General features: G+C 67.4%; 107 protein-coding genes and 1 pseudogene (2 of these 108 running past the window's edge). 43 read left to right on the plus strand and 65 right to left on the minus strand.

All coding sequences use genetic code 11. The features are described from left to right. Both ACFWVD_RS22735 and ACFWVD_RS22740 read right to left on the minus strand, forming a co-directional pair. Positions 1-4 (minus strand): annotated as a pseudogene (locus tag ACFWVD_RS22735) (transposase); its annotated part reaches 521 nt to the left of the window's first position; the annotation flags it as partial. Next, the gene (locus ACFWVD_RS22740; protein ID WP_379246082.1) at positions 3-248 is read right to left on the minus strand and encodes a DUF433 domain-containing protein; all 246 of its coding nucleotides are present in this window, start codon (positions 246-248) and stop codon (positions 3-5) included. The gene ACFWVD_RS22740 and the pseudogene ACFWVD_RS22735, both read right to left, overlap by 2 nt. A 123-nt stretch (positions 249-371) precedes the next feature. On the opposite strand from ACFWVD_RS22740, the gene ACFWVD_RS22745 reads away from it, so the two are divergent. Continuing rightward, positions 372-707 carry a hypothetical protein gene (locus ACFWVD_RS22745; protein WP_379245878.1) on the plus strand — a complete coding sequence of 112 codons (336 nt, stop codon included), beginning with the start codon at positions 372-374 and terminating at the stop codon, positions 705-707. A gap of 108 nt (positions 708-815) precedes the next feature. Here ACFWVD_RS22745 and ACFWVD_RS22750 read toward each other — a convergent pair whose 3' ends face one another. From ACFWVD_RS22750 to ACFWVD_RS22765, 4 genes are read right to left on the minus strand one after another with little or no spacing between them, the layout of a single operon-like run. Then, complete coding sequence (locus tag ACFWVD_RS22750) at positions 816-1,133, minus strand: hypothetical protein (protein WP_379245879.1); 318 nt, start codon at positions 1,131-1,133, stop codon at positions 816-818. A gap of 25 nt (positions 1,134-1,158) precedes the next feature. Further along, entirely contained in the window at positions 1,159-3,084 is a 1,926-nt protein-coding gene (gene dnaG / locus ACFWVD_RS22755; protein WP_379245881.1) for a DNA primase, read from the minus strand. A gap of 25 nt (positions 3,085-3,109) precedes the next feature. Beyond that, entirely contained in the window at positions 3,110-4,363 is a 1,254-nt protein-coding gene (locus ACFWVD_RS22760; protein WP_379245883.1) for a deoxyguanosinetriphosphate triphosphohydrolase, read from the minus strand. A gap of 1 nt (position 4,364) precedes the next feature. After that, a complete protein-coding gene (locus ACFWVD_RS22765) occupies positions 4,365-4,943 on the minus strand; it encodes a YdcF family protein (RefSeq protein ID WP_379246084.1) in 579 nt (192 codons plus the stop codon). Positions 4,944-5,191: 248 nt separating this feature from the next. Here ACFWVD_RS22765 and ACFWVD_RS22770 point away from each other — a divergent pair, with 248 nt between their 5' ends. Together ACFWVD_RS22770 and ACFWVD_RS22775 are read left to right on the plus strand one after the other, a co-directional pair. Beyond that, the gene (locus tag ACFWVD_RS22770; RefSeq protein WP_379245885.1) at positions 5,192-5,404 is read left to right on the plus strand and encodes a DUF2945 domain-containing protein; all 213 of its coding nucleotides are present in this window, start codon (positions 5,192-5,194) and stop codon (positions 5,402-5,404) included. Continuing rightward, positions 5,401-5,682: an MGMT family protein gene (locus tag ACFWVD_RS22775; RefSeq protein WP_379245887.1), complete on the plus strand. Its 282-nt coding sequence runs from the start codon at positions 5,401-5,403 to the stop codon at positions 5,680-5,682. Before ACFWVD_RS22770 ends, ACFWVD_RS22775 begins: the two co-directional genes overlap by 4 nt. 1 nt (position 5,683) lies before the next feature. Here the strand turns inward: ACFWVD_RS22775 and ACFWVD_RS22780 are convergent, their stop codons facing one another. Then, positions 5,684-6,361: an MBL fold metallo-hydrolase gene (locus ACFWVD_RS22780; protein WP_379245889.1), complete on the minus strand. Its 678-nt coding sequence runs from the start codon at positions 6,359-6,361 to the stop codon at positions 5,684-5,686. A 69-nt stretch (positions 6,362-6,430) separates the two neighbouring features. Here ACFWVD_RS22780 and ACFWVD_RS22785 point away from each other — a divergent pair, with 69 nt between their 5' ends. Both ACFWVD_RS22785 and ACFWVD_RS22790 read left to right on the plus strand, forming a co-directional pair. Continuing rightward, positions 6,431-8,410, plus strand: coding sequence for a TPM domain-containing protein (locus ACFWVD_RS22785; RefSeq protein WP_379245891.1), 1,980 nt, complete (start codon positions 6,431-6,433; stop codon positions 8,408-8,410). Positions 8,411-8,489: 79 nt separating this feature from the next. Beyond that, complete coding sequence (locus ACFWVD_RS22790) at positions 8,490-8,960, plus strand: GyrI-like domain-containing protein (protein ID WP_379245893.1); 471 nt, start codon at positions 8,490-8,492, stop codon at positions 8,958-8,960. Here ACFWVD_RS22790 and ACFWVD_RS22795 read toward each other — a convergent pair. Both ACFWVD_RS22795 and ACFWVD_RS22800 read right to left on the minus strand, forming a co-directional pair. Then, complete coding sequence (locus ACFWVD_RS22795; protein WP_379245895.1) at positions 8,957-10,303, minus strand: acyltransferase; 1,347 nt, start codon at positions 10,301-10,303, stop codon at positions 8,957-8,959. The two genes, ACFWVD_RS22790 and ACFWVD_RS22795, sit on opposite strands and share 4 nt — an antisense overlap. Before the next feature lie 206 nt (positions 10,304-10,509). Continuing rightward, positions 10,510-11,910, minus strand: a complete 1,401-nt coding sequence (locus ACFWVD_RS22800) for a glycine--tRNA ligase (RefSeq protein WP_379245897.1) — start codon at positions 11,908-11,910, stop codon at positions 10,510-10,512. Positions 11,911-12,088: 178 nt separating this feature from the next. On the opposite strand from ACFWVD_RS22800, the gene ACFWVD_RS22805 reads away from it, so the two are divergent. From ACFWVD_RS22805 to ACFWVD_RS22845, 9 genes are all read left to right on the plus strand, one after another. Beyond that, complete coding sequence (locus ACFWVD_RS22805) at positions 12,089-12,439, plus strand: ArsR/SmtB family transcription factor (protein ID WP_379245899.1); 351 nt, start codon at positions 12,089-12,091, stop codon at positions 12,437-12,439. Then, positions 12,423-12,893: a Fur family transcriptional regulator gene (locus ACFWVD_RS22810; protein ID WP_379245901.1), complete on the plus strand. Its 471-nt coding sequence runs from the start codon at positions 12,423-12,425 to the stop codon at positions 12,891-12,893. Before ACFWVD_RS22805 ends, ACFWVD_RS22810 begins: the two co-directional genes overlap by 17 nt. Positions 12,894-12,987: 94 nt before the next feature. Then, on the plus strand, positions 12,988-13,281 hold the full coding sequence (locus ACFWVD_RS22815) for a hypothetical protein (protein ID WP_379245903.1): 294 nt from the start codon (positions 12,988-12,990) through the stop codon (positions 13,279-13,281). Beyond that, positions 13,281-15,128 carry a hypothetical protein gene (locus ACFWVD_RS22820; protein ID WP_379245905.1) on the plus strand — a complete coding sequence of 616 codons (1,848 nt, stop codon included), beginning with the start codon at positions 13,281-13,283 and terminating at the stop codon, positions 15,126-15,128. Before ACFWVD_RS22815 ends, ACFWVD_RS22820 begins: the two co-directional genes overlap by 1 nt. After that, positions 15,125-15,616 (plus strand): hypothetical protein, encoded by a 492-nt coding sequence (locus ACFWVD_RS22825; protein WP_379245907.1) that lies wholly within the window; start codon positions 15,125-15,127, stop codon positions 15,614-15,616. The genes ACFWVD_RS22820 and ACFWVD_RS22825 overlap by 4 nt, the downstream gene beginning before the upstream one ends. Positions 15,617-15,709: 93 nt before the next feature. Then, entirely contained in the window at positions 15,710-16,285 is a 576-nt protein-coding gene (locus tag ACFWVD_RS22830) for a DUF3558 domain-containing protein (protein ID WP_379245909.1), read from the plus strand. A gap of 11 nt (positions 16,286-16,296) precedes the next feature. Next, on the plus strand, positions 16,297-16,677 hold the full coding sequence (locus ACFWVD_RS22835; RefSeq protein ID WP_379245911.1) for a hypothetical protein: 381 nt from the start codon (positions 16,297-16,299) through the stop codon (positions 16,675-16,677). Further along, complete coding sequence (locus tag ACFWVD_RS22840; protein WP_379245913.1) at positions 16,674-17,972, plus strand: hypothetical protein; 1,299 nt, start codon at positions 16,674-16,676, stop codon at positions 17,970-17,972. Before ACFWVD_RS22835 ends, ACFWVD_RS22840 begins: the two co-directional genes overlap by 4 nt. Beyond that, positions 17,959-18,729: an ESX secretion-associated protein EspG gene (locus tag ACFWVD_RS22845; protein WP_379245915.1), complete on the plus strand. Its 771-nt coding sequence runs from the start codon at positions 17,959-17,961 to the stop codon at positions 18,727-18,729. Before ACFWVD_RS22840 ends, ACFWVD_RS22845 begins: the two co-directional genes overlap by 14 nt. 76 nt (positions 18,730-18,805) lie before the next feature. Here the strand turns inward: ACFWVD_RS22845 and ACFWVD_RS22850 are convergent, their stop codons facing one another. The 3 genes from ACFWVD_RS22850 to ACFWVD_RS22860 form a co-directional block, all read right to left on the minus strand. Beyond that, on the minus strand, positions 18,806-19,006 hold the full coding sequence (locus ACFWVD_RS22850; protein WP_379245917.1) for a hypothetical protein: 201 nt from the start codon (positions 19,004-19,006) through the stop codon (positions 18,806-18,808). A gap of 450 nt (positions 19,007-19,456) precedes the next feature. Beyond that, positions 19,457-19,825 (minus strand): DUF6188 family protein, encoded by a 369-nt coding sequence (locus ACFWVD_RS22855; protein ID WP_379245919.1) that lies wholly within the window; start codon positions 19,823-19,825, stop codon positions 19,457-19,459. 14 nt (positions 19,826-19,839) lie between these two features. After that, positions 19,840-20,826, minus strand: a complete 987-nt coding sequence (locus ACFWVD_RS22860) for a LacI family DNA-binding transcriptional regulator (protein ID WP_379245921.1) — start codon at positions 20,824-20,826, stop codon at positions 19,840-19,842. A 168-nt stretch (positions 20,827-20,994) separates the two neighbouring features. Between ACFWVD_RS22860 and ACFWVD_RS22865 the strand changes: the two genes are divergently transcribed. Genes ACFWVD_RS22865 through ACFWVD_RS22875 form a run of 3 tightly spaced genes read left to right on the plus strand, consistent with a single transcriptional unit; the run spans position 20,995 to position 24,385 of the window. Continuing rightward, positions 20,995-22,434 carry an FAD-binding oxidoreductase gene (locus ACFWVD_RS22865; RefSeq protein WP_379245923.1) on the plus strand — a complete coding sequence of 480 codons (1,440 nt, stop codon included), beginning with the start codon at positions 20,995-20,997 and terminating at the stop codon, positions 22,432-22,434. After that, positions 22,431-23,591 (plus strand): ABC transporter substrate-binding protein, encoded by a 1,161-nt coding sequence (locus tag ACFWVD_RS22870; RefSeq protein WP_379245925.1) that lies wholly within the window; start codon positions 22,431-22,433, stop codon positions 23,589-23,591. The genes ACFWVD_RS22865 and ACFWVD_RS22870 overlap by 4 nt, the downstream gene beginning before the upstream one ends. A gap of 41 nt (positions 23,592-23,632) precedes the next feature. Continuing rightward, on the plus strand, positions 23,633-24,385 hold the full coding sequence (locus ACFWVD_RS22875; RefSeq protein ID WP_379245926.1) for an ABC transporter permease: 753 nt from the start codon (positions 23,633-23,635) through the stop codon (positions 24,383-24,385). Between the two features lie 52 nt (positions 24,386-24,437). Here the strand turns inward: ACFWVD_RS22875 and ACFWVD_RS22880 are convergent, their stop codons facing one another. Then, positions 24,438-25,412 (minus strand): hypothetical protein, encoded by a 975-nt coding sequence (locus ACFWVD_RS22880; protein ID WP_379245928.1) that lies wholly within the window; start codon positions 25,410-25,412, stop codon positions 24,438-24,440. A gap of 103 nt (positions 25,413-25,515) precedes the next feature. Here ACFWVD_RS22880 and ACFWVD_RS22885 point away from each other — a divergent pair, with 103 nt between their 5' ends. Both ACFWVD_RS22885 and ACFWVD_RS22890 read left to right on the plus strand, forming a co-directional pair. Beyond that, positions 25,516-26,136 (plus strand): TetR/AcrR family transcriptional regulator, encoded by a 621-nt coding sequence (locus tag ACFWVD_RS22885; RefSeq protein ID WP_379245930.1) that lies wholly within the window; start codon positions 25,516-25,518, stop codon positions 26,134-26,136. A gap of 103 nt (positions 26,137-26,239) precedes the next feature. Continuing rightward, entirely contained in the window at positions 26,240-26,965 is a 726-nt protein-coding gene (locus tag ACFWVD_RS22890; protein ID WP_379245931.1) for an LGFP repeat-containing protein, read from the plus strand. 2 nt (positions 26,966-26,967) lie between these two features. Here the strand turns inward: ACFWVD_RS22890 and ACFWVD_RS22895 are convergent, their stop codons facing one another. The 3 genes from ACFWVD_RS22895 to recO all read right to left on the minus strand — a co-directional run bounded on the left by ACFWVD_RS22895 (position 26,968) and on the right by recO (position 29,083). Beyond that, entirely contained in the window at positions 26,968-27,321 is a 354-nt protein-coding gene (locus ACFWVD_RS22895; protein WP_379246086.1) for a YbjN domain-containing protein, read from the minus strand. Between the two features lie 65 nt (positions 27,322-27,386). After that, the gene (locus ACFWVD_RS22900) at positions 27,387-28,199 is read right to left on the minus strand and encodes an isoprenyl transferase (protein WP_379245933.1); all 813 of its coding nucleotides are present in this window, start codon (positions 28,197-28,199) and stop codon (positions 27,387-27,389) included. A gap of 128 nt (positions 28,200-28,327) precedes the next feature. Continuing rightward, positions 28,328-29,083, minus strand: coding sequence for a DNA repair protein RecO (recO, locus tag ACFWVD_RS22905; RefSeq protein WP_379245935.1), 756 nt, complete (start codon positions 29,081-29,083; stop codon positions 28,328-28,330). Positions 29,084-29,228: 145 nt separating this feature from the next. On the opposite strand from recO, the gene ACFWVD_RS22910 reads away from it, so the two are divergent. Further along, positions 29,229-30,656, plus strand: coding sequence for an amidase (locus ACFWVD_RS22910; RefSeq protein WP_379245937.1), 1,428 nt, complete (start codon positions 29,229-29,231; stop codon positions 30,654-30,656). A 1-nt stretch (position 30,657) separates the two neighbouring features. Here ACFWVD_RS22910 and ACFWVD_RS22915 read toward each other — a convergent pair whose 3' ends face one another. The 12 genes from ACFWVD_RS22915 to hrcA all read right to left on the minus strand — a co-directional run bounded on the left by ACFWVD_RS22915 (position 30,658) and on the right by hrcA (position 45,615). Then, the gene (locus ACFWVD_RS22915) at positions 30,658-32,244 is read right to left on the minus strand and encodes a serine/threonine-protein kinase (RefSeq protein ID WP_379245938.1); all 1,587 of its coding nucleotides are present in this window, start codon (positions 32,242-32,244) and stop codon (positions 30,658-30,660) included. 4 nt (positions 32,245-32,248) lie between these two features. Then, positions 32,249-33,448, minus strand: coding sequence for a hypothetical protein (locus tag ACFWVD_RS22920; RefSeq protein ID WP_379245940.1), 1,200 nt, complete (start codon positions 33,446-33,448; stop codon positions 32,249-32,251). Beyond that, positions 33,435-34,973 (minus strand): serine/threonine-protein kinase, encoded by a 1,539-nt coding sequence (locus tag ACFWVD_RS22925; RefSeq protein WP_379245942.1) that lies wholly within the window; start codon positions 34,971-34,973, stop codon positions 33,435-33,437. The genes ACFWVD_RS22920 and ACFWVD_RS22925 overlap by 14 nt, the downstream gene beginning before the upstream one ends. Before the next feature lie 168 nt (positions 34,974-35,141). Then, positions 35,142-37,976: an ABC transporter substrate-binding protein gene (locus ACFWVD_RS22930; RefSeq protein WP_379245944.1), complete on the minus strand. Its 2,835-nt coding sequence runs from the start codon at positions 37,974-37,976 to the stop codon at positions 35,142-35,144. An 89-nt stretch (positions 37,977-38,065) separates the two neighbouring features. After that, complete coding sequence (era, locus tag ACFWVD_RS22935; RefSeq protein WP_379245946.1) at positions 38,066-38,977, minus strand: GTPase Era; 912 nt, start codon at positions 38,975-38,977, stop codon at positions 38,066-38,068. Next, positions 38,970-39,305 carry a cytidine deaminase gene (locus ACFWVD_RS22940; RefSeq protein WP_379245948.1) on the minus strand — a complete coding sequence of 112 codons (336 nt, stop codon included), beginning with the start codon at positions 39,303-39,305 and terminating at the stop codon, positions 38,970-38,972. The genes era and ACFWVD_RS22940 overlap by 8 nt, the downstream gene beginning before the upstream one ends. Beyond that, entirely contained in the window at positions 39,298-40,677 is a 1,380-nt protein-coding gene (locus ACFWVD_RS22945) for a hemolysin family protein (protein ID WP_379245950.1), read from the minus strand. Before ACFWVD_RS22945 ends, ACFWVD_RS22940 begins: the two co-directional genes overlap by 8 nt. Beyond that, a complete protein-coding gene (gene ybeY / locus ACFWVD_RS22950; RefSeq protein ID WP_379245952.1) occupies positions 40,674-41,222 on the minus strand; it encodes an rRNA maturation RNase YbeY in 549 nt (182 codons plus the stop codon). Before ybeY ends, ACFWVD_RS22945 begins: the two co-directional genes overlap by 4 nt. Positions 41,223-41,295: 73 nt before the next feature. Then, positions 41,296-42,360, minus strand: a complete 1,065-nt coding sequence (locus tag ACFWVD_RS22955; protein WP_379246088.1) for a PhoH family protein — start codon at positions 42,358-42,360, stop codon at positions 41,296-41,298. A gap of 187 nt (positions 42,361-42,547) precedes the next feature. Further along, on the minus strand, positions 42,548-43,288 hold the full coding sequence (locus ACFWVD_RS22960; RefSeq protein ID WP_379245954.1) for a 16S rRNA (uracil(1498)-N(3))-methyltransferase: 741 nt from the start codon (positions 43,286-43,288) through the stop codon (positions 42,548-42,550). Positions 43,289-43,292: 4 nt separating this feature from the next. After that, positions 43,293-44,450, minus strand: a complete 1,158-nt coding sequence (dnaJ, locus tag ACFWVD_RS22965) for a molecular chaperone DnaJ (protein ID WP_379245956.1) — start codon at positions 44,448-44,450, stop codon at positions 43,293-43,295. Positions 44,451-44,580: 130 nt separating this feature from the next. Continuing rightward, the gene (hrcA, locus tag ACFWVD_RS22970) at positions 44,581-45,615 is read right to left on the minus strand and encodes a heat-inducible transcriptional repressor HrcA (protein ID WP_379245958.1); all 1,035 of its coding nucleotides are present in this window, start codon (positions 45,613-45,615) and stop codon (positions 44,581-44,583) included. Positions 45,616-46,034: 419 nt separating this feature from the next. On the opposite strand from hrcA, the gene ACFWVD_RS22975 reads away from it, so the two are divergent. Both ACFWVD_RS22975 and ACFWVD_RS22980 read left to right on the plus strand, forming a co-directional pair. Next, the gene (locus tag ACFWVD_RS22975) at positions 46,035-46,346 is read left to right on the plus strand and encodes a hypothetical protein (protein ID WP_379245960.1); all 312 of its coding nucleotides are present in this window, start codon (positions 46,035-46,037) and stop codon (positions 46,344-46,346) included. Positions 46,347-46,417: 71 nt separating this feature from the next. Further along, entirely contained in the window at positions 46,418-47,782 is a 1,365-nt protein-coding gene (locus tag ACFWVD_RS22980; protein ID WP_379245962.1) for a hypothetical protein, read from the plus strand. 66 nt (positions 47,783-47,848) lie between these two features. Here the strand turns inward: ACFWVD_RS22980 and ACFWVD_RS22985 are convergent, their stop codons facing one another. Further along, positions 47,849-48,091: a hypothetical protein gene (locus tag ACFWVD_RS22985; protein ID WP_379245964.1), complete on the minus strand. Its 243-nt coding sequence runs from the start codon at positions 48,089-48,091 to the stop codon at positions 47,849-47,851. 250 nt (positions 48,092-48,341) lie between these two features. Further along, positions 48,342-49,562: a radical SAM family heme chaperone HemW gene (gene hemW / locus ACFWVD_RS22990; RefSeq protein WP_379245966.1), complete on the minus strand. Its 1,221-nt coding sequence runs from the start codon at positions 49,560-49,562 to the stop codon at positions 48,342-48,344. A gap of 421 nt (positions 49,563-49,983) precedes the next feature. On the opposite strand from hemW, the gene ACFWVD_RS22995 reads away from it, so the two are divergent. The 6 genes from ACFWVD_RS22995 to ACFWVD_RS23020 all read left to right on the plus strand — a co-directional run bounded on the left by ACFWVD_RS22995 (position 49,984) and on the right by ACFWVD_RS23020 (position 56,739). Next, the gene (locus ACFWVD_RS22995) at positions 49,984-51,762 is read left to right on the plus strand and encodes a nitrite/sulfite reductase (protein WP_379245968.1); all 1,779 of its coding nucleotides are present in this window, start codon (positions 49,984-49,986) and stop codon (positions 51,760-51,762) included. Between the two features lie 20 nt (positions 51,763-51,782). Beyond that, on the plus strand, positions 51,783-52,535 hold the full coding sequence (locus tag ACFWVD_RS23000) for a phosphoadenylyl-sulfate reductase (RefSeq protein WP_379245970.1): 753 nt from the start codon (positions 51,783-51,785) through the stop codon (positions 52,533-52,535). After that, positions 52,532-53,485 (plus strand): sulfate adenylyltransferase subunit CysD, encoded by a 954-nt coding sequence (gene cysD, locus ACFWVD_RS23005; RefSeq protein WP_379245972.1) that lies wholly within the window; start codon positions 52,532-52,534, stop codon positions 53,483-53,485. Before ACFWVD_RS23000 ends, cysD begins: the two co-directional genes overlap by 4 nt. Continuing rightward, positions 53,485-54,780 (plus strand): sulfate adenylyltransferase subunit 1, encoded by a 1,296-nt coding sequence (locus ACFWVD_RS23010; protein ID WP_379245974.1) that lies wholly within the window; start codon positions 53,485-53,487, stop codon positions 54,778-54,780. The genes cysD and ACFWVD_RS23010 overlap by 1 nt, the downstream gene beginning before the upstream one ends. After that, entirely contained in the window at positions 54,780-55,736 is a 957-nt protein-coding gene (locus ACFWVD_RS23015) for a sirohydrochlorin chelatase (protein ID WP_379245976.1), read from the plus strand. Before ACFWVD_RS23010 ends, ACFWVD_RS23015 begins: the two co-directional genes overlap by 1 nt. 130 nt (positions 55,737-55,866) lie before the next feature. Then, positions 55,867-56,739, plus strand: coding sequence for a hypothetical protein (locus ACFWVD_RS23020; RefSeq protein WP_379245977.1), 873 nt, complete (start codon positions 55,867-55,869; stop codon positions 56,737-56,739). Here the strand turns inward: ACFWVD_RS23020 and ACFWVD_RS23025 are convergent. Continuing rightward, positions 56,736-57,347 carry a TetR/AcrR family transcriptional regulator gene (locus ACFWVD_RS23025; protein WP_379245979.1) on the minus strand — a complete coding sequence of 204 codons (612 nt, stop codon included), beginning with the start codon at positions 57,345-57,347 and terminating at the stop codon, positions 56,736-56,738. The two genes, ACFWVD_RS23020 and ACFWVD_RS23025, sit on opposite strands and share 4 nt — an antisense overlap. A gap of 103 nt (positions 57,348-57,450) precedes the next feature. Here ACFWVD_RS23025 and ACFWVD_RS23030 point away from each other — a divergent pair, with 103 nt between their 5' ends. Then, positions 57,451-58,866: an MFS transporter gene (locus tag ACFWVD_RS23030; protein WP_379245980.1), complete on the plus strand. Its 1,416-nt coding sequence runs from the start codon at positions 57,451-57,453 to the stop codon at positions 58,864-58,866. A gap of 15 nt (positions 58,867-58,881) precedes the next feature. After that, positions 58,882-59,580, plus strand: coding sequence for an SGNH/GDSL hydrolase family protein (locus ACFWVD_RS23035; RefSeq protein ID WP_379245982.1), 699 nt, complete (start codon positions 58,882-58,884; stop codon positions 59,578-59,580). A 246-nt stretch (positions 59,581-59,826) separates the two neighbouring features. On the opposite strand, the gene ACFWVD_RS23040 is transcribed toward ACFWVD_RS23035, so the two are convergent. Both ACFWVD_RS23040 and ACFWVD_RS23045 read right to left on the minus strand, forming a co-directional pair. After that, complete coding sequence (locus ACFWVD_RS23040; RefSeq protein WP_379245984.1) at positions 59,827-60,624, minus strand: HAD family hydrolase; 798 nt, start codon at positions 60,622-60,624, stop codon at positions 59,827-59,829. A 275-nt stretch (positions 60,625-60,899) separates the two neighbouring features. Continuing rightward, positions 60,900-63,107 carry an Hsp70 family protein gene (locus ACFWVD_RS23045; protein WP_379245986.1) on the minus strand — a complete coding sequence of 736 codons (2,208 nt, stop codon included), beginning with the start codon at positions 63,105-63,107 and terminating at the stop codon, positions 60,900-60,902. 527 nt (positions 63,108-63,634) lie between these two features. On the opposite strand from ACFWVD_RS23045, the gene ACFWVD_RS23050 reads away from it, so the two are divergent. Further along, complete coding sequence (locus ACFWVD_RS23050; protein WP_379245988.1) at positions 63,635-64,396, plus strand: glucose 1-dehydrogenase; 762 nt, start codon at positions 63,635-63,637, stop codon at positions 64,394-64,396. 74 nt (positions 64,397-64,470) lie between these two features. Here the strand turns inward: ACFWVD_RS23050 and ACFWVD_RS23055 are convergent, their stop codons facing one another. The 8 genes from ACFWVD_RS23055 to ACFWVD_RS23090 form a co-directional block, all read right to left on the minus strand. Then, positions 64,471-66,060, minus strand: a complete 1,590-nt coding sequence (locus ACFWVD_RS23055) for an FAD-dependent oxidoreductase (RefSeq protein WP_379245989.1) — start codon at positions 66,058-66,060, stop codon at positions 64,471-64,473. A gap of 12 nt (positions 66,061-66,072) precedes the next feature. Continuing rightward, positions 66,073-67,077 carry a diiron oxygenase gene (locus tag ACFWVD_RS23060; protein WP_379246090.1) on the minus strand — a complete coding sequence of 335 codons (1,005 nt, stop codon included), beginning with the start codon at positions 67,075-67,077 and terminating at the stop codon, positions 66,073-66,075. A gap of 351 nt (positions 67,078-67,428) precedes the next feature. Then, entirely contained in the window at positions 67,429-68,424 is a 996-nt protein-coding gene (locus ACFWVD_RS23065; RefSeq protein ID WP_379245991.1) for a sulfate/molybdate ABC transporter ATP-binding protein, read from the minus strand. Then, a complete protein-coding gene (gene cysW / locus ACFWVD_RS23070; RefSeq protein ID WP_379245993.1) occupies positions 68,421-69,227 on the minus strand; it encodes a sulfate ABC transporter permease subunit CysW in 807 nt (268 codons plus the stop codon). Before cysW ends, ACFWVD_RS23065 begins: the two co-directional genes overlap by 4 nt. Next, on the minus strand, positions 69,224-70,075 hold the full coding sequence (cysT, locus tag ACFWVD_RS23075; RefSeq protein WP_379246092.1) for a sulfate ABC transporter permease subunit CysT: 852 nt from the start codon (positions 70,073-70,075) through the stop codon (positions 69,224-69,226). The genes cysW and cysT overlap by 4 nt, the downstream gene beginning before the upstream one ends. Positions 70,076-70,167: 92 nt before the next feature. Then, positions 70,168-71,220: a sulfate ABC transporter substrate-binding protein gene (locus ACFWVD_RS23080; protein WP_379245995.1), complete on the minus strand. Its 1,053-nt coding sequence runs from the start codon at positions 71,218-71,220 to the stop codon at positions 70,168-70,170. Positions 71,221-71,433: 213 nt separating this feature from the next. Further along, positions 71,434-71,523, minus strand: a complete 90-nt coding sequence (locus ACFWVD_RS23085) for an Ms4533A family Cys-rich leader peptide (protein ID WP_019045829.1) — start codon at positions 71,521-71,523, stop codon at positions 71,434-71,436. 138 nt (positions 71,524-71,661) lie between these two features. Continuing rightward, positions 71,662-71,901, minus strand: a complete 240-nt coding sequence (locus ACFWVD_RS23090; RefSeq protein ID WP_379245997.1) for a hypothetical protein — start codon at positions 71,899-71,901, stop codon at positions 71,662-71,664. Between the two features lie 141 nt (positions 71,902-72,042). On the opposite strand from ACFWVD_RS23090, the gene ACFWVD_RS23095 reads away from it, so the two are divergent. Continuing rightward, positions 72,043-74,010, plus strand: a complete 1,968-nt coding sequence (locus ACFWVD_RS23095; protein WP_379245999.1) for a glycoside hydrolase family 15 protein — start codon at positions 72,043-72,045, stop codon at positions 74,008-74,010. 1 nt (position 74,011) lies between these two features. Here ACFWVD_RS23095 and ACFWVD_RS23100 read toward each other — a convergent pair whose 3' ends face one another. Together ACFWVD_RS23100 and ACFWVD_RS23105 are read right to left on the minus strand one after the other, a co-directional pair. Continuing rightward, positions 74,012-75,814, minus strand: coding sequence for a hypothetical protein (locus ACFWVD_RS23100; RefSeq protein WP_379246001.1), 1,803 nt, complete (start codon positions 75,812-75,814; stop codon positions 74,012-74,014). A gap of 70 nt (positions 75,815-75,884) precedes the next feature. Next, positions 75,885-77,765 (minus strand): hypothetical protein, encoded by a 1,881-nt coding sequence (locus ACFWVD_RS23105; protein ID WP_379246003.1) that lies wholly within the window; start codon positions 77,763-77,765, stop codon positions 75,885-75,887. A 309-nt stretch (positions 77,766-78,074) separates the two neighbouring features. Between ACFWVD_RS23105 and ACFWVD_RS23110 the strand changes: the two genes are divergently transcribed. Together ACFWVD_RS23110 and ACFWVD_RS23115 are read left to right on the plus strand one after the other, a co-directional pair. After that, a complete protein-coding gene (locus tag ACFWVD_RS23110) occupies positions 78,075-78,767 on the plus strand; it encodes a response regulator transcription factor (protein ID WP_379246005.1) in 693 nt (230 codons plus the stop codon). Beyond that, positions 78,764-80,041: an ATP-binding protein gene (locus ACFWVD_RS23115; RefSeq protein ID WP_379246007.1), complete on the plus strand. Its 1,278-nt coding sequence runs from the start codon at positions 78,764-78,766 to the stop codon at positions 80,039-80,041. Before ACFWVD_RS23110 ends, ACFWVD_RS23115 begins: the two co-directional genes overlap by 4 nt. A 21-nt stretch (positions 80,042-80,062) precedes the next feature. Here ACFWVD_RS23115 and lepA read toward each other — a convergent pair whose 3' ends face one another. Beyond that, positions 80,063-81,901 (minus strand): translation elongation factor 4, encoded by a 1,839-nt coding sequence (gene lepA / locus ACFWVD_RS23120; protein ID WP_379246009.1) that lies wholly within the window; start codon positions 81,899-81,901, stop codon positions 80,063-80,065. Positions 81,902-82,008: 107 nt separating this feature from the next. Between lepA and ACFWVD_RS23125 the strand changes: the two genes are divergently transcribed. After that, on the plus strand, positions 82,009-82,560 hold the full coding sequence (locus ACFWVD_RS23125; RefSeq protein ID WP_379246011.1) for a type II toxin-antitoxin system PemK/MazF family toxin: 552 nt from the start codon (positions 82,009-82,011) through the stop codon (positions 82,558-82,560). Between the two features lie 53 nt (positions 82,561-82,613). Here the strand turns inward: ACFWVD_RS23125 and ACFWVD_RS23130 are convergent, their stop codons facing one another. Genes ACFWVD_RS23130 through ACFWVD_RS23145 form a run of 4 tightly spaced genes read right to left on the minus strand, consistent with a single transcriptional unit; the run spans position 82,614 to position 86,883 of the window. After that, positions 82,614-83,378 carry an aquaporin gene (locus ACFWVD_RS23130; RefSeq protein ID WP_379246013.1) on the minus strand — a complete coding sequence of 255 codons (765 nt, stop codon included), beginning with the start codon at positions 83,376-83,378 and terminating at the stop codon, positions 82,614-82,616. Positions 83,379-83,435: 57 nt separating this feature from the next. Continuing rightward, a complete protein-coding gene (locus tag ACFWVD_RS23135) occupies positions 83,436-84,278 on the minus strand; it encodes a transglutaminase domain-containing protein (protein ID WP_379246015.1) in 843 nt (280 codons plus the stop codon). Continuing rightward, positions 84,275-85,252 (minus strand): alpha-E domain-containing protein, encoded by a 978-nt coding sequence (locus ACFWVD_RS23140; RefSeq protein WP_379246017.1) that lies wholly within the window; start codon positions 85,250-85,252, stop codon positions 84,275-84,277. The genes ACFWVD_RS23135 and ACFWVD_RS23140 overlap by 4 nt, the downstream gene beginning before the upstream one ends. A gap of 5 nt (positions 85,253-85,257) precedes the next feature. After that, a complete protein-coding gene (locus tag ACFWVD_RS23145) occupies positions 85,258-86,883 on the minus strand; it encodes a circularly permuted type 2 ATP-grasp protein (RefSeq protein ID WP_379246019.1) in 1,626 nt (541 codons plus the stop codon). Positions 86,884-87,191: 308 nt separating this feature from the next. Between ACFWVD_RS23145 and rpsT the strand changes: the two genes are divergently transcribed. Together rpsT and ACFWVD_RS23155 are read left to right on the plus strand one after the other, a co-directional pair. Further along, positions 87,192-87,452, plus strand: coding sequence for a 30S ribosomal protein S20 (rpsT, locus tag ACFWVD_RS23150; RefSeq protein WP_379246021.1), 261 nt, complete (start codon positions 87,192-87,194; stop codon positions 87,450-87,452). Positions 87,453-87,580: 128 nt separating this feature from the next. Continuing rightward, positions 87,581-87,841, plus strand: coding sequence for a hypothetical protein (locus ACFWVD_RS23155; RefSeq protein WP_379246023.1), 261 nt, complete (start codon positions 87,581-87,583; stop codon positions 87,839-87,841). Here the strand turns inward: ACFWVD_RS23155 and ACFWVD_RS23160 are convergent, their stop codons facing one another. From ACFWVD_RS23160 to ACFWVD_RS23175, 4 genes are all read right to left on the minus strand, one after another. Then, on the minus strand, positions 87,842-89,044 hold the full coding sequence (locus ACFWVD_RS23160; RefSeq protein ID WP_379246025.1) for an LCP family protein: 1,203 nt from the start codon (positions 89,042-89,044) through the stop codon (positions 87,842-87,844). A gap of 343 nt (positions 89,045-89,387) precedes the next feature. After that, complete coding sequence (gene holA, locus ACFWVD_RS23165; RefSeq protein WP_379246027.1) at positions 89,388-90,359, minus strand: DNA polymerase III subunit delta; 972 nt, start codon at positions 90,357-90,359, stop codon at positions 89,388-89,390. Positions 90,360-90,368: 9 nt separating this feature from the next. Then, a complete protein-coding gene (locus ACFWVD_RS23170; RefSeq protein WP_379246029.1) occupies positions 90,369-93,155 on the minus strand; it encodes a ComEC/Rec2 family competence protein in 2,787 nt (928 codons plus the stop codon). 354 nt (positions 93,156-93,509) lie between these two features. Continuing rightward, positions 93,510-94,502, minus strand: coding sequence for a helix-hairpin-helix domain-containing protein (locus ACFWVD_RS23175; RefSeq protein WP_379246031.1), 993 nt, complete (start codon positions 94,500-94,502; stop codon positions 93,510-93,512). A 178-nt stretch (positions 94,503-94,680) separates the two neighbouring features. Between ACFWVD_RS23175 and ACFWVD_RS23180 the strand changes: the two genes are divergently transcribed. Then, a complete protein-coding gene (locus tag ACFWVD_RS23180; protein WP_379246033.1) occupies positions 94,681-95,643 on the plus strand; it encodes a DUF2332 domain-containing protein in 963 nt (320 codons plus the stop codon). A 5-nt stretch (positions 95,644-95,648) separates the two neighbouring features. On the opposite strand, the gene lexA is transcribed toward ACFWVD_RS23180, so the two are convergent. The 11 genes from lexA to ACFWVD_RS23235 all read right to left on the minus strand — a co-directional run bounded on the left by lexA (position 95,649) and on the right by ACFWVD_RS23235 (position 105,748). After that, a complete protein-coding gene (gene lexA, locus ACFWVD_RS23185) occupies positions 95,649-96,302 on the minus strand; it encodes a transcriptional repressor LexA (protein ID WP_379246035.1) in 654 nt (217 codons plus the stop codon). Between the two features lie 33 nt (positions 96,303-96,335). Then, a complete protein-coding gene (locus ACFWVD_RS23190; RefSeq protein ID WP_379246037.1) occupies positions 96,336-96,827 on the minus strand; it encodes a GNAT family N-acetyltransferase in 492 nt (163 codons plus the stop codon). A 72-nt stretch (positions 96,828-96,899) separates the two neighbouring features. Further along, the gene (locus ACFWVD_RS23195; RefSeq protein WP_379246039.1) at positions 96,900-97,742 is read right to left on the minus strand and encodes a DegV family protein; all 843 of its coding nucleotides are present in this window, start codon (positions 97,740-97,742) and stop codon (positions 96,900-96,902) included. 3 nt (positions 97,743-97,745) lie between these two features. After that, positions 97,746-99,368, minus strand: a complete 1,623-nt coding sequence (gene octT, locus ACFWVD_RS23200) for a diglucosylglycerate octanoyltransferase (RefSeq protein ID WP_379246041.1) — start codon at positions 99,366-99,368, stop codon at positions 97,746-97,748. Continuing rightward, positions 99,358-100,017, minus strand: coding sequence for a histidine phosphatase family protein (locus tag ACFWVD_RS23205; RefSeq protein ID WP_379246043.1), 660 nt, complete (start codon positions 100,015-100,017; stop codon positions 99,358-99,360). The genes octT and ACFWVD_RS23205 overlap by 11 nt, the downstream gene beginning before the upstream one ends. Next, the gene (gene rsfS, locus ACFWVD_RS23210) at positions 100,014-100,430 is read right to left on the minus strand and encodes a ribosome silencing factor (protein ID WP_379246045.1); all 417 of its coding nucleotides are present in this window, start codon (positions 100,428-100,430) and stop codon (positions 100,014-100,016) included. Before rsfS ends, ACFWVD_RS23205 begins: the two co-directional genes overlap by 4 nt. 37 nt (positions 100,431-100,467) lie before the next feature. Beyond that, entirely contained in the window at positions 100,468-101,112 is a 645-nt protein-coding gene (gene nadD / locus ACFWVD_RS23215) for a nicotinate-nucleotide adenylyltransferase (protein ID WP_379246047.1), read from the minus strand. Positions 101,113-101,146: 34 nt separating this feature from the next. Further along, positions 101,147-102,070: a hypothetical protein gene (locus tag ACFWVD_RS23220; RefSeq protein WP_379246049.1), complete on the minus strand. Its 924-nt coding sequence runs from the start codon at positions 102,068-102,070 to the stop codon at positions 101,147-101,149. Between the two features lie 143 nt (positions 102,071-102,213). Further along, positions 102,214-103,605 (minus strand): VWA domain-containing protein, encoded by a 1,392-nt coding sequence (locus ACFWVD_RS23225; RefSeq protein WP_379246051.1) that lies wholly within the window; start codon positions 103,603-103,605, stop codon positions 102,214-102,216. A gap of 2 nt (positions 103,606-103,607) precedes the next feature. Beyond that, a complete protein-coding gene (locus tag ACFWVD_RS23230; RefSeq protein ID WP_379246053.1) occupies positions 103,608-104,486 on the minus strand; it encodes an AAA family ATPase in 879 nt (292 codons plus the stop codon). Next, positions 104,483-105,748 (minus strand): glutamate-5-semialdehyde dehydrogenase, encoded by a 1,266-nt coding sequence (locus ACFWVD_RS23235; protein ID WP_379246055.1) that lies wholly within the window; start codon positions 105,746-105,748, stop codon positions 104,483-104,485. Before ACFWVD_RS23235 ends, ACFWVD_RS23230 begins: the two co-directional genes overlap by 4 nt. 163 nt (positions 105,749-105,911) lie before the next feature. On the opposite strand from ACFWVD_RS23235, the gene ACFWVD_RS23240 reads away from it, so the two are divergent. Further along, positions 105,912-106,787 (plus strand): ribokinase, encoded by an 876-nt coding sequence (locus ACFWVD_RS23240; protein ID WP_379246057.1) that lies wholly within the window; start codon positions 105,912-105,914, stop codon positions 106,785-106,787. A 109-nt stretch (positions 106,788-106,896) separates the two neighbouring features. Here ACFWVD_RS23240 and ACFWVD_RS23245 read toward each other — a convergent pair whose 3' ends face one another. Then, positions 106,897-107,877, minus strand: coding sequence for a hypothetical protein (locus tag ACFWVD_RS23245; RefSeq protein ID WP_379246059.1), 981 nt, complete (start codon positions 107,875-107,877; stop codon positions 106,897-106,899). A 230-nt stretch (positions 107,878-108,107) separates the two neighbouring features. On the opposite strand from ACFWVD_RS23245, the gene ACFWVD_RS23250 reads away from it, so the two are divergent. The 4 genes from ACFWVD_RS23250 (at position 108,108) to ACFWVD_RS23265 (ending at position 112,776) form a co-directional block, all read left to right on the plus strand. After that, positions 108,108-110,219 carry a RecQ family ATP-dependent DNA helicase gene (locus tag ACFWVD_RS23250; RefSeq protein WP_379246061.1) on the plus strand — a complete coding sequence of 704 codons (2,112 nt, stop codon included), beginning with the start codon at positions 108,108-108,110 and terminating at the stop codon, positions 110,217-110,219. Between the two features lie 77 nt (positions 110,220-110,296). Continuing rightward, on the plus strand, positions 110,297-110,686 hold the full coding sequence (locus ACFWVD_RS23255; RefSeq protein WP_379246063.1) for a hypothetical protein: 390 nt from the start codon (positions 110,297-110,299) through the stop codon (positions 110,684-110,686). Between the two features lie 53 nt (positions 110,687-110,739). After that, a complete protein-coding gene (gene ligD, locus ACFWVD_RS23260; RefSeq protein ID WP_379246065.1) occupies positions 110,740-111,708 on the plus strand; it encodes a non-homologous end-joining DNA ligase in 969 nt (322 codons plus the stop codon). 123 nt (positions 111,709-111,831) lie between these two features. Further along, complete coding sequence (locus ACFWVD_RS23265; RefSeq protein ID WP_379246067.1) at positions 111,832-112,776, plus strand: D-isomer specific 2-hydroxyacid dehydrogenase family protein; 945 nt, start codon at positions 111,832-111,834, stop codon at positions 112,774-112,776. On the opposite strand, the gene ACFWVD_RS23270 is transcribed toward ACFWVD_RS23265, so the two are convergent. Then, positions 112,770-114,395 carry the 3' portion of an AAA family ATPase gene (locus ACFWVD_RS23270; RefSeq protein ID WP_379246069.1) on the minus strand. 1,800 nt of this gene lie beyond the right edge of the window, so only the last 1,626 of its 3,426 coding nucleotides appear in the window; its start codon lies beyond the right edge, outside the window — the gene reads right to left on this strand; the stop codon is at positions 112,770-112,772. The genes ACFWVD_RS23265 and ACFWVD_RS23270 overlap by 7 nt on opposite strands.

Genomic DNA, 114,395 nt, shown 5'->3' on the forward strand with positions numbered 1-114,395 from the left:
CTTCACCGATAGTCGTCGAGGATTTCCTCGGCGCTCATGCCCGAAGCCATCATTTCCAGGATGTTCTGCACTGGGATCCGTAGCCCGCGCACGACCGGCTGACCATGGCAGATCTGCGGATCAGAGGTGATGCGATCGAGGCGGGACATAGGGACCATCGTAGCCTCGGCGATGAGATCGCTGCCAGCAATTGCCGCTGGCAGGGGCCGCTGCCCGGGCGGTGCCCTGTTTGTCGGGGCCAGCAGCATCACTGAGCGGGGTTGTCAGGACTTCCACCGCCGACTTCAGGATGATCACGGCGGGGCGTGCGCATTCCCTATTCGTTCGTCCTGTTGGGTCAATAGTCTCGAACCCGTTGAAGGACAGTAAAAATGCCGGACAGTCACGAACCCGCAGTGCGCTACTTCGCATTGATCGATGACGAGAGAGGCCACCCTGATGGTCAGCGTGCGCGGCGGGTCACCGGGCTTGTGCGCCGAACCGCCACCCAACCTGCGCCGACCGACGAAGCGCTTGGCAGGGACTTCGAATGGGGTTCCACCGAGTACCTGCAGCGCTTCACGCCCGGAACAGACGAGTCTCACGAAGAGATCTGCGCCGAGTCAGCCGAGCGATTGATAGAGAGTTGGCGAGCCTCGAGGGCGAGCCACAAGACCGAGCGCGAGCGCCCCGAGCCGAACCCACCCACCGACGAGGCACAAAGCTGATCAGGCCGTTGGATCGGTAGGCAGCGAGCGCCGTCAGCCCCTCACAGCAACTATCCGCGACACTGCGAACATCAACAGCTCGACGCTATCTCGGCCGTTCGCGTCGGTTCATGCCGTCAGCAGCGCTACCAAAGGCAGCGCCGTAATGACTACCAGCAGCGCCACCATGATCCTGATCAGTCGGGCTCGGCTCGCGCCTGGGGCGACGATGAACGGCGCGGAAACCGCGACTACCGCTGCGGTGGGCACCGAGAGAACAGTGCCGAACAATAGTTGGTAGCCGTGGGGGTCTGTCAGCGGATCGGTGGACAGTCGGGAATGGAGCACGATGTACACGCATTGCAGCCAGAAAAAGCCTGCCGCACCGGCGACGAGGAGGGCAGACACGGCGACCGGTATGCGCCGCGATTCCTTCGGTCTGACCATTCTTCGGTGAGCACGATCCATCCGCTCAGGCCCCCGCCGCGTACCCTTCGTTCCCCATAGCCTGCGCAGCAAGGCTCTTGCGGTACTGCTCCAGCGCCACCAGGTCGCCGAACAGCGTCATGTAGGCCTCGGGTTCCTCGCTGGCGGAGAGTCGCTGCAGCTTGGATTTGAGCTCGGCTATCTGGCGGCCTACCCAGGCTTCCTGGGTGCGGGCGAGGATGCCGGTGATGAAGCGGGGGGTGTCGTTCTGGGTGCGGACGGGCAGTTGTTCGTTGGCCAGTTCGGAGACCAGGGCGCGGATCATCAGGTCGTCGGTGTGGTCGGCCACGGCGGCTACCCATTCGGCGCCGCTCAGGCCCGCTGCGGTGCCGCCTGCTTGGGCGATCATGATGCGCACGGCCACGTAGGCGGGGTGGGTGAACGCGGCGGCGTCGATGGCGTCGAAGGCTACGCCCGCGATGCCGGGGTATTGCAGTGCGGCGCTGAGGGATTGGCGTTGCGCGTACAGGACCGGGTCGTTGGGGGCGGGGCGCACCGAGGAGCTTTCCTCCACGCGGGGGGCGGGGGCAGCCGATGCGCCGGTTTTCAGCGGCGTGGCAGTGTTGCCGCCCATCCGGTTCTTCTTGGCTTCCTCACCGACCCGGCGCACGACCAGCTGGATGTCGTCCCAGCCGACCCAACCGGCCAGTTTGGTCGCGTACCCCTTGCGGGTGGCGTTGTCCTTGATCTGGGCCACCACGGGCACCGTGCGACGCAACGCTTCGACACGGCCCTCGACATCGTCGAGATTGTGTTCGGCGAGCAGTCCACGAATCACGAACTCGTACAACGGAGTTCGACGCGCGACCAGATCGCGTACGGCACTGTCGCCGGAGCGCTGACGCAGCTCGCACGGGTCCTGACCGTCGGGCGCGATGGCGATATAGGTCTGTCCGGCCAGTCGCTGATCGCCACTGAAAGCCTTCAGAGCGGCGGCTTGACCGGCGGCGTCACCGTCGAAGGTGTAGATGATCTCGCCGCGCCAGAAGTTGTCGTCCATCAGAAGCCTGCGCAACACCTGCATGTGCTCTTCACCAAAAGCGGTGCCGCAGGACGCAACTGCGGTTTTCACCCCGGCCAGGTGCATGGCCATGACGTCGGTGTACCCCTCGACGACCACCGCCTGGTGCCCCTTGGAGATGTCACGCTTGGCGTGGTCGAGACCGAACAGCACCTGAGACTTCTTGTACAGCAACGTCTCCGGGGTGTTCACGTACTTGCCGGGCATGGTGTCGTCGTCGAACAGTTTGCGCGCGCCGAACCCGATCACCTCGCCGCCGAGATTGCGGATCGGCCACAGCAGCCGCCGATGGAACCGGTCGATCGGACCGCGCTTGCCCTGCTTGGACAGCCCGGCCGCTTCCAGCTCCTTGAACTCGAAACCCAAGCGCTGCAAGTGTTTTGTGAGCCCGTCCCACCCCGCGGGCGCGTAACCGCAACCGAACTGCTGCCAGGACGCGGCGTCGAAATTGCGGTCGGTCAGGTATTTGCGGGCGGTTTCGGCCTCGGGCTCGTGCAGTAATGCCGCGTAGAACTCCTGCGCGGCGGCGTTCGCGGCGACCAGCCGGGAGCGGGTGCCGCGGTCGCGCTGCACCGAGGTGCCGCCGCCCTCGTAGTTGATCTGGTAGCCGATGCGGTCGGCCATCTGCTCGACGGCCTCGACGAAACCGATGTGTTCCATCTGCTGCAGGAACTTGTAGACGTCGCCGCCCTCACCGCAGCCGAAGCAGTGGAAAAGCCCGTGGTTGGGTCGCACGTGGAACGACGGCGATTTCTCGTCGTGGAACGGGCACAGACCTTTGATCGAGTCGGCACCCGCGCGCTTGAGCGCCACATACTCACCGACTACATCTTCGATCCGGACACGTTCACGGATCGCCGCGATATCGCGATCTGGGATTCGTCCGGCCACGGTGAGCGAGTCTAGTCGGGTCTGCTCAGCGGCAGTCCAGCGAGGCGGCGACCCGTTCGAAGCGGCTCTCGGTGTAGGAGGCGATCTGGTCGGTCACCACGCGCACGCGGGCGGCCTCGGTGGTGGCGGCGTTGAACCAGGGCAGCATCTGGTCGTCCAGGTGGGCGGGCGCGGTGGTGAGCAGGCGGTCGGCCACGGCCTGCACGCGTTCGCGCTGGGTCTGCTGACGGGCCAGGTGGCCACGGTCGGAGCGCACGTAGCGCAGGGCCATGGTCTTGAGCACGGCGACCTCGGCGGCCACGACCGGCGGCACGATCAGGTCGGCTTCGTAGCGGCGCAGCGGGACCTCGCCGTAGCGTTCGTGGGTGGCCGAGATGGCGGCGGTGGCGAAGCGGCCGACCAGTTCGCTGGTGAGGCGTTTCAGCGCCACCGAGGAGGCGAAGCTGCCGTCGTAGTGCACCGCGTCGGCCACGATGTCGAGCTCGGACAGTCGCTGCGCGGCGGCGGCCAGCGCGTCGATCGACTGGTCGGGGTGCTGGCCGTGGCCCTGTTCGGCAAGCGCCGCCTGTTCGCTGGGGTCGGCCAGTGCGCGCAGGTCGATGCGGCCCACGATCACGCCGTCCTCCACGTCGTGCACCGAGTAGGCGACGTCGTCGGACCAGTCCATGATCTGGCATTCCAGGCTCTGCTTGCGGTCGGGCGCGTCCTTGCGGACCCATGCCAGACGTTCGAGATCGTCCTCGTAGGCGCCGAATTTGGTGCCGGAACCGCTTCTGCCCCACGGGTATTTGAGGGTCGCGTCCAGGGCGGCGCGAGTCAGGTTGAGCCCGAAGCTGTTTCCGTCGGCGTCGAGGATCTTGGGTTCCAGGCCGGTCAGGATGCGCAGGTTCTGGGCGTTGCCTTCGAAACCGCCGTACGCGTCGGCGAATTCGTCCAGCGCGCGTTCGCCGTTGTGACCGTAGGGCGGGTGGCCGATGTCGTGGGCCAGCCCGGCCAGGTCGACCAGGTCGGGATCGGCACCGACACCGTCGGCGATGCTGCGGCCGATCTGGGCGACTTCGAGCGAATGGGTCAGCCGGGTGCGCGGGGTGTCACCTTCGCGCGGGCCCATGACCTGGGTTTTGTCGGCCAGTCGACGCAACGCCGCGCAGTGCAGCACGCGGGCGCGATCGCGGGAGAACTCGCTGCGGTGCCCCTTGCCCGCGGCGCCGGGCCACGCGGTCTTGCCGGGCTCGTGGACCATGCGTTCCTGGTCGTGCGCGGTATAGGTTTCGGTCATCTCACTGTCCCGCCTCGTAAGGGAAGTCTGCCGAGAAATGAGTGAGCTGATACCACAGCAGCGCACCGGTTTCGCGGGCGATGCCATGGAATTGCGACTCCCTCGTGTAGACGGCCGGCCCCGTGCGAGTGGGTGCGGTCCACGCGTGCAGGCCGGCATCGCGAGCCATCGTCCTTGTCCGCAGTGAATGCCACGGATCGCTGACGAGTACGGCCGATGACATGTCGCGCTCCTGCATCGCCGCGGCGACCGCTTCGATGCTGCGCAGGGTGTCGGAGCCGGTTTCCACGGCGATGATGTTCTCGCTCGGAACGCCCTTGTCCTCCAAATACTGTTTGCCCGAAGCGGCTTCGGTGTAAAGGTCGCCCTCCTGCTTGCCGCCGACGGTGATCACCGTGGGCGCGACACCGTTCTCGTACAGTCGCCACGCCTGGTACAGCCGCGCCTCGAACACCGACGACGGCGTGCCCGAATATTGCGCCGCGCCCAGCACCACGATCGCGTTCGCGGGCGTGTAGTCGTCGATCCGCGCGACCTGCCACACCCGAAACGCCGTCCCGGCGACCAGCACCAACCCCATCAGCACCGCACCCGCGATCAACCGGACGAACCACACCGAGACCGTCGAAACCAGCCCGCGCGGATGCCTGACATCCGGGGCGGGCGCTGACGTTCGCGAGAAACCCGACTTCACGTTTGTCAGTCTGCCAGGTCGGTCCGACGCGTCGCGTGGTCTGCGGTCACCGCCGGGTTCCGGTCCGGTGAACGTGCCCTGCGACGCGACTACACTGGGCTGTCCTTGCGGGTCCGTACGTCGAAGAGGACGAGATGGCACAGCAATTCGCGGTGGGTGACCATGTTCGATGGAATTCCGAGGCGGGGCACGTGTCGGGGGTCATCATCGACAAACACACCCATGACGTGGACTTCCACGGGTACACCCATCACTGCTCACCCGACGATCCGCAGTATTCGATCAAAAGCGACAAAACAGACCATATCGCCCTGCATAAGGGCGGCGCGCTGACGAAGTTGCCATGAGTGTTGTCGATCATGTGCGCGAGGTGGTGACATCGATTCCGGCCGGTCGGGTCGCCACCTACGGGGACATCGGGAAGCAGATCGGCGCGGGGCCGCGGCAGGTGGGGCGGGCCATGAGCGTGCTCGGTGACGATGTGCCGTGGTGGCGGGTGGTGTATGCCGACGGCAAGGCGGCGACCTGCCACGACGGCGGGGCCTTGGCGTTATTGCTCGCCGAAGGCACTCCCCTGGTCGGCGACAGGATCGATCTGCGCCGAGCCAGGGCCACGTTGGGCTGATTCACCAGCCGCGCGCACGCCATTCGGGCAGGTCCGCGCGGTCGGCGCCGAGGGTGGTGTCGTCGCCGTGGCCGGGGTGCACGACGGTGTCGTCGGGGTAGGCGTCGAACAGTTTCGTGGTGACGTCGGACAGCAGGGTGTCGAAGTCGGCGGGGCTGTGGGTTTTGCCTACGCCACCGGGGAAAAGCGAGTCGCCGGTGAACAGGTGGGTGTGGCCTTCGGTGTCGGTCAGCGCCAGCGCGATCGAGCCCGGGGTGTGGCCGCGCAGGTGGATGACGTGCAGGGTCAGGTCGCCGATGGCGATGGTGTCGCCGTCTTCGATGCGGCGGTCGGGGCGGACCGGGATGTGGTCAGCGTCGAGGGTGTGGGCGGCGGTGGGCACGTCGAGGGTCTTGGCGACCTCGGTCAATGCCTGCCAGTGGTCGGGGTGGCGGTGGGTGGTGACGATCTGCTCGACCTGGCCGGGGGTTTCGAGCGCGGTGAGTTCGATGATGCTCTCGGCGTCGTTGGCGGCGTCGATGAGCACGGTGGCGCCGGTGTCGGTGCTCTGGATCAGGTAGGTGTTGTTGTCCATCGGGCCCACCGACATCTTCACGATCCGGGCACCGGGGACATCGAGCTGCTGGGCGTTTCCGCCGGGGGTGACGTGACCGGTGTACTGGCGATCGACTGAGACCATGGGGTCGATCGTAGAAGCCACGCGCCGCGATGTCGTGTTCGTGTCGGTGGGGACCGTTAGATTCGACACATGCCGCTGTCGCGTTCGGCCCCACGTTCGGTTTCCGTGCTCTGTGCGGTGTTCGCCGTGTTGAGTCTGCTGTGCGCGCCCGCTGCGGTGGCCGAGCCGCCGCAGCGGATGGGGCCGCAGGTGGTCGATGCCGCGAACGTGCTCGACGGGGGCGACGAGCAACGGGTGCTCGATGCGGTCGACACCCTGTATCGCGATCACCAGGTCAAGTTGTGGGTGATCTATGTGCGCACGTTCGGGTCGCTGTCGGCGCGGGATTGGTCCGCGCGCACGTTCGAGCTGTCGGGGTTCAGCGAACGCGATCTGCTGTTGGCGGTGGCTATCGACGATCGCGGGTATTGGCTGGACGGCAACCTTCCCGAGGGCGTGACCGATTCGGAGATGGACTCGGTGTTCGCGAGTTCGGTGGAACCGGCTCTGCGCGACCAGAAATGGGCGCAGGCCGCGGTCGCTACCGCCGAGGGGATCGGTTCGGAGATGAAGGGCAGCAGCGTGCCGTGGGGTGTGCTGATTCTCCTCGGACTCGGGGTGATCGTGGTGGCCGGTGGGTTGATGTTGTTCTCGCGCAAGCGACGTGGTGATCGCGATCGTGCGGAGCTGGCTACCGCACGGGACTTGGATCCGACCGATTCCGGTGCGTTGGCTCGTCTTTCGTTGCCGACGCTGCAGGCGTTGTCGCGGGAACGACTGGTCGAGATCGACGATGCGGTGCGTACCAGTGCCGAGGAATTGACGTTGGCTACCAGTGAATTCGGTGAGACCGCGGTGACCCCGTTCCGATCAGCGCTCGATGCCGCTCGTGCCGCCACCGCGAAGGCGTTCACCATTCGCCAGCAACTCGACGATTCGATTCCGGAGACGCCGGATCAGCAGCGCGCGATGCTCATCGAATTGATCGCGACCACCGGCAAGGCCGATCGCGAACTCAACGCGCAGGTCACCGATTTCGACGCCATGCGCGATCTACTGATCGGGGCGCCCGCTCGATTGGACGGTCTCACGCGCGACATCATCGAGCTGACTGCCCGGATGCCGGATTCCGGAGCTGAACTGGCGCGGCTCAATTCGACCTATCCCCCGTCGGTGATCGCCCCGATTCACGACAACGTACGAATGGCTACGGAGCGAATAACCTTCGCCGAGAACAACATCGACAGTGCGCATGCCGCACTCGCTCAGCCGGTCGGGCAGCAGGGGGCGGCGGTTGCGGCGATCCGTGCGGCGGAGGGCGCCATCGGTCAAGCCAAAACCTTGCTCGATGCGGTCGACCAGGCGGCGACCAATATCCAGCAGGCCCGCGATGGTTTGCCCGCTGCCCTCGACGAACTGCGCGCCGACCTCACCTCGGCCGCCGGTCTCACCGAATTCGGCGGGCCTGATCTGGCCGCAGCGGTCACGTCCGCCACTGCTGCCCTGAATGCCACGAACGCGGACAGCGATCCGCTGGGCGCGTTCCACAACGCGGTCACCGCCGATGCCGAGCTGGACCGAGCCATCGCCGCGGCCTCGGATCGCAAACTGGCCGTGGAGGATTTGCGACGCCGACTCGATCGCACGCTCACCGACGCCACCACTCGCATCGACGCCGCGTCCTCGTTCATCACCACTCGCCGCGGCGGTGTCGACGCGGAATCGCGCACCCGGTTATCGGAAGCGCAACGTCACCTCGACGAGGCACGTTCGCTGGCCGAGAGCGACCCCGCACGCGCACTGGTCAGCGCACAGACGGCCGCGGATCTGGGTGGGCGGGCGCTGCAGCAGGCGCAGGCCAGCGTGCGGGCGTGGGAATCGCGCCAGCCGATGACCGGCGGGGGTGGCTCGCAGACCGGGGCGGTGCTGGGTGGGATTCTGCTGAACGAGGTTCTGCGTGGCGCGATGGGCGGTTCGCGGGGCGGCGGTTCGCGGGGCGGGGGCTATCGGCCGGGTTCTTATGGCGGGTCGTCGGGCTCGCGTCGAGTCAGCCGCGGCGGCCGATTCTGACGCGGGATCAATGTGTCCGATCTTCGAAAAAGCTTGTAGTGCCGAGCATTCAGCCTTTACCAACTAATCAGGAGGCGTCATGTCCGAGGATGTAACGATCAAGTCGGTGCCAGCGGTTCGCGTGGCCGAAATGTCCAGTTGGGCTGCGGGGTTCGGACCACACGCGATCAGTCCCGTGATCGGGCCGCTGTTCAGCGACCTGTCGGATCGACTGGAGAAGGCCGGGATTCCGATCGCGGGCCCGGCGATCGCCTGGTACGAACGGCGCGACGACGGGACCGTGGGCGTGCACGCGTGCGTGCCCGTGGACGTGGAACCCGATGCGGCACCGGACTTTTCGATCGTCGAACTGCCCGCGCTCGACCAGGTGGCGGCCTCGGTCTTTCACGGGAATGTGAGCGGGATCGGGTTGGCGTGGGAAGCGCTGGAACGCTGGGTGAAGGACAACGGTTATAGCGCCGACGCCCCCTGCCGCGAGGTCACCCTGACGTGGACGCCCGACCCCAACGGCTGGGTGACCGAACTGCAGCAGCCCGTCGCGCGGCGTTAAGCGGTCGCGGCTTCCTGGCCTGCTGGTGACCAGCTCAACTCAGCGGCCACCGCGTCCAACAGTTCGGACGCGAGTGCGCCGCCGCCGAGTCGGCCGATGGTCAACCTGCCGAGGTAGGTGTACACGAGGAAGGTGACGGCCGCGGACGCCCCCGTCGACGGGCGGGGGTGCGCGGACAGGTACACGATCTCGTAGTCATCGAGGATCAGGCCGGCGGGCGCGCGGAAGGTGGGCACCGTTCCGGTGTTGGTCACCGCGATGTGACCCGACGTGCTGTGGATTCGATGCGGGCCGTAGAAGTCCGGGAAGTGCAGCACGGACTGTTCGATCACCCCGTCGGCCAGGTCGTTGTGCAGGCTGGTGCCGATCCGACGGGCGAGCCCGACCAGATCCTCGGTGTCGGCGGCGTCCGCGACGTAAGCGGCCAGGCCCGCCAAGTTGGTGCCCGCCTCCGCGGCCACCGGCGGGTCTAATCGCCTGCGCAGATCGACCGGGTACACGCACGAAACCTGGTCCGCGCCGGACAGTTCGGCATACGCCCGCAACACCGCAGCAGTGACCAACCCGTTCACACTCACCGCGTGCGCGCGTGCTATCTCGAGCACCCGCGCGGTAGCGACCGGATCCAGCTGAACACGCTCGGGCCGAGCCAGCGTCGGCTGCGCGGGTTCGGTTCGCTCGGTCGCGGGCTGTTCGGCGACAGCAAGCGGACGGGTCACCAACTCGAGCCCCGACCGCTCCCCACGCCCGATCCCCCGCTCCGCCAACAACGCCTCCAGCGACACCGGATATTCCGACCGAGCCCGTCCGTGAGCCGGACTGTTTATCGCACCGGTCCCCGCCTTCGTCCCGCCGGCATCCGAATAGTCCGCCTCCGTCGGGATCACGATGGACCCGGTCTCCGCGTACTCGGTATAGAACTCCCACAACCGCGAGAACAGCTCGACACAGTGCCCCGCATCAGCAACGCTGTGATGCACGAACAACGTCACCCGAGCCCGATCCTCTTCGGCCAGAACCACATCCAGATAGGCCAGCTGATCACCGGGATCCACCGACTCGGCCGGAATCGGCACCACGTCGGGATCCCCGAAACTCACCCACGCCCCCACGGCCTCGATGTGCCCGGGCCGCAACAGAATCCCGTTCTCGTCGTCGTCCTCGACGATCCGGCACACCAGAATCGGAAACGCCCGCTGCAACGCCGCGAACGCCGCCCCCAGCGCCGCCGCGTCGACTTCCCCGCGCACCGTCACCGACCGCCCGGTGTACGTGGCATGCCGAACAAATCGTTGCTCCGACGGGTCGAGCACCCGCACCACGTCTTCCGGTTCCCACAGCACAACGAAAATCGTGAGGCAAGCGACCCGCCAACGCAAACCGTCAGCTATGCACTGTGATCAACGCAGCTCGATCAAGATCACCAGGCTCTCCGGGATTTTCCTTCTCGGCCGATGTTTGCGTCAGAGCCTGGTGATCAACCGTCCAGACCGCTGACACGAAAGAGCCCGTACCGAGTGACCGGTACGGGCTCTTCACAGCCGGGAAATCAGGCGCCGATGAGGCGCGCTGCCAGGTACGACTCGACCTTGTCCAGGGCGATGCGTTCCTGGGCCATCGAGTCGCGCTCGCGGATGGTGACCGCGTGGTCGTCGAGGGTGTCGAAGTCGACCGTGATGCAGAACGGCGTACCGATCTCGTCCTGACGACGGTAGCGACGGCCGATCGCGCCCGCGTCGTCGAACTCCACGTTCCAGTTGCGGCGCAGCTGGGCGGCGAGGTCCTTGGCCTTGGGGGTCAGGTCGGCGTTGCGCGACAGCGGCAGCACCGCGGCCTTGACCGGTGCCAGGCGCGGGTCAAGACGCAGGCTGATGCGCTCCTCGGTGGTGCCCTTGGCGGTGGGCACCTGGTCCACGGTGTACGCGTCGACCAGGAACGCCATCAGCGAACGGGTCAGACCGGCGGCCGGCTCGATGACGTACGGCGTGTACCGCTCGCCCGAGGCCTGGTCGCGGTAGCTCAGGTCGACGTTGGAGTGCTCCGAGTGCGTCTTGAGGTCGTAGTCGGTGCGGTTGGCGATGCCCTCGAGCTCGCCCCATTCGCTGCCCTGGAAGCGGAAGCGGTACTCGATGTCGGTGGTGCCCGCCGAGTAGTGCGACAGCTTTTCCTTCGGGTGCTCGAACAGGCGCAGGTTCTCCGGGTCGATGCCCAGGTCGGTGTACCAGGACAGCCGCGCGTCGATCCAGTACTTGTGCCACTCCACGTCTTCGCCGGGCTTGACGAAGAACTCCATCTCCATCTGCTCGAACTCGCGCGTGCGGAAGATGAAGTTGCCGGGGGTGATCTCGTTGCGGAAGCTCTTGCCGATCTGGGCGATGCCGAACGGCGGCTTCTTGCGCGCGGTCTCCTGCACGTTCTTGAAGTTGACGAAGATGCCCTGCGCGGTTTCCGGGCGCAGGTAGTGCATGCCCTCTTCGTCGTCGACCGGGCCCAGGTAGGTCTTGAGCAGGCCCGAGAAGTTGCGCGGTTCGGTCCACTTGCCGGGCTGGCCGGTGTCGGGATCGTTGATGTCGGCCAGGCCGTTGGCCGGCGGGTGGCCGTGCTTGGCTTCGTAGGCCTCGATGAGATGGTCTGCGCGGTAACGCTTGTGCGTGTGCAGCGACTCGACCAGCGGGTCGGAGAAGGTGGCCACGTGGCCCGATGCTTCCCAGACCTGGCGCGGCAGGATCACCGAGGAGTCCAGGCCTACGACATCGTCGCGGCTGGTGACCATGGTGCGCCACCACTGCCGCTTGATGTTGTCCTTGAGTTCGACGCCGAGTGGACCGTAGTCCCACGCCGATTTGGTGCCTCCGTAGATCTCACCGCACGGGTAGACCAGACCCCGGCGCTTGGCGAGGTTGGCAACGGTGTCCACCTTCGACTTGGGTGCCACGCGAGATTTCTCCATCCACTGCGAGTCGGAAATGTTCGGCGGTCCGCACGCGGTCCACCGAACGTCAGTGGGTCCAGCGTATCGGGACGCGTCCAGTGGGTTTGCAGCAGCCGAGATGTCCGCGCGGCGCGTCATTTGACATGCGCAATTATGCATATCAAAATGGAATCTGTTTCCATTAAGGAGTTGGTTCATGACGACCGAGGCCGCGCCCGCGCATCCGCACACCCCGTACCACTCCCCCGCCCCCGCCGTCGTGCCCGCGCGCACGGTGCTCGAGGAGGCGGGCGAGCTGCTGCGCGCACTGGCCGCGCCGGTGCGCATCGCCATCGTGCTGCAGTTGCGTGAGTCGCCGCGCTGCGTGCACGAGCTGGTCGACGCGCTGGGCGTCACGCAGCCGCTGGTCAGCCAGCATTTGCGCATTCTCAAATCGGCGGGCGTCGTGCACGGCGAACGGTCGGGTCGCGAGGTGCTCTACGAGCTGGTCGACGATCATCTGGCGCACATCGTGGTCGATGCCATCGCCCATGCCGAGGAAGGGTAAACCGTTGGCAGACAACAACTCCGCCAAGCAAGTCGGAATCCGCAGCACCCGTCAGCGCAGCGCGATCTCGGCGTTGCTCAGCGACATCGACGAGTTCCGTTCGGCGCAGGAACTGCACGACGAACTGCGCAAACGCGGCGAGAACATCGGCCTGACCACGGTCTATCGCACCCTGCAGTCGCTGGCCGACGCGAGCATGGTCGACGTGCTGCGCACCGACACCGGCGAATCGGTCTACCGCCAGTGCTCGAGCGGCCACCATCACCACCTGGTCTGCCGGCATTGCGGACGCACGGTCGAGGTCGAGGGCCCCACCGTCGAGGCGTGGGCCGAGACGATCGCATCCGACCACGGATTCACCGAGGTCAGCCACACCCTCGAGATCTTCGGCACCTGCACCGACTGCGCGCACTCCCGCGCCGCCGCCTCGTCCGACGAGCCCGCATCGGTGTGACTCACCTCACATGATGGAACCTTCGCTGCGCGAGCCCCGTCCAACCATGACGTAGGGGCCGTCGGCCCGTCTCGGCATCGGAGGAGGGGACATCGTGAGCGCGACTCTGGGCGTGGAGCCCGACCAGTTGAAGACCATGGCCACGACCTGGCGTCGGGAGGCGGGCGAAGTCAGCGGACTGAGCTGGTCGACCACGAGCGAGGCCGCAGGCGAGAGCAGTGATGTGCTGGCCGCGGTGCGTGGGCTGGCCGATCCGGCACGACAGGCGATGGACTCCATCGCGGCGCGGTACGGCACGCTGGCCGACCTGGTCGACAAGTTCTCCGCCGATATCCAGGCTCGCGACGCCGAGACCGCCGCCGAAATCGGGAAGCTGGGTACCCGCTGATGCGCCCCACGATCCCGCAACTGGACACCTGGAATCTCGACGGGCTGCACCGCGCCGCCGAAGCCGCCCGCGCCAATGCCGATGCTGTGTCGAGTTCGGTCGACGACTGCTCGCGCGCAGTCTCCGCGGCCGGTAGTTGGCACGGGCAGACCAAGGACGCGGCCGCACGACGCATCGACGAGGAAGTCGACCACGGGTACGAAGTGCGCACGGTGTTGTTGCGCATCGCCGACGATGCCGCCGACGCCTGCGCGGGCTTGAAACACGCGAAAACCTATGTGCTGGACCAGAGGAACCTGGCCGTCATCCAGGGCTTCACGGTCGCCGACGACGGCAGGGTCACCCACTCCGACCCCGAAAAGGAAGGCGCCGCAGGGGTTTTCCAGCTCAACCTGTTCAGCGGGTTGGACGAAATCGAACGCCTCGACAGCCTGTTCGGCGCTCGTCTGCGCGAGTCCGTCGGCGACCTCGGCGCGATGCGCGACGGTCAACCCGACATCACCCTCGCCGACGGTTCGATCCGCGACCCGGACGCGGTGGCGATCCAGTTGGCGGCGATGTCGCCGGACGAGCGGGCTGTCTTCCTGGCCGGTTTGAGTGCGGAAGCGCAACGTCAGGTGGTGATCGCGGCGCCGGAGAAGGTGGGGAATTTGAACGGGGTGCCGTTCGTGATGCGGATCGACGCCAATGAGATCAATATTCGCAATGCGCTGACGCAGGAGAAGGCCAAGCCGAATCGGGATGAGTCACGGGTCAAGCAGTTGGAGGCGATGTTGTCGCCTATTCCGAATCCTGAGGGTGCGGGCGTTCGCGACGAACCGCCCGCGTCGACCGGCCCCGAGGCGACACCGCGACTGGATATGGTCGACCGTAAATTCGTCATGTTCAGCACCGAGGGCAATGGTCGAATGATCGAGATGGTCGGCGATATGAAGTCGGGTGCACCGGGTGTCGGCGTCTATGTGCCCGGCACCAGCACCAATCTCAACGGTTCGGGGTCCAACCATGTGGCGGCCTGGAATCTCGCCGACCAGACGAACGGCCCGATTTTTCTCTATATGGAGGGCGACTTCCCGCAGAGTCTGACCGGTCTCTCCGATGGTGCGCCGAGCCCTGGTTTCGCGGCAGATATGGCGCCTCGACTTGTCGACTTCGGTCGCGAGATCGATCGGGAGGTCGCGGCGTCGGCACCGGGAACACCGGTTTCCTATGTGGGCCATTCCTATGGCGGTTCGATCGTGGGGTCGGCCGAGCAGTTGGGCCTGCGGGCCGACCGTGTGCTGCACGCCTCGTCGGCGGGAACCGGTGTGTTCGACGGTGGGTGGAACAATCCGAACGCGAATGTTCAGCGCTATTCCATGACCGCGCCAGGCGATCTGATCGGTGTGGTGCAGTCCTATCCGGAGGGCGGGCTGACCATTCCCGGTGGGATTCACCTCCCCGGAAATCCGCACGCGTCGGAAGTTCTCGGTGGCGATCCCGATGAGGTACCGGGAGTGACCCGGCTCGATACCGGGTTCTACGGCAAGAACATCGACGGCCACATCGTTGGCGAGGTGGTCTTCGGCTCCGACGGACACGGCAAATACTGGGACGACCCCACGTCGACCGCGTTCCAGAACATCGTCGGCGTCATCGCCGGAACAGATGCGACCGCATACGTGGAACGCGGGATCGAAACCGAGTGGGTGGATGTCGGTTTGGGCGACAACGGCAACGGCGGCAGGGAAGCGTTCGACGCCGGCTGGGCCACCACCGAGAAGGAACTGTTCGGGGTCGAAAACCCCTACGCGAACCCGCGCATCACCGACAATCCGCAACTGGGCACACGGATCGACGTCAAATGAGAACAATTCTGCTTATCGGCGCGATCCTGATCCTGCCGAGTTGCTCGGCGTTCATCACCGAGGGCCCGTCGAACGACCGCCTCGCGACCGCCTCGGACCTACGAGTTCCCGAGGCCACCCAGATCGTCGCCGACAACTTCGAGCTGATCTCGCCGAAAACACGCTCTGTCGATGTCAGCTCGGTGCAGTTGGGCAACGGATGCCGCACCGACCCGGAAACGCTGAAGAGCTACGGTCCACCGTGGACGCCGAATTACCAAGAGGTTCAACGGAACCCGTCGCAGGAGTACATCGACCAGGCGTTGGCGAACCTCGAAGCGATGACAGCACGCGGTTTTACCCGGCAGGCAGGGATGCCCGGTGCCGACCCGGCGAGCAGGGTGTATCGCGATTCGCGAGGGTTCGCCGTGTACAGCAGCCAGAACACGACCGTGCGCGGCGAGATCGAGTTCACGCTGTACTCGTCCGCACCCTGCACGGCGGAGTAGTGCATGAGCTTTCGCGATGCACATCAGCGTGACTACGATCTCGGGAGCGTGGACGTCATGAGCGAGCACCGGTTCTGTGGGAGGGACGAAGGTATGGCAGTTCGAGGTAGTGCGGCGCGGATGGTCGGGGTTGTCGTGGCGGTGGGGTTGGCTGTCGCGGGGTGCGGGGGTGGGGAGAAGGGGACGGCTGCTGCGCCGACGAGTGTGGTGAGTGTGGCGGCGAGTCCTACTTCGGTGGATCCCGAGGCGAAGGTGTGGGATCCGTGTTCTGTGCCGGATTCGGCTGTCAGTGGGGTTGGGCTGAACGTGGGCAGTCGGAAGAACGAGGTCGCGGGGGTCGATTTCACCGGCTGGAAGACGTGCACGTGGCAGGACTCGGCCAAGCAGTACTCGTTCTCGATGCTGTCGTCGGAGCACACACTCGCCGAGTCCAGGGCGCGGACGGATTTCACCGACTTCACCGAGACGACCGTGGGGTCGCACACCGCCCTCCAGCTACGGCCGACCGGAGCCACCTACGACTTGAGTTGCGCTGTGGTCGTTGAAGTCCCGAACGGGTCGGTCATGTTCAGCCTGCTGAACCGCGTCAGTGCATCCTCGCCACCCGCCCCATGCCCAGAAGTACGCAGCCTTACCGACAGCTTCGCCCAATACCTCCCTGCGAACTGAGAGGCGAGCAAATGTTGTTGAGCATCGATCCTGGCGAGTGGAATCGCCTCTTGGTCCAGGCAGAAGCCGGTCAACTCTCGCTCGATCCCGAAACCGGCAAGGATCTGGACAGGGTGTGCGATGACCACCTAGATCGTCTTGAAGAGGTCTTCGCCCAAGTTCTCCAGGTCCGCAATATCTCCGGCTTCGGCTCGTTCAACTCGAGTCTGACGCTGGAGCGGAAGTTCTCCCTGACCGCATCGGGAGGCGATCGCCCGTTGGACGAAGTCCTCAAAAAGCACATCGAGGCCGTCAAAACCGCGAAAGAGGTTGTCGCCAAGGCGATTGCGAACTTCGTCGCCCAGGACGAAGCGGCCGCCGCCAGGATCGCCGCGATGGGAGAACCCGGGTGACGTACGAGGATTACAAAGCGAAGGTGATCGCCGCGCAGGAGCAGTGGAACGCCGAACGGTCCAAGATCTACGCCCATCAGGACGCCGGCAAATACTCCACGATCTTCGGCAGCGACACCCAACCACCGCACATCACCACGCCCGACAATTTCGACACCATGACACTGGAACAGATGCAGGCAGCGGTGGCAGCGATGAAACCGCAACTGGTCGACGACGCGGTGACCGCGTGGGGAAATATCGGTGGCGCGCTGATGGGCACGTTCGTCGGGTTCAACCAGCAGTTCGCGCGCACCATCACCGGCCAGAACGGCCACGGCGGCTGGACAGGTGCGGCGGCCGACGCCGCGGTGCAGGCGGTGAGCAACTACGCGGAGAAATCCATCCCGCTCTCCCAGGCCGCAACGGCGATCAGTTGGAAACTGATGGAGATGCGCACCGGAATCGAACAGACCCAGGCCCTGATGCCCGGCCTCACCGAACGCGCCAACATCACCAACAAGTCCCTGCCTGACGACGGCGTCATGAAAGTCGACGACCACAACCGCACCGAGGCCACCGAGGAAGCGCGGCGAATCCTGCGCACCGTCTACGGCCAGGTCGCCAGCCAAACCGACACCGGCGTCCCTTTCCTCCCGACCGCCCCGACCATCACCGGCGACAAGGGTGGTCCCGGCACCAACGGCGACACGAATACCGGTGGCAGCCAAGGCGGTTCGACCGGCGGCAACACCGGCCAGCCGACGGGCACACCGGGCGACGGCACCGCAACCGGCCAGCCCGCCACCGAACCCTCCTCCGCCACACCGACTTCCACCGACCCCGGCGCCACCACACCCCAAAGCACAACACCGCAATCCACCACACCCACGGCCACCACACCAACGAGCCCTGGCGCAACAACGCCCGGCGCGGGAACTCCAGGCGCAGGTAGCCCGGGTGTCGGCAGCCCCGGTGTCGGCAGGCCCGGCGGCGGCAGCCCAGGCGGCGGCACGCCACGCGGCGCCGGCGCCGCAACCCCCGGCAAAGCCGTCCCCGGCACCCAGTCCCCCGCGGCAGCAGCCGCCGCAGCCGCCGGAAACCGCGCAGGCAGCGCCGGATCAGGCCGCGGCGCACCAGGAATGGGCGGCATGGGCGCCCCCGGCGCAGGCCGCGGCAACTCCGACGAGGACCGTTCCAAGGGCATCCCCGACTACCTGATCACCCAGGAAAACAGCGACCTGTTGCTCGGCATCCACGACCTCAGGACCGTGCCCCCCGTAATCGGCGGAGACGACGACAGTGCATCGAGCTGAATTCACCGGCATCGAGTTCGAGATCCTGTGGTCCGGTTACGGCCGCGATCGCCTCCCCTATCCCCTCCAATACCGCACCGACATAGCCGATTTCGAGGATCTGAAGCAGCACCGCGAACAGGCCGTGGAAAGTCTGCTCCGCAAGTACGACCCCGCGGTCGAACGCGCCCTGATGGTCCTGCTCGACCCCGAAGCCAGAGTCGAATCCAAAGGCCATGTAGGCCAAGAGAACTCGTCCATCATCCGTTTCCACGGCGCGATCCGCGGCGAACAAGGCGCCACCCTGACCCAGGCACCGGGCGCGGACGAAGGCACCGGCGCCGACGTCACCCTCACCTACTGCACCCCCGACCAGGTGGCCGCCCTCGCCGTCGCCGCCCTCCCCCGCACCAAACCGGGCACCAAACCCCCGATCGAAGTCCGTCGAGACCAACTCGCCGAAGAAGAAGACCACTTCGAATACCGAGCAGGCCGCCTGAGCTCCGCCGACCAACTCAACCGCATCTTCCACCGCCCCCGCCAAGCCTTCGGCGAAATCTCCGCCCACTCCGGCCCCGCCATAGACGCCCGCCCCACCCCCGCCCGCACCTTCTGGTGGATGGACTACCCCGACGGCCGCTACTACGTAAAAACCGGCGACCCCATCATCGCCGAACCCCTCCCCGCCGACCGCATGGTCGCCGGCATCCGCCGAATGCTCACCCGAGCCCAGCGCTACCACCAAGAATTCGGCGCCGACGACCAACCCACCAGATGACCATCCCACCTAGTTCAAGATCACCACGCTCTCACCGTGGCCGCACGCGCGAAACACCACGCTGAGAGCGTGATGATCAACCGTCCAAGTCCGGTTCAGGGCGACAACGCCCGCATCGGAGGTTGGCAGTGCAGCGATTGCCGGCGGCCGAATCGCCCGCGCCATAGGCGATCTCGCCCTCGCCCGTGCCGAAAACAGCCCCCGCCGCTTCTACAGCCTGTCCGCCCAGATCCAGCGCGACCGCAAAAATTACTACGCCGTCCTCGAAAGCGCTCAACGAGGCAATCTCGACGTCACCGCCTGGCTGCTCTGGTTCCTCGACGCCTTACACCAGTCGATCAACGCCGCCGACAACACAATCGACGCTGCCCTCACGAAATCCACCTTCTGGCGCACCTGGCATTCGACCGCGATGAACCCCCGCCAGATCGATATGCTCAACCGAGTCCTGGACGGTTTCGACGGAAAACTGACTACCCGAAAATGGGCAATCATCACGAAAACGTCCCAACCCTCCGCCCTCCGCGACATCAACGAACTCATCACCCTCGGAGTCCTACGCCGCTCCGACTCGAGCGGCCGAAGCACCTCGTACGAACTGGCGACCTAGCCCGCCACGTCTAGATCAAGATCACCACGCCCTCACGGCGGACCCTACTCGCGAAATGCTTGCGTGAGAGCGTGGTGATCAACCGTCCAACACTGTTGTGCCTCTAGTGCGGAACCTTCATCCCCATTCAGCCAACCCTCCGCCGGGCATGCAGACCACGCGGAATCCGTTCTTGCCGACAATCCACCACGACTCATAGTCCGGATCGGGAAGAAAGGATATCCCTGCCTCTGAATCCAGGTCGAGCGACAGCGAACCATCTGGGCCGATTACTGCATTCTCTATTGTTCGACCATCCATCAGCCTCGTCAGGACGTCACCGATCGCAGCGGGGTCGTCGCCACGCCATTCGCCGCCTTTGCCATCGCGAGCCGTAACGGTCGATTCGGCCATCAGCTGGTAATCGTCGGCGCCTAGGTTGGCAATCAGGATCGGTTCCAGAGCCTCGATGCTGCACGCCAATCCGATGATCGGAATATTCCTCATATTGCCGGCAATGTTCAGTCGCGGACGATCAGGTCTGCGGTGAAGATTTGGGAGGGTGGGCGGATTCCGGTGCGGAGTTGGGCGATCAGCATGCGGGTTGCGGTGGCGGCTTGGAGTTCTCGTTTGGTGTCGACGGCGGTCATGGGTGGGTTGCTCAGGCGGGCGATCATGCCTTCGGCGGTGACCAGGGCTACGTCGGTGCGGTCGGCGGCGATGAGGGCGGCCGCGGCGCCGTGGGCCAGCAGGTCTAGTGGGGAGTAGATGGCGTCGGTGTCGGGGTGGTTGCGCAGCAGGTCCAGGGTTGCCGCGTAACCGGCCGCGGACTTCGCGTCCGCGGCGGGTGCGACGGCGACGCGGGGGGTGATTCCGCGTTCGGCGCACCACGCCACGAAGGCCAGGCGGGTGCCCTCGGCGGATTGGCGACCGCTGGATTCGACCAGCAGGGCGGGGTTGACGCGGTCGCGGGCGGCGAAGTGGCGCATCGCGCAGGAGACGGCGCTTGCCCGGTCCAGGGTGACGGTGGTGACGTCGTCGCGGGTCGCGTCGCCGCTGATCACGATCACCGGCAGTCCGCGCGCGACCAAGGCGGCGATGGCGGGGTCGTCGTGGTCGGGGTCTACCAGCAGCGCACCGTCGACGGCCAGCGATTGTGCCCAGTTCTGTTGGTCCGAGGGTGGCACCAGCGTGAGCGCGTAGCCCTGGGCGAGGCATTCGTTGGCGGCGGCGACGGCGGTGCGCATGTACCAGTCCATGGTGCTGTCGTGACCGGGCGTGCCGTCCACGATCAGCGAGGAGACGATGCCGATCGTGTTGCCGGACCCGGTGCGTAGCGCCCGTGCGCGCGGATTCGGGTTGTAGCCGAGTTCGGTGGCGATCTGCCTGACACGTTCGCGGGTGCGAATGTCCAAGCGCCCCTTGTCGTTCAGTGCGTGCGACACCGTGGCGACCGAAACGCCCGCGGCACCGGCCACGTCGCGAATTGTGGGGCGGGATCTGGCCACCGAGTGCTCCTCACCGTCGCGAACGCCGTGCCTCGAACTGTACCCGGCGGTGCCAAATCGATTTCGCAACCACATCGTAAACGGGGTTCACGCGGCAGAAATCTGGGCGGCGCAGGCTTGCCCAGGCGGGTGCCAAAACGTTTTAGCACCGTGAGGGAGGCCGAATAGATGACTACGACCATCGATTCCTCAGCCTTGGAAAGCCTGGTAGCCGACATCGGCGAGATCCGGCATTCCGTGGACGAGCGAGTACTACGAGCCAAGAGCCGTGACCGTTTCGCACAGAGCCCGCTGTTGCGCGAGGTGATGCGCGGGCACCTGGCCGACATCTACATCGCCCCGACATCCAAGGACGAGCTACGCACGGTGGTGGCTTCCTGTGCGCGACACCGGATTCCGATCACCGTGCGCGGCGGCGGCACCGGGCAGTTCGGGCAGGGCGTGCCGCTGTCGGGTGGCGCGGTCATCGATGTGACGGGCATCGCCGGGGTCATCGGACAGGGGTCAGGCACGGTGCGCGCGCTCGCGGGCACCCTGATCGCCGATATCGACGCCGCGATCCGCCCCACGGGGTGGGAGTTGCGTATGCATCCCTCCACCGCCACGCATGCCACCGTCGGCGGCTATCTCGCGGGCGGGCATGCCGGCGTCGGCAGTTGTCAGTGGGGCATCCTGCGCGACCGGGGCAATATCACCGCGATCGAGGTGATGACCGTCGAGGAGGAACCGCAGCTCATCGAATTGACCGGTGCCGCAGTCAATATCGTGCACCACGCCTACGGTGCGAACGGCATCATCACCGAGGTCGAACTGCCCACCGCGCCCGCTTGGCACTGGCAGGAACTGGTGATCTCATTCCCCGAATTCGCTCAGGCCGTGCGCTTTTCGGTCGATGTGTGCGAGAGCGAGGGCGTTCTCAAGAAGCTGGTGTCGGTGCAACAGGATCCGCTACCCACCTACTACCCGGACTTGGCACCTTTTGTGCCCGAGGGTCATTCGATGGTGCTGCTGATGGCCGCGGAGCAGAGTTTGCCCGTAGTCGAGGATCTCATCACCGAATCCTGTGGTGCTGTGCGGCATCGAGGCAGGGAAGGCGCGGGTCCGTACGGCGTTCCCCTCTACGAGTTCACCTGGGGACACGCCATGATGCACTTCCAGCGCGTGGACCGCAGCCTCATCAATCTGCTCGCGATGTACCCGAAAGAAGGCTTGGCCCAGTCTATTACGCAGGTTGCTCAGGACTTCGGTGCCGAGCTCGGGCCGACCCATGTCGAGATGAAGCGGTTCGACGGCGGTCTGGCCGCGCAGGGTTCGCCGATCTGGTCGTTCCAGGGCCAGGAGCACATGGCCGCGATCACCACCCGGCTGCAGGAGGCCGGCTTGTCGGTGGTCAACATGCATACCCCGACATTGGGGGCCAGCGGAATGAAGCCGTGGTCGCGCGCCGAGGCCGAACTCAAACGCCGAGCCGACCCGTATGGGCTACTCGCACAGGGCAAGTCAGATGATCAGCGCGACGACGAGGTCACTCGGTCGACGGCGCTGCCGAACAAGGGCTGGACCTACCGGCTCACCGATTCCACCACGAGCACGGAGCGCAGCGCATGAAGGCACAACTGGTCATCGCGGCGGTAATCCTCGCCGCCACAAGCGTTCTCAGCGCCTGTTCGGGATCGACCGAAAGCACCGCCGCCTACGACGGACCGATCGGCTCGGTGAATCTGCGCGAGGTGTGCCCCGCGAAGATCGTGGTGCAAAGCGGCTGGAATCCTGAAGCCGAATTCGGCTACCTCTACAACCTGATCAGCAAGCAGCCCATGGTGGACGCCGCGAACAAGTCCACCATCGGTCCGCTGTTCGCCAAGGGCGAATACACCGGGGTCGACCTCGAAATCCGTTCGGGCGGACCGGCAATCGGATTCCAGCCGGTCTCCTCGCGGATGTACGCCGACCGCGACATCATGCTGGGCTTCATCGACCTCGAGGAGTCCGTGGCCACCGCGGACACCGCGCCGACGGTGAGCGTGTTCGCGCCGCTGGAGAAGAACCCGCAGATGATCATGTGGGATCCGGCGACCTACCCGCAGGTCAAGACCATCGCCGATCTCAAAGCCGCCAAGGCGAAGGTGATGTATTTCCAGGGCGAGGCCTACATGAGTTACCTGGTCGGCGCGGGCATCCTCGACAAGGATCAGGTGGACGCCAGTTACGACGGCACCCCGTCGTTCTTCGTCGCCGAGGGCGGCAAGGCCGCGCAGCAAGGTTTCGCCAGCACCGAACCGTACGTGTACGAGAACCAGGTCCCGCAGTGGAAGAAGCCGGTGGCCTACCAACTCGTCGCCGACGCGGGCTTCCCCACCTACAAGTCGACGCTGGCCGTGCGTGGCGGCGACCTCGCCGGCTACTCGGCATGCCTGAAGAAGCTGGTGCCGGTGATCCAGCAGAGCATGGTCGACTTCCTGGCGGCGCCGGACGCGGCGAACAAGGTGATCGTGGACTCCGTCGCCGGTTTCGCGACCGGGTGGACCTACGACAAGAACAACGCCGACTTCGCGGTGAAATCCATGGTGTCCGAGGGCATCGTCGGCAACGGCCCCAACCCCACCGTCGGCGATTTCGATACCGCGCGGGTTCAGACGATCATGGACATCGCGACGCCGATCTACAAGGCCGAAGGCGTCACCATCCCCGCCGGACTGACCCCCGGCAAGGTCGCGACCAACGAATTCATCGACCCGGCAATCGGATTGGCGAAAACCCCGTGACTCGGGGCTCACTGCGGCCACCGGCGCGCATCGTCGCGCCGGTGACCGTGCTGGTCGCCCTCATCGGCTGCTGGTACTTCGTCAGCTACGTCGTGCTCGACCCCGCCCGCCGGTTCCTGATGCCACCGCTGCATCAGGTGGTCAGCAAGGGACTGTTCGGCGGACAGTCCGAACAGATGTGGGAAGCGTTGGGCCGCACCGCGGTCGTGGCGCTCACCGGGCTGGCGATCGCGGCCGCGGTCGGCATTGCCTGGGCGATCGTGATGTCACAGACCCACTGGGCCGAACTCGCGCTGTTCCCGTATGCGGTGGTGCTGCAATGTATTCCGATTCTGGCGTTGGTGCCGCTGATCGGGTTCTGGTTCGGCTTCGGGTTCGGTGCGCGGGTGCTGGTCTGTGTGCTCATCGCACTGTTTCCGATCGTGTCCAACACCCTGTTCGGGTTGCAATCGGTGGACTCGGCGCACCGCGATCTGTTCACTTTGCAGCGTGCCGGGGCGTTCACCCGTTTGCGCAAACTGGAGTTCCCGGCCGCAACCCCTGCCATTTTCGCCGGTCTGCGCATTTCGGCGGGTCTGTCGGTGGTCGGGGCGATCGTCGGGGACTTCTTCTTCAAGCAGGGTGAGCCGGGGATCGGCGTGGTGATCGATATCTACCGGGCGCGGTTGCAGTCACCGCAGCTGTTCGGCGCGATTCTCGCGGCTTCCGGTTTGGGTGTCACGGTGTTCGCGGTGTTCGGGTGGTTGTCGAAACTCGTTGTCGGGCAGTGGTATCAACCGAAGAGAGGAACATAACGAAGATGCTCCGCACGAATGTTGTTCGTGCGGAGCATCTTTGCAGGGAGAGTCAGGCGGGTAGGGCTACCGGCTCCGGGGTGGTGGCCGGTTGGACTGTGCTGCGGGAGCGTAGTGCTGCGAGGCCGAGCAAACCGAGACCTGTTGCGGCCCAGACGAGTAGCACCGCGAGGGGGCCTGCCGCGCCTGCGCCGTCGAAGTAGGCGACCGAGCGGAGGAGGGAGGCTGCGGCGCCGGGTGGGAGGAGTTGGCCCAGGGTGCCCCAGGGTTGCGGGAGCAGTTCAGGGGCTGAGGTGGCGGCGGAGAAGGGGTTGCCGATCAGGAGCATGGTCAGGGCTCCCAGGCCGATTCCGGGGCGGCCGATGGCGGCGGCCAGGCCGACGATGGTGGCGGCGACAGTGAAGGAAGCCAGGCCGGCGATGGCGGCCAGGGCCAGGTAGGAGCCGGGCAGGATCGACAGCCAGGTGTGGAAGATCAGGGTGCTGAGCAGGCCGCCCGCGATGCCGAAGGTGGCCAGGCCTGCCAGGCGGGAGCCGAGGGCGGGGATCAGCAGGGTGAGCAGGACACCCGCGGCGATGCCGGACATGACCAGCGGCAGGACCATCGAGCCGAAGCCGGCGCCGCGGGGGTCGTCGGGGTCGGTGGCGATCACGTCGGTGACCTGGGCGGCGGGCAGGCCGCTGAGTTGTTGGGCCACCGCGGTGAGTTGCTGTGCGACCGCGGGTGAGGCGGCGGAGGCGACCAGGACCTGGGGTGCGCCGTTGCCGGTGATGATCGCGCCGTAGATCTCGTTGTCGGCCAGCGCTTTTCGTGCGGCGTCCGCGTCGACGACGGTGGTGATCTCGAAGGCTTCAGGGCTGCGCTGGTGCAGCTGTTGGGCGAGTTGGGTGGAGGCGGGGCCCGCGACGGCGATCGGGAGGTCGCGGGGGGCGAGGTTGACGGTGGGCCAGGCGAAGGCGATCAGCATCAGTGCTTGGATCGCGGCTGCTGCCAGGCCGAGAGCGATGGCTCGGCGGGTGATCGTCATGGCGGTTCTCCCCTTAAAGCGAATGTTCGTTCTTTTTGGTGGTTCTACCGTGACACCCCCTCGCGGGCTTGTCAAGAACGAATATTCGTTTTACGTTGGAGCCATGCCCCGAGTCAGCGAAGAACACCTGGAACGTCGCAGGCAGCAGATCCTCGACGCCGCGCAACTGTGCTTCGCCAGGAAGGGGTTCCACGAGACGTCCATGCAGGACGTGTTCACCGAATCCGGGATGTCGGCAGGCGCGGTCTATCGGTACTTCACCAGCAAGAACGAGATCATCGGCTCGCTGGTGGTACACACGATGAAGCCGCTGCGCGCCCGGCTGGCCGAGATCATCCGCGCCGACGACCCGCCGCTGCCCGCCGAGGTCATCCGACTGCTGACCACCGAGGTCGTCAAGCGCAGTGGACCCGACGGCCCCCTGCGGCTGGCACCGCAGGTGTGGGCGCTGGCCACGGTGCAGCCCGAGGCCGGTCTGCCGGTGAGCGAGGGCATCGCGGCCATGCGCGAACTCTGGGTGGAATACGCGATACGGATGCGCGAGCTGGGCTGGATTGCGGCCGACGCCGACGTCGACGCGCTGGCCAAGACGATCATCGGGATGCTGCCCGGCTTCATCCTGCAACACCTACTGCTGGGCGACGTGTCGCCCGACGACTTCGCGCGCGGGTTCGAGGTGCTGTTGCCGATCACGCCTGACGCTCGTGCGGGACGTGAAGGTTAGAAAGCTCACTGTTTTCGGTGCCGGGTACCGGGTAGGTTCGGACGCGGTCCCGGTGTGATCGTCGCCGGAACCCTCGAACATCGATCCGACCAGGGAGTTTCCTGTGGCATTGCACAGAAGAACCGTCCTCGCCGCCCTCGCGGCCGCCACCGTCGTCACCGCGGCCATGGCAGGCACCGCGCAGGCTCGGATGATCGGCGGATTCGAGGTGGGCGGGGCGATCGAGATCGAATACGACCAGGCGGGCGGCCCGGCACTGGGCGAGCCCACCTCCCCCGAATCCGATGCGGCCGCGGGTGGCAAGTACCAGACCTTCGGCAACAACGCGGCCATCTACTGGCATCCCGACACCAACGCCAACACCGTCGCCGGGCAGATCCGTGACAAGTTCGCGCAGGTCGGCAACGAATCGGGCCAGCTCGGCTACCCGGTCACGCGCGAGCTGCCCGCGGCAGGCGGGCGTTTCAACCACTTCCAGAAGGGTTCGATCTACTGGTCGGTCGGCACCGGCGCACACCAGATCAGCGGCCCGATCCGCGACAAGTGGGCGGCGCTGGGCTGGGAGTCGAGCCCGCTGGGCTTCCCGCTCACCGACGTGGCCGCCACGGGCAAGGGCGACGGACAGTTCACGATGTTCCCCACCGGCGCCATCTACTGGAGCTCCAAGACCGGCGCGCACGCGACATGGGGCAGCATCCAGGCCGACTGGACCCGCGCGGGCGGGGTGACGGGCCGATACGGCTACCCGACCAGCGACGAATACGACTACCAGGGCGGCAAAGCCCAGGACTTCCAGGGCGGCAAGATCACCTGGAAGCCCAGCAACTAGCGCTACGGCGCGAGCAAACCCTGGCGGGCCTTGCTCGCGCCCGACAGCGCCAGCAGCAGCATCGTGGTCAGCGCCGTGTCGTCGAGGCCTTCGGCGGGGAACGTGTAGCGCAGGATGACGTCGCCGAGCTTGCCGCGCGCGATCAGGGTGACCGAGCCGAACTGAATCTCGTTGTTACGCTCGGCAACTCGCTTGTACAGCTGCGGCTTCAACGGCCGATCCCACGCCAGCACGCTGGTCAGCGACAAGACCGTGAGGCCCGGCGCCAGGGTGACCGCGCGAATCGAGCACAGGGCACCGTCGTATTCGAAGCCCAGCGATCCGTCGGCGTCGACGCGGACGTCGATCTCCTGCATCTGCAGGCAGGCACCGGTGCGCGCCTGCAGGTCGATCTCGGGGGTGACCACATGTGCTCCGTCGCTCATTTGGCGCCACCGAAGCGACGATCGCGCTTGGCGTATTCCAGGCACGCGTCCCACAGGTTACGCCGATCGAAATCGGGGAAAAGCGTGTCCTGGTAGACGAATTCGGCGTAGGCGGCCTGCCAGATCAGGAAGTTCGAGCTGCGGAATTCGCCGGACGGGCGAAGGAACAGATCGACGTCGGGCATGTCGGGTTCGTCGAGGTACTTCGCGACGGTGGCCTCGTCGACCTTCTCCGGGTCGATCTCCCCCGCTGCCACCCGACGCGCGATTTCTCTTGCCGCGTCGGCGATTTCGGCGCGACCACCGTAGTTCACGCACATGGTCAGCGTCATCACGTCATTGTCCTTGGTGAGCTCTTCGGCCACCTCGAGTTCCTTGATCACGCTGCGCCACAGGCGCGGTCGACGACCGGCCCAGCGCACGCGCACACCCATCTCGTGCATCTCGTCGCGGCGGCGGCGGATCACGTCGCGGTTGAAGCCCATCAGGAAGCGGACCTCGTCGGGGCTGCGGCGCCAGTTCTCGGTGGAGAAGGCGTAGGCCGACAGCCACTTGACGCCCATCTCGATGCAGCCCTCGACCGAATCCATGAGCACGGCCTCGCCGCGTTCGTGACCGGCGGTGCGCGGCAGGCCACGCTCCTGGGCCCAGCGGCCGTTGCCGTCCATCACCAGCGCGACGTGGGTGGGCACGAGCTCGGGCGGGATCGCGGGCGGACGCGCGCCGGAGGGGTGCTGGGACGGCGGGCGCACGGTGCGGCCGGCCTTGCTCGCGGGGGCGGGGTCACGACGCAGGATCACGGCGTCCATCCTGCCTGATCGTCGGGTGTGGGCCGGAGGGCGGTCCACGACCGGCGTAATCACGCAATTCGCGGCCGAGCAATCAGTATTTTGACTGAGCGCGTGCGAAGTGCGTGATTACGCCGGGATCTGTGCGATCAGCCGGCGACGACAGGCTGGGCGACGGACCGCTCGACCATCGACAACGTGCGCAGCTGACGTTCCAGGTGCCACTGCAGGTGGGCGGCGACCAGACCGCTGGCCTGGCGGCGGACGTTGTCGGGGACGGTCTCGATGTAGGCCCACTCCCCCTTCAGCAGGGCAACGAGCAGATCGAGCACCCCGGTGACCGGCGTGCTCGCGCCCGGCGGGCGACAGTGCACGCAGACCGCGCCGCCCGCTGCCACGTGGAAGGCGCGGTGCGGGCCGGGGGTGGCACAGCGGGCGCATTCGTCCAGCGCGGGGGCCCAGCCGGCGAAACCCATGGCGCGCAACAGGTAGGCGTCCAGGATCAGTTCGTGCGGGCGCTGTTTGGCGGCGATGGCGCGCAGGGCGCCCGCGGTGAGCACGTGCAGTTTCGGAGCGGGTGCGCGTTCCTCGCCGGCGAGGCGTTCGGCGGTTTCCAGGATCGCGCACGCGGTGGTGTAGCGGCCGTAGTCGTCGATGATGTCGGCGGCGAACGCTTCCACGGTGATGACCTGGGTGACGATGTCCAGGGTGCGGCCGGGGTGCAGTTGCACGTCGATGTAGGAGAACGGTTCGAGCCGCGCCCCGAACTTCGACTTGGTGCGCCGCACCCCCTTCGCCACCGCCCGAACAAGGCCATGTTGCCTGGTCAGGAGCGTGACGATGCGATCGGCCTCGCCCAGCTTGTGCTGGCGAACCACCACCGCCTCATCCCGATACAAACGCACGGGCCCAGTCTTCCATGCGGGCCCGACACCGCCGTCACGGACACGTGACGCGGTGCCTGCCGGAAATACCCACCCTAGGGGATGTGGACGGGTGACCAGGTTCGCGTTACGGTCGAGCTACTTACTTTTCAGAGACGGAGTTCACATGTCTGCGCCTGACCGCATCGTGCCGGATCACTCGGCCGATCTCGGCCTTGCCGAACTGTCCGCGGCTATCGCCGACGGCAGCATTTCCTCCGTGGCGGCCGTGACCGGGGCGCTGGATCGGATCGAGGGTTCGCAGCCCACGCTCAACGCTTTCCGGGTGGTGCGTCGCGAGGCGGCGCTGAAGGAGGCCGCCGAGGCTGATGCCAGGCTGGCCGCGGGCGTGCGACTGCCGTTGCTCGGTGTGCCGATCGCGGTCAAGGACGACACCGACATCACCGGTGAGATCACCGCGTTCGGGTGTGGTGGGCAGTTCGCGCCGAAAACCGCGGATGCCGAATCGGTGCGTCGGTTGCGCGCGGCGGGGGCGGTGATCGTGGGTAAGGCCAATACTTGTGAATTGGGACAGCTGCCGTTCACCAGTGGGGACGCGTTCGGGCACACTCGCAATCCGTGGGATCGCACGCGTACGCCCGGCGGGTCGTCGGGTGGGTCGGCGGCGGCGGTCGCGGCCGGATTGGTGCCTGCCGCACTGGGTTCGGATGGGGCGGGGTCGGTGCGGATCCCGGCTTCGTGGACCAATCTGGTGGGGATCAAGCCGCAGCGTGGACGGATTTCGACGTGGCCGTTGGCGGAGTCGTTCAACGGGCTCACGGTGAACGGGCCGTTGGCGCGCACCGTGCGGGACGCGGCGTTGCTGCTGGACGTCGCGGCCGGTTCGCATGACGGCGATACGCACAAGCCCGCGCCGATCGATGCCAGTGCAGCGGTGGGGCGCGATCCCGGAAAGCTCAGAATCGCACTGTCGCTGAACATTCCGTACACCGCGAGCAAGACCGCGCTGGATCCCGAGATCGCGGCGGCGGTGCATTCGGTGGCTTCTACCCTGCGCTCGCTCGGGCACACCGTCACGGTGACGAACCTGCACTACGGGTTGATGATCGGGGCGTCGTTCCTGCCGCGTTCGCTGGCGGGGATCAGCCGGGTGCATCGGAATATGCCGGGCGCTGTCGTCGATCCGCGCACCACGGCCAATGCGCGGATCGGGCGCGTGCTCAGTGGGCCCGTGCTCGCCGCGGCGCGCAGGGCGGAACCGTTGCTGCACAAGCGGATCGGGTCGTTCTTCGACGATTACGACCTGGTGCTCGCGCCGACTACCGCGACCGCCGCCCCTCGGGTGGAGGAGATCGACGGGATCGGTGTCGGTGCGACGAACCATCTGATCACCGCGGCGTGCCCGTACACGTGGCCGTGGAATGTGTTGGGTTGGCCGAGCGTGAATGTGCCTGCCGGGTTCACCGAGGCGGGGCTGCCGATCGGCGCGCAGTTGATGGGCACCGCCGATACCGAGCCGATGTTGATTTCGGTTGCGGCACAGTTGGAGTCGGCATTGCAGTGGGAGCGTGCGCGGCCCTCGCAGTGGTGGTGAGTCACAGGGGCGCGTCGGGCCACCAGCGGTCGAACAGCTCACGGGCGGAGTCGCGATCGCTGTAGACGAAGATCACACACGGGCTTCGGAGCACGTCATCGAAGGTCACCGACAGCAGGCCGACGGGCTTGTCGCGGATCGTCCGGTCCTCGGCGATGATGTGGCCTCGACCCGACGGTCGCTCCCACCCCTGGTCGACAACCGCCGTGCCGAGGGGTCGGTCGTGGATCGCGAGCCGGTCGGCGTTGCAGCTCACCGCGACCCTCTCGACCGGGTTGCGGTCGCCGTTGCAGGTGAGGCGGCCGACTCGGGTCGGCGGTTGGTCCAGCGGCAGCGGATTGCCGTCGCGATCCACCGCCGCGCAACGGATCCCCTGATAGCCGCTGGCGAAGGGGCCCTTCGGTAACAGTGCGGGAAAGGGGTCCGCGACGAATTGGTGTGCGCCCCAGTTCTGTTCGGCGGTGGTCGGGGCCGGGGTCGTCGCCGTGGGTGGTGGGGTCGCGGTCGAGTCACGTTGTGTCACAACGAAACCGACAGCGGCGGCCACCGCGCCTACCGTGACCGTTGCGAGGGCGATCCGTGTTCGTTTTCGAGGGGCGCGTGTTGGTATCGGCGCGCCGAGCCTGATCGCAGGATTGGATGGGGCGGCCTGCCTCCTGTCAGGTCCGGTGAAGTCAGGTCCCGGCCCAGGATTCGGATTCGGGGGCAGTGTCGGCCCGTACAGGGTTCGGACCGTAGGGAGTGTCGCGGGGCCGAAGGCGACGTTCGTGGCAGCGGCCAGCGCCCCGCAGGTGGAGTAGCGGGCGTCGCGGTCTTTGGCCAGCGCGCGGGCGAGCACCGCGTCGATGGCAGGCGGTAGCTGGGGGTTCAGGTCTGTGGCTCGGGGCGGCTGCTCGTGCAGGTGGGCGGCGATGACCGCGGCCGGGGTTTCCCTGGGGAACGGTGTGCGGCCGGTGAGCAGTTCGAACAGGGTGCAACCGAGGGAGTACACGTCGGCGCGATGGTCGACGTGGCCCAGCGCGATCAGTTCGGGGGCGGCGTAGGCGAGGGTGGCCAGGAAGGTGCCGGTCTGGGTGAGGGCGGTGCTGTCGGCACCGGCTTTGGCGATGCCGAAGTCGGCGACCAGCACCCGGTCGGGCTCGCCTCGGCGCGGTTCGAGCATGAGGTTGGCCGGTTTCACGTCGCGGTGCAGCAGGCCGGCCCGGTGTGCGGCGTCCAAGCCCGCCGCGGCCTCGGTGATGATGTGCACGGCGTGCGGTGGTTGTAGCAGCCCGCTGCGCAGCAGAGCCGCGGCGTCGGTGCCCGCGACCAAACGCATCGAGATCCACAGCGCGCCCTCGTCGAGGCCACGATCGTGCACGGCAATGACATTGGGGTGGTCGATGCGGGCGGCGAGTTCGGCTTCACGGATGAATCTGGCGCGGAATTCCGGTTCGGCACTGTGGGTTTCGCTGAGGATCTTCAGTGCGTCCAGGCGTGGCAGGCGTGGGTGACGGGCGGCGTATACCGTGCCCATGCCGCCGTTGCCGAGCACACGTTCGATCACGTAGCCGGCGAAAACTGTTCCGGGGCGCAGAATTACGGGCACGAGCTCACCCGGCCCGTACGAGCAGGCTGTACTGGGCCGCGGCCTTCTGTCTCACCTTTTGCTCACTGGACTCGAACACTGTCGCGTTGTAGCGTCCGTGCACAATCTTGCAGAAGTACTGCACGTACACGGGGCCGTCCTTTTGCTTGCCGCACCAGATGTCCTCGATGCCCGCCGGGCCGGCGAATTCGTGGATACCCTCGGCCGCGATGATGCGCTTGCTGCGATCGAACGCCGCGCGCGCGGTCACCGCATCCGGTTCGCGCAGCAAGCCGTCCAAGCCCAGCCACGCCCACCGTTCTGTGGTCGAGCGCGATTCGCGCGACCCCATCAGGTAGGCCGCATTCGGGCCGAACGCCAAACCCCGTGGCTGCAGCAGGATCTTTCCGCCCGCGATCCGGTCGAGGTCGGACATCGTGACCGCGGGCATCGACCAGCGGCCCGGCTTCTCCGGCACCATTCTGGCCACCATGCCGTCCGCGTCGATCGGCAAGGTAGCCAGCGCCTCGCGGGGGGTGGCCACGAATCGGCGCAATTCCGGGATCTGCGCGCTGAAGGTCTTGCCTGCCAGAGCTGTCATCGCGGGCAGATCGATCGTGGGCAGGTGCACCAGCACGCTCACGACGTAGTTGCCGGCGGCGATCGTGGCGGCCAGGCTCGGCACGGTTGGGCGCCAATGTGCCTGGGCTGCTGTGTGTTCCGGGATATCGACCCGGACGTTGTCCGCATTGACCGCGGCGTCGGCGGCGTCGAGCTCGGCGGCGGCCTTGGTCGCGGCGTCGGCGTCGGGCATGCGCAATGCCACGATGGTCAGCTTGCGCGCCTCAGTCGTATCGGAGCCCGCGACGGTGAAACCGGCGAGCATCCCATGGCGAGTCAGCACGGCACGGCTGGGCTCGGACAGTACGCCGGAGACCTTGGTCGGAGTGGGCAGCGGAACCGCGGCCATCGTGGTCGTGCCCTGTGACAGCAGCGGATCTGCTCGCGCCGGGTTGATCATCACCTCGCCCAGGCGCACCGACTCGAGGATCTTGCCGGTGTACAGGTCGTTGTTCAGCGGCGCGGTCAACGGAATGTGCTGATATTCACCGTAATCGAGGGTCGCCAGGTCGACGTGAGACGACGTGGCGGTGCCCGGCACTGTGCACGCGCTCAGCAACACCACCAGCAGCAGCGCACCGAAACCGATCTCAGAGCGGCGCATCGGCCCACCACCGTTCTCGCAACTCGGCGCCGGACTCGCCGCCGCTCACCTCGAACCGACAGAACCAGCGGGCCGGGTCGTCGAAATACAGGTGTAGGTAACCGACTCGAACCGCTTCGACACCGATGTTGTTACCCCACATCACCGTTCCGCCGCCGGTTCCGCGCTGCCACTTCTCGCTGCCCTCGACACGATCATTGCTGGGTGGTGCGAGGATGCGCGATCGGTCGGTGTTGCAGAAGATGCGTACCGCCACCACGGGATCCCGGTTGCCGGTGCAGTACATGACCGCTATGGGCACCGGGGTGTCCGGCGACGCCATGTCGCCCTTGCCGTCGAACATGAAGCACAGGCTCAGCTCCTGATAGCCGACACCGAAGTGAAAGCGCGGCAGTAAATCCGAGAATGCATCGGCGACAAAGCTGTGGACACCCCACGATGTGGCGGGTGGCAGTGGTGGTGGCGATGTGGTGACCTGCGCGTTCGGTGCGGCGGCGTCAGGCCCGGTGGCGCGCAGTATCGCGGCGGCGGTGACGATGCCGACGAGGACAACCGCTGACACCGCACCCCAGAGCTTGCGGCGGGCGAAACGACTGCGTCGCGAGGGCGCGCCTTCGGACGGCGGCTTCAAGTAATTTTGGCTGCCCACAACGGAATTCGAGGCGTTGGCCGAGGGCGGTTGCACCGGCGCCTGTAGCGCATCGCGGGCGGCCGCGGCCAGCTCACCGCACGACGCGAACCGATGCGCCGGATCCTTCGCCATGGCCCGCGCGATCACCGCATCGAAGGCGGTAGAAAGTTCAGGACGGCGATCGGACGGTCGCGGTGGGGGTTCGTGCAGGTGGGCGTACATCACCGCAGCAGCAGTTGGTCGAGGGAAAGGCACTGTGCCGGTGAGTAATTGGAACAGTGTGCAACCGAGGGAGTAGACGTCGGCGCGATGGTCTATGCGCTGACCGTTGAGTTGTTCGGGGGCCACGTAGGACAGGGTCGCGGTGACGCCGCCGCCGGACAGGGTGGCGGTGTCCTCGGCGCGGCGGGCGATGCCGAAGTCGGTGACCAGTACGCGATCTGGTTGGCCAGCTTCCTCGGCGACGAGGATGTTGGCCGGCTTCACATCGCGATGCAGCAGGCCCGCTCGGTGCACTTCGTCGAGGCCACGCGCGGCTTCGCTGACGATGTAGACGGCGCGGGCGGGGTCGAGTGTGGCGCCCGTGCGTCGAATGAGTTCCGCGGCATCGGATCCCGGGACGTACTGGGTGGCGATCCACAGCTTGCCGTCGAACTCGCCGCGGTCGCGCACGGCGACGAGGTTCGGATGTTGCAGTGCCGCAGCCAGTTCGGCCTCGCGCAGGAATCTGGCACGAAATTCCGCGTCGGTGGCGTTGTCCTCGGCGAGAACTTTCAGCGCGTCATGGCGGGGCAGGCGCGGATGTCGGGCCAGGTAGACGGTGCCCATACCGCCCGCGCCGAGGCGGCGTTCTATCAGGTAACCGGCGAACTGCGCACCTTCGGCAATACTCACCGGCGGTCTCCCACATGCTGATAACGCCGCCGGGACCCTTCCAGCGACCATCCTGGCTCCAGCCGGTTTCCATCGCGCGAATCGCGAGCGGAAACCGCAGCTCCGAGCCACGTTTTTGCGACTATAACAGCACCGATTCAGTTGCGCTGGAGAAGAATTGCCGCAGTTTTACCGGGCAGGTTCGACCCAGGTTTCCAGGTCGCTTTTCGTCCCGGAGGGACAGCCGTCGCGGCCGGGCTGCCGGGGGAACATCATCAGGCAGCGTTGCGGTCCCCCACCGCCGACCGCGGTGGTGACCAGGACCGCGATCGAGGAGCCGTCGGCGACGCGGCTGGTCGAGAAGCCGAGAGTGCCTGTGACACCGCGATAGTCGGACTCGCGCAGTTGAACGGCGATCGCGGTGCGGTTGGGGTCGGCGAGCACGCCGCGGCTGGCGCGCACGGCGTGCAGGAACAGCCCGCTCACGTCGAAGGCCAGGCCCGTGCGGTCGCCTGCCCAGGTGGGGCGGTAGTCGGTGAGTTCGTCGTAGCCGCGCAGGTCTTCGATCAGGCCCGCCAGTTCGGCGCACAGCTGTTCGTGTTCGAACGGAACCGGTTGATCGCCGAGTTTGCCAGTGCCGCCGACACAGTCGGCGCCACCGAGCATGACCGGGGCCGCCTTGGCCACGTAGCGCACGGTGAGGTTGGACGGTAGTGCGGCAGTGGCCTTCTGGTCGGTGATCAGCCGGGTGACCGCGTCGTTGCCCAGGATCGCCGGGCCAGCGCCGCTGACACAGCCGCGGCTGACCGACTTGGCGAAGGTCGGGAAGTCGTCGTTGCGGCCCGCGAAGAACAGCAGGGTGCCGCGATCGAAACCCTCGGTCTCGCACGGGGCCGGGAAACGGTAGAGCTGTTGCTGTTCGCGCCAACTCATGCTCTGTTGTGGCACACCACGTTTGGTCAGTTCCTCTTGAAGGTCGTCGACCAGGGTGGTCACGTAGAGGTCGCCTGCGGCTTCGGGGTGGTAGATCGCGACCTTGTCGTAGCGGGGTGCACCGTTGCGGTCGCGGGCGCCCTGTACGTAGTCCGCGACCAGGCGAGCCTGGACTCTATTGCTGGGTGCCGCTTGGAAATACAGCGGGGAGGCTTGCTCGAGGCCGTCGGCGGACAGGGTCGTGGCCACCGCGGGCACACCGAGTTCACCCAGAAGGCTGATGGCCCTGCGGGTTTCGTCGTTGCTGCGGTCGATGCCGACCACGCCGAGCACGCTGGCATCGTCGGTCACCAGCTCGCGCAGTGGATTGTCGACCACCCACCCGGCGTGCCGCATATCGGATCCGCCATTGGCAATGATGATGCGCAACAACGGTTCCGACTCGTCGGAGGCCAGCAGCGCGCGACGCTGCTGGACGGCCAGGCCCGCCAGTTCCTCGACCTGGGCGTGCGGGTAGCGCACGTTGGTGTCGACGTAGCTCAGGCCCGCGAAGTACACCAGCGAGACCAGTGGGCGCTTCGGGTTGTCGGCGCGCGCGTCGAGGGCTGCGGCGTTGAGCCGGAACACTTCTCGCTGCATGGTGGTCAGTTCGGGGTCGTCGGCGAAGGTTTGCCGGGCGTTATCGCTGTAGCCGACGCATTCGCCGTCGCGCAGGCTCACCGAGACGCCGCCGGTCCACGGCCAGTGCGAACACTGCGCCCCACGCAGCGGCGGGAAATAGACCAGCGTCGCGGCCACGGCCAGCACGATCGGGATCAGCACACACAGCCCGACGAACCAGCTGCGCGCGGCCAGCGGTGGCGCGGGCGGCAGTGCCAGACCACGGAATCGGGCGTCGCTCACGCGCGGGGTGGTGTCGGGCGCGATGATCGCGCGCAACGGCAGGAACCAGGCGTCGGCCTGACGGTGCGTGCGGCGGTTGTCGATCTCGCGCAACCACTCCTGCAGCGGGTCCGGCGGTTGCGGGGTCGGTGCGTCGGCGAGGCTTTCCAGGGTGCGCAACGGGCGCAGATCGCTGATGTCGGACAGCTCGCCGACCTCGCGACTGGGCCCGACGTCGCGCAACGCCACCACGACCAGGGGATCGAAAAGTCCTGTCTCGTTGCGGATCTCGTTGATCCAGGTGAGGATGCGCGCGCCGTCGCTGCCCTCGGCCAATCCACCCAGCAGCGCCACGGGGTAGGCGGTACGCCGCCAGCTCGACGGGCGCCAGATCCTGCGCTTATAGGCGTCGCGCAGGTCCTCGAGGAAGGCGTGCACGAGCAGTTTGGCGACCTGCTCCTCGTTCTCGTCCACGCGATGCGAGGCTGTGAGCCGAGACGCGAAACCCAGGAAACTGCCCGACAATTCGGGGGCGAGGTACCGCTGGCGCAGGAACCACCGGGTCACCTTCGACATGCCGGGGATGCGTCCCGACACCCACAACCACAACCGCAGCACCGGCCACAGCGCCAGCACGCCGAAAACCACGCGCGAAATCGTGTCGCCCGCAACACCTTCGGCGGTATCGGAGCGACTGGTCGGCGAACCGCTGCGCAACAGTTTGGGCAGGCGACGGCGCAGTTCGTCGGGGGCCTCGGATTCGTCGGCGGTCACCCGCTGACGAGTCAGCCAATCGGCGGTGCGGTAGCGGGGGAACTTGATCGCGCCCATCGCGGTGTCATCGGCGGCGAAACCGGCCACCAGCTGCTGCACGATCGGCAGGCAGTGGCCGGGGATCTCCGGCTCGTTGGCGTGCGGGCCCGCGTTGATCGCGTTGAGGTCGGGGGTCAGCGACATGCGCGGCAGGTCGGGCGCGCGCAGGTCGATCTTCGCGCGCGGGGTGGCCCGCCTGCCACCGGATTCGCTGAGCCAGCTGTAGATTTCGCCGATCAGTGCCGTGTGCCCGGCGACACCGACCACCTCGACGATCGGGCGGGGCAGCGCGCGCCGACCGTGCACCAGAGTGCGCAGCACGCGCGGGCGAGTATCGGGGATCTCGAGCGCCCGCAGCAGCTCCAGCAGCTTGCCGACATCATTGGCATCGGGCACTTCGGCGGCCTCCCCGGGCGATCAGCGAACACGCCGAACCAACCGACGTGTTCGCCGAACGATACCCGGTACCGCTGACACTCAAACGGTCAAAAGCCCAGCTTCCCCATCTGTTTCGGGTCGCGCTGCCAATCCTTGGCTATCTTCACGTGCAGGTTCAAGTAGATGCGGGTGCCCAGGATCTTCTCGATCTGCGCGCGGGCGTTGGTGCCGACCTCTTTGAGGCGGGCGCCGTTCTTGCCGATGATGATCGCCTTCTGGCTGGGCCGTTCGACGTACAGCAGCGCATGGACTTCGAGCATGTCCGGGTTCGCGGAGTAGGGCTCGATGTCCTCGATGACCACGGCCAGCGAGTGCGGCAGTTCGTCGCGCACACCCTCGAGGGCGGCCTCGCGGATCAGCTCGGCCATCAGCGTTTCCTCCGGCTCGTCGGTGATCTCGCCGTCGGGGTAGAACGCCGGGCCCTCGGGCAGCTGCGAGGCGATCAGGTCGACCAGCACCTCCACCTGTTCGCCCTTCACCGCCGACACCGGGATGACCTCGGATTCGGGGCCCAGCAGCTTCGACAGCGCCATCAGCTGGTGGGCGATCTCGTCGCGGCCCACCTTGTCGATCTTGGTGACGATGCCGAGGATCTTGGTCTTGGGCGCCATCATCCGGATCTGCTCGACGATCCAGCGGTCGCCGGGGCCGATCTTCTCGTCGGCCGGAATGCACAGCGCGATCAGGTCGACCTCGGAATAGGTGTCGCGGACCAGGTCGTTGAGGCGCTGGCCGAGCAGGGTGCGCGGGCGGTGCAGGCCGGGGGTGTCGACCAGGATCAGCTGGGCGTCCTCACGGTGCACGATGCCGCGGATGGTGTGCCGGGTGGTCTGCGGGCGCGAGGAGGTGATCGCGATCTTGGTGCCGACCAGGGCGTTGGTCAGCGTCGACTTGCCGGTGTTGGGGCGGCCGACGAAACAGACGAAGCCGGAATGGAATTCCTTGCCCGAATCAGCCACCGTGCACCTCGTTCAGGACGGCGCCGGTGCGGTCGGTGCGAATGACCGCGGCGGACGGGGAGACCTCGTGCAGGGCATCGATGCCGGCGTCTTGGGGGTCACCGCCCACTACTACGGCGGCCTCGAAACCTTCGGCGCCGCTCGAGATCGCGGCGGCCACGGCGGCCTGCAGTGCGGTCAGGGTCAGGGCGGCCAGCCGCACTTCGCCTGCGGCGTAGGTGCGACCGTCGGTGTCGCGTACCGCGGCGCCGCTCGCGCCGCCGGTGCGGCCCAGCGCACCACGCGCGAGCACTAAGAGTTTGTTGTCTTCGGTGTCCAGTTCACTCATGTGTTTCTCCGTTGTCATCGGGCACGCGCACCTGATCGGTGTCGGCGGTTGCCTCGTCGGTTCCGCCCTTGCGGGGCTTGTCGGTCTTCTTCTCTGCTTTATCGGGCTTATCTGTTTTGTCGGTCGCCCGGCGCACCAGCACGGTGTTGACCCGCATGCGGCCGCGCGCGTCGGCGCCGCCTTCGCCGCGCAGCACCAGCCCGTACACAGTCACCTTGGAACCGGGCAGCGGGACGCGGCCCAGCTCGTGCGCAAGCAGTCCGCCGACGGTGTCGACGTCGTCGTCCTCGATGTCGAGGCCGTACAACTCCCCCAGGTCCTCCACCGACAGCCGCGACGAGACCCGGTACCGGCCGTCGCCGAGATCTTCCACGGGCGGGGTCTCGTCGGTGTCGTACTCGTCGTTGATCTCGCCGACGATCTCCTCGAGCACGTCCTCGATGGTGACCAGCCCGGCGATGCCGCCGTACTCGTCGACCAGCAACGCCATGTGGTTGCGGCGGCGCTGCATCTCGTCCAGCAGTGCGTCCAGCGGTTTGGAATCGGGGACGAAGGTCGCGGGGCGCATCACATCGCGCACCGACACCTTGCGGGCCCGATCGGCGTAGGGCACAAGGTCTTTGAGGTAGATCACGCCCAGCACGTCGTCGACGTTCTCGCCGATCACCGGGATCCGGGAATGGCCCGAACGCACCGCCAGGGACATCGCCTGGGCGGCGGTCTTGTCGTCTTCGATCCACACCATCTCGGTGCGCGGCACCATCACCGCGCGCGCGGGGGTGTCGCCCAGTTCGAACACCGACTGGATCATGCGCCGTTCGTCGTCGGCCACCACGCCGCGCTCGCGGGCCATGTCGACCACCTCGCGCAGCTCGATCTCCGACGCGAACGGGCCGTTGCGAAAGCCCTTACCGGGCGTGATCGCGTTGCCGAGCAGGATCAGCAACCGGCTGACCGGGCCGAGCACCGCCGCGATGATCTGCAACGGCACCGCCGCGGCCAACGCGATCGAATAGGCGTGCTGGCGGCCCAGTGTGCGGGGGCCGACACCGATCACGACATAGGAGACCACGACCATCAGCGTGGCGGTGACCAGCAGCGCCGTGCTCTCGGACCACATATCCAGGGTCGCCGCGGCCAGCAGTACCGTGGCGGTGATCTCGCACAGAATGCGCAGCAGGACAACGAGATTCACGTACCGCGGGCGGTCGTCGACGATCTTGCGCAGGCGCGCGGCACCGGACCGGTCCTCGCGGACCATGTCGTCCAGGCGGGCCCGCGACACCGTGTTCAGCGCCGAGTCCACCCCGGCGAACACCCCGCCGATCCCGATCAGCGCGATGGCAAGGGCTATCAGGGTCAGTGCTGTCACGCGGGGCCGTCACCGGGTGCGGTGAAACCTGCCTTGCCCAGTAGTCGGTCGTCACGCTCGGCCAGTTCGGCGAGGCGCTGCTGTTCGCTCAGGCTCACGTACCACTCCTCGAGCAGTTGGGCCTGCAGCGCGAACATCTCCTTCTCCTCCTCCGGCTCGGCATGGTCGTAGCCGAGCAGGTGGAGCACGCCGTGCACGGTGAGCAGGGCCAGCTCGTGATCCAGCGAATGCTCGGCCTTCTGCGCCTGACCCATCGCGAACTCCGGGCACAGCACGATGTCGCCGAGCATGGACGGGCCGGGCTCCGGGCTGTCGGGGCGACCGCCAGGCTCGAGCTCGTCCATCGGGAACGACATCACGTCGGTCGGGCCGGGCAGGTCCATCCAGCGCACGTGCAGGTCGGCCATGGTGTCGAGATCCACGAGCACCATCGACAGTTCGGCGGCCGGATGCACGTCCATCCGGGCGATCACGAAACGTGCGACGCTGACCAGGTCTTCTTCGGGAATGTCCATACCCGATTCGTTGGCGATCTCGATGCTCACCCGTTCAGCCTACGGGGCCGACCCGATGCCGCCGGGAGCGGCATCGGGCCAGCTCCATCGTGTCTCGCCCCGATCAGCGACGGTCGGTGCGGCCCGCCGCTCGACGCTGGGCGCGATTGCCCGGGTAGTGCGGGCCCGGTACCGCGCGGGTTTCGGATTCGGCGCGATCGTAGGCGTCGACGATGTCGGCGACCAGGCGGTGCCGGACCACATCGGCGCTGGTGAGCTCCGCGAAATGGATGTCGTCGATATCGGTGAGGATCTCCGCGGCCGCGCGCAGACCCGAACGCTGCCCGTTGGGCAGATCGACCTGCGAGATGTCACCGGTGACCACGATCCGCGAACCGAAACCCAACCGGGTGAGGAACATCTTCATCTGCTCGGCGGTGGTGTTCTGCGCCTCGTCGAGAATGATGAACGAATCGTTGAGCGAGCGACCGCGCATGTACGCCAGCGGCGCGACCTCGATGACGCCCGAGGCCAGCAACTTGGGGATCGCTTCGGGGTCCATCATGTCGTGCAGGGCGTCGTAGAGCGGACGCAGGTACGGGTCGATCTTGTCGTTGAGCGTGCCGGGCAGGAAGCCCAGACGCTCGCCGGCCTCGACCGCGGGCCTGGTCAAGATGATGCGGGTGACCTGCTTGGTCTGCAGGGCCTGCACCGCCTTGGCCATGGCCAGGTAGGTCTTGCCGGTGCCCGCGGGGCCGATGCCGAACACGATGGTGTTGGCGTCGATCGCGTCGACATAGCGCTTCTGGTTCAGCGTCTTGGGGCGGATGATCTTGCCGCGCCGGGACAGGATGTCCAGGCTGAGCACCTCGGCGGGCGACTCGGACACGCCCTCGTCGGTGAGCATCGAGATGGTGTGCCGCACCGCCTCGGGGGTGATCACCCGATTGCGGCCGGTCAGGGCCACGAGCTGCTCGATCACGCGCTCGGCCAGCGCCACTTCACCGGCTTTACCGGTGATGGTGACGGTGTTGCCGCGGACATGGATATCGGCCGGGAGCAGTTTCTCCAGCTGACGCAGGTTCTGATCGGCCGAGCCGAGGAAACCGAAGACCGACTCAGGCGCGAGTTCGATACTGGAACGCACGGTCCTGGGCGCGGGACCAGCATTGCTTCCGCCTGCGCCGATATCAGTTACGGGGTTGGTGGTGTTGCCGATCTCGCTCGAGTTCTTCAAAAGTGGCTACAGCCTGCTTCCGGTTTCGACCTGGTGTTCGATGAGATCCAGTTTACCGCCGAGCACTGACACCGCACAGTGGTTAAAAATCGTGCTCGTGGTATGCCACTGCGGATACCCGATCCTGGGCGGTCCACTCCTACCAGCGGGAAGTGAGCGCGCCCAGCGCACCCAGGGCCACGGCGGCGGCGGTCGAGGTGCGTAGGACGGTCGGGCCCAGCAGCACGATGTCGGCGCCGGCCTCTTCCAGCGCGGCCAGTTCGGCGTTGTCGAGGCCGCCTTCGGGGCCCACGATCAAGACCACTTCGCCGGCCTGCGACAGGGGAAGTTCGGTGAACTTGCCCGCGCCGGATTCGTGCAGGGCCGCCACGATCGCGCCGTCCGCCTTCGCCTTGCGCACGAGTTCGACCAGGTCGCGGGTGCGGTGCAGACCCGCGATCTCGGGAATGTAGGCACGCCGGGACTGCCGGGCCGCGGACTTGGCCGCGGCACGCCACTTGTCGATCCCCTTGGCGGCCTTGGCTTCCCAGTTCGCCACGCACCGCGCGGCCTGCCACGGAACGATGAGGTCCGCGCCCGCCTCGGTCATCAATTCGATGGCCAGTTCGGAGCGATCCGACTTCGGCAGCGCCTGCACCACGGTCACCTGCGGGGTGGGTGGCTGCGCGATCCGGCGGTTGCGGACCTCGAGTTCGAGGCGATCCTTGCCTGCCGCGACGACTTCGGAGTCGGCCAGCACACCGTGCCCGTCGGACAACGTGATCGGCTCGCCGACTTTGATCCGGCGCACGGTCGCGGCATGGCGACCTTCCGGACCGTCCAGCACCGCGATGGCGCCCGGCTCGGGCACCTCGTCGAGGTAGAAGACCGTCGCGGCCACGGGGTCAGCGCCCGCTGAACGACGCGCGCAGCCGGGCGAACAGGCCGCTGTTGTGCTCGGACTGGGTCGACATCACCTCGGCGCGATCCTTGTCACGCATGCCCTTGAATTTGCGCAGCAGATCGGTCTGCCTGCCGTCGAGCTTGTTCGGCACGACGATGTCCAGGTGCGCGAGCAGGTCGCCACGCGCGCCCGAACGCAGGCGCGGCATGCCGTGCGCACGCAACTGGATGACCTCGCCGGGCTGGGTGCCCGCGGAGATGGTGAGTTCGGTGGGGCCGTCGAGAATCGTGTCCACGACCACGGTGGTGCCGAGAATCGCGTCGACCATCGGCACGCGGACGGTGCAGTGCAGGTCGTCGCCGTCGCGCACGAAGGTGTCGTGGGGCTGCTCGACGACCTCGACGTACAGGTCACCGGCATGGCCGCCGCCGGGGCCGACCTCGCCCTGTGCGGCAAGGCGAACCCGCATGCCACTGGCGACACCGGCCGGGATGGGCGCGGCGATCTCGCGACGAGCACGCACGCGGCCGTCGCCACCGCACTTGTTGCAGGGGTCGGGAATGGTCTCGCCCGCGCCGCGGCAGGTGGGGCAGGGACGCGAGGTCAGGACCTGGCCGAGGAACGAGCGCTGCACCGACTGCACCTCACCGGCACCGTCACAGGTCTCGCAACGCACCGGCTTGGACTTGCCGTTGGTGCCCGCGCCCACGCACACGTCACACAGGATCGCGGTGTCCACGGTCAGGTGCTTGGTGACACCGACCGCGCATTCGGCCAGGCTCAGCCGGGTGCGGATCAGCGAATCGGCGCCGGGCTGCACGCGGCCGCGCGGCTTGCGCTGGCCACCGCCGCCCTGGCCGCTCATCCCGCCGAAGAACGCCTCGAAGACATCGCCGAGACCGCCGAAGCCCGCCCCGTTGAATCCTGCTCCGCCGCCGCCGTTTTCGAGCGGGTCACCACCGAGGTCGACGATGCGACGCTTCTCGGGGTCGGTCAGCACCTCGTACGCGGTGGAGACCTCCTTGAAGCGGGCCTGCGCACCCTCGTCCGGGTTCACATCGGGGTGCAGTTCGCGGGCCAACTTGCGGTAGGCGCGCTTGAGCTCCTGGTCGGTGGCGTTCTTGCCGACGCCGAGCAGTCCGTAGTAATCCCGTGCCACGTGAGTTCTCTAGTCCTTGGTCGGTGTGGTCCGGCCGAGCGCCGGGCGCATCCTTTAGTCGAATCCACTCAACTTTACCGGCCGAAGTATCGACCTTAACAGCCCGGTGACCCTCGTTCCCGAGCTGGCTTCACCTTTCGGCGAGCACCTCGCCGATGTAGCGGGCCACGGTCGCCACCGACGCCATCGTGCCCGGATAATCCATGCGTGTGGGGCCGAGCACACCCATGCCGCCCAGTACCGCGCCTGCCGCGCCGTAACCGGTGGAGACCACCGAGGCGCCGCGGATCTGCTCGACCTGGGTCTCCTCGCCGATCTGCACCATCACCTGGCCGGGCTGCTGCGCGGCGGCGAGCAGTTTGAGCACGATGACCTGCTCTTCGAGGGCTTCCAGCACGCTGCGCAGGGAGCCGGGGAAACCGAAGTCGGCGACATTGCGGGTGAGGTTGGCCGTGCCGCCCAGCACCAGGCGTTCTTCCGGGTGTTCGACCAGCGTCTCCACCAGGACCGTGGACACCCGGATCAGCACATCGCGGATCTTGGCCGGTGCGCGTTCGGGCACACCCGCCACGGCCGCGCTGGCCACCGACAGCAGTTTGCCGTCCATGGCACCGCCGAGCAGGCCGCGCACCGCGACGAGGTCCTCGTCGGAGATCACGGCGCCCAGGTCGACGATGCGCTGGTCGACGCGGCCGGTGTCGGTGATCACCACCAGCAGCAGTTTGGCCGGGTTGAGCGCGACGACCTCGATGTGGCGCACGATCGAGGCCGACACGGTCGGGTACTGCACGACGGCGACCTGGCGGGTGAGCTGGGCCAGCAGGCGCACGCCACGACGCAGCACGTCGTCGAGGTCGACCCCGGATTCGAGGAATTCCATGATCGCGCGGCGCTCGGCACCCGACAGCGGTTTCACCTCCGCGATCCGGTCGACGAACTCGCGATAACCCTTGTCGGTGGGAATGCGGCCCGAACTCGTGTGCGGCTGGGTGATGTAGCCCTCGGCCTCGAGCACGGCCATGTCGTTGCGGATGGTGGCGCTGGAAACCCCGAGATTGTGTCGCTCGACCAGCGACTTGGAGCCGATCGGTTCCTTGGTGGCGACGTAATCCGCGACGATCGCCCGTAGAACCTCGAAACGTCGATCTTCGGTACTCGACGCCATCGACCCCACCTTCCTCGCTCGTGCCCGGTACTTCGTGTGCGACCGTGCCGTGTTCGGCACAGGTTCGCACGTGGACGCTGTCAGCGTCTGGTTCCCAGTCTAATTGCCTCGGGCGAGATCGCCGGATCACGCGGTCGGTCGGCATCCAACCGTCACGTGGCGGATTTCCGGCCATAGGGGCGGTGTTCTGCCGTCTGCGGGGGGTGTTCGTCGGCGAAAAGTTATCCACAGGCCCGAGTTATCCACAGATGGGATTTCGGGGGTTGTCGAGGTCGGGTGGTGGGCGTAGGTTCGGAATCGAATCAGGGGGTTTACCAGCACTTTTCACAACACGAGGGGGAACTGTGGGGTATTCGGGGGCAGTCGCGGTACGACCGGCGGAGTTCGTGGGAATCGAGAACGCGTGCGCCGAACTGCTGTTGGCGATCGCGCGGATTCGGTTGCTCGCCGCCGAGATCGGCGATCAGGTGCGGTGGGGGCTGGGTGAAGGGAACGCGCGGCTGATATCCGCTGCTGCTTTAGTGGCGCGATTGCGTTGTGTAGCTGGGGCGACGGACAACAGCATCACCGCGGCGCTGGACGCGCATGCGCGGATTGTCGAGGATCTTCGGCTGGCACTGCTCGATGTTTGTGATCGGATGGTGATTGCCGACCGTGATTGGGCGGATCGCCTGCATTCGGTGGAACTGATTGCGGGACAATCCGATCCACCAGTTCCGGAGTCGAGGTGACAGGCCGCGAGCCGCCCGGCTCTACTGGCGGCGAGCAGAGGAATTCCGAAGTTTCCCGTGGTGCCACACAATTGGGCGTTCCCGGCGGCGGGGAGAACACGCATTCTTGGCGGCATCACGAGATCGTCGCGGCATTCCAGTCACTCGACGTGACCGATGCGGTGGCGCAGGCGGATAAGTTCGACCAGATCGCGCGCGACTGGGAGGCTGCGGTCCGCACTTTTCAGCACGCGGTGGGTGGATTGCTGCCGCAGGTCTGGGAAGGTGTGGCCGCTGCGGCAGCGGGGTCCGCGATCGACGCCTATGTCAGGCAGGCTCGCGAACTGACTGTGGCACTGGAGGAATTGCCGGGGATCGTTCGGGCGGCGGCGGAGGCGATCGTGGCGACGAAGTATGCGATCGGGTCGCCGAGCACCCAGGTCTCCGCCGGGATGGGATCGGAGTGGCCGGCGAACGGGGCGGTGCGCGAGGCCGATTCCACGTTGTCGGCCGCGGAGGAAGACGCGCGGGCGGCGATGCGGCAGCGGTACGTGGTGCCGTTCGGTGAACTGATCGGACGTATTCCGTTGCTGCCCACGCCACTTCGAACGGTCGATGGTGGGAGCGAGGTCGGTGATCGGCAGTTGTTGATCGACATCGTGGGGCAATCGCGCGGCGGGCGGGGCGCGCAGTCACGGGGCGGGATCGAGGTGCCTGTCGACGATTCGGGAGCAACGAAAGTCGCCGGTCGCGTTACCGGAGTTCCGACCGAAAGTTCCGACGAAGTCAGCGACAGATCGGATGGGATCCGAACCAGTTCGGATGGGGCCGGAAACAGTTCGGGCGGGGCCGCAGACTGGTCGGCGGGACCGGATCACGGGGCCGCGCAGTCGAGCGGCACGGTGGCACCGATGTCGACAGCCACCACTGTGACTACCTATCCGGGCGGCACGGCCGCGTCGCCGATACCTGGCGGAACCGGATTCCACACCGCACCTACCTCGACATTTGCTGCGACCATCGATCCCGCAACCGTCACGGCGGGGCGCGGTCCATCGCCCAGTTCGGCGGGTGCGAGATCGGACCACGGCGTCGGCATGAGCGCGGCACGTGATCGAACGTCGGGCGGTCGGAATCACCCCGCGCCGGGCAGACGGGACGGGCCCAGAGCCGGGCACAGCATTGCTGGTTCGGTCAGCCCGGTGATCGGCGCCGGTCCGCCAGTGGGACACGCCTCGACCCGGTCGGTCGATCGGTTCTTCCACTGCGCCGGCGCACCGGTGACGCAGTCGTCACCCAGCATCGAGACCGAGCGTGGATTGCCGCAGTACCTGATCACGCAGGCGAATACCGAGGAATTGCTGGGCGTCGCGCTACCGGCGGTGGCCGGTGGGGTGATCGGTGGTGGTGCTGACCTGCTACCCGGCGAGCAGTGCTCGCCGGTGACTCGGGGCTGACGGCGATGTCAGCGCGCCGAGACAGGCGTCGGCAGTGGCCACCCTGGCTGGGCGGCCGATGCCGAGTCAGACTCGGGCAGCTGCACCGCAGCGAGCGGCCGAGTCGGGAGCGCCTACATTCTTGCCCGCGAGGGCGTCGAGGCCGAGCATCGCCAGCAGCGATGTGCAGTCTTCGGCGTCGTTGGAATGCGAAGCGACCGTCCGTGCGGCGACTGCGCACTGACGAGCGTTCTCCGCCTTCTCAGCAGAGCGCGCTTCCGCGAATTCGCTCTGCTCGTGGACGAGGGTGATGTGCCGTTCGGTGGACATATAACTCCCTAGGATCGAGTCGAAGCTTACGCCCCTAATCGTTATCTTCCACGGCGAACCCTCCGAACATAGCCTTAAAGGACCCCAATGTAGCGACCCTTCCACAGGGTGTGCATTGGCTTACCACCCCACGATGACCGGGCATTCTTTGTTGCCGATCCCAAGGCGCGGAAATCTCGAAATTCAGATCACGATGACATCACCGCCGCGCGATTCGCCGGGCCCCGGAACCGCGCGCGATCGCGATCGATCAGGTGAGGAGGTCGCGGACTATGCCGTCGGCGAGCAGGCGGCCACGGTCGGTCAGCACGAGGTTGCCGTCGGTGATGTGGGCGAGGCCGTCGGCGAGGACGCGGTCGAGGGCGGGGGTTGCCGAGGGGGCTAGATCGGCCAGCGGCAGGCCGGTGCGCAGGCGCACGGTGAGCATGAGGTGTTCGGTGTAGCGCTCGTCGTCGGTGAGCGCTTCCCAGCCTGCGGCGGGTAGGCCACCGAGGGCGACGCGGTCGGCGTAGCGGGCGGGGTGTTTGACGTTCCACCAGCGCACGCCGCCGACGTGGCTGTGGGCACCGGGGCCCGCGCCGAGCCAGTCGCCGCCGTCCCAGTAGCCGAGGTTGTGGCGGCACCGGGCGGAGTCGTTCGCGGCCCAGTTGGAGACCTCGTACCAGGACAGGCCGGCCTCGGCCAGACGGGAGTCGATGCGCTCGTAGCGAGTGGCGAGCACGTCGTCGTCGGGAGCGGGCAGCTCACCGCGACGGACCTTGCGCGCCAACGCAGTTCCATCTTCGACGATCAGAGAGTAGGCGGACACATGATCGACACCGGCGGCCAACACGGCGTCCAGACTCGCGTCCAGATCGGCATCGGTTTCGCCCGGCGTGCCATAGATCAGATCCAGGTTCACGTGCTCGAATCCCGCAGCCTTCGCCTCCTTCGCGGCGGCGACCGCGCGGCCCGGTGTATGCGTGCGATCGAGCACCTTCAGCACGTGCTGCGCCGCGGACTGCATCCCCAGCGACACCCGGTTGTAGCCGGCATCGCGGATCCGCTCGAAGAACTGCGGCGAGGTCGATTCCGGGTTCGATTCGGTGGTCACTTCGGCATCGGGAGCCAGCGTGAAATTCGCGCGCACGGCATCGAGCACCGAGGCCAACCCGTCGCCGCCGAGCAACGACGGAGTCCCGCCGCCGACGAAGATCGTGGATACCCGCGGAGTCGCGCTGGGCAGTGCGCCGAACTCCTGCGCCGCGGTCGCGAGTTCACCGCGCAACGCCTCGAGCCACGATTGCGGCGACGCCGACGTCCCCAACTCCCCTGCCGTGTAGGTGTTGAAATCGCAGTATCCGCAGCGGGTGGCACAGAACGGCACGTGCACGTACACCCCGAACGCGCCGCCGCCGAAATCGCGCAGCACCGGGCGATCGGCGTCGGCCGGTGTCACGCCGGGAGCCCCGGAAGCAGCGCTGGTAGTCACCCCTGCAGTCTGCCGGGCCCGGCACCACCGCCCCGACGCGCCCCACGTCGAGACCACGCGGCGGCCCCGCGCGGTCCGAAGCCGATTATGACCCCCGTCACAGAATGGGACGACCGTCCAGGGGATTTCCCGCAAAAGTGGGGGAAATATCTCCTTGCGGTCGGAACGACCCGGCTGACGTGGCACAATAGGCACATGCACGCAACTGGAGTACGACTCGTGGCCCGTCGCCACGTCGACTTCCAGCGTGTCTGTAGCGCCTGTTGTCGGCCCGGTTTCCACCGGTAGCGCAGCGGCGTCCACGCCCGGGTAACCCCCCGGTGCCTTCGACTTTCATCGGCCCCGCTGACTCCCCTGTCGCGAGCCAGCCCCTCGCGCCTTCAGCACGGATGTCCCACCACCCCCGCAGGAGCGACCCCACATGACGTCGAGCACCGACGCCGGTTCGACCGAGCAGTCGACGGCCAGCGCGCAGCGTTCAGCACCCACGCGCCCCGTCCGGCCGACCAGCGATGCCCCGGTCGCCCCGCGCGCCCGCACCGGCAAGCCGGTTCGCCGCCGGTCCGAAGGCCAGTGGGCCCTCGGCTACCGCGAGCCGCTGAACCCCAACGAGCAGTCCAAGAAGGACGACAACCCGCTCAACGTGCGTTCGCGCATCGAGAACATCTACGCCAAGGGCGGCTTCGACTCGATCGACAAGGCCGACCTGCGTGGCCGTTTCCGCTGGTGGGGTCTGTACACCCAGCGTGAAGAGGGCTACGACGGCACCTTCACCGATGACGACAACATCGACCTGCTCGAAGCCGAGTACTTCATGATGCGGGTGCGTTGCGATGCGGGCGCCCTGTCGGTCGCGCAGCTGCGCACCATCGGTGAGATCTCCACCGAGTTCGGCCGCGACACCGCCGACCTGTCCGATCGCGAGAACGTCCAGTACCACTGGATCGAGGTCGAGAACGTCCCGGAGATCTGGCGTCGGCTCGAGTCGGTCGGTCTACACACCACCGAGGCGTGCGGCGACTGCCCGCGCGTGGTGTTGGGTTCGCCGCTGGCCGGTGAGTCCCTGGACGAGATCATCGACCCCACCTGGGCGATCGACGAGATCGTCAAGCGCTACATCGGGAAGAAGGAGTACTCCAACCTTCCCCGCAAGTTCAAGACCGCGATCTCGGGCCAGCAGGACGTGGTGCACGAGATCAACGACATCGCGTTCGTGGGCGTGAACCATCCCGAACACGGGCCCGGCCTTGACCTGTGGGTCGGTGGCGGTCTGTCCACCAACCCGATGCTGGCCCAGCGCGTGGGTGCGTTCGTGCCGCTCGACGAGGTCCCCGATGTGTGGGAAGCGGTCGTGTCGCTGTACCGCGATTACGGGTACCGCCGCCTGCGTACCAAGGCTCGGCTGAAGTTCCTGATCAAGGACTGGGGCATCGAGAAGTTCCGCGAGGTGCTCGAGACCGAGTACCTGAAGCGCAAGCTCATCGACGGTCCCGCGCCCGAGCAGCCCGCCAAGCCCATCGATCACGTCGGTGTGCAGAAGCTGCGCAACGGTTTGAACTCCGTGGGCTTCTCCCCCATCGCAGGTCGCGTCTCGGGCACCATCTTGAGCCAGGTCGCCGACGCCGCCGCCAAGTACGGCTCGGACCGCATCCGCTTCACGCCGTACCAGAAGCTGATCGTCCTCGACATCGCCGACGACCAGGTCGACGCGCTGATCGACGAGCTCGAGCCGCTGGGCTTGCAGGCGCGCCCGTCGATCTGGCGGCGAAACCTCCTGGCATGCAGCGGGATCGAGTTCTGCAAGCTGTCGTTCGTCGAGACCCGCAAGCGTTCACAGGTGCTGGCTCCCGAACTCGAGCAGCGACTGGCCGACATCAACGCCGAACTCGACGTGCCGATCACCATCAACATCAACGGCTGCCCGAACTCCTGCGGCCGGTCCCAGATCGCCGACATCGGCTTCAAGGGCCAGCTCGTGGACGACGGCACCGGGAATCAGGTGGAGGGTTTCCAGGTTCACCTCGGTGGCAGCCTCGGCCTGGACAGTGCCTTCGGCCGAAAGTTGCGCCAGCACAAGGTAACCAGCGTCGAGCTCGGTGACTACATCGAGCGCGTGGTCCGCAACTTCGTCAAGAACCGGGAATCCGGTGAACGTTTCGCGGTGTGGGCTGTTCGCGCCGACGAAGCCGACCTCCGATAGTCGATGAGGAGATCCCCACTGTGACAACCAATCTCACGGCGAAACTGTCCGAAGACGAACTGCGTGCCCTGGCCGAACAGGGTGCGGCCGAACTGGGTCCCGAGGCGTCGGCGGCCGACCTGATCGCCTGGACCGACAAGGTCTTCGGGCCCACTCGGTCCGGCGACCCGCAGGATGCGAGCGGCGGTTACATCGTCGCGTCGAACATGCAGGACGGCGTGCTCGTGCACCTCGCGGCCCAGGCCCGGCCCGGCGTGGACGTGCTGTTCCTCGACACCGGCTACCACTTCGCCGAGACCATCGGCACCCGGGACGCGGTCGAGGCCGTGTACGGCGTGAACGTGATCAACGTGGGGCCCGAGGCCAGTGTCGCCGAGCAGGACGCGCTGCTGGGCAAGGACCTGTTCGCCCGCGACGCCGCCGAGTGCTGCCGCCTGCGCAAGGTCGTGCCGTTGAAGCGCTCGCTGGCCGGTTACAACGCGTGGATCACCGGCATCCGCCGCGTCGAGGCGCCCACCCGCGCCAACGCGCCGCTGATCTCGTTCGACGAAGCCTTCGGCCTGGTGAAGATCAACCCGATCGCGCCGTGGTCCGACGACCAGATGCAGGCCTACATCGAGGCCAACGGCATCCTCGTCAATCCCCTGGTGGAGGAGGGCTACCCGTCCATCGGGTGCGCTCCCTGCACGCGCAAGCCCGAACCGGGATCCGACCCGCGGTCCGGCCGCTGGGCCGGTCTGGCCAAGACCGAGTGCGGATTGCACCAATCATGACTATTACCGGGAGTGAGCCTGTGAGTACCGACACCACCGAACGCGACCTCGGCCTGACCGAGTTCGACACCCTCGCGGCGCTGGAATCCGAGGCGATCCACATCTTCCGTGAGGTCGCGGGCGAATTCGAGCGCCCCGTGATCCTGTTCTCCGGCGGCAAGGACTCCACCGTCCTGCTGCACCTGGCGCTCAAGGCCTTCTGGCCCGCGCCGCTGCCGTTCACGCTGCTGCACGTGGACACGGGCCACAACCTCGACGAGGTGCTCGAGTTCCGCGACAAGATCGTGGAGCGCTACGGCCTGCGCCTGCACGTGGCCTCGGTCGAGGAGTACCTGGCCGACGGCCGCCTGACCGAGCGTCCCGACGGCATCCGCAACCCGTTGCAGACCGTGCCGCTGCTGGACGCCATCACCGAGCACCGCTTCGACGCGGTCTTCGGCGGCGGCCGTCGCGACGAGGAGCGTTCGCGCGCCAAGGAGCGAATCTTCTCGCTGCGCAACGCCTTCGGTCAGTGGGACCCGAAGCGTCAGCGCCCCGAGCTGTGGAACCTGTACAACGGCAAGCACGCGCCCGGTGAGCACGTGCGCGTGTTCCCGCTGAGCAACTGGACCGAGCTCGACATCTGGCGCTACATCGCCCGCGAGGACATCGACCTGGCGTCGATCTACTACGCGCACGAGCGCCCGGTGTACTCGCGCGACGGCATGTGGATGACGCCCGGTGTGTGGGGTGGCCCGAACGAGAACGAGGTCCTCGAGACCCGTTCGGTGCGCTACCGCACCGTCGGCGACGGTTCCACCACCGGCGCCATCATCTCCGACGCCGCCGACAACCAGGCCATCCTGGCCGAGGTCGCGGCCTCACGACTGACCGAACGCGGTGCTACTCGTGGCGACGACCGCGTCTCCGAGGCCGCCATGGAAGACCGCAAGCGAGAGGGTTATTTCTGATGTCCGACCTATTGAGGCTGGCCACCGCCGGTTCTGTCGACGACGGCAAGTCCACCCTGGTCGGACGGCTGCTCTACGACACCAAGTCCGTGCTTGCCGATCAGATCGACGCTGTCACTCGCGCCTCGGTCGACCGTGGGTTGTCCACGCCGGACCTCTCACTGCTCGTCGACGGCCTGCGCGCCGAGCGTGAGCAGGGCATCACCATCGACGTGGCGTACCGCTACTTCGCTACGCCCAAGCGGTCTTTCGTGCTCGCCGATACGCCGGGGCACGTGCAGTACACGCGCAACACGGTGTCGGGTGCGTCCACCGCGCAGCTGGTGATCCTGCTGACCGACGCGCGCAAGGGTGTCATCGAGCAGACTCGCCGTCACGCGGCGGTGCTCGCGCTGCTCGGTGTGCCTCGCCTGGTGCTCGCGGTGAACAAGATCGACCTGGTCGACAACCCGGCCGAGGTGTTCGCCGAGATCTCCGCCGAATTCAACGAGCTCACCTCGAAGCTGGGCTGGTCGTCCGACGACGTCATCGAGATTCCGGTCTCGGCGCTGCACGGCGACAACATCGCCAGCCGTTCCGAGAACACCCCGTACTACACCGGGCCGTCGCTGATCGAACACCTGGAATCCGTTCCGACCGACGCGGATTCGACCGGAACCCACGCGCTGGGTCTGCGTTTCCCCGTGCAGTACGTGATCCGTCCGCGTACCGCCGAATACCCCGATTACCGGGGTTACGCGGGTCAGATCGCGGCCGGTTCGGTGTCGCCCGGTGACGAGATCGTGGTGCTGCCCTCGGGCAAGAAGACCACCGTCGAGCGCATCGACACCCCCGACGGCGAGCTGGCTGTCGCGCAGGTCGGGCGCAGCGTGACGCTGATCCTGGCCGACGAGGTCGACATCTCGCGAGGCGACATCATCGCCTCGGTGCACGACGCGCCGGAGTCGATCGACACCTTCGACGCGACGGTCTGCTGGCTGGGCGACAAGGGCCTGCGTCCCGGCGCTCGCCTGCTGCTCAAGCACGGCGCCAAGACCACGCAGGCGATCGTCGGCGCGCTGGTGGAGCGGTTCGACGAGCAGACGCTCACGGCGGTTCCGAGCCCGGAATCGTTGGAGCTCAACGACATCGGTCGTGTCTCGCTGCGGCTGGCCGAGCCGATCCCGGCCGACGACTACCGCACCAACCGGCACACCGGCTCGTTCCTGCTCATCGACCCCGCCGGTGGCAACACCCTCGCCGCCGGCCTGGTCGGCGACGTGCTGACCTCGGTCGAAGTCGGCGCGACGGTCTGATGTATCGCCTGCCCGCCCCGCCACGTGGTGCCGTCTCGGTGCCGCGCGGTGGTGGCGGGCCCGCGCTGATCGCGGTCGCCCACGGCAGCCGTGATCCACGGTCGGCCGCGACCATGGCAGCCGTGGTCGCCGAAGTGGCCGCCGCCCGGCCCGATATCGCGGTCCGGCTGGCCTTTCTGGATCTGAGCGCACCCTCGGTGCACGAGGTTGTCGATGACATTGCCGCGCAAGGACATACCGATGTCATCGTGGTTCCCCTGTTGCTGGGCAACGCTTTTCACGCCCGCGTCGACCTGCCTGCCCTGCTCGCCGATGCCACCCGGCACCATCCACAATTGCGGCTGACCCAGGCCGCGGTTCTCGGGCCCGATCCCCTGCTCATCTCGGCGCTGGCCGACCGAGTCGCGGCGGCACACCGCCGAGCTCCACTGATCGCCAGGGCGTCGAACGCTCAGGGTTCATCGGCCACGCACCTGCTGGACCCGGCTTGCGACCGACTCGACCTGGTGATCGGTCCGAAGGCCGCCTACTCCCCGACCGCAGTTCGATCCGGTCTCGCACCGTTGAGCGTGGTGGCACCGGCGAGTGGATTGTCGGGCGATCCCGTGGTGGGAATCGCTGTCGCTGCCGTCGGTTCTCGTGATGCCGCGGCCAATCGACGGACCGCGGTGGTGGCGCGGCGGCTGGCCTCGGCGACCGGCTGCCCCACCGAACTCTGCTTCGCCACAGTCGAACCCGGCATCTCGCAGGCCGTGGAGCGATTGGTGGCGCGCGGAGCCGAACGGATCGTTGTCGCGCCGTGGTTCCTGGCGCCGGGGCTGCTCACCGACCGGTTGGTCGCCGCGGCTCCCGAGGTCGTCCATGCCGATGTCATCGGGGCGCATTCCGCTTTGGTAGACGTGATCTGGGCTCGGTACGACAGTTGCGTCGCCGCAGATCTCGAACTCTCCGCCTGATTCCGCGAGTCTCGACTACACACCAGCCTCACATCTTGTGATCCAGCTCACCGACCCAGCCCTCTTTACTGGATACCCCCCAGGGGTATATGTTCGTATCAACGCACAGCGAACTGAGAGAGGCGAAACAATGACCACCAACGCCCACGCCGGCCATGCCCACCACATCGCGACCGACGCCGCGCACACCGGCAACAACCACGCTGCGCACGGAATCGATGCCGACAACCACTCGGCCGGCCATGCGGGCCACTCGTCCGGACACGGCGGGCACCACGCGAGTTCCCCTGGCGGACTGCAGATTTCGCAGGACGGGTACACCCTCGACCTCGAGACGACGATCGCGCAGCCGGGTGGGATCGACTTCCGTTTCCGGATTCTCGGGCCCGACGGAACCGCCGTCACCGAGTTCGATGCGATTCACGATCGGGAGCTGCATTTGATCGTGGCGCGGCGGGAGCTCACCGGGTTCTGGCATGTGCATCCGCGGCGAGAAGCGGACGGCACGTGGGTGATTCGCCTCGATCTACCCGAGGCGGGGGCCTACCGGGTGTTCACCGACATCGCCCCGCGAGCACTGGGCCGCACGATCACGCTCGGTGCGGACCTGGCGATCGCGGGACACTATGCGCCACAACCCGTTCCAGCGGTAGCTCGCGTCACCGAAGTGGACGGCTATGAGGTAACCGTGGATGGCGAATTGCGCGCCGAGGGCGATCTGTTGACGCTCACCGTAAGCAAGAACGGCACCCCGGTCACCGATTTGCAGCCCTACCTGGCAGCCTTCGGCCACCTGGTGATCCTGCGCACAGGCGACCTCGCCTACATCCACGTCCACCCCAATGGCGAACCCGGCGACGGAGTCACCCCTTCGGGCCCCGAAATCACTTTCCACACAGCAGTTCCCGGCCCCGGCACCTACCGACTGTTCCTGGACTTCCAGCACCACGACGTCGTCCGCACGGCCGCGTTCACTCTCACCACAGCCGACGGCGTCGGCTAGTCCTGCGCCAACAAACGGTTCGCGATCGTGCGTGCCGCCTCGACGCGAGCCGAATCTCCCGTCTGACGGGCGATATTGGCGGCGCTCACGATCGCATCCAGTTCGAACACGAGCAGGTCAGCGTCAGCATCGGCGAGTTCGTTCTGCGCCTGCGCCTTGACGACCTCGGCGGTCAGGAAGCTCAACCATTGGTCGTGGTCGGCGACGACAGCGTCGCGGACGGCGCCGGGCTTGCTGCTGAATTCGGTGAGGGTGGCTACCCGGAAGCAGCCGCCGGGGAACGGGGGGTTATCGATGTGGGCGAACCAGCGGTCGATCAGGTCGCGGACTCGGCCCGCACCGCGCGGGGTGCGCAGGCTCGGGGCGATGACTCGTTCGACGAAGATGTCGCGGGCAGTCTGGACCGCGGCCAACTGCAGTGCTTCCTTGGTGCCGAACAGGGTGGCGATGCCGCTTTTGCTGATGCCGAGGTCGGTGGCGAGGCGGCCGATGCTGAGGCCGTCGAGACCTTCGACGGAGGCGAGTTCGGCGGCGCGCCGGGCGATGGTGGCGCGGGCGCGGGCACCCTTGGCCAGCCGTTGGTCGCTCGTTTCGGTCAGCTGGGTCATACGAATCATTGTTCCACTCCGGGGTTGCGAAGGCGAACGATCGGTCGTACTTTAATTTACGAACGATCGTACGCTCTTATTTCTCCTCCTCGAAGGACTCCGCATGACCGACGTGTCAGCTCGGCCCGAAGAACCACTGGGCACCAAGGTGCCCGACACCAGTGCCGCGGGCCGCACCCTCGCGGTGGCCGCGGGCGCGGCATTCATCGCTTTCCTCGATCTATCCGTGGTCAATATCGCGTTCCCGACCATCGCGACGAGCTACCCCGGCACCGACACCGCGACGCTGACCTGGATCGTCAGCGGTTACGCGATCGCGTTCGCGGCCCTGCTCACCCCGGCCGGACGCCTCGCTGACGCATTGGGTCGTCGCCGCCTGTTCGCGCTGGCCCTGGCCGGATTCGCCATCACCTCGCTGCTGTGTGGGCTGGCACCCGGCGCGGACTGGCTCATCGCGGGTCGCGTTCTTCAAGGCGTCGCGGCGGCGTTCATGGTTCCCGCGGCGCTGGGACTCGTCCTCGAGGCCACCCCGCGGGAGAAGATCGGGGCCGCGATCGGCGCCTGGTCGGCCGCGGGTGGGTTCGCGGCGGTGGTCGGGCCCGCGCTGGGTGGTGCGCTGGTCGAAGCGTTCGGCTGGCGCGCGGTGTTCCTGATCAATGTGCCGATCGCGGTGGCGCTGATCGTGCCGGGGCTGCGGTTGCCCGGTGGCGACAAGGCTGCGCGCGATGCGCTGCTGCCTGACCCGCTGGGCACCCTGGCCATCGCGGTCGGGCTCGGCGCGCTGGTCGCCGCGGTCACCGAAGGCCAGTCGTGGGGGTGGAGCGCGCCCGGCACGCTGGTCGCGTTGCTGGGTGGCGGCGCTTTGACCATGTTCGCGCTGGTTCGTTCGCGGACGCATGTCAGCCCCGCGATCGCTGTATCACTGTGGCGGAACAGGCAATTCGCGCTGGCCAACGCGGGCTCGTTCCTGTTCGGTGCCTCGATGTTCGCGTGGTTGCTGGCCGGGCCGCTGTTCCTGAACGCGATCTGGCACTACTCGGTACTCGAGTCGGCGGCGGCGCTGACCGTGGGCGCGGTGGCGTCGATGGTCACAGCGGTTGTCGCGGGACGAATCACCACGCCCAGCGGCCAGCGGTGGGTGGGCGTGCTCGGAGCGCTGATGGCGACGGTCTCGCTGGCCTGGATGAGCACCGACGCCTTCGGACACGCACCCGCGCTGTGGTCGGCATGGGTCCCGGCGGGTCTGCTCGGTGGTGGTGGCGTCGGGATCGTGGTCACCGTGCTCGGGACCGCGGCGGCGAGTTCTGTTCCCCCACAACAGTTCGCGGCCGGCGTCGGCATGAATCTCACCGCTCGCCAGGTAGGCGGGGCACTCGGTATCGCCATGCTGGCGGCGATCTTCGCTGCCTCCCACGATGCGCTGCGTGGCTTTCACGTGCTGTTCGCGGTATGCGCGGTGATCAACTTCGCCGTGGCCTTGCTGCTGGCGCTGCCTGCCCGAACCACTTCGACCAACTGACGTAGGGAGAGCGACATGTCCACCAGCACTTCACTGTCCGCGAACGACTTCACCGCCGAGGCCAACGATCCCTTGGTACTGCCACCGGATCAACGAACAGCACTGCTCGCCGGAGCCCCGTGGCAGCGCTTCGCGGTGCTGGGTGATTCGATCGCCGCGGGCATCGGCGACCCGAGCCCGGGGTATGCCCCGACCGGCTGGGCGCAGCGAGTTGCGGCCGACCTCACCGTCGCGAATCCCGCACTGGCCTACCGCAATACCGGCCGAATCGGGGCTACCAGCGGTCAGGTCATCGAGCAGCAGCTGAACGAAATACTGGAATTCGCACCGGATCTCGTGCATGTCAGTTGCGGCGGGAACGATCTGTTCACCGCGGGCGGCGATGTCGATCAGGTGCACGAGAACCTGTCGACGATCCTCACCGCCCTGTCCGCCACCGGAGCGCAGCTGTCGATCTTCACGATGTGCGACGTGTGGGACTCCGAACGCATGGCGCCGATGCGACCCATGCGCGAACGGATGGCCGCGCTCAACGAGGTGCTGCGGTCGGTGGCCACCGAGTTCGATGCCGTGCTCACCGAACTCTGGGATCATCCGCTGCGGTTGCGGCCGGAGGTGATGAGCGCCGACCTCATCCACTTCGCGACGAACGGGCAGGCGGTACTGGCCAGTGCGGTGGTCGGGTCGCTGGCCGCGCGCATCGACCGCACGTAGTGGGTGCGGGCGGTCGAAGGGGGATCGCCCGGACTTACCTGTCGTCGCCGAGGGGTCACTAGGTGACGGGTGCCCGTCCCGGCAATGGCGGCGCGGTGGGAGGTCAGCCGATGACCGTCGCGGCAATGGCGGCGCGGTGGGAGGTCAGCCGATGACCGTCGCGGCAATGGCGGCGCGACGGTCATTCGCTTGGCGGAACACTCGGGCCACGGCCGACCCGCACCGCGTGGTGATGGCGAGCTGGAGTCAGGCGAACCAGCGTTCGAGGACGGTGGCTACGCCGTCCTCGCTGACATTGCCGGTGACCTCGTCGGCCAGGGCTAGTACTTCGTCGGGTGAGCCCGACATGGCTACCGAATGGGCTGCCCAGCGCAGCATTTCGCGGTCGTTGAAGCCGTCGCCGATGGCCAGGGTCGCCTCGGGTTCGATGCCCAGGTGCAGGCGAAGTTGTTCCAGGGCCCAGCCTTTGGAGACGCCGCGGCGGGAGACGGTGAGCCAGGGGCCGTACTCGCCGTGCACCCAGGAGGCGTCGGGAACCTCGAAGGTTTCGAGCAGGCGCAGCATTTCCTCGGGGGTGCCCGCGGGCCACCAACCGTTCAGGCGTGGGGTCGGTTGACTGCTCAGGGTCCGGTGGTCGACCAGGCGGAAGTCGCCGATCGAGAACTCACCGGGGCTGTGCCCGGTTGCCCAGGTGCCGATGCCGACCCGTTCCGCGGCGAAGATCATCTCCGGGAACAGGGTGCGCAGCGCGTGCACCGCCGGGGCCGGATCGAACGACTGCACCGCGACCGGCTCGCCGCGTGCCACGTCGATGTGCACGGCACCGTTGGAGCACAACGCATGTCCGTGCGACAGACCCAGTTCGCGCAACACCGGGCGGGTGGTGAGCAGGGTGCGCCCGGTCGTGACGACCACATGCGCCCCCGCCGACACCGCCGCCCGCACCACCGCGCCCACCCGCGCACTGATCCCGACCCCCGTCGACAGCAGGGTCCCATCCACATCCAGCGCGATCAGTTTCGGCGCGCCCCCAACTGAAGCCACCGACCCATTGTGCCCGCCCGCACCGACACCCACGCCGATTTCCCACCAGCACTACCCGGGCTACGCCTGCGCTCTGCCGACCAGCCCTGCCGGTGAAGCCCCGCAGCCTCGACCCGTTGCCGCACGAGCGGCGAGATTCCGTCCCCGCATCGGCAGCGCGGTGTGCAGCGAGAGCCACCACTACTCCCACTGCTCCGGCTCCCTCTCACACCAGAGGCCGCGCGGGGATGCATTCAGCCGGAAGCCCACTCCCGTCGCCAGCCAGGTAGGCGAGGTCAGCGGCGAGAGCCGCCACCGCCACCACCGTCGCCACCACCGCCGCCTGCGGAGCCGCCCGACGATGCACCGCCGGTCGAACCGCCCGATGATGCGCCGCCGGTCGAACCGCCGCTGTCCGCGCCGCCGGACGACGTGCCGCCTGATGTCCCGCCGGAGGAATCGCCACCCGAGGATGCTCCCCCACCCGAAGAGGCTCCCCCGCCTGAGGAATCGCCACCGCTCGACGCACCACCGGTGGAGGCACCGCCGTCGGAACCGCCACTCGATGTACCGCCCGACGCACCACCACCGGACGCACCAGCGTCGCTGCCGCCGCCGGATGCACCACCACCGGAAGCACCGCCGTCGCTGCCACCGGACGACGCACCACCACCATCGCTACCGCCGCTCGACGCGCCGCCGCCGGAGGTATCGCCACCTGTGGAACCACCGGAAGTGTCGGTGCCACCGGTAGATCCGCCCGCAGTGCCACCACCCGCAGTGCCACCATCAACGGTGCCACCGGTCGGCGTCCCGCCCGAGGTGGTGCCGTCTGTTCCGCCGGTCGACGTACCCGGAGCGGAAGGTGCTGTCCCCGTGTCACTTCCGCCGGTACTCGGAGCCGACGCTCCATCAGCGGGTGCCGTTCCAGGCGCCGGCGCTGTGCCGGGCGCGGGTGCGGTTCCTGGCGCAGGCGCTGTACCCGGCGCAGGTGCGGTACCGGGCGCGGGAACCCCAGCACCGGGCACGGTCGGCACACCCGGCATTTCCGGCAACGGCCCCGGAGCCGAGATCGGCCCACCCTGCGGCAGTTCCGGCGCACCAGGATTGGTCGGGGTGTTCTGCGGCTGCGTCGCCTGCTGCCCGAAGAACGGCAGCGGGTTGATGAAGCGAGCCGGGTCGCCATAGGTGCTGCGAGCCAGCACCAGCGACTTGCAGTCGTTGCGAACATCCTGATGCCCCGGGCCACCACGGTCGGCACGATCGGCACCCGTGGAGCCGGGACGACCCTTCACGCCGGCCGTTGTCGCCGGCGCGATGAACTTCTCGTACGCACTGCGCGCCGCGATCGCGCCTGCCACCCGGATCCGACCTGTCAGCGGGTCGACATCGCTGACCAGACCGGCGGTTTGGGCCGCCAGCAGGTCGGCGCTCATGTCGTACAGCAGCGCGTCGACGGGCGCACCCAGTGCCGGGAAGCGGTCAAGGACAGGCATCAGGCCGGGATCGAACGGACTGCCGAACACCGTCATCGCCGACATGGCCAGCGCGGAAACCACTGCGGCACTGGAGAACACCGCGACGTGCGGGACAGCGCTACCACTGGGCTGCTCGGGGGCGAAGGTGCGAGCGGCCAAACCGGCTGCGCCCGCGGCGATCACCTGACCGGGATCGGCGACGGTCACCAGCGGTACGCCGAGCTCGGCCAGGGTGCGAGCGACTTCGGGTGGGCGTGAGGCCCCGCCGACGACCAGGATGCGCGACAGATCCGCCAACCGCAGGCCCGCCGCGGACATGGCCTTGCTGACCAGCGGGAAGGTGTCGCGGATGTGTTCGGCACGCAGCGCGTCGATGTTCACCATGGAGGTGAGAGTGTGCGTCGCCCGACCCTGACCCGGTTCGCCCGCGTATCGGGCGACCATCTCCCCCAGCGGCTTGCCACCGAAATCAGTGGACCGCATAGGGGTTCCGACCATCGGGTGGTGCGGCCAGTCCGGCCCGACGCGCAGGACCGTGAGGTCGAGGCTGGTGGCGCCGAGGTCGTAGACGAGCACGAAGCCCGGTTCCAGCGGCCCGCGGTCGATCTCCAACCATTCCGCGGCGGCGACCGGTTCGGGGGCGAGCAGTACCTGTCCGGCGCCCGCGAGATGCAGCGCCTGTCCTAACAGCGCCACCTGTTTATCGGAGTACACCGCCGGATAGGTCAGCACGATGCCGGCCGGTGGTTCGGCCAGTTCGATCAGGCCGGTGACCACCGCGGCGATCAGGTTGGTGGCCGAGTAGAACCGTCCACCGATCACCATCGGCTCCGGTTCGCGGGTGAGGTCCGCGAAATCGGTGATCGCCGAGGCGAACTCGTTGATGGCGCCGATGCGGGGTTTGCCCGCGTCGTCGAATGTCAGTGCGGTGCGCCGTGCGCGCACCGTCGGTTTGGCCGGATCTTCGGCGACTACCGCCGAAATCGCATTGACCGCACCGATACTCAAGCCAAGACCTCTGGTCATGTTTTTGCTATCCCGTCAACGCACCGTGACCACGTCCAGCACGCGAGCGCACTCATGTGGCCGCGGTCGTCTTCCAAACAGCTCGCCTAGATTAACTGCCGTGTCCGCGAATTGCTGCCGGATTGATACGAAACCGGCAATCATGAGGCGTCATGGGATGATTCACGCAGGTGGAGTGGTTGAAGCTTAAATATCCAGCCCCCTGAACGCCTCGGTGCCTACGTGCAGACTCCGAGAGGCAGCTACCTGCGAGTAATCGGGCTCAGCCCCCATTCAATACATTCCTAGAGTTTGTTATTGGTGCTATTAATTGCACTTACCGACCGGTAACCAATTCATTTACTACCTAAGCGATTTCATCGACGGCGGATTTCGTTCCCCGTATATCGCAGTAGAACCGATTTCCGATGACGCGTCAACGCAGCGACCGATTCCCGCCAGCACCGCCTCGCGCCCGGCGGTTGACTGAAACCGCGGACAGACATCGACCGCGAACGCGAAACATCAAGGGAAAGAAGGCACTACGCATGTCCACTCGATTCGCCGACCAGGTCGTTCTCATCACCGGAGCGGGCTCCGGCATCGGCAAGGCGGTCGCACTGCGGGTCGCCGCCGAAGGTGCCGCGGTGGTGCTGGGTTCGCGCGGCAAGGATCAGGGCGAACAGGTCGCCGAGCAGATCAGGACGGCAGGCGGGCGGGCGCTGTTCGTGGCCACCGATGTCACCGTCGACGCCGACGTCGAACGGCTGACCCAGGCCGCGCTCACCGAATACGGCCGCCTCGACGCGGCGTTCAACAACGCGGGCGCCGTGCACGCCTTCGGTTCGATCGCCGACATCAGCGACGCCGACTGGCGTGCCGACATGGACCTCAATCTCCACGGGGTGTTCTACGGACTGCGCCACCAGGTCCCGGCGATCCTGGCCTCGGGCGGCGGCTCGATTCTCAACAACGCCTCCAACCTGGGCGTGGTCGGAATGGCTTCGGTGGCACCGTATGTCGCGGCCAAGCACGCGGTGGTCGGGCTCACCCGGTCGGTGGCGTTGGAGACCGCGGCAGCGGGCGTGCGGGTGAACGCGCTGGTCTCCGGCGCGGTCGACACCCCCGCGTTCCGCGCGTCGATGGGCGCGACACCCGAGGGCGAGGCGGCCATCGCGGCACTGCACCCGCTGGGCCGGATCGCGCGACCCGAGGAGATCGCGGCACTGTGCGCGTTCCTGCTCAGCCGCGAGGCCTCGTTCGTCACCGGTGCGGCGATCACGGCAGACGGCGGTTTCACCGCGCAGTGACACGACAGGCACGACAACGAACAAGGCCCGCAACATCACCATTGATGTTGCGGGCCTTGCTATCCGAGAAAACGTCAGCCGCGAGTGAACAGACTCTTGAACGTCCGATCATGCTGCGGAAGCGCCGCCCCACCGGGCACCGCCTGCGGACGACGAGCCCGCACGAGCCGGTCGAATTCCTGCGCGTCGCGCACCGGTGCCCGCAGCACCCCACCGTTGAAATCATCGGCGAGCTGCTGCACGGTTTCCTGCGCGCACGACTTGTTGGTCCCGATGAAGCCGGTCGGACCACGCTTGATCCACCCGGTCACGTACGTACCGGGGAAGACCTCGCCGCCGGGCGCGGTCAGCACCCGACCGGCCGTGTTCGGGATCACCGCGCGGGCGTCGTCGAACGGCAGTCCCTCGGTCGGCACCCCTCGGTAGCCGACCGAGGTCAGCACGACCCCGGCTTCCAGCAGGGTGGTCTCACCGGTCGGCGTGGCGGACACGCGACCTTCGGCATCGGCGGTCAGTTCGTTGCGCTCCACGCGCACCCCGGTCACCGTGTCGGTGCCGACGATCTCCACCGGCGAGGACAGGTAGCGGAACACGATGCGCTTGCGCTGACCGTACGGGCGATTCGCGACGCTGTGCAGCAGGCGCAGCTTCTGCTCGACCTTGTACGGCAGTTCCGGCGTGACCGGCGGCAGCTCGCCCTCGATCGCGATGTCGATATCGGCGGCCAGCAGGCCGACGAACTCGGGCACCGTGAACGCGGACTCCGCGGGGCCACGACGGCCCAGGATCACGACCTCTTCGATCTTGCTCTCGCGCAAGGCCTTCAGCGCGTGCGGCGCGATGTCGGTATCGGCGAGCAGCGCCGGATCCACGGTCAGGATGCGCGCGACATCGAGAGCGACGTTGCCGTTGCCCACGATGACCACGCGCTTCTGATCCAGATCGAACTGGTCGTCGGCGTGCTCGGGATGGCCGTTGTACCAGGCCACGAAGTCGGTGGCCGACACATTGCCGGGCAGTCCTTCGCCGGGGATGTTCAGCTTGCGATCCGCGGACGCGCCCACGGCGTAGATCACACCGTGGAAGTGCTCGAGCAGCTCGGCATGGCTGATGTGCTTGCCGATCTCCACATCGAGGTAGGTGCCGAAATCGTCCTGCTTGGACATGACGTCGAACAGGTCGGCGACCTTGCGCGTGTGCTTGTGATCGGGGGCCACTCCCAGGCGCGCCAGACCGTAGGCCTGCGGCAGCCGGTCGAACATCGTGACCGCGACACCGGGCTGGGTGAGCAGCTCGTCGGCGGCGTACATCGCCGACGGGCCCGAACCGACGATGGCGACACGCAACGGGGAGCGCTGCGTGTCGATCGCGGGCGGCATCACCGGCGCGGCCAGCGTCGGACGGTCGCGCTGGACCCGGTAGAAATCAGCGTTGATCTCGATGAACGGCTTCTGCTCTTCGGTCAGCTTCTTGGAGGAAGTGATCGCGTCGACAGGGCACGCGGTGGCGCAGGCGCCACAGTCCACGCAGGCGGCCGGATCGACGTACAGCATTTCTGCGGTACGGAAATCCGGCTCGTCCGGCGTCGGATGAATGCAGTTGACCGGGCATGCGTAGACGCACGAGGCGTCACTACAGCATGACTGGGTGACAACGTATGGCATATCTCTATCGTCTCAGGCAGCGTGCTTCGCAGAGCGCTTGGGCTCCGAGCGGTACCGGCTGGACGGACCGTCGATACCGAGCAGCTTCCACACCTTGCGCGCGACCGGGTTCATCAGACCGATCTCCTCGGCCAGCGCGCGCACGTCGACGTAGTAGTCGGCGAAGGTGCGCTTGGCTTCCTTGGAACCGTAGAACAGGTCCTTGCGGACTTCCTTCGGCATGTCGAACTGCTTGAAGAAGGTCTTCGGCGGGGTCGCGATCGCGCGGCCGAGGATGAACATCACGATCGGCATGGCGATCGAGAGCACGGCCTTGTTGAACGCGGGCTGGGCCGGAACGTTCTTCTTCAGGAACTCGTGGGCGAAGGAGATGTGGCGAGCTTCCTCGGCCACGTGGATCGCCATCACGCCGCGCATGATCGGGTGGATGTCGTCACCCGAGCGCAGGATGTCCTTCTGGATGTGGTCGATCGGCTCTTCGCCGGCGAGCACAGCCATGAAGAACAGGTTCGGCATGAGCGCGCCGACCGGGGCGGCCAGGTGGCGCAGTCGACGCACGGCGGGGTTCATGCCGGGCACGTCGGCGACGCGGTTGACCATCTCCTGGAACATCAGGGTGTGGTTGTGCTCTTCGATCATCTCGTGCGAGCAGTACCGGAACTCCGGATCGTTGTTGTCCAGGTTGAAGATGTGCTGCATCATGCCGATGATCAGGATGGCCTCGAACTGCAGGCCGACCTTGGCGACGTTGGCCTGACGGACCTTGCCGATCTCGATCTTCTTGTCCAGCGGCAGCGCCTGGTACCAGGGGTGGCGACCGATGGGGTCGGCCGAGGTGACCAGGACCCAGCGCTCGGGCTTGCAGTTCGGGTCGAAGTCAGGGGCGTCCCAGTCGATGTCCTCGAACGGGTCGAAGTGGCGATCCACCGATGCCTCGGACAGCATCAGCAACTTCTCGGCGTACGCCTGAGCCTGAACGACTACAGGATCGACGTCAGGGGTGGTGGGCGCAGACATCGTCGTCACTGCCTCTCCTCTAGGGACGTTTACTGTTTCCAATGGTTACACCTACGACGAGTCACGTCAACTCCGTGATTTACCGAATTTCGCGTGTCCGGCGCGTCAAAAGCCCAGATGAGAAAGCTACTGGCCAGTAAAAGTGCCTCTACCTGTGACACTGCGTCATGCACAGTCGCGCGGACAGTGGTGTGAGACGCGAAAAATCGATGCTCACCGAGCGCGTCGAGGCGGCCCGCGGACTGCCGGTACCGGTTAACCTGCGCCGATGCGGCGGTACCGCGTACACAGATAAACCACGACCGGGGCCCGGCGACACTGTGTCGCCGGGCCCCGGTCGTCGGGTGTGGATCAGTCCTGCGGGAGGTCCGGAATGCGCGTGGCGCGCGCGTAGACGGTCTCGCCCTCGCTCAGATGCAGTGCCGCAGCATCACCGCGAGTTACCTGCGCGGCGAACTGGTCGCCGGTGGCGGCGTTGCGCAACTCGAGGCGGACCTCGAAGCCCAGCCGCACGATCCGTTCGACCGTGGCCCTGGTGACCCCGGCGGATTCGGCGGTGCCCTCGTGCTCGGCCATCGCCATGGACGGATCGCGGCCGACGCGAATGTCGTGCGGGCGGACCAGGTGGCCGTTCAAGCGTGCGACCGCGCCCAGGAAGGACATCACGAACTCGTTGGCGGGCCGGTCGTAGACCTGCTCGGGCGTGCCGACCTGTTCGATGCGGCCCTTGTTCATCACCGCGATCCGGTCGGCCACGTCCAGCGCCTCCTCCTGGTCGTGGGTGACCAGGACCGTGGTCACGTGGACCTCGTCGTGCAGCCTGCGCAGCCACTGGCGCAGGTCGGTGCGCACCTTGGCGTCCAGCGCGCCGAACGGCTCGTCCAGCAGCAGCACCTGCGGGTCAACGGCCAGCGCGCGGGCCAGTGCCATGCGCTGACGTTGGCCGCCCGACAGCTGCGCCGGGTAGCGGTGCTGGAAACCGTCGAGACCGACGATGCCCAGCAGTTCGTCGACCCGCTTCTCGATCTCCTTCTTGGGCCGCTTGCGAATCGTGAGCCCGAAGGCCACGTTGTCGCGCACGGTCATGTGCTTGAACGCCGCGTAGTGCTGGAACACGAAGCCGATATCACGCTTCTGCGGCGAGACCCGGGTGACGTCCTTGCCCGCGATCATCACGATGCCCGAATCCAGCGACTCGAGACCCGCGATGGAGCGCAGCAGCGTGGACTTGCCCGAGCCGGAGGGGCCAAGCAGCGCGGTCAGTTCGCCGGAGGGGATGTCGATGCTGACATCGTCGAGGGCGGCGAAGGAACCGTAGTTCTTGCGCGCGTTGGTCACGGTGATCATTCGGGGCCCCGTTTGCGTTCGAGAAGAGTCATCAGGAGTAGAACCACCAGGGCCATGCCCATCAGCAGGGTGGCCGCGCTGTAGGCGCCGAAGGTGTTGTGGTCGTTGATGTAGCGGCCGTGCACCAGCAGGGTCAGTGTCTGCGATTGGCCCGGCAGCGCGGTCGACACCATGATCACCGCGCCGAATTCGCCCAGTGATCGCGCCACGGTGAGCACCACGCCGTAGGTCAGGCCCCAGCGGATCGCGGGCAGGGTGATCCGCCAGAACGTCTGCCAGCGATTGGCGCCCAGCGTCGCCGCGGCCATCTCCTGGTCCTCGCCGATCTCGTGCAGCACCGGTTCGACCTCGCGCACCACGAACGGCAGCGTGACGAAGATCGTCGCGATCACCATGCCCGGCAGGCTGAAGATCACCTTGAAACCGGTGTTCTCGAGCGCACCGAACCACCCGCCCGCGCCCCACAGCAGGATCAGTGAGACACCGACCACCACCGGCGAGGTCGCGATCGGCAGGTCTACCAGGCCCTGGACCAGATTGCGGCCGGGGAACTTGCTGCGCACCAGGGCAAGCGCCGTGATCACGCCGAACACCACGTTCAGCGGTACCACGATGGCCACGATGATCATCGACAGCTGGAACGCCGAGATCGCCGCGGGCGTGGTGATCGAGTCGAGGAACGCACCGATCCCCCGCTCGAAGGTGCGGAACAAGATGATGGCCAGCGGCAACACCAGCAGCACGAACAGGTAGCCCAGCGCCACGGTGCGCAGCGAAAGGCGAGTGAACACGGAAAGCCTCATTCGGCGGCCCTCTCCTTTCGAGACGCGCGCTCGGCCAGCAGCCGCAGCACGAACAGGGTGGCGAAGGAGATCACCAGCAGCACCACCGACACCGCCGCGGCGTTGATCGGCCGGTCGACCTCGATCTGCTGCTGGATGTACTGCGAGGTCACCTGCGTCTCACGCGGAATATTGCCGCCGATCAGCACCACCGAGCCGAATTCGCCGATCGCCCTGGCGAAGGCCAGGCCGCCGCCGGAGATGATCGCGGGCGTGAGGGTGGGCAGCACGATCCGACGGAACGTCGTCCAGTTGCTCGCGCCCAGCGAGAGCGCGGCCTGTTCCACTTCCTTGTCGACCTCGATCAGCACCGGCTGCACCGAGCGCACCACGAACGGCAGCGTGACGAAGGCCAGCGCCACCACCAGACCGGGCTGGGTGGCGTTGAGGTGGATGTCGAACGGGCTGTTGGGGCCGTACAGCGCCAGCAGCACGATCGAGGCGACGATCGTGGGCAGCGCGAACGGCAGGTCGATCAGCGCGTTGACGATGCCCTTGCCGGGGAACTCGTCGCGCACCAGCACCCACGCGATCAGGGTGCCCATCAAGACATTGATCACCGCGACGATCACCGAGACACCGATGGTCACCTTCAGCGAATCCAGTGCCGAGGGTGCGGAGACCGCGTCCCAGAAGCCGGACCAGCCGTCTTCGAAGGAGCTCACGGTCAGCGCGGCCAGTGGCAGCAGCACGATGACGCTGAGCCACATCACCGCCACACCGATACCGACGGGGCCGACCGAGCCGCTCACACGCAGCCACGACCGGGCAGGCCGACGCGGGGTCGGCGGCTTCTTGTCCAGTTTCACGGCACCGCCGGGATCGGAGGTTTCTCCGGTCCCGGCGGGCCCACTGCTGTCAGTCACAGTTGTCCAGTATCACGTGTGAGCGGGGTCACGGCTTACTTGGTGGCCTGGTCGTAGATGACCGCGACCTTGCCGGTGCCCTGCGCGAACAGATCCTTGTCCACGGCCTTCCAGCCACCGAGGTCGTCGATGGTCCACAGCTTGGCCGGGGTCGGGAAGTCCTTGGCGAACTCGGCGGCCACCTTCGGGTCGACCGGGCGGAAACCGGCCTGCGCCCACGCCTTCTGGCCCTCGGGGGTGAACAGGAAGTCGCGGAACGCGGTGGCCTTGGGCAGGTTCTTGGAGTTCTTCAGCACCGCGACCGGGTTCTCGATCTTGAACGTGGTCGACGGGTTGATGTGCTCGATCGGGTCGCCGTTGCGCTCGGCGAAGATGGCCTCGTTCTCGTAGCTCAGCAGCACGTCACCGGTGCCCTGCAGGAACGTTTCGGTGGCTTCGCGGCCCGACTTGGGCTGCACCTTCACATGTTCGGGCGAGACCAGCTGGGTCAGGTAGTCCAGGCCGGCCTGCTGGTTCTTGCCGCCGTCGCTCTTGGCGGCGTAGGGCGCGAGCAGGTTCCACTTGGCCGAGCCCGAGCTGAACGGGTTCGGGGTGACGACCTCGACACCCGGCTTGATCAGATCGTCCCAGTCCTTGATGCCCTTGGGGTTGCCCTTGCGGACCACCAGGGTCACCACCGAACCGAACGGGATGCCCTTGGTGGCGTCGGCGTTCCAGGTGGCGTCGACCAGGCCCGCGTCGACCAGGCGGGTGATGTCGGGTTCGACCGAGAAGTTCACGACGTCGGCCTCGGCGCCGTCCTTGACCTTGCGCGACTGGTCACCCGAGGCGCCGTAGGAGGCTTGGACCTGCACGCCCTTGCCCGCGTCGGTCTTGTTGAACTCGGGCACGACCTTGTCGAAGCCCGGCTTGGGCACGGCGTAGGCGTACAGGTTCAGGGTGCCCCCGCTGCCGTCGGCCACCGCGGCGCCGCCATCGGTGGAGTCACTGGCGCCACCACCGCACGCGGTCAGCGCGACAGCGGCGACGGCGGTCAGGGCGATGGCGGCGGCGCGGCGGCGCGAGCCGATCCAGGTGTTGCGAGACATCTCGGGGTGAACCTTTCGGGAAAGGACCTGCCGCGCAACGGTTTTCGTGGCGGCAGGAAACGCTTCTGTCGATCGGTAGACCTGCCGCGCGCGGAAGGCACGACAGTGGGCGCGACTCGGGCCGGTTGGCCCCCGGAGTGACGGACTCGACTGCGAAAGGAAAGCGCGCGCCAGTCTACTGGGCAGAAACGCGCAGGCGAGTCCGGTGGCCGATCATCGACAGAGGATGTCCGCGACCGCGAGGTTGCCGACAGCGATCAACGCCAACTCATGGCGGATCTGCGGAGCGACACTCGACGACACATCGCAGACTGTAGCAGATTCGGACATGGTGATCGCAATCGAAGAACGCCTGCTCGGCCGGTCAGCGCGTGAAGAACCAGGCGATGACGACGAGTACGAGCAGGGCGATGAGCGCGAGTTGAACGCGAGAACGTGGCATCAGCGCACACCGCTGCCAACAGTGGGACGTTCGACCATCACCGGCATCGGCTCGACTGCATCGTCTCGATCGTCGCGGCCGAGCAGTCGGAAGGTCGCGCGCAGGGCGCGGTCGAGCAGGTAGGCAAGGGCGAAGCTGATCGGGACCATGCCGACCAGCACCACGAGGAACTGCGGAATAAAGGGCAGCCCGGCTACCCAGAGCTCGAACCCGTCCCACCAACCTGCGATGCGCTGCACACCGCCTAGCCTAGTCGGTGCCAGAACCTGCCCTCGCCGCCCGCGTCCGCGCACGCGAATTCCCCGGCCGCGACCAGCGGATCCGTCGCGATCACCGCGTACAGCGGTGGACGTGCGCGCGGTCCGCCGTGATCATTGGGTATGGAGTCTTCCAGCGCTGACGCCCTGCCGATTCTGAGTCCGGTCTCCTCGAGCGGCCGTCGCGGCGCCTTTCCGCCGATCGACGACTACGCCTTCCTGTCCGACTGTGAAACCAGCTGTCTGATCGCCAGCAGCGGTTCGGTGGAGTGGATGTGTGTGCCACGCCCCGACTCCCCCAGCGTGTTCGGCGCGATCCTGGACCGCAGCGCCGGCCACTTCCGGATCGGGCCGTACGGCAAGAATGTGCCCGCGGCCCGGCGGTATCTGCCCGGCGGGATGATTCTGGAGACCACCTGGCAGACCGAAACCGGTTGGCTGGTGGTGCGTGACGCGCTGGTGCTGGGCCCATGGCACAACAACATCGCCCGGTCCAAGACGCACCGGCGCACTCCGATGGACTGGGACGCCGAACACATTCTGTTGCGCATGGTCAAGTGCGTGAGCGGCACGGTCGAGTTGGAGATGAGCTGCCAGCCCTCGTTCGACTATCACCAGGGCGGGGCGAAATGGGAGTACACCGGCAAGGTCTACGAGCAGGCGACCGCGCGCGCGTCCAGCGGTCCCGATGACGGGCCGTCGCTGGTGCTCACCACCGATCTGCGGCTAGGTCTGGAAGGCCGAGAGGCGCGGGCGCGCACCAGAATGGCCGAGGGCGATCAGCGTTTCGTCGCGCTGACCTGGTCGGAACTGCCCGCGCCTGCCACCTTCGAGGACGCGGCGCAGAAGATGTGGGCCACCACCGAATGCTGGCGGCGGTGGATCACCCAGGGCGATTTCCCCGACCATCCGTGGCGCAGCTATCTGCAGCGCAGCGCGCTCACGCTCAAGGGTCTGACCTACGCGCCCACGGGTGCACTGCTGGCCGCCTCGACCACCTCGCTGCCGGAAACCCCTGGCGGACACCGCAATTGGGACTACCGCTACACCTGGGTGCGCGACGCGAGCTTCGCGCTGTGGGGTCTGTACACCTTGGGGCTCGACCGTGAGGCCAATGACTTCTTCGCGTTCCTCGATGACGTCACCACCGGCGAGAACGGTGACGCGGTGCCGTTGCAGGTGCTCTACGGGATCGGCGGCGAACGCCACATCACCGAATACGAGCTGCCCAATCTGTCCGGGTACGACGGCGCGAAACCGGTCCGCATCGGCAATGCCGCCTACGACCAGGACCAGCACGACATCTGGGGCACCATGCTCGACGCGGTGTACCTGCACGTGAAATCGCGCGGCCAGGTCCCCGAATCGCTGTGGCCGCTGCTGGAACGCACCGTGCACGCGGCGATCGCCAACTGGCGCAAGCCCGATCGCGGGATCTGGGAGGTGCGCGGCGAACCCAAGGACTTCACCTCCTCGAAGGTGATGTGCTGGGTGGCACTGGACCGTGGCGCGCGGCTGGCGCAGTTGCACGGGCAGCATGAACGCGCGGCGGAGTGGTTCGAGATCGCGGAGGAGATCCGCGAGAATGTGCTCGAATTCGGAGTCAACGATCAGGGCGTGTTCACCCAGACCTACGGCGGGGACACCCTCGACGCCTCGCTGCTGCTGGTGGTGTTGACCCGGTTCCTACCGCCGGAGGACCCGCGCATCCGGGCCACCGTGCTGGCGATCGCCAACCATCTCACCGTCAACGGGCTGGTGCTGCGCTATCACGTGGACACCACCGACGACGGCCTCGAAGGCGAGGAGGGCACGTTCACGATCTGCTCGTTCTGGCTGGTCTCGGCGCTGGTGGAGATCGGCGAACTCGAACGGGCCACGAATCTGTGCGAACGGCTGCTGGGGTTGGCCAGTCCCCTGCGGCTGTATGCCGAGGAGATCGACTCGCGCACCGGCCGACATCTGGGCAATTTCCCGCAGGCGTTCACCCACCTGGCCTTGATCAACGCGGTGACCCACGTGATCCGCGCCGAGGATCAGCGCAACGCGGGCCAGTTCCAGCCCGCGCACTCCCCGGCCAACCGGGCCTGAGTCAGTAGGTGAGGCGTTCGGCGCGCTGACGCAGCCCGGCGATCGTGCGCAGACCCGCGTCGATCTCGGTGATGCGCAGTTCGCGGTGGTCGCCGTACCGCAGGCCGGTTTCCTCGGCGGCGCGCAGGGCCTCGTCAGCGGTGCGGCCCACTTCGGCGGCGATCTCGGTGTAGTGGTCGCGCAGGGCTCGTTGCAGCGCGCGCAGCCGGTTGCGGGATTCCTTGCCCACCTGGAAGATCACGTCGTCGGCCAGGCGGGCCACGGCCACCTTCGCCTCGGCTTGTCTGCGCTGTTTGCGGTTCTTGCGGTCGTCCCACAGCGCGTTCACGCCCAGCAGCACACCCGCGCCCGCGGAATACCAGTTGACCAGCGACATGCCCAGCAGACTGGTCGCGAGACCGACCATCAGGATGCCGCCGTAGGAGCCGCGCAGCGCGGTCAACAGTTGTTGTCCCACACCGGCTTTGGCGCTTTCGAGGGATTCCAGCGGTTGCACCGGTTCCAGCACGTCGCCGGGGTTGGTCAGGCGCAGTTCGGGCAGCGGCGGGGTGCGGTTGTCGGGCGGGAACTTCGCGGCCACCTGCTCGGTGAGCTCCACGGCGCGATAGTGCGCCATCACGAAGTTCTCCTCGACCGCCTCGCAGATCCGCGCGTCGAGTTCGGTGGCGAACTCGTTCCACTTGCGGGCGGGGTCGGTGCGGGTGATCTCGGCCTCGGCCTCGCGGACCAGGCTGCGTAAACGGTGCCGCAGATCGTGTTCGATATCGGCGCTGAGCTCGGAACCACCGTCCACGAGGGTGACCTGCCAGGTGGCGGTGCGCTGGCGCAACTGGTCGGCGGCGGTGCGCGCGGCGGCCAGGCGCTGGGTGATCTCCGCGCGTCTGCGGGGGTCGCGCAGGGTGTCGGACTCCGCGCGCAGGGTGACCGTGAGCTGGTCGGTGATCAGGGCGATATCGCGTGCCGCGGCCGCGACTGCCACCGAATCCGCTTGGGCGACAACGTATTCGCGCAAGTGGTCGATGAGCTGCGGTACGCCGGACTCGATATCGCGCTGCTGGTCACGCTTTTCGGTGGCCTGGTGGTGCAGCAGACCCGACACGGGCGCCACCGCGAAGTTCAGTCCGGCGCCGTCGAGCAGCGCGCGGTTGCGTCGCTGGGTCAGCGACCACTGCGGATTGCGGTCGATCTTGGTGAGCACGCAGACCACCGACGGGCACACCTGCTCGACCCGACGCAGGTAATCCAGTTGGGCCGCGGTGAGTTCGGCGGCGGCGTCGGCGGCGTACAGCACCACGTCGGCGGCGGCGATCATCGACCAGGCGCTGGCCTCGTGGGCAGTGGCGCCGGGGGCGTCCATCACCACCAGGCCGTCGGCCAGCAGCGGACTCGGCTCGGCGAATTCCGCGCGCAGAATCCCCAGCGAGGTCAATGCGGGCAAGGGGTTCAGCGGGTCCACCGGGACCCGTTCGACCCGGCCACCGGGCGCGGATTTCACCAGCGTCGCCTTGGGCGCCTGGCCGTATTCCACGATCACCGGCACGCTGGGCTTGCCGTCGGTGGCGCTGACCGGGGACCCGACCATGCTGTTGACCAGCGTGCTCATCCCCGCCTGCGGTTCGCCGACGACCACGATCCGCACGCGCGGATCGCTGAGCCTGGCCCTGACCATGCCCAGGCGCGCGTCGAGATCGTTGCGACCGCCCGAACGGACCAGTTCCCGCAGTTCGTCGACCAGCGCGATGACCGGAGCCATCACATCCGGATGCTTCACCGTCGCGGTCTGCAGTCCGGTTGCGGCAGACAAACGATCCTCACTCTCCTTGCGTCAACACGGCGCGGGCCACGCTGGCAACGTCATCGCGTCAGTCGTCGCGTCAGACGAAGTCATACCCGTGGTGTTCGACGGGAAACGCGCCGGCGAACACATCGCCACCGCCCAGACCCGAATCGAACAATCCGGCCGAAACGCCATGGTAGCCGCTGCTGTGCTGGTCGAATTCGGCGGCAATCGGCTTGGTCTCCACGACCGGGGGTTTCACCGGTGCCACGGTCGGCGCCACGGTGACCGGCGGCGGGGTGACCACCGGCGGGTCGATGTCGACGGTGGGGCGCGTGGTCGGCGGGTCGATGTCCACCGTGGGCGGCTTGGTCGGCGCGGTCGGCGTGGGGACGTCGACGGTCGGGGTGCCCTGACCGGTCGAGGGGGTGGTAGAGCCGCCGGTGCCGGGCTTGGTGGTGACGTCGTCGTCGGGCACGGTCGGCTTCACCGGGGTGGTCGGCGGCACGGTGATCGGGACCTTGGTGACATCGGGCACAGTGGGAACCGTGACCGTCGGCACGATCGGCTTCACCGTCGTCGGCGTCTCGAGATCGATCGTGGGCACCTTGGACGGCACGGTCACCGGCGGCATCGTCGGGGTGGAGCCGCCACCGGAGACATCGGGCAGCACAACGGGTTTCGTCGGGGTGACCGGCGTGAACAGCGCGGGCACCGAGGCCGCGGGGGCGGTCAGCGGCGACGTGGTGGCCGGGCCGAACACGTTCGCGATCGGGGTGGACGCGGCGTCGGGCTGGATGGTGGTCTGCAGCGGCGTGCTGACCACGGGGTTCGTGGCGACCGGCGCGACGGCCACGGGTGCGATCGGGGCGGGTGCCGGTGCGATCGGTGCCGGTGTCGGGACGAACGGGGTCGCCGCGACGGGCGCCGGGGCGGGTGCGGTGGAGCCGGGCAGGCCCACACCCGACGACGAGCCGGGCAGGGTGGGACCGTTCGGGCTGCTCAGGCCGCCGGTGGGCGAGGGGGTCCCGGTGCCGCCGGGGGTGGTCATCTCGCCGCGCAGCCAGTCGCTGTAGTCGTCGAGCTGGTCGCCGACGTCGCCGACCTGCAGGTCGGCCTTCAACTGCGAGGTGAACCACACCCCGTCGAGTCCGGCGTGCACGTCGACCTGCCATTGGCTGGTCATCATCGCGCCGATGCCGTCGAACATGCCGCCCAGGTCACCGATGCCGTCGAACATGCCGTCGGACACCGAACCGACCGGGTCGGTGCCGGGCAGTCCGATACCGCTGTAGCCGGGGATGCCGAAGTCGTTGCCGGGCAGGCTGTCGTAGCCCGGGATGCCGATGCCGGGGGTCGGACCGTCGAAGCCGGGAAGGCCGATGCCGGGCTGGTCGAAACCGGGCTGGTCGAAACCTGGTCGGCCGAAATCGGGCAGGTCGAAGCCGGGGCGGGTGCCGTGTTCGGGCCTGTCGTCGAAGCCGGGGAGGTCGAAGCCCGGTTCGGCGTTGCCGGGGTTGTGGCCGTAACCGGGGTTGGGGCTGTAGCCGGGAATGCCGATGCCGCTCGAGGAGTCGTTGTCGCCCGAGATCCGGGAGTCACGCTCGTCGTAGCCGGAAGTCTCTGGGCGCCGGTCGAATTCACCGGTCCGGGCGACCATCGAGACGTCGGGGGGTGCGAAGAACGGGGTGGGCGGCACCACCGGGTCGAACTCGGGTGCGGCGGCCAGATCGGGGAAGGTCACGATCGGGCTGGGTGCGTCCGGGCTCGGGTCGGTGGGCACGGTCTGCTGCGACCAGCCCGCGTACCGGCTGTCGGCGTTGCTGTCGCGCGCGGCGCCGTTGGACGCCACCAGCGCGCCGCCGGTGACATAGGCCCCGGCCCTGGCGACGCGGGCGACGCCGTTGGCCACCCGGTAGGCCGTGTCCGGCCCTTCCGTGCGCGCGGCACCGTCATCGAAAGGCAGTTCACGCGTCATCAAGGCTCCAACACATCGCATCGCTGTAGTTCCTCACCACTACCGAGGCGAAGTGAGGACAATCCAACACTATTTCCAGATCACCGAACTGTCATTTCGTGCATAACGTTCGGTGCCCACCCTATGGGCCACAACGTCGTTGGCGCGAGCCCGTGGAACCAGGGGCGGTCGATCCGCAGAGAACTCTAACGATTGGTCAACAGAACGTGAAGTCGCGCGCCCTACCGTCGTACTCACCGGCGCATCAGGTCGGTGGGGTCGCGCCTTCCGCGCACCCTTTCCGACCAGCGATAACACTAGGGTGAGTGCATGACCGGACAGCAGATCTTGGTCGTCGACGACGAGGTTCGCGTGCTCGCGTCGTTGCGGCGCGGCTTGGAACTGTCGGGCTTCGACGTGATCACCGCCGGCGACGGCGCGCAGGCGCTGACCCTGGTCGGTTCGGCCGCGCCCGACGCCATGGTGCTGGATGTGAACATGCCCGAACTCGACGGTGTGGGCGTGGTCACGGCCTTGCGCGCGATGGGCAACGACATCCCCATCTGTGTGCTCAGTGCGCGCAGTGCGGTCACCGACCGGATCGCGGCGCTCGAGCGCGGCGCCGACGACTACCTGACCAAACCGTTCGATCTGGGCGAATTGGTCGCGCGTTTGCACGCGTTGTTGCGGCGCAGGCCGGTGACGGTCGCCTCGTCGTCGGAGACGATTCAGGTGGGCGAGGTGGTGATCGATCTGACCGGGCATCGGGTGCACGCGGGTTCGTCGCCGGTCGAGCTGACCAAACGGGAGTTCGAGCTGTTGGCGATGTTGGCGCGCAATGCCGGGATCGTGCTGGGGCGTGAGCAGATCCTGTCGGCGGTGTGGGGGTACGACTTCAGCACCGATACCAATGTGGTCGATGTGTTCGTGTCGTATCTGCGGCGCAAGCTGGAAGCCGAAGGTGTTGCGCGCGTGGTGCATACGGTGCGCGGGGTGGGGTTCGTGTTGCGGGATCAGCCGTGAAGGCGTCGCGGTCGTTGCGGTTTCGGGTGGCGTTGGTGTCGGCGGTGGTGGCAGCGCTCGTCGCGGTGACACTCGGGCTCACTTACGGTGCGTTGCTGAAGGTGGCGGGCACGAGTCAGCTGAATCAGACCGTGTCGAGTATGCGAGTGGCGGTGGCGCAGCCGTTCGACGCCGAGCCCGGGGGTGCGCCGCCTGTCCCGGCCTTCGAGTTGCCGGACGCGTCCGCGTCGCCGCGACAGGAGACGATCGTGGTCCCGGTCGACGGGGATCACCGGTCGCTCGCGGCGGTACAGGGCGCGCCGGGGATGGTGGTCGAGCTCGACGCCGATCGCGAACTCGTCGACGCCGCCATCACCCGCAGCCAGCTGATCGGCCTCGGCATCGGTGTGGCCGCGGTGGTCCTGGCCGCCGTCTTGGGTTGGGTGCTGGCCGGTTTCGCCGCGCGACCGCTGCGCAGGCTCGCCAACGCGACGCACGAAATCGACACCCTCGACGAACTTCCACCGCTGTCGGGACGCGGCAATCGCGAAGCCGAGGAACTGTCCGACGCGATCAACCGGATGCTGGCCCGCCTCGAGGCCGCGCACGGCGAAACCCGGCAGGCCCTGGACAGTGCCCGCGATTTCGCCGCGGTGTGCGCGCACGAACTGCGCACGCCTTTGACATCCATGCGCACCGATCTGCAGGTACTCGCCGGCCCGGATCTGCCCGCCGACCAGCGCGGGCCGGTGCTGGCCGATGTGCTCGCCGCCGAGGGGCAGATCGAGCGCACGCTGTCCGATCTGGAACGTCTGGCCGTCGGTGAGCTCACCGATCAGGGCGCGTTCGAGCCGTTCGAACTGTGCGAAACCCTCGACCGTGCGGTGCAGAACGCGCGCCGTGCGAATCCGGGTGTCGACATCACGCTGTCCGAGTGCGATCCGGTTCCGGTGCACGGGTTGCCCGGCGGGATCATGCTGATCGTGACCAACGCCGTCACCAACGCGGTGGTGCACGGTCAGGCCACGCGGGTGACCGTCGCCGCGCGGGCCACCGACAACGGCGTCGAGATCACCGTCGACGACAACGGCACCGGCATCCCGGATACCTTGTCCCCCACCGCTTTCGACCGTTTCGCCAAACGTCCCGGCTCCCCCGGCTCTGGCCTGGGTCTGGCGCTGGTGCAGCAGCAGGCGCAATTGCATTCCGGTACAGCCGAACTCGACCGCAGCCGGATGGGCGGCGTGCGCCTTCGCGTGGAAATAGCTCAGGCGCCGGTGGGTACCGGCGCCTGAGTGTCGTGCTGGGGGTCTTGCCTACTTCTTGGGCTTGTCCGAATCCGAGGACAGTGCCGCCACGAAGGCTTCCTGGGGGACTTCCACGCGACCGATGGTCTTCATGCGCTTCTTGCCCTCCTTCTGCTTTTCCAGCAGCTTGCGCTTACGGCTGATGTCGCCGCCGTAGCACTTGGCGAGAACGTCCTTGCGGATCGCCCGAATGTTCTCGCGGGCGATGATCTTCGCGCCGATCGCGGCCTGGATGGGCACCTCGAACTGCTGACGCGGGATCAGTTCGCGCAGCTTGGTGGTCATCTTGTGGCCGTAGGCCTGCGCGGCATCCTTGTGCACGATGGCGCTGAACGCGTCGACCGCTTCACCCTGCAGCAGGATGTCGACCTTCACCAGGTCGGCTTCCTGCTCGCCGGCCTCTTCGTAGTCGAGGCTGGCGTAGCCGCGCGTGCGCGACTTGAGCAGGTCGAAGAAGTCGAAGATGATCTCCGCCATCGGCATGGTGTAGCGCAGCTCGACGCGGGTTTCGGACAGGTAGTCCATGCCGCCGAGCTCGCCGCGACGCTGCTGGCACAGCTCCATGATCGACCCGATGAACTCGCTGGGCGAGATCACGGTGCACTTCACGATGGGCTCGTAGATGTGGCGCACCTTGCCCTCGGGCCAGTACGACGGGTTGGTGACGACGTGTTCGGTGCCGTCCTCCATCTCGACCCGGTACACCACGTTGGGCGCGGTGGAGATGAGGTCGAGGTCGAACTCGCGCTGCAGACGTTCGCGGGTGATCTCCATGTGCAGCAGACCGAGGAAGCCGCAGCGGAAACCGAAGCCGAGCGCCACCGAGGTTTCCGGTTCGTAGGTCAGCGCGGCGTCGTTGAGCTGCAGTTTGTCCAGCGCGTCACGCAGGTCCGGGTAGTCCGAACCGTCGACCGGGTACAGGCCCGAGTAGACCATCGGGCGCGGTTCGCGGTAGCCGGTGAGCGCTTCGGCGGCGCCGTTGCGGGCACTGGTGACGGTATCGCCGACCTTCGACTGGCGAACGTCTTTCACACCGGTGATCAGGTACCCGACCTCGCCGACGCCCAGACCCTGGGTGGGTTTGGGTTCGGGCGAGACGATGCCGACCTCGAGCAACTCGTGGGTCGCGCCGGTGGACATCATCTTGATCTTCTCGCGGGGCGAGATCTTGCCGTCGACCACGCGGATGTAGGTGACCACGCCACGGTAGGTGTCGTAGACCGAGTCGAAGATCATCGCGCGAGCGGGTGCGTCGGCGTCGCCGACCGGCGGCGGAACGGCCTCGATCACCTTGTCGAGCAGTTCCTTCACGCCCACACCGGTCTTGCCCGAGACCCGCAGCACGTCGTCGGGCTCGCAGCCCACGATGTGCGCGATCTCGGCCGCGTAGCGATCGGGATCGGCGGCGGGCAGGTCGATCTTGTTCAGCACGGGAATGATCGTGAGATCCTTCTCCAGCGCCAGGTACAGGTTGGCCAGGGTCTGCGCCTCGATGCCCTGTGCGGCGTCGACCAGCAGGATCGCGCCCTCGCAGGCTTCCAGCGCGCGGGAGACCTCGTAGGTGAAGTCGACGTGGCCGGGGGTATCGATCATGTGCAGCACGTACTCGGTGTCGTCGACCTGCCACGGCAACCGCACGTTCTGCGCCTTGATCGTGATACCGCGCTCACGCTCGATATCCATCCGGTCCAGGTACTGCGCGCGCATCGCCCGCGCTTCGACCACACCGGTCAGCTGCAACATCCGATCGGCAAGCGTGGACTTGCCGTGATCGATGTGGGCGATAATGCAGAAGTTCCGGATCCGGGACGGATCGGTGAACGTCGTATCGACAAAACTGGAAGCCACTCCACTCCTCGCGGGGTATAGGCGAACTGCGCCTATCGTCCCATGAACGGGCGCGGTGCTTTGTCACCGGTGCGCTCCAAGCGCGTGACGGCGTTATATTTCAGTGCATGGCCAGCAGTTGGAACAGTCTCGGCAAGCAGCTCGGCGTCATCGCCAAGGAGCAGGGGCCCAAAATCGTGCGCAAGCAGGGGCCGCGACTGCTCGAGAAGCTGGTGGACGCGCTAGCGAACAAGCCGGGACCGCCCGTGGCGGTGCGCCCGACCGCCTCCACCCCCGTGCCCACCGCCCATCGCGCCAGGCAGATCGTGTACTGCCCGCAGTTGGACGGGCGTGCCGATCCCGGCGAGATCGTGTGGACGTGGGTGCCGTTCGAGGAAGACCCCACCAATGGCAAGGACCGGCCGGTGCTGGTGGTCGGACGTGATCGCAAGACACTGCTCGGGTTGATGTTGTCGTCCAAGGCGGACCGCGCCAACGACCCCAACTGGGTCGGCATCGGGACCGGACCGTGGGATCACGACGGTCGGCCCAGCTGGGTGCGACTGGACCGGGTTCTCGACGTGCCCGAGGACGGGATCCGGCGCGAAGGCGCGATCGTGGAGCGCAAGACGTTCGACCTGGTCGCGCACCGGCTGGTCATCGAATACAGCTGGAGCTGAACGCGAACAGACCCCGGTCCTTGGATCGGACCGGGGTCTGTCGGCGGAGCTTTCTACAGGTGGGCAGGCTTGGACCGCCCGAAGATCAGGCCGTAGATCAGTGAGCCGAGCACGCCACCGATCAGCGGGAAGAGGATGAACGCCCACAGCTGACCCATCGCGCCGTCCTGATACGGCGCGACCGCGATGCTGCGCGCCGGGTTCATCGAGCCGTTGTCGATCTGGATCGCCACGATCAGCGCGATCGCCAACGCGAACCCGATCGACACACCCGACTGCGGTGCGTCGGACAGCTCGTCGGTGGAGGCGAGCACGACGAACACCAGCACCGCGGTCATCAAGACCTCGATGATGATCGTGGCCGCCAGGCCGTACCCGTTCTGCAGGACCACCTCACCCAGCGGCCCGGTCTGCGCCGACGGACTGTGCGCGCCCCAACCATTGGCCCCCAGACCGTCGACCGGGCGATCGTACGACGGCAGGTTGTTCGCCAGCGCGAACAGCAGAATGCCCGCCGCCAGGCCGCCGATCACCTGCGACACCACATAGGCGATGGCGTTCTTCGGCGAGATCCGCCCGAGCAACAAGACCCCCAGGGTCACAGCCGGGTTGACGTGGCAGCCCGACAGCCCGCCGATCGAGTAGACCAGGAACGTCAGCGTCAACCCGAACGCCAGCGCGACACCCAGGGTGCCCACCTGCTGACCGGCCAGCACCGCCGTGCCCACACCACCGATCACCAGAACGAAGGTCCCGAGGCCTTCGGCCAACCATTTCTTTTGATCCGCGCCGAGGGGATTCGGTGATGAAGACGGCATCCGCAACTACCTCTCTACAGGTCAGACCAACGAGACGAGTGCACAGCGGATCCGACACTACGCGAGGCGAGTGACCTCTACAACGACCTCCAGATCCGTCGAGCCGCCACCGGAGAACACACCTTTCAGCGGCGGCACGTCCGCGTAATCGCGGCCCACGCCCACCGAGACATGCTGCTCGTTGACCGCGAGATTGTTGGTGGGGTCGTACCCCCACCACTGCCCGGTCCACGCCTCGATCCACGCGTGCGACTGCCCCGCCACGGTCTCACCGATCTGCGCGCCGGCCTTGGGATGCAGGTACCCCGACACGTACCGGCTGGGAATTCCCATGCTGCGCAACAACACCAGCGTCAGGTGCGCGTAGTCCTGGCACACCCCGCGACGCTCGGCGAAGGCCTCGAGCGCGGAGGTGTGCACCGAGGTCGTGCCCGCGATGTAGTCCATTTCCTTGTGCACCCACTCGGCCGCGCGCACCACCGCCTTGGCCGGTTCCTCCCCGCGCGACAGCTGCTTGGCCACCGTGGCCAGTTTGCGGTCGCGCGGCACATACACAGTGGGACTGAGCATTTCGTCGAAGCGGTCGATCACGCGGCCGCCCTGCAGTTCGTCCCAGCTCAGTTCCTCGGTGGGCTCGGCGAACGGTTCGGTCTCCACCACCGACGACCCGGTCACCTCGAGTTCGGTGTGCGGGGCGTGCAGATCGAACGCGGTGACCGCGGTGCCCCAGTAGTCGGTGTACCGGTAAGACCTGGTGGCGGGCACGGTTTCGACGCGATTGAGGATCACGTTCTGCCTGCTGTCCGCGCGCGGGGTGAGCCGGGCCTCGTTGAACGAGCGCGTCACCGGCGCGTCGTAGACATAGCCGGTGGTGTGCACCACCCTGATCCGCCAACTCATAGCTCTCCCTCTACCTGCACGCGGCCGTCCTGATTGCTGCGCACGTCGGTCCACGCCACCCACGGGGCGGCATGGAAGTACTGGCGTGACACGGCTTCCCCGAGATCACGGCACGATTTCTGCAGCGCGAGCAGCCGCGCCTGCAGGTCTTCCAACAACACGCCCGGCGGCAGGAATTCGAGTTCACTTCGGGCGCGTCCCAGCACCCGCTGCGCCTCGTGCCGCGCGCCCACCCGACTGCCGGGGCGCTGATCGAGTTCGGTCAGGCACGCCTCGGCCACGCGCAGGGTGTGGAACACCGAACGCGGGAAAAGGCGGTCGATCAGGATGAACTCGGCGACGCGGGCCGCGTCCAGGGCGCCGCGGTGGGTGCGCAGGTAGGTGTCGTGCGCGCCCGCCGAGCGCAACACCGTCACCCAGGCCGGCGAGGAGGTCTTGTCCCCCGCCCGCGACAGCAGCAGGCGCACCATCATGTCCACGCGTTCGATCGACCGGCCCAACAGCAGGAACCGGTAGCCGTCGTCGCGACTCAACGTGGAGTCGGTCAGTCCGGTGAACATCGCCGCGCGGCCCTTGATGTAGGAGAAGAACTCGTGCGGGCCGAGACCCCGCGCCGCCTTCTCCGCGGTGGCCATGCCGTTGTAGGTGGCATTGAGACATTCCCACATCTCGCTGGACGTGACTTCGCGTGCGCCGCGGGCGTTCTCGCGGGCCTTGGTGATGGAGTCACTGATCGAGACGCCGTGATCGTGGCTGAACGCGACGAGATCGGTGACCGACCACACGTTCAAGCGCAGGCCCTCGGGCGGTTCGATGCCAAGCACCTTGAGCAACACGCGAGACGTGCGGTCCGCGTCGACGGTGGCATCTTCGAGCAGTTGATGCACCGCCACGTCCAGGATGCGCGCTGTGTCGTCGGCGCGCTCGACGTATCGGCCTATCCAGTACAGAGATTCGGCGTTTCGAGCAAGCATGTCTGTCAGTCCCCGATCAGCCGCTGTGTCTGCTGTTGTTGCTGCTGTTGCTGGTTGGCCTGCGGTGTGCTGAGTTCGCGACCCAGTTCGAACGCGTCGGCCTGCGGCGGTTCGCTGACCAGTTCGGGTCCGGCCAGTTCCCGGTCCACCGCGCCCGAGCGCCCGGCCAACACCCAGGTGTCCTTGCTGCCGCCGCCCTGGCTGGAGTTCACCACCAGCGAGCCTTCCGGCAGGGCCACGCGCGTGAGGCCGCCGGGCAGCACCCAGATGTCGTCGCCGTCGTTGACTGCGAACGGGCGCAGGTCCACGTGGCGGGGGGCCAGATCGTTGCCGATCTTGGTCGGCACCGTGGACAACTGCACTACCGGCTGCGCGATCCAGCCGCGCGGGTCGGCTTTCACCTTGCGCTTGATCGCGTCCAGTTCGCGCGGGCTGGCGTCGGGTCCGATCACGATGCCGTAGCCGCCCGACCCCTCGACCGGCTTGATCACCAGTTCCGCGACCCGGTCCAGGACTTCCTCGCGTTCGTCGTCGAGCCAGCAGCGGAAGGTGTCCACATTGGCCAGGATCGGTTTCTCACCCAGGTAGTACTCGATGATCTTGGGCACATAGGTGTAGATGAGCTTGTCGTCGCCCACGCCGTTGCCGACCGCGCTCGAGATCACCACATTGCCCGCGCGCGCGGCATTGAGCACCCCGGCCACGCCGAGCACGGAGTCGGGACGGAAGTGCATCGGGTCCAGGAAGGTGTCGTCGATGCGCCGGTAGATCACGTCGACCTGCCGTTCGCCCGCGGTCGTGCGCATATAGACGACATTGTCGCGGCAGAACAGGTCGCGACCCTCGACCAGCTCCACGCCCATCTGCCTGGCCAGCAGCGAATGTTCGAAGTAGGCGGCGTTGTGCACGCCGGGGGTGAGCACCACCACGGTCGGATCGACCTCGTTGGGCGCGGCCGAGGCCCGCAGCGCGCGCAACAGATGGCCGGGGTAGTCGCCCACCGAGCGCACCCGATGCGAGGAGAACAGATCAGGGAAGACCCTGGCCATCGTGCGCCGGTTCTCCATCACATAGGAGACCCCCGACGGCGAGCGCAGGTTGTCCTCCAGCACCCGGAAGTCGCCCTTTTCGTCGCGGACCAGGTCGATGCCCGACACGTGGATGCGCACACCGTTGGGCGGCACCAGACCCGCGGCCTCGCGGTGGAAGTGTTCACACGAGGTAACAAGGCGTTTGGGGATCACCTGATCGCGCAGGATGTTCTGCTCGCCGTACACATCGGCCAGGAACAGCTCCATCGCGGTGACCCGCTGCTTGATCCCGCGCTCGAGCTTGGCCCACTCCGCGGCCGCGATCACTCGGGGCACCAGATCCAACGGGAACGGGCGCTCCTGACCCGACAGGGAGAAGGTGATGCCCTGATCGATGAACGCACGATCCAGCGCGTCGGAGCGTTTGGCCAGGTCATCGACGTCATTGGCGACCATCGCGGCGTGGATGCCCTTATAGGGGGCCCGCACTTTTCCCGATCCGTCGAACATCTCGTCGAAGGCGTCCGCGAAGCGGCCGGGGCCGTATCCCTCGAACAGACCGGTGTGGGTAGGTTCGCGATGCCCGTTCGTTCTCACCATCGCCGGTGATGCAGTTCGAGCCGTACTCGGCGCACTGGTGGGGGTCATGACAAAAACTGTGCATCACCCGGTAGTGACGTCGTGTGAGACACAGGTAAATTCTTTGCATCACCTGAAACGGATGAAATCGACATCGTCGTCGAGGTCGGACGGAACAGGGCCGATTTCGCCAGGGGGTACCCAGCTGGTAACCTCGATCTTCGGCGCGGTGTTACCCGTAGTTCAGCACCATCTGCTGCATCGTGGGCGCGCGCCCGACGAGCTTTCACAGAACACCACCCAGCGACAGGAAACCAGAGGATACAGGCGTGGCCAACATCAAGTCCCAGATGAAGCGGATCCGTACCAACGAGGAAGCGCGCAAGCGCAACCAGTCGGTCAAGTCCGCGCTGCGCACCGCGATCCGTAGCTTCCGCGAAGCCGTCTCCACCGGCGACAAGGAAAAGGCTGCTGCGCAGCTGCAGACCGCGAGCCGCAAGCTCGACAAGGCCGCGTCCAAGGGCGTCATCCACGCCAACCAGGCGGCCAACAAGAAGTCCGCGCTCGCGCTGGCTCTGAACAAGATCTGATCGTCGGCGAGCCTGGTGCTCGCTGACCGATACATCGCAAGACGCAGCCGCCGTGGCCTCGATGACCACGGCGGCTTTTGTCGTTCCCCGATGCCTACTTGTCAGCTGGGTCGGTTACCATTCGCGCCATGTTGACGGTGTACGCGAATCAGACAGTGGTACGAGGCGATGACCTGGCCGAGGTGATCCGCGCGGCGGAGATCCTGGGGATCGGGCTCAAGGTCGAAAACGTGATGGTGCCCGACGAGGACGGTGGTTACGGCGCTGCCTGGATCGTCACTCGGGAGGACGAGGTTCCGCTGTACGACGAGTGGGAGGGGCGCTACGACGCCGACGATCTCGAGGACGAAGACGACGACGAGTTGTCGCTCGTGGTCGCGGGCGAGTAGCTAGTTCACGCAGGGCACCTGTCCCGAAGTGATGTCGCTGCGGACCGGCTTGCCCGCGTCGGGGGTTTCGATCACCGGTGCGGTCGTGCTGGTCTGCCAGGCACCCGCGTTGGTCTCCGACGACCAGGCGGCCGGGGGTTCGGTGCGCTGATCGGCGCGCTTGGTAGTGGTCGGCACCGGCATACCGAACGCGGCCGCGATCTCGCGGCGGATCGCCTGCCGGTCGACGATGTTGACGTCTTGGCCGTTGATCACGTCGTAGCGCAGGACGGGCAGGGTGCGGAATTCGACCACCGGGTCATCGGCGGCGCCCAGGGTTCGAACGAATTCGGTCATGTTCCAGTCGTCGGACAGCACGATATTGCGGTGTGCGACGGCCATCAGGGCATTGAGTTTGCCCGGGTCGGTGAGGGTGCCCGCGCTGCGTAGCTGACGCGCGACCGAGGTCAGGAACGCCTGCTGGCGGTGGGTGCGGTCCAGGTCACCGTTTTCCAGACCGTGCCGTTGCCGCACGAACGCCAGGGCCTGCGCGGGGTTCAGATGTTGGCGGCCTGCGGGGAAATCGGCGCCGGAGAACTCCGAGTCGTTGACCCGCTTGTTCAGGCACACCTCCACCCCGCCCAGCGCGGCGGCCAGATCGTAGAACCCGGCCAGGGTGACCTCGGCGAACCGGTCGATCGGCACACCGGTGAGATCGCGCACCGCGGACACGATCGACGCCCGGCCCGCTTCCCGGCCCGCCTGCTCGAGCTGTTTCTTGTCGGTGACGCCCTTCGCGATCATCTGGTCCTGCACTGCGGCCTTCTTCAGCCCGTACGCCTCCTTGATCTTGGCGTGGGTGTAGCCGGGGATGCCGCTGACGGGGACGTAGTCGTCGCGCGGGATCGACACCGCGACGAACTTGCTCAGATCGGCCGGAATATGCACCAGGATCAGGGTATTGGCGTTGTAACCGCCTTCGTCACCGTCGCCCGCGTGCAGCTGTTCCAACACCTCGGGTGGTAGTTCGTCGCCGTTCTGATCGCGACGGGTGTCCAGGCCGATCAGCAGGATATTGAGGTCGCCGTCCAGCGAATGGGGTGCGTCGTCGCCGAGTGCCTGCGACCTCAGAAACCCCGCGTCGAAACTTCCCGCCGTGGACCACCCGTATGCCGTCACGATGACCACCGCGGCCGACATCAGCGCCGCGACAACCTGCACCACCCGCCGAGCAATACGCCCCGCCGACCCCCGACCGCGTCGACCGCGCCCGCCATGTCCGTTCCGGCTACCGATCGACTCGACCATCTCATGATCAACTGTGCCAGTTGTGAGAGCGGACAGACATCGCGATTGGGTCCCGGTTTGATGATGTTCGGCGGGGGGCGACGCCGTTGCGCGGGCAGCGCCTCTGTCCGAGTCGAGGCATCGCTGTTGCTGGTGAGCCGGGCGCGTTCAGCCCGTCTGAGACGTCGCATAGCGGTTGCTGGGGGCCGGGGGCTAGCCCGTTCAGCCCGTCTGGAACGGGGACACAGCGGTTGCTTGCGGCCGGGTCCAGGGCGACCGTTCAGCCGGTTGCGCGTAGGTCGAGGATGCGGGCGAGGGCGTGTTCTACGGCGTAGGTGGCGTCGGCGGCGCCGCCCTTGACGTCGGCGTTGAGGGTGGCCACTACCTGCAGGGCGGTGGCGATGGTGGTGGGGTTCCAGCCGCGGGCTTGGGCCTGGGCGCGCTTGACCTTCCAGGGGGGCATGCCCAGTTTTTGCGCGAGGGCGAAGGGGTCGCCGCGGCCCACGGAGCCGACCTTGGCGATGGTGTGGACGGAGTCGGCGAGTGCGTCGGCCAGCAGGACGTGCGGGACGCCGCGGTCGGTGGCCCAGCGCAGGGCCTCCATCGCGCCGGGGCGATCGCCTGCCACGGCGAGGTCGGCGACGTCGAAGCCGGTCACCTCGGCGCGGCCGGAGTAGTAGCGGCGCACGGCGTCGGCGGTGACCTTGCCGCCGGTGTCGGACACCAATTGTGAACAGGCCGCGGCCAATTCACGCAGTTCGGAACCGACGGATTCCAGCAGCACCTGCACCACTTCGGTCGGCACCTTCACCCCCGCGGCCCTGAACTCGCCGCGCACGAACTCCACCCGCTCGGCACCCTTGCTCAGTTTCGTGCACGCGTGGACGGTGGCGCCCTTCTTCTGCAGCGCGGGCGCCAGTGCCTTCGCGCGCCCACCACCGGAATGCAGCACCATCAGCACCACGCCCTCGGGCGGATCGGCCGCCGCCTCGGTGATCACCGCGACCGCGTCCTTGCCGGCCTCGGCCGCCGACTCGAGCACGATCACCCGGTCCTCGGCGAACAGCGACGGACTGAGCAATTCCGCCAGCTCCGCGGTGCTCGCGTCACCGGCGCGCATCCGATCCACCGGCACCGAATCCGGGTCGGGCGCACACGCGCGTACCTGCGCGGTCACCATCGCAACCGCACGTTCGACCAGCAGTTCCTCGTCGCCGAGGACCAGATGCACCGAGGCAGGGCGTTCGCTCACCAGGCGATCCTACGGACGCCCACCGACACGTCGGCATCCACGGCTGGTTGCACCGCGGCGACGGGAGGTGACGGTTCGCAGATCGGCCGCGGTTCCCACGACCAGGACGTCACCATCGAGGTCGGTCCGTGCCACCGTGGTGCCGAGTGTGGCCAACGCCTGCGTCACCGTCGGATGCGGGTGACCGAAGGTATTACCCTTTCCGGCACTGACCAGCGCCAGGCGTGGGCCGACCGCGCGAAGGAATTCCGGTGTGGTGGTGCGAGATCCGTGATGTGGCACCTTCAGGATATCCGCCCGAATATCACCCCCACGCGCGACCCGCCCCTGCGCCTCGGCCTCGATATCCCCGGTGAACAGGATCGTCCCCGCCGATGTCCGTGCCCGCACCACCAGCGACCGATCGTTGGCTTCATCGGCGGCCAATGATGTCGGCACCTCCCGACTCGGCGCCAACACCCGCAATTCGACTGTCCCGAACACCATTTCGTGTCCTGCGAACAGTTCCATCAACGGAATCCCAGCTGCCCCCGCAAGCTCCGCCACCCGCTCGGCCCCATTCGCATCTTCACCGTGCCCATGCGAATCTCCCTGCGTAACAGCTTGTCCCACCGGTCGACCTTCACCTCGCGCCATCATCTCCCCCGGAGTCCCACTCGGGCACTTGTCGCCGACCGAAGGCGCCGACGATGCCGACCACCCCGCTGTTGTGGCCGGCTGCACGGGCCCTGCGATACCGCCGATGTCAGTCGGCCTCGGATCCGGGTCAGCCTGCCTCGGATCAGAAGGGGTCACCCCCACCGGATGTATCTGCGGCGCAGTCGGTTGCCGCCTCGATCCGCTCACTTCCGGTTGGTGTGGCAGTCGGGTCGGCGGTTCGCCGACGTTTCGGGTTGCGGCAGCGCAGGTTCGGGCGATGGCGGTGCGGAGTTCGCCGGGGGCGGTGGCTATCGCGTCTACTGTGCGGCCGCGCAGGGCGCCGGCGAGGCCGTTGATGTGGTCGGCGTGGGGGTGGGTGAGCACGAGCAGGGGGATGTGGGTGATGTCGAGGCGGTCCAGGCAGGCGCGGATCGGGCGGGGGTCGGGTCCGACGTCGATGACGATCGCCGCGCCGGGAGCAACCGAGAGCGCGAGGCCGTCTCCTTGGCCGATGTCGCACATCGCGAGCACCCAGCCCGACGGTGGCCAGCCCGGCTGCAGGAAACGCACCGGGAGCAGCACTATCGACACTCCCAGCGCTACCACCGCCAGGAGTCGACGGGTGTGCGACCAACGCAACCCCGCCACCACCACGATGACGATCGCCGTTGCCACCAGACCGGCGACAGCACCGCCGGGCACCGTCACGGTCGCACCCGGCACAGCGGCTGCGCGATCGGCGACACCGAGCAGCCACCACATCGGCGGCCGCGCGCACCACAGCACCCACACCGCGGCATCACCCCACACGCAGGCCACGACCGCGCCCACCGCCCCGATCACCGTGATCAACCCGACGACCGGCGCGACCAGCGCATTGGCCACGATCGCCACCAGGCTCACCCGCCCCGACAACGCCACCATCAACGGCACCGTGACGACGAACGCGGCCGCCGCCACCGCCACGATCTCCGCAGGCGCCCGCCACCATCCACGCGCCCGCAACCAGTCCGCCCAACTCGGGGCGAGCAGAATCAGCCCCGCTGTGGCCAGTACCGACAGTGCGAATCCCGCGCTGACCGCCAATTGTGGTGCGACAGCGAGCAATCCGATCACTGCCGCGCACAGTGCGGGGAGTGCCTGTTTTCGCCGACCGGTCAACAGCGCAAGCACTGTCACCGAACCCATCACCGCGGCCCGCAGCACACTCGGGTCGGGACGCGCGATCACCACGAACAGCACGACCACTCCCGCGGCCGCCGCCGCACTCGTTCGCGGACCCGCGGTGAGCAGTCGGGTCAGTGCCAGCAGAGCCGTCAAGAGAATCGTGAAATTTGCTCCACTGACCACACAAAGGTGTTGCAGCCCAGCGATTTCGAACGCCTCGCGAACGTCACCCGACAACGATGCCGTATCGCCGACGACCAGTGCGGGCAGCAACCCAGCCGCAGCAGGCGGCAGCGCTTCGGCCGACGCCTCGACCAGATTCCCCCGCACACTCGCGGCGAGTCGCTGCCACCACGGCGGCACTCCGATCAGCTCCGGGGTGTCAGCGGCCTGCAGGGTGGCGATGGTCAGGTCCGCCCGGTTCGGTTCACTCGCCTGCGCTCGAAACCGCACCACCTGCCCCGGCGACAGCCCCGCCCATCCCGCACCCTCGGCGAGCACCACCACCGACCCACCCGCCTGGGTCCAGGCGGGCCCCCTCCCGAACTCCCGCAGCTCGGCCCGCACGATCCACCGCCGCTGACCACCGAAAGTGCCCGCCCGCATCGGCTTCGCGTCATCGGTGACCACCGCGACTACATTCACCGACCGCCCGAACGACTCCCGCAGCGGATGCGCCTGCACATGATGCTCCCGCCAAGCCCCCGCCGCCCCGAAACCCGCGCCGAGCAGCATCGTCGCCAACCCGGCCACCGCGACAACCCGCCACCGCTCCCGCCGATGCGCCATCGCCCACAGCAACACCACCCACAAGCCGATCGCCACCACGACCGCGACCACCGCCAACACCAACCCCGCGATCCACCCCACCGTCACCGCGACGATCGTGGCCACCCAACACCCGAGCGCCGCGGGAACGAGGCGCATATCGAGCACCTGCGGCTCGGACTCCTCCGCCCCAGCCTGGGTTGTCTCTCCGCGGTCCAGCATCGCTGTTCCCTGTCGCAGTGGGGGTCTCACCCCCGCCGCCTCGCCCAGCGCGACTCTCATCTGCCTGCCGCGTCGTCGCGGCTGGACATTCCACTGTCCCGGGTTCCCGCGACTCTGTTTGCGGGGCAATGGGTTTTGCCGAATCCGACCGGACATGTCGGAAGGTTGGGATCGCCTGAATCCTGCGCGCGGTCCTGTGTTCCCGCGGACTGATCTGTGGCGCGCCTGGTTTCGAGCCTCGCGCACGGCCACACCGGGCAGGTCATGCGATCACCTCCACGCGCGAACTAGTGCGGTGGTGACCGCTTGCAGTGCACCAGCTTTCGCACCGAACGTCATGAGGTTCCGAAGGGGTCATGTGGTCACCAGATCGCGCAGTCGTGCCAGGCGGGCGGGGCCGATGCCGTCGACCTCGCCGAGTTGGGCGACGTCGGTGAAGCGGCCGTTGGTCGAGCGCCAGGCGAGGATCGCTTTGGCGGTGACCGGGCCGACGCCGGGGAGTGCGTCCAGTTCGGCTTCGGTTGCCTTGTTCAGATCGACGCGCGAAGTGCCGGCAGTTGGGGCACCGGGGCTCGAGGTACCCGGCCCCGCAGAGCTGGTGCCCGCCGTGCTCGGACCCGCGGCGTTCGGCGTTGCCACAGGTGCGTGACCCGCGCCGATCATGATGCTGCCCACGCGTGGCTGACCGAGCTGGGGGTCGGCGGTACCGATGACGACCTGGTCGCCATCGGACAGCCGTTGCGCCAAGTTCAGGCCGGCCAGGTCGGCGCCTTCGCGGATACCGCCGGCCTTTTCGATCGCGTCGGCAATCCGCGAACCACTGGGCAATCGGTGCAACCCCGCCCGGTCGACCAAACCGACAACACTGACGACGACTTCCTCGCTCGCACTGGATGCCTGACCCGCCATGGCGGCAACCGTGGTCGGATGTGATGGCACGGCAATGGTCTCCGCACGCAGCACCGGCACCGGCGGCACCGCCCGCGCCACGGGCTGGTCGCGCAGCACCATCACTCCGGTCAACACCACCGCGATGACCCCGACCAGGCCGAGTACCAGCGCGCCGCGACGCCCAGGGTCCAGCCTCGCATCACGAAAGCGCTCGGGCACCAGCCGTTTTCGCCCACGCGACGCACCGTCGTCGAGCCACCCGGGCGTCCCCACCGCACCCGCTGCCCCGGACAACGGGACGAGTTCCTCATCGTCCCAATGCCCTTCGTCGTCCTCATGGCGCGAATCAGAAGTCCCGGACGCGCGCAACGGCAGACTGCTCGGCCGTTCTCGCTCGCGGACCGCCAAACCACCCAGCCGCTGCCGTACCCGCTCGTGCTCTTCGTGTCGTGACATGGCAGCGACGCTATGCCTGCGCCGACGAGCCGAGCTCCCGCCGACCTGGGCTTCAAAGAAACCTGTGGATAACTCTGAGCCTGTGGATAACTCGCCTCTCAGCGCCCTCGCACCCCGATTCCGGGCAACGCGAATGGTTACCGTGCGCTCATGGCCGATACCGAGTACGCAGGTTCTCATGGACCTCGCACAGCGCTTCCGCGACTTCGCACTCCTCGAGGCACGCGACAACTCCCCGCTCTACCACCACCGAGCCCTGGACATCAGCAAGGACCCCCAGGTCCTGTCCCTGATCGCCCAATTACCCACCGCAAAACAACAACCCAACCTGATCCTGGCTGCCGCGCGAGTGAACGGCGCGACCGCGGTTCCTTACACCGAGTTCCGCGACCAGTTCCACGAGAACTGGCGCGCGATCGCCGCGACCGCCGCGACCCGGCGGACGCAGACGAACGAGGCGGGCCGGGCGGCCACCCTGCTGCCGGTTCTGGCCCGCCTACCTGGACCGCTGTCGCTCATCGAGGTCGGCGCGTCCGCCGGGCTGTGCCTGTACCCGGACCGTTTCAGCTACCGCTACGGCGAAACCGCACTGGATCCGTCCGACGGACCATCACCGGTTGTGTTGACCTGCAAGATAACCGGACCGGTGCCGATCCCGACCCAGCTCCCCCGGGTCGTCCATCGGGCAGGGGTGGATCTGAACCCACTCGACGCCGGCGACAGCGACGACCAGCAGTGGTTGTCCGCCCTCGTCTGGCCGGGTCAACACGAGCGGCTGGCGAGGCTACAGGCAGCCTGTGCGATCGCCGCGACGGATCCACCGACCCTCGTGACCGGCGATCTGCTCGAGCAGGTCACCGACTTGGTCCACACGGCACCACGCGACAGCACGGTGGTGGTGTTCCACAGCGCGGTGCTCACCTACCTCTCGCCGCAGGCACGAGCGGATTTCCGGGAGACGGTGCTGGGCCTGCCCTGCCACTGGGTTTCGCAGGAGGGCACCGGGGTTCTCGCGTCGCTGGCCGACCGGCTGCCGCCGCGACAGTCGGAGTCGGCGCGGATGGTGCTGGCTCTCGACGACGAGCCGTTGGCTTTCGCCGGACCGCACGGGCAGTCGTTGGACTGGTTCGGTCCGGCGTAGCGGGGTCAGAGGCGGCGCATGACCGAGACGACGCGGCCGAGGATGACTGCTTCGTCGCCGTCGATGACGGAGTAGGCGGGGTTGCGGGGTTCGAGGTGGATGTGGCCGTTGCGGCGGCGGTAGACCTTGACGGTGGCTTCCTCGCCGATCATGGCGGCGACGATGTCGCCGGTGTTGGCTTCGCGCTGGCTGCGCACGACCACGAGGTCGCCGTCGCAGATCGCGGCGTCGATCATCGAGTCACCGCGCACGCGCAGGCCGAAAACCTCACCGCGGCCGACCAGTTCGCGCGGCAGGGTGAGCACGTCGTCGGGGTTGTGCTCGGCCAGGATCGGGGTGCCCGCGGCGATGTCGCCGACCACGGGTACCGACACCGAGGCATCGGAGCGGGCGGTGGAGGTGCCCTGCAGGAACAGGCGCACGTCGATGGGGCGGCCCATGGAGGCCGAGCGGCGCAGGAAACCGTCCTCCTCCAACGCCTTCAGATGTTGGGAGACCGTGGAGGTGGAGCGCAGGCCGACCGCGTCGGCGATCTCGCGCGTGCTGGGCGCGTAGCCGTGGGCCAGGACCGAATCCCTGATCACGGCGAGGATGTGTTGCCTGCGCGGCGGCAGGTGGTTCGCGGCGTCGAGGTGGTCGAAGTCGTCGTATCCGGTCATCGGGAAATCGTAGAGCCCCACTCCATCACTGCTTCAGCGCAGGTTCCTCGCGAAACAGTTCGATTGCGGCAGGACGTGATACGGCGCGAACAACGGGATCCGGTGGTAGCCGCTTCGCTCGTAGAAACGCACGGCGTCGGGTTGCAAATGGCCGGTCTGCAGGATCATTCTGGCCTGACCGGCGGCGCGAACAGCCTCTTCGGCGGCTTGCAACAGCGCGGTCGCGGTGCCGGTGCCGCGGTAGGCGGGGCGGACGAACATCCGTTTGAGTTCGAGGTCGCCGGCGTTCCAGCGCACTGCGGCGTGGCCGACAGGTTCTTCGTCGGCGTACGCGACGAAGGTCTGGTGGACGCTGTCTCGGTCGACCGTGTGCGGTGTGAGCCCACGCTCACCGAGGGCGACCTCGAGGTATTCGTAGCGGGGGCGCACCTCCTCCGACATCTCCGCTCGCAGCATTTCGGCATCGGCGTGGTCCCAGTCGACCGTGCGCACACCGATGGTGCGGGGAGAAACGTTGGCAGCCATGACAACCACGGTAGGCAACGCATCGCCTCCACCGAAGGGTTTGTCCGCAGCGCGATTCTGAACCGGCACGGTTCAGCCGGACTCGCCGGGCAGAACCGCGACGGCGAGCGCACCGACACCGAGGTGCACACCCAGCGCAGGACCGAACTCCGCGACGTACAGCTCCCCCACCTGGGGCAACTGCTCGCGCAGTTGCGCGACGATGATCTCGGCGGCCTCGGGGGCACCCAGATGCTGAATGCCAAGGGCCGCACCGTCGGACGCGGCCGCGTCGACCGCGGCTGCCACCAGTTTGGCGTAGGCACGCGAGCGCGTTCGCACCTTCTCGCGCAGTTCGAGCTTGCCCTCCACCAATTGCAGCAGTGGCTTGGTCACCAGTTCGCTGCCGAAAAACGCGGCGGCACTGCTCAAACGGCCACCCTTGCGCAGTTGTTCGGTGCGGTTGACCAGGATAAAAGTGCGCACGCGGGTCGCCGCCGATACCGCGCACTCGTATACCGCATCCAGCGCATCACCCACCCGCGCCCGGCGCGCGGCGGCCAGCACCGGCAGGCCGGTCGCCAGGCCGGCACCGAGCGAATCGACCAGGCGCACACGATCTTCGGCGCCCATATCGCGCACGGCCTGGCGGCCCGATTCCCAGGTCGCGGACAGCCGACGCGACAGGTGCACGGCCACGACGCCGTCGCCGTTGCTGCGAGTCAGCGCGCGTTCGTAGGCTTCGCGCAGTTCACCCGGCGAGGCGGCCGAGGTGGAGACCGAGTCGGCGGTGTAGTCGATCTCGATGGGGTCCAAGCCCTCGCGGATCGTCCGGTCGCCCACGAGCACATGCAGGGGCACCACTTCGATACCGAGTTCGGCGACGAGCTCCGCGGACAATCCCGCCGCCGAATCGGTGACCACCACAACGGCCACGGACTACCGGACCTCCTGCAGCGCCTTGGTCATCGCGGTCGCCACCGCCGCGTGCCCGGCCCAACCCCAGTGGATGCCATCGGGATTGGCCGAACCCGACTCGATGTCGTCGCGCACGGCCTCGCCCAGATCCACCAGCGGCACCGAAGTGCGACCCGACCACGCCTGCAAAGCCTTGACCGCGCGCGCCCTGCCCCGGTGCACCCGCCCGTAGGCATCGCAAGCGTGGACCGACGGCAGTACCGCCACGACGGGCAGCTCCGGACGCAGATGGTTCAGCGCGTTTCGCGACTGCTCCAGGTAGTCCACGCTCACCTTCGGCGGAAGGGCAACGCGGCGACCGATTTTCGACAACTTCGGCTGCAACCAGTTGTACGACGAACGCACGCCACGACGCAGACGCGGCGGACGGATGTAGCGGATCATCTCCCGCAGCGCGGTAGGCAGCGGAGAGGGCAGCGTGTCCATGCCACCGACGGCGAACACGACCGCGCCGGCTCGGGGCACCGAGGCCCAGACCCGAGGATCGCCGATCAGCGCCCAGTAGGCGTCACGGCTGGTCCAGCCGATGCGAGCGATCAGCTCGACGTCCCAGTCCAGTTCGGCGGCAACCATATTCGGCCAGATCCGCGGGTCGTCCGCGGGCAGGCCACCCTTGGGTCCGTAGTAGGCCAGGGAATCCGCGATCACCAGCAGCACGGGGCGCGGTGCTGCGGACTCCACCGGCCTCGGGGCTGCTGACTCTTGGACGAGCACCGGCTCCGCGATCGGCGCGGTGATGGATTCATCGTGCCGCACAGCGGATTCCAGCGTCTGGGGAGCGGCCACCGGCTGCTCGAGCAGGGCGTCCGCGCCCGCCGCGGCCAGCGACTCATGCTGTGGTGCGGCCAGGTTCGCGGCAGCACCTTCGACGATGTCGGTGTCGGCATCCGCGACCACCGCGGATTCGACAGACTCGCCGACGGCAACGGCGTGTACGTCAGGGTCGGCTTCACCAGCGACCGCAACCGTGACGGCTGCGTGGATTGTTTCGTCAGGGCTGCCTGCCACGTCCGCAGTGACACCTTCGGCAGCTACCTCGGAATCCACCTGCGCAACAACCGAATCCAGGTCGACGCGCGAATCTTCCGAACCGACGCCGTCAGAGATCACGCCGACATCGGCAGCGTCCACCGCACCGGAGACAGCGCTATCCGACTCCGACACAGCGGAACTCGACGCGACGTCACCGGTTTCGAGCTCAGCCTCGGCGCCGTCACCGATCGAAGACACGGCGTCGCCGACAACGTCTTCCGACGAGGACGAAGCAGTGACGTCGGACACCGAAACGTCTGTGCCCGAACCGGACTCGACGGCATCCGCCGCCGAGTCGACCGGCTCGGGTTCGACCACGGCCGGTGGGGGCACCGGACCGAACAGGGCATCGGGCAGCGATCGGGTGCTGCGCGCGGTGACCCGTTGGAAGAGTTCGTCCGGTACCGAACGGATCGGCTCGTCACGCTCGGCGCGTGCGGGCCGAACAGGGGGCGGGCCGAAAAGCGCGTCCGGCAATTGCCGTCCGGCTTTGGCCGTCACCTGCTGGAACAGCTCATCAGGTACTGATCGGACAGGCTCTTCATTGGACATCGGGAGCTACCTTCGCCGCTGCGTTCCACACATCGAGGCGCCAGCCGGGTCGGTCGACATCCGGGCCGTGACTGGAAAGCTGCACCCAGCTGGTATTGGCCAGCCCACCGAGGATCGGCCAATTCTGTGGTGGCAGTTCCAGTAACGCGGCCGTCAGAGCAGCGATCAGCCCGCCGTGCGCAACCAGGATGATAGTCCGACCGGGCCAATCCTGTCGCTGGTTGTACAGTTCGCGCACCACGGGCAGTGCTCGCGCGCCGACCTCGAGCTTGCTCTCGCCGCCCGGCGGTGTGTACGTGGCGTCCAACCGCCACTGCACCCGCGCGCCGGGATAATCAGCGTCGACTTCGAGGTGGGTCAGGCCTTCCCAGTCGCCCAGGTTGGTCTCACGCAGTCGCGGATCGGTGATCACCGGCAGATCGCTGATGTCACCCAGCGCCTGCGCGGTCTCTTTGGCGCGACGCAGATCGGAGGCATGGATCGCGATGGCGTTGCGTGAACCGAGTTCGCGCGCAGCCTCTTTGGCCTGCTGCCGACCGAGTTCGGTGAGATCGGTGTCGATCTGCCCCTGCATCCGGTCGGCCGCGTTCCATTCGGTCTGCCCGTGCCGCAACAGGATCAGGTTGCGCACATGGGCGTATTTGCTCACTCGCTGTCTGCCTCTACCTGCACGTCGTCGTCGGCATCCGGAGTCGGCACAGCGGCGATGCCCTCGACGGGAACCGCCGGGCAGTCACGCCACAGCCGCTCGAGCGCGTAGAAATTGCGCTCGTCGTTGTGCTGCACGTGCACCACGATGTCGACGTAGTCCAGCAGCGCCCAGCGACCCTCGCGGGTGCCCTCGCGGCGCACCGGCTTGTGGCCTGCCTCGCGCAGCTTGTCTTCGATGTTGTCCACGATCGCGGTGACCTGGCGCTCGTTGGGCGCGGACGCGATCACGAAGCAGTCGGTGATCACCAGCTGCTCGGAGACGTCGAGAACCACGACGTCGGTGGCGAGCTTGTCGTCGGCCGCGAGCGCGGCGACCGTGGCCATCTCGATGGCTTCAGTAGAGGCACTCATGCGGTCTCCTCCTGCGTGGTCACAACCGTGTGGTCGATCATCGGCTACCTTCCGTTCCTGCGGGCACATAGAGATGCCGCTTCGATATGTACTGCACCACGCCATCGGGGACGAGGTACCAGACCGGCCGACCCTCCGCGGCGCGGCGGCGGCATTCGCTCGACGAGATGGCCAGCGCGGGGATCTCGACCATCGTCACGGCGTCGGCGGGAAGGTCCCGCAGATGCTCTTCGAGATGATCGGTGTTGAGTTCGTAACCCGGTCGGCTCACCCCGACGAACTTCGCCAGTTCGAACAGTTCGGTCCAATCCTGCCATGTCAGGATGTTGGCCAGCGCGTCCGCACCGGTGATGAAGTACAGCTCCGCGTCGGGGTGCGCGTTTTGCATCTCGCGCAGGGTGTCCACGGTGTAGGTGACCTTGTTGCGTTCCACGTCGGCCCGGCTGACCGAGAACCTCGGGTTGGACGCGGTGGCGATCACGGTCATCAGGTACCGGTCCTCGGCGGGGCTGACCTGCTTGTTGACCTTCTGCCACGGTTGGCCGGTGGGCACGAAGATCACTTCGTCGAGCTCGAACCGGTTCGCGACCTCGCTGGCCGCGACCAGGTGGCCGTGGTGGATCGGGTCGAAGGTGCCACCCATGACGCCTAGTTTGCGACGCGGCCGAGCTGTCTCGTGCATGAGGTCTGAGCTTAATCCGGTCGGGCGGATCGGCCTACTCCCAGACTCCGAGGTGCGCGGGGGCCGACGTCTGCGCGCACATCTGGGCGAACTGGGCGCGCGTGCGTTTCAGTTCTTCGACCAGATGCGCGGCGGGCTCGGCATCCACGCGACGGTTCAGTTCGGCCAGCAGCACATCGATCGTGACCCACCACGGCCCGCGCACCTGCCCCCGCGGTCCGCGCAGTTGCAGCCAGGCCGCCGCGCGCAGGCAGCGAGCTCGCGGCACGATCTTGTCCTGCTCGCCCCACAGACCCGCGGCGCGCAGGTACCCGCCCAGCGCCTCGGATTCCTGCCCGCAGCACTCGCGGGCCACCGCGGCCGACCAGACCAGGTCGGCGTGCCTGCGACGCTTCGCGGGCGTGGCGGCGATCAGCCGGGCGGCCTCGGTGAACTGCCACGCGGCCTGCCGGTAGCGGCCGAGGTGGTTCAGCGATTCGGCGAACTGGGCGCGCACCAGCGACAGCTCGGCGGGTGGGTAGCCGGCCGCTCCGCTCAGCAGTGGCCGATCGAAGGCAGCCACGGCCTCGGCGTGCTTGCCTGCCCGATGCCAGGCGCGTCCCGCGACCAACCACAGGTGTACCGAATCCGCTGGCGAGATCGGATGCCAGCAGCCCGCGGCCATCGCGGCGGCACGGGCCACGTCGCGGTCGCGCCCCGGCTGGGCCGCGACCGCGGTGACCAGTTGCGTGCGCATGGCAGCCAGTTCACGCCCGCCCAATTCACCGGCGCCGACAATCAATGCCCGGCGCAACTGCTCCTCGGCGGCTGCGGGGGCGTCGACCAGCCTTGCCGCCGCGATCATTGCCAGCCGCCGTGCGGCGCGGGCACCGGAACCGGGAGCCAGTCGCGCGGGCCCTACATCGGACGAGCCCTGCGCCACGTCGATGGTGCACGCACTTGCGGGCGCGGACGACATCGGTCGATCGGATCGCTCATCGTCGTGCGACGCCCCTGCCAGCATGGGGGTGATCTTGGTCGGCGGACCCTGTGAGGCGCTTAACGTCTGCTGAAGTGCTCCGATGGCTCGGCTCCGCACGCCCACTCGGCGGCGAACCTTGATCAGACGGGCAGCAGCCGGGAGACCACTTCGGTCAGCTGCCTGGCGTTGCGGCATTCGTGCATCTCGATCACCGAACCGTATTCGCGCGCCGCGGAATCGCCTGTCCCCCACAGCTTTGCGGGCTCAGGATTCAGCCAGTGCGCGTGCTTGGCGGTGTCGACCAGGTCGCGCAGGGTGTCCAGGCGCGGGTTGCGGTAGTTGGTGCGGCCGTCGCCCAGGATCAGCAGCGAGCTGCGACTGGTGACGGCGTCGCCGAAGTTCTCGGCGAAGGTGGACAGTGCGTAGCCGTAGTCGGAGTGGCCGTCGGCGTCGATGATGTCCGATTCGGTGAAGATCCTGGTCATCACGTCGTCCAGGCCCGCGTACGGTGCGAAGAAGCCGGTGACCTCGTCGGTGCGGTCGACGAACGCGAAGATCCGCACCCGCGAGAACTGTTCACGCAGGGCGCTCACCAGTAACAAGGTGAAGTTGCTGAACCCGGCCACCGAGCCCGAGATATCGCACAGCAGCACCAGTTCCGGGCGGCCGGGGCGGGGTTTGCGGTTCACCAGGTCGATCGGCACGCCGCCGGTGGACATCGAGGCGCGCAGGGTTTTGCGAAGGTCGATCTCGCCGCGCCTGGCGCGTTTGCGGCGTACTGCCAAGCGGGAGGCCAGGATTCGCGCCAGCCGCTGGGTGCCGCGCCGTAGTTCGGTGAGTTCGCGTTCGGAGGCGCGCAGGAAGTCGGCGTCCTCGGCCTGGCGGGCCACACCGTAGGTCGCCACGCGGTCGCGGCCGATCTGCTCGGCCACGCGCCGGTTGGTCTCGGCTTCCACGCTCGCCCGGAACCCGGCGATGCGTTCCCTGACCACACGGCGGGCGACCTCGATATCACGCTCGCTCGCATCCGGTGGCAACGCTAGGCCCGCCAGCACCTTGGCCAGCAGAGATTGCGGCGCAAGGTCTTTCAGCGCCTGGTAAGCGGAAAATGATGGGCCTCGGGCGGATTGGTACTGCCCCAGTTGCTCCACGATCTGCCCGGCCAACAACTGCTGTTGCGGGCCACTGTCTTCGGCGGCGAGCAGTTCGGCCAGTTGTTCACGCAGCGCGGCCAGATCGACCTGTCCCTCGGGCGTTCGCGGGAGATCCACTGCCTCCTCCGTGCGACCGCCGACCGCGACCGGGAACCACAGATCGAACAGCCCGTCGAACGTGGCGCGGTGCGTGGGTCTGCGCAGCAGCGCACAGGCCAGCCCCTCGCGCACCGCCTCGCGATCGAGCAGGTCGAGCACGGTCAGCACCCGGCCTGCGTCGACGGTTTCCGACGGGCCGACCGGCACGCCACGCGCCCGCAGCGCACCGACGAAACCGGCGACGTGGCCGCCGATTCCGTGCGGCTCGGGCGCGGTCACGATCAGACCAGTTTCAGCTCGGCCAGCGCGCGCTGGTGATCGCTGCGATGTTTGAGCACCACCCCGAGCGTGGCGCGCACGGTGGCGTCATCGAGGTCCGCGGCGCCCAACGCGAGCAAGGTGTTGCCCCAGTCGATGGTTTCCGCGACAGAGGGCAGTTTCTTCAGCTGCATACCGCGCAACACGTGCACGACCCGCACCAATTGCTCGGCGACGGCGCCGGGAAGTTCCGGCACGCGGCTGGCCAGAATCCGGCGCTCGAGATCCTCGTCGGGGAAGTCCAGATGCAGGTACAGGCAGCGGCGTTTGAGCGCCTCCGACAGTTCGCGGGTGGCGTTGGAGGTGAGCACCACGAACGGTTTGCGCGTGGCGGTGATGGTGCCCAGTTCCGGCACGGTCACGGCGAAATCGCTGAGCACCTCGAGCAGCAGGCCCTCGATCTCGACGTCGGCCTTGTCGGTCTCGTCGATCAGCAACACCGTGGGCTCGGTGCGGCGGATGGCGGTGAGCAGCGGACGCGAGAGCAGGAACTCCTCGGTGAACACGTCGGCTTTGGTTTCGGCCCAATCGTTTTCGCTGGACGCCTGAATCCGCAGAATCTGCTTGGCGTGGTTCCACTCGTAGAGCGCACGCGCCTCGTCGACGCCTTCGTAGCACTGCAGGCGGACCAGTTCGGCACCGGCGACCTGGGCCACCGCGCGCGACAGTTCGGTCTTGCCCACACCGGCGGGGCCTTCGATCAGCAGCGGTTTGCCCAACCTGTCGGCGAGGAAAACCGAAGTGGCCGTGGCCTTGTCGGCCAGGTAGCCGGTGGTGGCCAGGCGGTCGATGACATCGTCGACCGAGGTGAAGATCGGTTCCTGTACGGCAGTCACGATCACACCGGCCGAGTCTGGCCGTCGCCCCACACGATCCACTTCGTGGAGGTGAGTTCGGGCAGTGCCATCGGGCCGCGGGCGTGCAGCTTCTGGGTGGAGATGCCGATCTCGGCGCCGAAACCGAACTGCTCGCCGTCGGTGAACGCGGTGGACGCGTTCACCATCACCGCGGCGGCGTCGACCCGGTTGGTGAACTCGCGGGCGGCGGCCAGGTCGGCGGTGACGATGGCTTCGGTGTGGCCGGTGCCCCAGGTGTTGATGTGCTCCACGGCTGCATCGAGGTCGTCGACGACCTTCAGCGCGATGTCCAGGGTGAGGTACTCCTCGCCCCAGTCGGCGTCGGTGGCCGGGACCTGGCCGGGCAGGTCGCCGTGGATGGTTACGCCGGCGTCTTCGAGCGCCTTGGTCAGGCGCGGCAGCGCGGTCTGCGCGACGGCGGCGTCGATGAGCACGGTCTCGGCGGCGTTGCAGACGCTGGGGCGGCGGGTTTTGGCGTTGAGCACGATCGCCTCGGCCATGTCCAGGTCGGCGGCCGAATGCACGTAGACGTGGCAGTTGCCGGTGCCGGTCTCGATGGTGGGCACCTGCGCGTCGCGGACCACCGCGTTGATCAGGCCGGCACCGCCGCGCGGGATCACCACGTCGACCAGGCCACGCGCCTGGATCAGGTGGGTGACGCTGGAACGGTCGTGGCTGGGCAGCAGTTGCACCGCGTCGGCCGGAATGTCCTGGGCGACAAGGGTTTCGCGCAACACCTCGACCAGCGCGGCGTTGGAGTTCGCGGCCGAGGACGAGCCGCGCAGCAGCGCCGCGTTGCCCGATTTCAGCGCCAGGCCGAACGCGTCGACGGTGACGTTGGGGCGGGCCTCGTAGACCATGCCGACCACGCCCAGCGGGACTCGGGTCTGACGGATCTCGAGGCCGCTGGGCAGCGTGGATCCGCGCACGATCACGCCGACCGGGTCGGGCAGCGTGGCGACCTGACGCAGGCCCGAGGCGATGCCGTCGATGCGCGCTGAGGTCAGGCGCAGGCGATCCAGGAGGTTCTCTTCGGTGCCGGCGGCCTGCGCGGTCGCGATGTCCTGCGCATTGGCCGCGAGGACGCGATCGGCGGCGGCGAGCAGGGCATCGGCGGCCGCGTGCAGGGCATCGTTCTTCTGCGCCGTGGTCAGCTGGGCCAGCACACGGGACGCGACACGAGCCCTGCGGGCGGCGTCGTGCACCGCTGCGCGGATGTCGAGCTCGGGGGTCACATCAACTGTCATGGGTATCAGCGTACGCAGTGCGCCGCGCGCGTTCGACGCCGACCGGGGCCCGGAATACGGCTCCGACCGGCGGCGGGACCGAGTTATCCACAGGGTTTTCGGCCTCGGTGCGGTTATCCACAGGCCGGACACCGACGGCGGCGATCGCGGCTAGATTGGCGCTATGAATCGCTGTGTGGCGCCCACTGTCGTCGTATTGGGCAGCGTCAACATGGATCTGGTCACCAGCACAGATCGCAGGCCCGCACCTGGTGAGACGGTGCTGGGGTCCGGGTTCGCCACTGTTCCCGGCGGGAAAGGGGCGAATCAGGCGATCGCGGCGGCACGGTCGGGGGCACGGGTGCGGTTTCTCGGCGCGATCGGCGATGACGCGTTCGGGACGGAACTGGCGTCGACACTGTCGGCGGCCGGGGTCGACATCTCACTGCTGCGCAGGGTCGAGGGTCCCAGCGGGATCGCCTCGATCGTCGTGGACGGCGCCGGTGAGAACAGCATCATCGTGGTGGCGGGCGCCAACGGTCGCGTGACCGAGCTGACTCCCGCCGAACTCGCCGCCATCGCGGACGCCGATATCCTGCTGTGCCAGTTGGAGATTCCCCTCGACACGGTCACCGCCGCCGCACGCCACGCTCGCGCGTCGAACACCGTCGTCGCGCTGAACCCCTCGCCCGTCCGCCCGCTACCCGCCGACCTCTGGGCCCACGTCGACCTCGCCGTGGTGAATTCACTGGAATACGAACACTATTCAGCCGAGATCACCGAAGTAGCGCACGTAGTACGCACGCTCGGCGGGGCAGGCGCGGTGTACCGAGGCCCTGACGGCACCGAGCTGTCCGCCGCCGGCCTGCCCGTCGACGTAGTCGACACAACCGGCGCAGGCGACGCGTTCACCGGCGGCCTGATCGCCACCTGGACCCAAGGCGCCCCCACCGCATTGACCTGGGCCAACACCGCCGGCGCCCTGGCAACCACCACCCTCGGCGCCAGCTCGTCCCTCCCCGATCACGCCCGAATCGCAGCGATGATCGCGACCCGCTGATCGCCCACAACGACCTAGCGCGATCGCCTGTCACCCCACCAGCGCCGGGGTCGTTCGGGCCGAAATTCAAGTGCGCCAGGACAGTCGCGACCCCTGCGCGCCCAGACCTTCAGCGCGCTGCACGGATCACCACACCGATCGTGGCGGCGGCGGACTCACACAGGTCGACAGGCAGATCAGCGGCCGTGGCGACAGGTGAGTCGCGAGGTGCCGCGGAGACGTCGACATTGATCAGGTGCGCGTTGTTCGCTCGTGCAGGGTCGGCGGGCCGGTAGGCCACGACCTCGGCACAGCGTGCGTCCGAGTCGCCGCCGAACTCGACGCCGTTGAGCCCTTCGCGCGAAATCACCCGCGCCGCCGGGCCGATCGCGGCCTGCTCGTTGTCGCGTCGGTAGCCGACCGCGACGGTGATTCGGTATCGGTTGCCTGTCTTCGACAGCGTGAGGCTGCACGAGTACACGCCCGCCCACGCTGTCGACTCGACGGTCCATCCGGGGAACTGAGCCTCGATCTGTGCCGTGGCGGCGCACGGGCTCTTGTGCGTCAAGGTCTTTCGGTCCGGGCTCGACGGGTTCGTGATCGGTGGCAGCGCCAGCAAGGAGTCGGCGACGGCGGCCAGGTAGTCGCGCGTTGCCTCGCACCGCTGCGGCCAGTGCGCGGACTGACCTGCCGAGCGGGTTCGCTTGCCTCGCACCATGTGGGCGAGCCCGGTCAACCCGACAGGGAGGTAGTACGCACAGGTGTAGCCGTCGCCGAGGTCGCGATAGGTCGACGACTGAAAGACCTGCTTTCCGGCCACTTCCTCGGCGGTGTCGTCAGCTCGGTCTTCGACTAGGTAACGATGTGCCAGTTCGAAGTCGAAGACGTAGGCAATGCCGGGCTCGTCAACCGACTCCGCCACGATGGCACACCCCGCCAGTCCGGTGAACAGGTTGCCGTCGACAACGCGACCGAAGCGTTGTGCGAACACACGGTCATGGCTCGCGCAGGGGTCCGCCGCGCGGATTCGCGCCATCAGTTCTGCCGTCGCCGGTGCTGCGGCCAGTTCCCGCTCACTCGACGGGAGGCCACGTGTAGGCGGTGCCGACATCGGCTCTCCTGGAACCGGAGACCCTGGCACCAACTGCCCGCAGCCGGCGAGAACGGAAACCGCCAGTAGCAGCGAACCCAGCTTTGCCCTGTCGATCATGCTCCCACCGTCCCCATCGTCGCAGCCCACCCGAGCGCGCCGCAGCCTATCGGCCACCCAGACGCCCGTGTCCGCACGGTGCTCGTTGTGACGTCGGCGTTGTTGTCGGTGGGGTGGGGCAGGATGGTGCCATGACCTCCGCGACCGGCAATGACTTGCTCGATCTGACGGCTCCTGACCTGCGCGAACGTGCTGAGGAGTTGCTTCGGGAGCTCGCGGGGGCGGGTGCGCGGTTGCGGGAGGATCAGTGGGTGGCCATCGAGGCGTTGGTGGTGCAGCGGCGGCGGGCGTTGGTGGTGCAGCGGACGGGGTGGGGTAAGTCGGCGGTGTATTTCATCGCGGCGAAGTTGTTGCGGCGGGCGGGGCGCGGGCCCACGGTGATCGTGTCGCCGTTGTTGGCGTTGATGCGTAACCAGGTGGCGGCCGCGGATCGGGCGGGGGTGGTGGCGGCCACGATCAATTCGGGGAATGTGACCGAGTGGGACGAGATCCATCAGCGGGTGGCCGACGGGGAGGTCGACGTGCTGCTGGTGAGTCCGGAACGGTTGAACAATCCGGACTTTCGCGATCAGGTTCTGCCCCGCTTGGCGGCCGACGCGGGGCTGGTGGTGATCGATGAGGCGCATTGTGTGTCGGACTGGGGGCATGATTTTCGGCCCGATTACCGCCGGATTCGAACGCTGATCGCCGATCTAGGGTCCGAGGTGCCGGTGCTGGCGACCACCGCTACCGCCAACGACCGGGTGGTCACCGATGTGGCGGGGCAGATCGGCACCGACACGCTGGTGTTGCGTGGCACGTTGGATCGCGAGTCGCTGCATCTGTCGGTGGTGCGGTTCGACGACGCGGTGCAGCGCACGGCGTGGCTGGGCGAACAGCTGAACCGGATGCCGGGTTCGGGCATCATCTACTGCCTCACCGTGGCCGCGGCCAACGACCTGGCCGACGTGTTGAACGCGCAAGGCCACACCGTCGCCGCCTACACCGGCCAAACCGACCCGGCCGAACGGGAAATGCTTGAAGGCGCGCTACTGAACAACGAGGTCAAGGCCTTGATCGCGACCTCGGCGCTGGGAATGGGCTTCGACAAGCCCGATCTGGGTTTCGTCGTGCACGTGGGGGCGCCGTCCTCGCCCATCGCCTACTACCAGCAGGTCGGTCGCGCGGGCCGCGGCACCGAACGCGCCGAGGTGGTGCTGCTGCCGGGGCCGGAGGACGCGCGGATCTGGAGTTACTTCGCGTCGGTGGCCTTCCCGCGTGAGCACATCGTGCGCTCGGTGCTCGCCGCGCTGGATACGGACCGACCGATGTCGACGGTGGCATTGGAACCACTGGTCGAACTGAACCGGTCGCGTCTGGAAATGGTGCTGAAGGTGCTCGATGTCGACGGTGCCGTGCGTCGGGTGCGCGGTGGCTGGTTGTCGACCGGCCAGGACTGGGCCTATGACACCGAACGCTACGAGGGCCTGGCCGCCGCGCGCGACGCCGAACAGCAGGCGATGATCGACTACCAGTCCACGGCCACCTGCCGGATGACCTTCCTGCGCCGCCAACTCGACGACCCCGGCCTGAACGAGGCCGGCGACTGCGGCCGCTGCGACAACTGCACCGGCACCAGCCCCGACACCACCGTCGACGAGGCCGCGATCGCCGCCACCCGAGCCCGTCTGGATCGTCCGGGCCTGGACCTCGCGCCACGCAAACAGTGGCCCAGCGGCATGGCGAAATTGGGAATCCCGTTGTCGGGCAAGATCACCGGCGGCGCCGAAACCGGCCGGGTTGTCGGAAGACTCACCGATCTGGGCTGGGGCCATCGCCTGCGGGCCTTGCTCGACGCACCCGATGCCCCCGTGCCCGACGCGGTTTTCGACGCCTGCATCGCGGTGCTGCGCGACTGGACCTGGGCCACCCGCCCCACCTCGGTACTGGCCCTGGACAACCCCCGCTACCCCCAGCTCACCACCAGCCTGGCCGCCCGCCTGGCCCAGATCGGCAAACTGGACAACCTCGGCACCCTGCACACCCGACCCGACCGCCCGCCGGTCTCCGCCGCGAACTCCGCCCACCGGGTAGCCGGGCTGTTCGACTCCTGGGAGGTCCCCGACCTGTCCGATGTACACGGCCCGATCCTGCTCGTGGACACCCTCACCGACACCGGCTGGACCATGACCGTGGCCGCGCAGGCCCTGCGTGCCAGCGGCGCCGACGCGGTGCTGCCGTTCGCCCTGGCCACCCCCACCTGACCCGCCCACGCCGGGAAAACAGCCAACACGCCGCCCAGATTGTGTCCACCTCCGGTGTCCAATGCTTGAATGCGCCTATGACCAGGACCACATTTGCTCGAAACCTGATGGCCGTTGCCGCGGGCTGTGCGGCCGGATTCACCCTGTTGACCGTTCCCGCGCAGGCGTCGAACGAGAACCCCCTCGACTGCTCGGGCGTGCCCGGCGCACAGGCCGCCGCCGACCGGGAAAGCGCCCAGCGCGGCATCGCGATCACGCCGCTGTGTTTCAGCGGCGGCCTCTACAGCGGCATCCACGCCGGTATCCCGCTGGCGGTCCTCAACCCGCTGACCATGCCCGGCACCGCGACCGTCTGTGTCGCCGAACAAGAAACCATCGAAGCCGCAGACAAATTCGCGTGGAGTGAGCGGGTTCATGTGATGCCGATGTGCATCCAGCACCGGGCATTCGGGGTGTACGAGCTGTAGTCGCCGGTGACGCGGGCTCGCTCTCCCCTCGGGAGCGGGCCTGCTCGTCTATCGTGGGGCGGGTGGCCAAGTCTGCGGCGCCTGCGGTCGAACTGCCGGTGGGTGAGCACACGGTGCGGGTCAGCAATCCCGACCGGGTGTACTTTCCCGAGCTCGGCGTGACCAAGCTGGATCTGGTGCGGTACTACCTCAGTGTCGGGGACGGGATCGTCAACGCGCTGCGGGATCGGCCCTGCATGTTGCACCGGTTTCCGAAGGGTTTGCCCGGCGGGAAGGTGCATCAGAAGCGGGTACCGGCGGGGGCGCCGGACTGGATTCCCACGGTGCGCGTGTTCTTTCCGCGCTACGGCAGGCACGCCGACGAACTGTGTGTGCACGAACTCGCGGATGTGGTGTGGGCGGTGCAGATGTCCACGGTCGAATTCCACCCCTGGAACTCGCGGGCCTCCGATACCGAATCGCCCGACGAATGGCGCATCGACCTCGATCCGATGCCGGACTGCTCGTGGTCACGGGTGCAGCGGGTCGCGGGGGTCGTGCACGAGGTGCTCGACGAACTCGGGGCGGTCGGGTGGCCGAAGACGTCCGGTGGGTCCGGGATGCACGTGTACGTCCGCATCGCGCCCGAACACGGATTCCAGCAGGTGCGGCGGGCCGCGTTGGCCTTCGCGCACGAAGTGGAACGGCGCGCGCCCGCAGACGTCACCACGGCCTGGTGGCGCAAGGATCGCGATCCGGCGCAGCTGTTCATCGACTACAACCAGAACGCGCGCGACCACACCATCGCCGCCGCCTACTCGGTGCGCGGGGTGCCAGAGGCCACGGTGTCCACACCGGTGCGATGGACCGAGATCGACGACATCGTGCCGCGCGATTTCACCATCGCGACCGTGCCCGCCCGCTACGCGGAACTGGGCGACCTGCAGGCCGACATGGACCGGGCCGTTTTCGACATCACGCCCCTGCTGGAACTGGCCGATCGGCACGGCATCGACGAACCCGTCGACCTCGACGACGCGTGAGGTCGAGGGCGCGCCCACGCGGTCGACCGCGACGAGGAACAATCGAAGATCGCCGACCGCGCAGGCGGTGCCGATCACAGCGTTCGGGCAGCGCAGGCTGCCGATCAACCCAGGAGGTCTTTCGTGCAGGAATCCACGATCGCGATCGGCCCCGATCAGCCCGCACCGCGCCTGCTCGAGAAAGCGGTCGTCGGCGCGGGGGCTCGGGTCGGCGAACTCGCGGAGGCCGACGCGCTGATCTGGATCGGCACACCCGCCGACTTCCCGGCGACCCTGCCGCCGTCGGTGCGGTGGGTGCAGTTGCCGGCCGCGGGGATCGAGGACTTCTTCGCCGCGGGCGTGTTCACCGCGCACCCCGAGGTGCAGTTCACCTCGGCGGCGGGCGCGTTCTCGCACAGTGTCGCCGAGCACGCGCTGATGCTGTTGCTGGCCGGGGTGCGGTACCTGCCCGAGCAGTTACGCGCGACGTCATGGCAGCAGCGGGAGTTCTTCCCGCACATCGGGTCGTTGCGCGGGAAGACCGTGACGATCGTGGGCGCCGGCGGGATCGGACGCGCGCTGATCCCGATGCTGGCGCCGCTGGGCGCGCACGTGATCGCGGTGAACCGGTCGGGGCGCCGGGTGACCGGTGCGGGAATTCCGGCCGATGTGGAGACGGTGCCGACCGAACAGCTCGCGCGCGTGTGGTCGCATACCGATCACGTGGTGGTCGCGGCGCCGGCCACCGCGGACACCCGGCATCTGATCGGCGCCGACGAGCTGGCTCGGCTCAAGCCGTCGTCGTGGGTGATCAATGTGGCGCGCGGCAGCCTGATCGACACCGACGCGCTGGTCGACGCGCTGACCAGCGGAATGATCGGTGGCGCGGGCTTGGACGTCACCGATCCGGAACCGCTGCCCGACGGGCATCCGCTGTGGACACTGCCCAACGCCATCATCACCCCGCACGATTCGAACCCGCCGCAGCTGCGGTTGGCGGCGTTCGCCGATCATGTGGGCGCGAATGTGGGGCGGTTCGTGGCCGGCGAGACGTTGCACGCGATCGTCGAGCCCGCACGGGGTTACTGAGCGCTCACCCACGCGGCGATCTGGCTGCGTTTGGCGAAGCCGAGTTTGGTGAGAATGTGTTGGACGTGATTTTGCGCGGTGCGGTCGGAAAGCACTAGCGCGGCGGCGATCTCGTGGTTGGTGAGGCCTCGGGCGACCAGGTCGGCTACCTCGCGTTCGCGCGGTGTCAGTGCGGTGCAACGGAGTTCGCGCGCGGCTACTGCGCGCAGACGGTTCGCCCAGGGTTTCATGCCGAGCGAAATCGCTACCGGCAACGCCTTTTTCGCGATCGAGACGGCCTCTGCCGGGTCGTCGTGCACCAGCGATTCGGCGAGCTCGCAGTCGGCTTCGACAGCGAAACCGGGGGTGCCGATCGTGCGAGCGGTCTGGGCCGCGCAGCGCAGTTCACGGTGTGCGGTTTCCCGATCACCCAGCGCCGCAGCGAATTTGCCCAGCCACAGGGTGACCGGGCCGAGGTAGTGGGCGTTGCCGCCCCCGCCGGTGATGTGCAGGCCGCGGTATCGGCTCAGCTCCTCACGGAAGTAGGTGATGTCGTCGTCGATGCGTAGCGCGGCGGCTATCGCGCCGCCGACTGCGAGCACGTTGAGTAGGAAATACGGTGGGACAGACCACTTCTGGGGTGGTCCCAGACTGCGGTACAAGGGTTCCGCTTCGTCGGTCAGGCCGCTGTCCACCATGGGGAATGCGGTGCCGAGGGCGGAGAACAGCAGGTTGCGGACCTCGCCTCGTTCCGGTGCGGCCGGTGGGATCAGCGCCTCGGGTCGATGGCCGAGATGGTGGCCGACGATCGCCAGCAGTGCGCGGTAGGCGCCCTCCCCCGCCGGATGTCCCAGGGTCGCGGCGAGCTCGTGCGCGCATCCCGCCAGATCAAGTGCCTCGTCGAACTCCGCGCGCGCCTGAGCCAGTGCTGCCTGTGCGATGAGCAGGTGCCAGCGCGACATCGGACCGCCGGTGCGTTCGGAACACCAACGCAGACAAGATAATTCGCCGGTGATCTCGCCGAGTTCGCCCTGTTCCCACAGTGCGTCGATACGCCACAACCGGCCCCACATCTCCACCGCGGGATCGCGCGCACGCTCGCCCGCGTCGATCATCCGGGTGGCGAGATCGCCGTGTTCGTCGCGGTGGTCGGGTCCACTGCAGGCCAGTTGACGGGCGCGCAGTGCGGCGGCCAGTACACCGGGGTCGTCGCTGCGCTGCGCGGATTCCAGTGCGGCCCTGCTGGATTCGTCCACGCCGTCGAGGTGACCGAGATAGATCGCGGCCTCGGTCGCGCGGGCGAGCAACCGGGCCCGCAGCGACTCGGGCACAACCCCCGCGGTCGGCGCACTGTCCGAGGCGTCGACCCCTCGCCCGGCACGCCGCGCGTCGGCGACCAGTCCGCCACGCAGTGCGTCGACCACCGGCCCGCCATGCAGTGCGTCGGCAACCTGTCCGCCATGCAGTGCGTCGGCAACCAGTCCGCCATGCAGTGCGTCGACCACCGGCCCGCCGGGCCGTGCGTCGGCAACCAGTCCGCCATGTAGTGCGTCCACCACCGGCCCGCCGGCCCGTGCGTCGGCAACCGGTCCGCCATGCAGTGCGTCCACCACCGGCCCGCCCGGCCGTGAGTCGGCACG

This window comes from Nocardia sp. NPDC058666 (assembly GCF_042714895.1).
In the GTDB taxonomy this organism is placed as follows: domain Bacteria; phylum Actinomycetota; class Actinomycetes; order Mycobacteriales; family Mycobacteriaceae; genus Nocardia.

What these genes read in the sequence shown, in the direction of transcription:
- ACFWVD_RS22740 (WP_379246082.1), bottom strand. Translation starts at nt 248, where the DNA reads ATGCTGCTGGCCCCGACAAACAGGGCACCGCCCGGGCAGCGGCCCCTG.
- ACFWVD_RS22745 (WP_379245878.1), top strand. Translation starts at nt 372, where the DNA reads ATGCCGGACAGTCACGAACCCGCAGTGCGCTACTTCGCATTGATCGAT.
- ACFWVD_RS22750 (WP_379245879.1), bottom strand. Translation starts at nt 1,133, where the DNA reads ATGGTCAGACCGAAGGAATCGCGGCGCATACCGGTCGCCGTGTCTGCC.
- ACFWVD_RS22760 (WP_379245883.1), bottom strand. Translation starts at nt 4,363, where the DNA reads ATGACCGAAACCTATACCGCGCACGACCAGGAACGCATGGTCCACGAG.
- ACFWVD_RS22765 (WP_379246084.1), bottom strand. Translation starts at nt 4,943, where the DNA reads ATGGGGTTGGTGCTGGTCGCCGGGACGGCGTTTCGGGTGTGGCAGGTC.
- ACFWVD_RS22770 (WP_379245885.1), top strand. Translation starts at nt 5,192, where the DNA reads ATGGCACAGCAATTCGCGGTGGGTGACCATGTTCGATGGAATTCCGAG.
- ACFWVD_RS22775 (WP_379245887.1), top strand. Translation starts at nt 5,401, where the DNA reads ATGAGTGTTGTCGATCATGTGCGCGAGGTGGTGACATCGATTCCGGCC.
- ACFWVD_RS22780 (WP_379245889.1), bottom strand. Translation starts at nt 6,361, where the DNA reads ATGGTCTCAGTCGATCGCCAGTACACCGGTCACGTCACCCCCGGCGGA.
- ACFWVD_RS22785 (WP_379245891.1), top strand. Translation starts at nt 6,431, where the DNA reads ATGCCGCTGTCGCGTTCGGCCCCACGTTCGGTTTCCGTGCTCTGTGCG.
- ACFWVD_RS22790 (WP_379245893.1), top strand. Translation starts at nt 8,490, where the DNA reads ATGTCCGAGGATGTAACGATCAAGTCGGTGCCAGCGGTTCGCGTGGCC.
- ACFWVD_RS22800 (WP_379245897.1), bottom strand. Translation starts at nt 11,910, where the DNA reads ATGGAGAAATCTCGCGTGGCACCCAAGTCGAAGGTGGACACCGTTGCC.
- ACFWVD_RS22805 (WP_379245899.1), top strand. Translation starts at nt 12,089, where the DNA reads ATGACGACCGAGGCCGCGCCCGCGCATCCGCACACCCCGTACCACTCC.
- ACFWVD_RS22810 (WP_379245901.1), top strand. Translation starts at nt 12,423, where the DNA reads ATGCCGAGGAAGGGTAAACCGTTGGCAGACAACAACTCCGCCAAGCAA.
- ACFWVD_RS22820 (WP_379245905.1), top strand. Translation starts at nt 13,281, where the DNA reads ATGCGCCCCACGATCCCGCAACTGGACACCTGGAATCTCGACGGGCTG.
- ACFWVD_RS22825 (WP_379245907.1), top strand. Translation starts at nt 15,125, where the DNA reads ATGAGAACAATTCTGCTTATCGGCGCGATCCTGATCCTGCCGAGTTGC.
- ACFWVD_RS22830 (WP_379245909.1), top strand. Translation starts at nt 15,710, where the DNA reads ATGGCAGTTCGAGGTAGTGCGGCGCGGATGGTCGGGGTTGTCGTGGCG.
- ACFWVD_RS22835 (WP_379245911.1), top strand. Translation starts at nt 16,297, where the DNA reads ATGTTGTTGAGCATCGATCCTGGCGAGTGGAATCGCCTCTTGGTCCAG.
- ACFWVD_RS22855 (WP_379245919.1), bottom strand. Translation starts at nt 19,825, where the DNA reads ATGAGGAATATTCCGATCATCGGATTGGCGTGCAGCATCGAGGCTCTG.
- ACFWVD_RS22865 (WP_379245923.1), top strand. Translation starts at nt 20,995, where the DNA reads ATGACTACGACCATCGATTCCTCAGCCTTGGAAAGCCTGGTAGCCGAC.
- ACFWVD_RS22870 (WP_379245925.1), top strand. Translation starts at nt 22,431, where the DNA reads ATGAAGGCACAACTGGTCATCGCGGCGGTAATCCTCGCCGCCACAAGC.
- ACFWVD_RS22880 (WP_379245928.1), bottom strand. Translation starts at nt 25,412, where the DNA reads ATGACGATCACCCGCCGAGCCATCGCTCTCGGCCTGGCAGCAGCCGCG.
- ACFWVD_RS22885 (WP_379245930.1), top strand. Translation starts at nt 25,516, where the DNA reads ATGCCCCGAGTCAGCGAAGAACACCTGGAACGTCGCAGGCAGCAGATC.
- ACFWVD_RS22895 (WP_379246086.1), bottom strand. Translation starts at nt 27,321, where the DNA reads ATGCAGGAGATCGACGTCCGCGTCGACGCCGACGGATCGCTGGGCTTC.
- ACFWVD_RS22900 (WP_379245933.1), bottom strand. Translation starts at nt 28,199, where the DNA reads ATGGACGCCGTGATCCTGCGTCGTGACCCCGCCCCCGCGAGCAAGGCC.
- ACFWVD_RS22910 (WP_379245937.1), top strand. Translation starts at nt 29,229, where the DNA reads ATGTCTGCGCCTGACCGCATCGTGCCGGATCACTCGGCCGATCTCGGC.
- ACFWVD_RS22920 (WP_379245940.1), bottom strand. Translation starts at nt 33,448, where the DNA reads ATGCGCCGCTCTGAGATCGGTTTCGGTGCGCTGCTGCTGGTGGTGTTG.
- ACFWVD_RS22940 (WP_379245948.1), bottom strand. Translation starts at nt 39,305, where the DNA reads ATGAGTGAACTGGACACCGAAGACAACAAACTCTTAGTGCTCGCGCGT.
- hrcA (WP_379245958.1), bottom strand. Translation starts at nt 45,615, where the DNA reads ATGGCGTCGAGTACCGAAGATCGACGTTTCGAGGTTCTACGGGCGATC.
- ACFWVD_RS22985 (WP_379245964.1), bottom strand. Translation starts at nt 48,091, where the DNA reads ATGTCCACCGAACGGCACATCACCCTCGTCCACGAGCAGAGCGAATTC.
- ACFWVD_RS22995 (WP_379245968.1), top strand. Translation starts at nt 49,984, where the DNA reads ATGACGTCGAGCACCGACGCCGGTTCGACCGAGCAGTCGACGGCCAGC.
- cysD (WP_379245972.1), top strand. Translation starts at nt 52,532, where the DNA reads ATGACTATTACCGGGAGTGAGCCTGTGAGTACCGACACCACCGAACGC.
- ACFWVD_RS23010 (WP_379245974.1), top strand. Translation starts at nt 53,485, where the DNA reads ATGTCCGACCTATTGAGGCTGGCCACCGCCGGTTCTGTCGACGACGGC.
- ACFWVD_RS23015 (WP_379245976.1), top strand. Translation starts at nt 54,780, where the DNA reads ATGTATCGCCTGCCCGCCCCGCCACGTGGTGCCGTCTCGGTGCCGCGC.
- ACFWVD_RS23020 (WP_379245977.1), top strand. Translation starts at nt 55,867, where the DNA reads ATGACCACCAACGCCCACGCCGGCCATGCCCACCACATCGCGACCGAC.
- ACFWVD_RS23025 (WP_379245979.1), bottom strand. Translation starts at nt 57,347, where the DNA reads ATGACCCAGCTGACCGAAACGAGCGACCAACGGCTGGCCAAGGGTGCC.
- ACFWVD_RS23030 (WP_379245980.1), top strand. Translation starts at nt 57,451, where the DNA reads ATGACCGACGTGTCAGCTCGGCCCGAAGAACCACTGGGCACCAAGGTG.
- ACFWVD_RS23035 (WP_379245982.1), top strand. Translation starts at nt 58,882, where the DNA reads ATGTCCACCAGCACTTCACTGTCCGCGAACGACTTCACCGCCGAGGCC.
- ACFWVD_RS23045 (WP_379245986.1), bottom strand. Translation starts at nt 63,107, where the DNA reads ATGACCAGAGGTCTTGGCTTGAGTATCGGTGCGGTCAATGCGATTTCG.
- ACFWVD_RS23050 (WP_379245988.1), top strand. Translation starts at nt 63,635, where the DNA reads ATGTCCACTCGATTCGCCGACCAGGTCGTTCTCATCACCGGAGCGGGC.
- ACFWVD_RS23055 (WP_379245989.1), bottom strand. Translation starts at nt 66,060, where the DNA reads ATGCCATACGTTGTCACCCAGTCATGCTGTAGTGACGCCTCGTGCGTC.
- ACFWVD_RS23060 (WP_379246090.1), bottom strand. Translation starts at nt 67,077, where the DNA reads ATGTCTGCGCCCACCACCCCTGACGTCGATCCTGTAGTCGTTCAGGCT.
- ACFWVD_RS23065 (WP_379245991.1), bottom strand. Translation starts at nt 68,424, where the DNA reads ATGATCACCGTGACCAACGCGCGCAAGAACTACGGTTCCTTCGCCGCC.
- cysW (WP_379245993.1), bottom strand. Translation starts at nt 69,227, where the DNA reads ATGAGGCTTTCCGTGTTCACTCGCCTTTCGCTGCGCACCGTGGCGCTG.
- ACFWVD_RS23080 (WP_379245995.1), bottom strand. Translation starts at nt 71,220, where the DNA reads ATGTCTCGCAACACCTGGATCGGCTCGCGCCGCCGCGCCGCCGCCATC.
- ACFWVD_RS23095 (WP_379245999.1), top strand. Translation starts at nt 72,043, where the DNA reads ATGGAGTCTTCCAGCGCTGACGCCCTGCCGATTCTGAGTCCGGTCTCC.
- ACFWVD_RS23105 (WP_379246003.1), bottom strand. Translation starts at nt 77,765, where the DNA reads ATGACGCGTGAACTGCCTTTCGATGACGGTGCCGCGCGCACGGAAGGG.
- ACFWVD_RS23110 (WP_379246005.1), top strand. Translation starts at nt 78,075, where the DNA reads ATGACCGGACAGCAGATCTTGGTCGTCGACGACGAGGTTCGCGTGCTC.
- ACFWVD_RS23125 (WP_379246011.1), top strand. Translation starts at nt 82,009, where the DNA reads ATGGCCAGCAGTTGGAACAGTCTCGGCAAGCAGCTCGGCGTCATCGCC.
- ACFWVD_RS23130 (WP_379246013.1), bottom strand. Translation starts at nt 83,378, where the DNA reads ATGCCGTCTTCATCACCGAATCCCCTCGGCGCGGATCAAAAGAAATGG.
- ACFWVD_RS23135 (WP_379246015.1), bottom strand. Translation starts at nt 84,278, where the DNA reads ATGAGTTGGCGGATCAGGGTGGTGCACACCACCGGCTATGTCTACGAC.
- ACFWVD_RS23140 (WP_379246017.1), bottom strand. Translation starts at nt 85,252, where the DNA reads ATGCTTGCTCGAAACGCCGAATCTCTGTACTGGATAGGCCGATACGTC.
- ACFWVD_RS23145 (WP_379246019.1), bottom strand. Translation starts at nt 86,883, where the DNA reads ATGGTGAGAACGAACGGGCATCGCGAACCTACCCACACCGGTCTGTTC.
- ACFWVD_RS23155 (WP_379246023.1), top strand. Translation starts at nt 87,581, where the DNA reads ATGTTGACGGTGTACGCGAATCAGACAGTGGTACGAGGCGATGACCTG.
- ACFWVD_RS23170 (WP_379246029.1), bottom strand. Translation starts at nt 93,155, where the DNA reads ATGCTGGACCGCGGAGAGACAACCCAGGCTGGGGCGGAGGAGTCCGAG.
- ACFWVD_RS23175 (WP_379246031.1), bottom strand. Translation starts at nt 94,502, where the DNA reads ATGTCACGACACGAAGAGCACGAGCGGGTACGGCAGCGGCTGGGTGGT.
- ACFWVD_RS23180 (WP_379246033.1), top strand. Translation starts at nt 94,681, where the DNA reads ATGGACCTCGCACAGCGCTTCCGCGACTTCGCACTCCTCGAGGCACGC.
- lexA (WP_379246035.1), bottom strand. Translation starts at nt 96,302, where the DNA reads ATGACCGGATACGACGACTTCGACCACCTCGACGCCGCGAACCACCTG.
- ACFWVD_RS23190 (WP_379246037.1), bottom strand. Translation starts at nt 96,827, where the DNA reads ATGGCTGCCAACGTTTCTCCCCGCACCATCGGTGTGCGCACGGTCGAC.
- octT (WP_379246041.1), bottom strand. Translation starts at nt 99,368, where the DNA reads ATGTCCAATGAAGAGCCTGTCCGATCAGTACCTGATGAGCTGTTCCAG.
- rsfS (WP_379246045.1), bottom strand. Translation starts at nt 100,430, where the DNA reads ATGAGTGCCTCTACTGAAGCCATCGAGATGGCCACGGTCGCCGCGCTC.
- nadD (WP_379246047.1), bottom strand. Translation starts at nt 101,112, where the DNA reads ATGCACGAGACAGCTCGGCCGCGTCGCAAACTAGGCGTCATGGGTGGC.
- ACFWVD_RS23220 (WP_379246049.1), bottom strand. Translation starts at nt 102,070, where the DNA reads ATGTCGTCCGCGCCCGCAAGTGCGTGCACCATCGACGTGGCGCAGGGC.
- ACFWVD_RS23235 (WP_379246055.1), bottom strand. Translation starts at nt 105,748, where the DNA reads ATGACAGTTGATGTGACCCCCGAGCTCGACATCCGCGCAGCGGTGCAC.
- ACFWVD_RS23240 (WP_379246057.1), top strand. Translation starts at nt 105,912, where the DNA reads ATGAATCGCTGTGTGGCGCCCACTGTCGTCGTATTGGGCAGCGTCAAC.
- ACFWVD_RS23245 (WP_379246059.1), bottom strand. Translation starts at nt 107,877, where the DNA reads ATGTCGGCACCGCCTACACGTGGCCTCCCGTCGAGTGAGCGGGAACTG.
- ACFWVD_RS23250 (WP_379246061.1), top strand. Translation starts at nt 108,108, where the DNA reads ATGACCTCCGCGACCGGCAATGACTTGCTCGATCTGACGGCTCCTGAC.
- ACFWVD_RS23255 (WP_379246063.1), top strand. Translation starts at nt 110,297, where the DNA reads ATGACCAGGACCACATTTGCTCGAAACCTGATGGCCGTTGCCGCGGGC.